86 protein-coding genes and 1 pseudogene (1 of these 87 only partly in view) are annotated in these 95,738 nt (G+C 71.7%); 28 read left to right on the top strand and 59 right to left on the bottom strand.

The annotated features are described in order from the left end of the window. Positions 1-69 precede the first annotated feature (69 nt). From ABT297_RS08945 to ABT297_RS08935, 3 genes are all read right to left on the bottom strand, one after another. Positions 70-1,464 carry a class II fumarate hydratase gene (locus ABT297_RS08945; RefSeq protein ID WP_350546402.1) on the bottom strand — a complete coding sequence of 465 codons (1,395 nt, stop codon included), beginning with the start codon at positions 1,462-1,464 and terminating at the stop codon, positions 70-72. A gap of 41 nt (positions 1,465-1,505) precedes the next feature. Next, positions 1,506-4,433, bottom strand: coding sequence for an AfsR/SARP family transcriptional regulator (locus ABT297_RS08940; protein WP_350546401.1), 2,928 nt, complete (start codon positions 4,431-4,433; stop codon positions 1,506-1,508). A gap of 384 nt (positions 4,434-4,817) precedes the next feature. After that, positions 4,818-5,660, bottom strand: a complete 843-nt coding sequence (locus ABT297_RS08935; RefSeq protein ID WP_350546399.1) for a LysR family transcriptional regulator — start codon at positions 5,658-5,660, stop codon at positions 4,818-4,820. A 72-nt stretch (positions 5,661-5,732) separates the two neighbouring features. Between ABT297_RS08935 and ABT297_RS08930 the strand changes: the two genes are divergently transcribed. Both ABT297_RS08930 and ABT297_RS08925 read left to right on the top strand, forming a co-directional pair. Continuing rightward, entirely contained in the window at positions 5,733-6,914 is a 1,182-nt protein-coding gene (locus tag ABT297_RS08930; protein WP_350546397.1) for an MFS transporter, read from the top strand. Between the two features lie 111 nt (positions 6,915-7,025). Continuing rightward, a complete protein-coding gene (locus tag ABT297_RS08925) occupies positions 7,026-7,229 on the top strand; it encodes a cold-shock protein (protein WP_350546396.1) in 204 nt (67 codons plus the stop codon). Between the two features lie 122 nt (positions 7,230-7,351). Here ABT297_RS08925 and ABT297_RS08920 read toward each other — a convergent pair whose 3' ends face one another. From ABT297_RS08920 to ABT297_RS08910, 3 genes are all read right to left on the bottom strand, one after another. Further along, complete coding sequence (locus ABT297_RS08920) at positions 7,352-8,986, bottom strand: fumarate hydratase (protein ID WP_350546394.1); 1,635 nt, start codon at positions 8,984-8,986, stop codon at positions 7,352-7,354. 12 nt (positions 8,987-8,998) lie between these two features. Continuing rightward, positions 8,999-9,307, bottom strand: coding sequence for an AzlD domain-containing protein (locus ABT297_RS08915; RefSeq protein WP_350546393.1), 309 nt, complete (start codon positions 9,305-9,307; stop codon positions 8,999-9,001). A gap of 174 nt (positions 9,308-9,481) precedes the next feature. Continuing rightward, positions 9,482-10,165, bottom strand: coding sequence for an AzlC family ABC transporter permease (locus ABT297_RS08910; protein ID WP_350546391.1), 684 nt, complete (start codon positions 10,163-10,165; stop codon positions 9,482-9,484). A 74-nt stretch (positions 10,166-10,239) separates the two neighbouring features. On the opposite strand from ABT297_RS08910, the gene ABT297_RS08905 reads away from it, so the two are divergent. Continuing rightward, positions 10,240-10,797: a helix-turn-helix domain-containing protein gene (locus ABT297_RS08905; RefSeq protein WP_350546390.1), complete on the top strand. Its 558-nt coding sequence runs from the start codon at positions 10,240-10,242 to the stop codon at positions 10,795-10,797. Positions 10,798-10,842: 45 nt separating this feature from the next. On the opposite strand, the gene ABT297_RS08900 is transcribed toward ABT297_RS08905, so the two are convergent. Next, on the bottom strand, positions 10,843-12,162 hold the full coding sequence (locus tag ABT297_RS08900) for an outer membrane protein assembly factor BamB family protein (protein WP_350546388.1): 1,320 nt from the start codon (positions 12,160-12,162) through the stop codon (positions 10,843-10,845). A gap of 96 nt (positions 12,163-12,258) precedes the next feature. Next, on the bottom strand, positions 12,259-12,750 hold the full coding sequence (locus tag ABT297_RS08895; protein WP_350546387.1) for an Lrp/AsnC family transcriptional regulator: 492 nt from the start codon (positions 12,748-12,750) through the stop codon (positions 12,259-12,261). A 94-nt stretch (positions 12,751-12,844) separates the two neighbouring features. Between ABT297_RS08895 and hppD the strand changes: the two genes are divergently transcribed. From hppD to hisC, 4 genes are all read left to right on the top strand, one after another. After that, complete coding sequence (gene hppD / locus ABT297_RS08890) at positions 12,845-14,002, top strand: 4-hydroxyphenylpyruvate dioxygenase (RefSeq protein ID WP_350546384.1); 1,158 nt, start codon at positions 12,845-12,847, stop codon at positions 14,000-14,002. A 268-nt stretch (positions 14,003-14,270) separates the two neighbouring features. After that, a complete protein-coding gene (locus tag ABT297_RS08885; RefSeq protein WP_350546382.1) occupies positions 14,271-14,819 on the top strand; it encodes an RDD family protein in 549 nt (182 codons plus the stop codon). Between the two features lie 61 nt (positions 14,820-14,880). Next, positions 14,881-15,906, top strand: a complete 1,026-nt coding sequence (locus tag ABT297_RS08880) for an RDD family protein (protein ID WP_350546379.1) — start codon at positions 14,881-14,883, stop codon at positions 15,904-15,906. Continuing rightward, positions 15,903-16,940, top strand: a complete 1,038-nt coding sequence (gene hisC / locus ABT297_RS08875) for a histidinol-phosphate transaminase (protein ID WP_350546376.1) — start codon at positions 15,903-15,905, stop codon at positions 16,938-16,940. The genes ABT297_RS08880 and hisC overlap by 4 nt, the downstream gene beginning before the upstream one ends. A 35-nt stretch (positions 16,941-16,975) precedes the next feature. Here the strand turns inward: hisC and ABT297_RS08870 are convergent, their stop codons facing one another. The 3 genes from ABT297_RS08870 to ABT297_RS08860 form a co-directional block, all read right to left on the bottom strand. Further along, positions 16,976-18,322: an outer membrane protein assembly factor BamB family protein gene (locus ABT297_RS08870; protein ID WP_350546374.1), complete on the bottom strand. Its 1,347-nt coding sequence runs from the start codon at positions 18,320-18,322 to the stop codon at positions 16,976-16,978. Positions 18,323-18,569: 247 nt separating this feature from the next. Continuing rightward, complete coding sequence (gene fahA, locus ABT297_RS08865) at positions 18,570-19,781, bottom strand: fumarylacetoacetase (protein WP_350546371.1); 1,212 nt, start codon at positions 19,779-19,781, stop codon at positions 18,570-18,572. 105 nt (positions 19,782-19,886) lie between these two features. Continuing rightward, positions 19,887-20,750 (bottom strand): hypothetical protein, encoded by an 864-nt coding sequence (locus ABT297_RS08860; RefSeq protein WP_350546369.1) that lies wholly within the window; start codon positions 20,748-20,750, stop codon positions 19,887-19,889. 78 nt (positions 20,751-20,828) lie between these two features. Between ABT297_RS08860 and ABT297_RS08855 the strand changes: the two genes are divergently transcribed. Then, the gene (locus ABT297_RS08855) at positions 20,829-21,992 is read left to right on the top strand and encodes a homogentisate 1,2-dioxygenase (RefSeq protein ID WP_350546366.1); all 1,164 of its coding nucleotides are present in this window, start codon (positions 20,829-20,831) and stop codon (positions 21,990-21,992) included. Positions 21,993-21,998: 6 nt separating this feature from the next. Here ABT297_RS08855 and ABT297_RS08850 read toward each other — a convergent pair whose 3' ends face one another. Further along, entirely contained in the window at positions 21,999-22,376 is a 378-nt protein-coding gene (locus tag ABT297_RS08850) for a PPOX class F420-dependent oxidoreductase (RefSeq protein ID WP_350546364.1), read from the bottom strand. Next, positions 22,376-22,852, bottom strand: a complete 477-nt coding sequence (ispF, locus tag ABT297_RS08845; protein WP_350546435.1) for a 2-C-methyl-D-erythritol 2,4-cyclodiphosphate synthase — start codon at positions 22,850-22,852, stop codon at positions 22,376-22,378. Before ispF ends, ABT297_RS08850 begins: the two co-directional genes overlap by 1 nt. 102 nt (positions 22,853-22,954) lie before the next feature. On the opposite strand from ispF, the gene ABT297_RS08840 reads away from it, so the two are divergent. Further along, complete coding sequence (locus ABT297_RS08840) at positions 22,955-23,668, top strand: TVP38/TMEM64 family protein (RefSeq protein ID WP_350546363.1); 714 nt, start codon at positions 22,955-22,957, stop codon at positions 23,666-23,668. A gap of 64 nt (positions 23,669-23,732) precedes the next feature. On the opposite strand, the gene ispD is transcribed toward ABT297_RS08840, so the two are convergent. Continuing rightward, positions 23,733-24,416: a 2-C-methyl-D-erythritol 4-phosphate cytidylyltransferase gene (gene ispD / locus ABT297_RS08835; RefSeq protein WP_350546360.1), complete on the bottom strand. Its 684-nt coding sequence runs from the start codon at positions 24,414-24,416 to the stop codon at positions 23,733-23,735. Between the two features lie 39 nt (positions 24,417-24,455). Beyond that, complete coding sequence (locus ABT297_RS08830) at positions 24,456-24,941, bottom strand: CarD family transcriptional regulator (protein WP_345120185.1); 486 nt, start codon at positions 24,939-24,941, stop codon at positions 24,456-24,458. A 623-nt stretch (positions 24,942-25,564) separates the two neighbouring features. Here ABT297_RS08830 and ABT297_RS08825 point away from each other — a divergent pair. Continuing rightward, complete coding sequence (locus tag ABT297_RS08825; RefSeq protein ID WP_350546356.1) at positions 25,565-26,062, top strand: hypothetical protein; 498 nt, start codon at positions 25,565-25,567, stop codon at positions 26,060-26,062. Here ABT297_RS08825 and ABT297_RS08820 read toward each other — a convergent pair. Both ABT297_RS08820 and ABT297_RS08815 read right to left on the bottom strand, forming a co-directional pair. Further along, positions 26,051-27,067: a type III polyketide synthase gene (locus ABT297_RS08820; RefSeq protein WP_350546433.1), complete on the bottom strand. Its 1,017-nt coding sequence runs from the start codon at positions 27,065-27,067 to the stop codon at positions 26,051-26,053. The two genes, ABT297_RS08825 and ABT297_RS08820, sit on opposite strands and share 12 nt — an antisense overlap. A 20-nt stretch (positions 27,068-27,087) precedes the next feature. After that, positions 27,088-27,798, bottom strand: a complete 711-nt coding sequence (locus ABT297_RS08815) for a methyltransferase domain-containing protein (protein WP_350546355.1) — start codon at positions 27,796-27,798, stop codon at positions 27,088-27,090. 45 nt (positions 27,799-27,843) lie between these two features. On the opposite strand from ABT297_RS08815, the gene ABT297_RS08810 reads away from it, so the two are divergent. From ABT297_RS08810 to radA, 3 genes are all read left to right on the top strand, one after another. Next, positions 27,844-28,665 carry a UbiA family prenyltransferase gene (locus tag ABT297_RS08810; RefSeq protein ID WP_350546353.1) on the top strand — a complete coding sequence of 274 codons (822 nt, stop codon included), beginning with the start codon at positions 27,844-27,846 and terminating at the stop codon, positions 28,663-28,665. 87 nt (positions 28,666-28,752) lie between these two features. Beyond that, positions 28,753-29,484: a hypothetical protein gene (locus ABT297_RS08805; protein WP_350546352.1), complete on the top strand. Its 732-nt coding sequence runs from the start codon at positions 28,753-28,755 to the stop codon at positions 29,482-29,484. A gap of 52 nt (positions 29,485-29,536) precedes the next feature. Next, positions 29,537-30,943, top strand: coding sequence for a DNA repair protein RadA (radA, locus tag ABT297_RS08800; RefSeq protein ID WP_350546350.1), 1,407 nt, complete (start codon positions 29,537-29,539; stop codon positions 30,941-30,943). A 133-nt stretch (positions 30,944-31,076) separates the two neighbouring features. Here the strand turns inward: radA and disA are convergent, their stop codons facing one another. Next, positions 31,077-32,216: a DNA integrity scanning diadenylate cyclase DisA gene (gene disA / locus ABT297_RS08795; protein ID WP_502885538.1), complete on the bottom strand. Its 1,140-nt coding sequence runs from the start codon at positions 32,214-32,216 to the stop codon at positions 31,077-31,079. Between the two features lie 114 nt (positions 32,217-32,330). Here disA and ABT297_RS08790 point away from each other — a divergent pair, with 114 nt between their 5' ends. Then, positions 32,331-32,585, top strand: coding sequence for a helix-turn-helix domain-containing protein (locus tag ABT297_RS08790; RefSeq protein ID WP_350546348.1), 255 nt, complete (start codon positions 32,331-32,333; stop codon positions 32,583-32,585). On the opposite strand, the gene ABT297_RS08785 is transcribed toward ABT297_RS08790, so the two are convergent. The 3 genes from ABT297_RS08785 to ABT297_RS08775 all read right to left on the bottom strand — a co-directional run bounded on the left by ABT297_RS08785 (position 32,582) and on the right by ABT297_RS08775 (position 34,327). After that, on the bottom strand, positions 32,582-33,250 hold the full coding sequence (locus ABT297_RS08785; protein WP_350546347.1) for a hypothetical protein: 669 nt from the start codon (positions 33,248-33,250) through the stop codon (positions 32,582-32,584). The two genes, ABT297_RS08790 and ABT297_RS08785, sit on opposite strands and share 4 nt — an antisense overlap. A 61-nt stretch (positions 33,251-33,311) precedes the next feature. Continuing rightward, positions 33,312-33,821, bottom strand: a complete 510-nt coding sequence (locus ABT297_RS08780; RefSeq protein WP_502885537.1) for a peptide deformylase — start codon at positions 33,819-33,821, stop codon at positions 33,312-33,314. Beyond that, entirely contained in the window at positions 33,818-34,327 is a 510-nt protein-coding gene (locus tag ABT297_RS08775) for a glycine cleavage system transcriptional repressor (RefSeq protein ID WP_350546345.1), read from the bottom strand. The genes ABT297_RS08780 and ABT297_RS08775 overlap by 4 nt, the downstream gene beginning before the upstream one ends. 16 nt (positions 34,328-34,343) lie before the next feature. Between ABT297_RS08775 and ABT297_RS08770 the strand changes: the two genes are divergently transcribed. Together ABT297_RS08770 and ABT297_RS08765 are read left to right on the top strand one after the other, a co-directional pair. Beyond that, complete coding sequence (locus ABT297_RS08770; protein WP_350546425.1) at positions 34,344-35,231, top strand: HhH-GPD family protein; 888 nt, start codon at positions 34,344-34,346, stop codon at positions 35,229-35,231. Positions 35,232-35,357: 126 nt separating this feature from the next. Then, on the top strand, positions 35,358-36,269 hold the full coding sequence (locus tag ABT297_RS08765) for a polysaccharide deacetylase family protein (RefSeq protein ID WP_350546343.1): 912 nt from the start codon (positions 35,358-35,360) through the stop codon (positions 36,267-36,269). Positions 36,270-36,277: 8 nt separating this feature from the next. Here ABT297_RS08765 and ABT297_RS08760 read toward each other — a convergent pair whose 3' ends face one another. The 3 genes from ABT297_RS08760 to ABT297_RS08750 all read right to left on the bottom strand — a co-directional run bounded on the left by ABT297_RS08760 (position 36,278) and on the right by ABT297_RS08750 (position 40,660). Next, a complete protein-coding gene (locus ABT297_RS08760) occupies positions 36,278-37,159 on the bottom strand; it encodes a hypothetical protein (RefSeq protein WP_350546340.1) in 882 nt (293 codons plus the stop codon). A 187-nt stretch (positions 37,160-37,346) separates the two neighbouring features. Then, positions 37,347-39,884, bottom strand: a complete 2,538-nt coding sequence (locus tag ABT297_RS08755) for an ATP-dependent Clp protease ATP-binding subunit (protein WP_350546337.1) — start codon at positions 39,882-39,884, stop codon at positions 37,347-37,349. 419 nt (positions 39,885-40,303) lie between these two features. After that, positions 40,304-40,660 carry a histone-like nucleoid-structuring protein Lsr2 gene (locus ABT297_RS08750; protein WP_350546334.1) on the bottom strand — a complete coding sequence of 119 codons (357 nt, stop codon included), beginning with the start codon at positions 40,658-40,660 and terminating at the stop codon, positions 40,304-40,306. Between the two features lie 400 nt (positions 40,661-41,060). On the opposite strand from ABT297_RS08750, the gene ABT297_RS08745 reads away from it, so the two are divergent. Next, positions 41,061-41,783, top strand: coding sequence for a class I SAM-dependent methyltransferase (locus ABT297_RS08745; RefSeq protein WP_350546331.1), 723 nt, complete (start codon positions 41,061-41,063; stop codon positions 41,781-41,783). Here the strand turns inward: ABT297_RS08745 and ABT297_RS08740 are convergent. After that, a complete protein-coding gene (locus tag ABT297_RS08740) occupies positions 41,780-42,541 on the bottom strand; it encodes a type III pantothenate kinase (protein WP_350546328.1) in 762 nt (253 codons plus the stop codon). The genes ABT297_RS08745 and ABT297_RS08740 overlap by 4 nt on opposite strands. 52 nt (positions 42,542-42,593) lie before the next feature. On the opposite strand from ABT297_RS08740, the gene ABT297_RS08735 reads away from it, so the two are divergent. Beyond that, entirely contained in the window at positions 42,594-42,773 is a 180-nt protein-coding gene (locus ABT297_RS08735; RefSeq protein ID WP_350546326.1) for a hypothetical protein, read from the top strand. 11 nt (positions 42,774-42,784) lie between these two features. On the opposite strand, the gene nadC is transcribed toward ABT297_RS08735, so the two are convergent. From nadC to ABT297_RS08695, 8 genes are all read right to left on the bottom strand, one after another. Continuing rightward, positions 42,785-43,663 (bottom strand): carboxylating nicotinate-nucleotide diphosphorylase, encoded by an 879-nt coding sequence (nadC, locus tag ABT297_RS08730; protein ID WP_350546323.1) that lies wholly within the window; start codon positions 43,661-43,663, stop codon positions 42,785-42,787. Positions 43,664-43,670: 7 nt separating this feature from the next. Beyond that, positions 43,671-45,308, bottom strand: coding sequence for an L-aspartate oxidase (locus tag ABT297_RS08725; protein WP_350546321.1), 1,638 nt, complete (start codon positions 45,306-45,308; stop codon positions 43,671-43,673). 74 nt (positions 45,309-45,382) lie between these two features. Next, positions 45,383-46,252: a septum formation family protein gene (locus tag ABT297_RS08720; RefSeq protein WP_350546319.1), complete on the bottom strand. Its 870-nt coding sequence runs from the start codon at positions 46,250-46,252 to the stop codon at positions 45,383-45,385. Between the two features lie 77 nt (positions 46,253-46,329). Further along, positions 46,330-47,235 (bottom strand): septum formation family protein, encoded by a 906-nt coding sequence (locus ABT297_RS08715; protein WP_350546317.1) that lies wholly within the window; start codon positions 47,233-47,235, stop codon positions 46,330-46,332. 172 nt (positions 47,236-47,407) lie between these two features. Then, positions 47,408-47,830 carry an aspartate 1-decarboxylase gene (gene panD, locus ABT297_RS08710; RefSeq protein ID WP_350546316.1) on the bottom strand — a complete coding sequence of 141 codons (423 nt, stop codon included), beginning with the start codon at positions 47,828-47,830 and terminating at the stop codon, positions 47,408-47,410. Further along, entirely contained in the window at positions 47,827-48,636 is an 810-nt protein-coding gene (gene panC, locus ABT297_RS08705) for a pantoate--beta-alanine ligase (RefSeq protein ID WP_350546313.1), read from the bottom strand. Before panC ends, panD begins: the two co-directional genes overlap by 4 nt. After that, positions 48,633-49,655: a Rossmann-like and DUF2520 domain-containing protein gene (locus ABT297_RS08700; protein ID WP_502885536.1), complete on the bottom strand. Its 1,023-nt coding sequence runs from the start codon at positions 49,653-49,655 to the stop codon at positions 48,633-48,635. Before ABT297_RS08700 ends, panC begins: the two co-directional genes overlap by 4 nt. 16 nt (positions 49,656-49,671) lie before the next feature. Further along, entirely contained in the window at positions 49,672-50,217 is a 546-nt protein-coding gene (locus ABT297_RS08695) for a TetR/AcrR family transcriptional regulator (protein WP_350546420.1), read from the bottom strand. 254 nt (positions 50,218-50,471) lie between these two features. On the opposite strand from ABT297_RS08695, the gene ABT297_RS08690 reads away from it, so the two are divergent. Continuing rightward, positions 50,472-51,764 (top strand): D-arabinono-1,4-lactone oxidase, encoded by a 1,293-nt coding sequence (locus tag ABT297_RS08690; RefSeq protein ID WP_350546311.1) that lies wholly within the window; start codon positions 50,472-50,474, stop codon positions 51,762-51,764. Positions 51,765-51,769: 5 nt separating this feature from the next. On the opposite strand, the gene topA is transcribed toward ABT297_RS08690, so the two are convergent. The 6 genes from topA to ABT297_RS08660 form a co-directional block, all read right to left on the bottom strand. After that, positions 51,770-54,574: a type I DNA topoisomerase gene (gene topA, locus ABT297_RS08685; protein WP_350546310.1), complete on the bottom strand. Its 2,805-nt coding sequence runs from the start codon at positions 54,572-54,574 to the stop codon at positions 51,770-51,772. 275 nt (positions 54,575-54,849) lie between these two features. Further along, positions 54,850-55,863, bottom strand: a complete 1,014-nt coding sequence (locus ABT297_RS08680; protein WP_350546307.1) for a hypothetical protein — start codon at positions 55,861-55,863, stop codon at positions 54,850-54,852. Further along, entirely contained in the window at positions 55,854-56,381 is a 528-nt protein-coding gene (locus ABT297_RS08675; RefSeq protein ID WP_350546305.1) for a hypothetical protein, read from the bottom strand. The genes ABT297_RS08680 and ABT297_RS08675 overlap by 10 nt, the downstream gene beginning before the upstream one ends. Positions 56,382-56,471: 90 nt before the next feature. Further along, the gene (locus ABT297_RS08670) at positions 56,472-58,844 is read right to left on the bottom strand and encodes a sodium-translocating pyrophosphatase (RefSeq protein ID WP_350546302.1); all 2,373 of its coding nucleotides are present in this window, start codon (positions 58,842-58,844) and stop codon (positions 56,472-56,474) included. Positions 58,845-59,050: 206 nt separating this feature from the next. Continuing rightward, positions 59,051-59,527, bottom strand: coding sequence for an ATP-binding protein (locus ABT297_RS08665; RefSeq protein WP_350546300.1), 477 nt, complete (start codon positions 59,525-59,527; stop codon positions 59,051-59,053). A 2-nt stretch (positions 59,528-59,529) separates the two neighbouring features. After that, the gene (locus ABT297_RS08660; protein WP_350546299.1) at positions 59,530-59,883 is read right to left on the bottom strand and encodes an STAS domain-containing protein; all 354 of its coding nucleotides are present in this window, start codon (positions 59,881-59,883) and stop codon (positions 59,530-59,532) included. Between ABT297_RS08660 and ABT297_RS08655 the strand changes: the two genes are divergently transcribed. Further along, on the top strand, positions 59,845-62,244 hold the full coding sequence (locus ABT297_RS08655) for a DEAD/DEAH box helicase (protein WP_502885535.1): 2,400 nt from the start codon (positions 59,845-59,847) through the stop codon (positions 62,242-62,244). The two genes, ABT297_RS08660 and ABT297_RS08655, sit on opposite strands and share 39 nt — an antisense overlap. Positions 62,245-62,428: 184 nt before the next feature. On the opposite strand, the gene ABT297_RS08650 is transcribed toward ABT297_RS08655, so the two are convergent. The 7 genes from ABT297_RS08650 to ssd form a co-directional block, all read right to left on the bottom strand. Continuing rightward, positions 62,429-62,785 carry an Rv3654c family TadE-like protein gene (locus ABT297_RS08650; RefSeq protein ID WP_350546297.1) on the bottom strand — a complete coding sequence of 119 codons (357 nt, stop codon included), beginning with the start codon at positions 62,783-62,785 and terminating at the stop codon, positions 62,429-62,431. Continuing rightward, positions 62,782-63,333, bottom strand: a complete 552-nt coding sequence (locus ABT297_RS08645; RefSeq protein ID WP_350546296.1) for a TadE family type IV pilus minor pilin — start codon at positions 63,331-63,333, stop codon at positions 62,782-62,784. Before ABT297_RS08645 ends, ABT297_RS08650 begins: the two co-directional genes overlap by 4 nt. Continuing rightward, positions 63,330-63,509, bottom strand: coding sequence for a DUF4244 domain-containing protein (locus tag ABT297_RS08640; protein WP_350546294.1), 180 nt, complete (start codon positions 63,507-63,509; stop codon positions 63,330-63,332). Before ABT297_RS08640 ends, ABT297_RS08645 begins: the two co-directional genes overlap by 4 nt. Before the next feature lie 36 nt (positions 63,510-63,545). Next, positions 63,546-64,151, bottom strand: a complete 606-nt coding sequence (locus tag ABT297_RS08635) for a type II secretion system F family protein (RefSeq protein ID WP_350546292.1) — start codon at positions 64,149-64,151, stop codon at positions 63,546-63,548. Continuing rightward, a complete protein-coding gene (locus ABT297_RS08630; protein WP_350546291.1) occupies positions 64,151-65,104 on the bottom strand; it encodes a type II secretion system F family protein in 954 nt (317 codons plus the stop codon). Before ABT297_RS08630 ends, ABT297_RS08635 begins: the two co-directional genes overlap by 1 nt. Further along, positions 65,101-66,318: a TadA family conjugal transfer-associated ATPase gene (locus tag ABT297_RS08625; protein WP_350546415.1), complete on the bottom strand. Its 1,218-nt coding sequence runs from the start codon at positions 66,316-66,318 to the stop codon at positions 65,101-65,103. Before ABT297_RS08625 ends, ABT297_RS08630 begins: the two co-directional genes overlap by 4 nt. Before the next feature lie 143 nt (positions 66,319-66,461). Continuing rightward, a complete protein-coding gene (ssd, locus tag ABT297_RS08620) occupies positions 66,462-67,562 on the bottom strand; it encodes a septum site-determining protein Ssd (protein ID WP_350546289.1) in 1,101 nt (366 codons plus the stop codon). Between the two features lie 700 nt (positions 67,563-68,262). On the opposite strand from ssd, the gene ABT297_RS08615 reads away from it, so the two are divergent. Beyond that, positions 68,263-69,081 (top strand): HAD family hydrolase, encoded by an 819-nt coding sequence (locus ABT297_RS08615; protein WP_350546288.1) that lies wholly within the window; start codon positions 68,263-68,265, stop codon positions 69,079-69,081. A 281-nt stretch (positions 69,082-69,362) separates the two neighbouring features. Here ABT297_RS08615 and ABT297_RS08610 read toward each other — a convergent pair whose 3' ends face one another. Continuing rightward, positions 69,363-70,106, bottom strand: a complete 744-nt coding sequence (locus ABT297_RS08610) for a Fic family protein (protein ID WP_350546286.1) — start codon at positions 70,104-70,106, stop codon at positions 69,363-69,365. Positions 70,107-70,226: 120 nt separating this feature from the next. On the opposite strand from ABT297_RS08610, the gene acs reads away from it, so the two are divergent. Next, positions 70,227-72,191: an acetate--CoA ligase gene (gene acs, locus ABT297_RS08605; protein WP_350546284.1), complete on the top strand. Its 1,965-nt coding sequence runs from the start codon at positions 70,227-70,229 to the stop codon at positions 72,189-72,191. Positions 72,192-72,328: 137 nt separating this feature from the next. Here acs and ABT297_RS08600 read toward each other — a convergent pair whose 3' ends face one another. The 3 genes from ABT297_RS08600 to ABT297_RS08590 form a co-directional block, all read right to left on the bottom strand. Further along, complete coding sequence (locus ABT297_RS08600) at positions 72,329-73,702, bottom strand: DUF1501 domain-containing protein (RefSeq protein WP_350546283.1); 1,374 nt, start codon at positions 73,700-73,702, stop codon at positions 72,329-72,331. A 22-nt stretch (positions 73,703-73,724) separates the two neighbouring features. After that, on the bottom strand, positions 73,725-75,698 hold the full coding sequence (locus tag ABT297_RS08595) for a DUF1800 domain-containing protein (protein WP_350546281.1): 1,974 nt from the start codon (positions 75,696-75,698) through the stop codon (positions 73,725-73,727). Between the two features lie 256 nt (positions 75,699-75,954). Further along, entirely contained in the window at positions 75,955-77,040 is a 1,086-nt protein-coding gene (locus ABT297_RS08590) for a C45 family autoproteolytic acyltransferase/hydrolase (RefSeq protein WP_350546279.1), read from the bottom strand. A 129-nt stretch (positions 77,041-77,169) separates the two neighbouring features. On the opposite strand from ABT297_RS08590, the gene ABT297_RS08585 reads away from it, so the two are divergent. After that, positions 77,170-78,093, top strand: coding sequence for an alpha/beta fold hydrolase (locus ABT297_RS08585; RefSeq protein WP_350546277.1), 924 nt, complete (start codon positions 77,170-77,172; stop codon positions 78,091-78,093). Between the two features lie 33 nt (positions 78,094-78,126). Here the strand turns inward: ABT297_RS08585 and ABT297_RS08580 are convergent, their stop codons facing one another. Beyond that, positions 78,127-78,492, bottom strand: coding sequence for a UCP033725 family protein (locus ABT297_RS08580; protein WP_350546412.1), 366 nt, complete (start codon positions 78,490-78,492; stop codon positions 78,127-78,129). Next, a complete protein-coding gene (locus ABT297_RS43120) occupies positions 78,489-83,147 on the bottom strand; it encodes an SseB family protein (RefSeq protein ID WP_502885534.1) in 4,659 nt (1,552 codons plus the stop codon). The genes ABT297_RS08580 and ABT297_RS43120 overlap by 4 nt, the downstream gene beginning before the upstream one ends. A 204-nt stretch (positions 83,148-83,351) precedes the next feature. Between ABT297_RS43120 and mycP the strand changes: the two genes are divergently transcribed. Continuing rightward, on the top strand, positions 83,352-84,602 hold the full coding sequence (mycP, locus tag ABT297_RS08570) for a type VII secretion-associated serine protease mycosin (protein ID WP_502885533.1): 1,251 nt from the start codon (positions 83,352-83,354) through the stop codon (positions 84,600-84,602). A 63-nt stretch (positions 84,603-84,665) separates the two neighbouring features. On the opposite strand, the gene ABT297_RS08565 is transcribed toward mycP, so the two are convergent. Continuing rightward, the gene (locus ABT297_RS08565) at positions 84,666-84,968 is read right to left on the bottom strand and encodes a WXG100 family type VII secretion target (protein ID WP_350546273.1); all 303 of its coding nucleotides are present in this window, start codon (positions 84,966-84,968) and stop codon (positions 84,666-84,668) included. Positions 84,969-84,985: 17 nt separating this feature from the next. Then, positions 84,986-85,309 (bottom strand): WXG100 family type VII secretion target, encoded by a 324-nt coding sequence (locus ABT297_RS08560; protein WP_350546271.1) that lies wholly within the window; start codon positions 85,307-85,309, stop codon positions 84,986-84,988. A gap of 137 nt (positions 85,310-85,446) precedes the next feature. On the opposite strand from ABT297_RS08560, the gene ABT297_RS08555 reads away from it, so the two are divergent. Next, positions 85,447-86,244, top strand: a complete 798-nt coding sequence (locus ABT297_RS08555; RefSeq protein ID WP_350546269.1) for a DNA adenine methylase — start codon at positions 85,447-85,449, stop codon at positions 86,242-86,244. 5 nt (positions 86,245-86,249) lie between these two features. On the opposite strand, the gene eccB is transcribed toward ABT297_RS08555, so the two are convergent. Further along, positions 86,250-87,596: a type VII secretion protein EccB gene (eccB, locus tag ABT297_RS08550; protein WP_350546267.1), complete on the bottom strand. Its 1,347-nt coding sequence runs from the start codon at positions 87,594-87,596 to the stop codon at positions 86,250-86,252. 68 nt (positions 87,597-87,664) lie between these two features. Here eccB and ABT297_RS08545 point away from each other — a divergent pair, with 68 nt between their 5' ends. The 3 genes and pseudogenes from ABT297_RS08545 (at position 87,665) to rarD (ending at position 91,688) form a co-directional block, all read left to right on the top strand. Next, positions 87,665-89,581 carry a type VII secretion protein EccE gene (locus tag ABT297_RS08545; RefSeq protein WP_350546265.1) on the top strand — a complete coding sequence of 639 codons (1,917 nt, stop codon included), beginning with the start codon at positions 87,665-87,667 and terminating at the stop codon, positions 89,579-89,581. Between the two features lie 621 nt (positions 89,582-90,202). Further along, positions 90,203-90,583: pseudogene (locus ABT297_RS08540) on the top strand (phage holin family protein); the annotation flags it as partial. Positions 90,584-90,728: 145 nt separating this feature from the next. Beyond that, positions 90,729-91,688: an EamA family transporter RarD gene (gene rarD / locus ABT297_RS08535; RefSeq protein ID WP_350546263.1), complete on the top strand. Its 960-nt coding sequence runs from the start codon at positions 90,729-90,731 to the stop codon at positions 91,686-91,688. A gap of 10 nt (positions 91,689-91,698) precedes the next feature. On the opposite strand, the gene ABT297_RS08530 is transcribed toward rarD, so the two are convergent. From ABT297_RS08530 to ABT297_RS08515, 4 genes are all read right to left on the bottom strand, one after another. After that, complete coding sequence (locus ABT297_RS08530) at positions 91,699-92,475, bottom strand: IclR family transcriptional regulator (protein ID WP_350546261.1); 777 nt, start codon at positions 92,473-92,475, stop codon at positions 91,699-91,701. A gap of 447 nt (positions 92,476-92,922) precedes the next feature. Beyond that, positions 92,923-93,948 carry a polyprenyl synthetase family protein gene (locus tag ABT297_RS08525; RefSeq protein ID WP_502885532.1) on the bottom strand — a complete coding sequence of 342 codons (1,026 nt, stop codon included), beginning with the start codon at positions 93,946-93,948 and terminating at the stop codon, positions 92,923-92,925. A 99-nt stretch (positions 93,949-94,047) separates the two neighbouring features. Then, entirely contained in the window at positions 94,048-95,583 is a 1,536-nt protein-coding gene (nuoN, locus tag ABT297_RS08520; RefSeq protein WP_350546259.1) for an NADH-quinone oxidoreductase subunit NuoN, read from the bottom strand. Next, positions 95,580-95,738, bottom strand: partial view of an NADH-quinone oxidoreductase subunit M gene (locus tag ABT297_RS08515; protein WP_350546257.1) — the 3' portion only. The gene runs 1,371 nt beyond the window's last position; 159 of the gene's 1,530 nt are visible here — the last part of the coding sequence; the start codon falls outside the window, past its right edge; its stop codon occupies positions 95,580-95,582. Before ABT297_RS08515 ends, nuoN begins: the two co-directional genes overlap by 4 nt.

Below are 95,738 nucleotides of genomic sequence, written 5' to 3'. Positions count from 1 at the left end.
ATGTCGCTCATCTGTATCCCCTTGAAGTCTTCGTCGTCGCCGTTGAGAAGAACAGTAGGGGCACCGAGATCACGACGAATCCCGGAAACGTGCCATGCCCAGCAGGTCGAGGGCCTCGTCCAGCTGCTGCTCGGTGAGCGTCCCGCGCTTGACGTGACCGCGATCCAGCACGACCTCGCGGATCGTGCGGCCCTGGGCCAGGGCCTGCTTGGCGACCGCCGCGGCCTCCTCGTAGCCCAGGTAGCGGTTCAGCGGCGTGACGATCGACGGGGAGCCGGCCGCGTACGCGGCGAGCACCTCCTCGTTGGCGCGCAGGTCCGCGACGCAGCGCTCCGCGAACAGGCGCGACACGTTGCTCAGCAGCCGGATCGACTCCAGCAGGTCGTGGGCGATCACCGGCAGCATCACGTTGAGCTCGAAGTCGCCCTGGGTGCCGGCGAACGCGACCGTCGCGTCGTTGCCGATGACCTGGGCCACGACCTGGCGTACCGCCTCGGGGATGACCGGGTTGACCTTGCCGGGCATGATCGACGAGCCGGGCTGGAGGTCGGGGATGGCCAGCTCGCGCAGGCCGGCGCGGGGGCCGGAGCCCATCCAGCGGATGTCGTTGGCGATCTTGTACAGGCCGGCGGCGACGGTGCGGGCCACGCCCGAGGCCTCCACGAGGGCGTCGCGGGCGCCCTGGGCCTCGAAGTGGTTGCGGGCCTCGGTGAGCGGCAGGCCGGTCGCCTCGGCCAGCAGCTCGATGACCCGGGGCGCGAAGCCGGGCGGGGTGTTCAGGCCGGTGCCGACCGCGGTGCCGCCCAGGGGCAGCTCGGCCACGCGGGGCAGCACCGACGCGATGCGCTCGACGCCGTAGCGGACCTGCGCGGCGTACCCGGAGAACTCCTGCCCCAGCGTGACCGGCGTGGCGTCCATGAGGTGCGTGCGGCCCGCCTTGACGATCGGGCCGAACTCGGCGGCCTTGCGCTGCAGCGCGTCGCCGAGCGCGGCCAGGGCCGGGGTCAGCGAGAACGTGAGCTCGCCGGCCACCGCGACGTGGATGGCCGAGGGAAACACGTCGTTGGAGGACTGGGAGGCGTTGACGTGGTCGTTCGGGTGCACCGGCCGGCCCAGGGCGCGGCTGGCGAGGGTGGCGACGACCTCGTTGACGTTCATGTTCGTCGAGGTGCCCGACCCGGTCTGGAAGACGTCGATCGGGAACTGATCCTCGTGCGCGTCGTCGGCGATCTCACGCGCCGCGGCGACGATCGCGTCCGCGACATCCGGATCGAGCACGCCCAGCGAGGCGTTGGCCGCCGCGGCGGCCGCCTTGATCCGGGCGATCGCGCCGATCAGCTCGGGCGGAAGACGAAGACCGGAGATGGGGAAGTTCGAAACCGCACGCTGGGTCTGGGCCCGCCACAGCGCGTCGGCGGGCACGCGTACCTCACCCATGGTGTCGTGCTCAACGCGGTACTCCATAGGGCAATACTGCCCCGCGGTACCGCGGCTCCCCCGGTCGATCAGCGGGTGAGGGCGGTGAGGTCCCGAGCCCCCAGCGAGGTGAACAGCGCCACGGCCTCGTCCATGCGGTTCAGGCCGGCCAGGGCGCGGGCCTGCTCGTACCGGTCGCCGATGCGGGAGGCCTTGGCGTACGCCTCCTTGTTGAGCCAGTCGGCCTCGTCGCCGCGGCCCGCCGCGCGCAGGGTCAGGGCGAGGTCGTTGGCGGCCAGGCACTGGCCGGAGACGTCGGCGACGCGCTCCATCTGGTCGCGGGCGGCCCGCTGGCAGGTGACGGCGTCGGCGATCCGGCCCCGCAGGCGATAGGCGGTGCCGAGCTTGCTCAGCGTCTCCGCGGCGCCGTACTGGTTGACCGAGTCGCGCTTGAGCACCAGGGCGCGCTGCAGCAGGGCGGTGGCCACGGTGAGGTGGCCCAGGTGCAGGTGCACGAGGCCGAGCTCGCCGATCATGATGGCGACCGGGCGGATGCCGCCGATGCGCCGGGCGACGGCGAGGCCGCGGCGGTTGGCGGCGAGCGCCTGCGCGTAGTTGCCGGCCTGGGTGTGGACGAGGCCGATGGTGCTGTTGCGCTTGAACTCCAGGCTCGGCGGTACCGAATCGATGGCGATGTCCGCGGCGGCCTCGGCCGACGCGATGGCCTCCGGATACTGCCCGAGGCGGCTGTGCAGCATCGCGAGGTTGGTCAGGGCGGTGCCGATGAGCCTCGGTAGGTTCTCCCGCTCCCCGATGCGGATGACGGTCTGCAGCGTGGTGAGCGCGTCGGTGAGGCGGCCCATGCGGAAGTACACGGCGGCCAGGTAGTTGCGGGACTCGCCCTCGAGCTCGGCGTCGGGCAGCGCGACGGCGGCCTCGATCGCCCGCTCGTACAGGTCGAGCTGCTCGCCGAAGCCGAAGCCGAACAGGAACGGCGACACCGCGCGGGTCAGCATGCACGTGTGGCGGTGCCGGCCGGCCTCGGCGGCGAGCCGGGCGACGCCGAGCACGTTCGGCAGCTCGCGCTCGAGCCAGCGGCGGGCGGCGGGCGGGGTCGCGAACTCCAGCGCGGTCGGCGGCGGGGCGTCCAGGCGCAGCAGCGAGCGGGCGTCGGAGAGCTCCATGAACCGCGTCGCGCCGACCACGCTGTACAGATAGTGATCGAGCAGTCGCAGCAGCGCCTCGGCGTCGTCCTCGGCCAGCTGGGCGGCGTAGTCGCGCAGCAGGTCGTGCAGCCGATACCGGCCGGCCTCCGGCGCCTCGACCAGGTGCACGTCGACCAGGTCCTCCAGCAGCGCCTCGGCCTCATGGACCGACAGGCCGGCCAGGGCCGCGGCCGCCGCGGGCTCGAAGTCGCCCGACGGGTGCAGTCCCAGCACCGCGAAGAGCCGCTGCAACGGTACCGCCAGTTGCTGGTACGACAGCGTGAACGCGGCCGCCACCGTCCGGCCGTCGACGGCGAGCTCCGGCAGCCGCCGGTCCGCGGTGCGCAGCCGGATGGCCAGGTCGGAGACGCTCCAGCCGGGGCGGTGCTGCAGGCGGGCACCGGCCAGCCGGATAGCCAGCGGCAGCCGCCCGCACAGCTCGGCGACCTCGATGGTGCGGGCGGGGTCGGCGTACGCGCGCTCGCCGACGGTGCGCCGCAGCAGCTCGACGGCGTCGTCGAGGGGCAGCACGTCGAGCGACACGGTCTGCGCGCCGTCGAGGCCGCCGAGGCGCCGCCGGCTGGTGATGACCACGCCGGTGTGCGCGGTGCCGGGCAGCATCGGCAGCACCTGGGCGTTGTCGAGGGCGTTGTCGAGCAGCACCAGCACCTGCCGGTCGGCGAGCTCGGTGCGCCACAGCACGGCCCGGTCGTCCAGGCCCGGCGGTACCCGCTCGGCCGGCACGCCGAGCTGGCGCAGCAGCGCGCCGATCGCCTCGCCGGGGTCGAGGGGCGCTCGGTCGCTGTGCCCGCGCAGGTCGAGGTAGAGCTGGCCGTCGGGGTAGCGCTCGGCGGCGGCGTGCGCGACCCGCACGGCCAGGGTGGTCTTGCCGGTGCCGGCCATGCCGTCGATCGCGACGACCTCGGGCCGCTCGTCGCGCAGCACGCCGACCAGCCGCTGGACCAGCTCGACGCGGCCGGCGAAGTCGGCGACGTCGCGGGGCAGGCAACGGGCGGCGCGGCGGCCGCGCGTGCGGGGCGTCTGCGGCAGCAGCAGTGCGGCGTCGCTGTTGAGGATGCGCCAGTGCAGCTCGGCGAGTTCGGCGCCGGGCTCGATGCCGAGCTCCTCGGCGAGCAGCGCCCGGCCGCGGCGGAACACCGCCAGGGCATCGGCGCGCCGGCCGGTGCGCACCAGCGCGGTCATGAGATGGCCGCGGAACTGCTCGTGGTGCGGGTACCGCTCGACCAGTTCGGTCGCCTCGGCCAGGATCTCCTCGGCGAGGTCGAGCTGCAGCTCCAGGTCGAGGCAGAGGGCCATGGCGGCGGTCCACTGCTCGTCGAGGTGCGCGGCCGCGGCGCGGACCAGGTCGGAGTCGACGTCGGTCAGCGGCCGGTCGCGCCACAGCGAGAGCGCGGCCCGCAGCTCGTCGCGGCCGCCGGCCAGGTCACCGTCCGCCGCGGCGGCGCGCCCGCGCTCGACCCGGGCCGCGAACAGCGCGGCGTCGAGGTCCTCCGGGCCGACCTTGATGCGGTACCCCGCGGGCTCGGTGACGACAAGGTCCTTCGGCAGCCCGGCACGGCGCAGCAGCCGGCGCAGCCGGGAGACGCAGCTGTGCACCTGCGCCCGCGCGGTCGGCGGCGGGCTGGTGTCCCAAAGGGCGGTGATGACGTGTTGCACGGGCACCAGCTGCCCCTCGCGCAGCAGCAGAAGCGCGAGCAGAATCCGCTCGCGCGGCGCAGCGACCGTGATCTCGGTAACCGGCGTACGGATCTGTACCGGTCCCAGGATCGAAAAACGGGTCGAATCGCGCATAACCACCCTCTGTGCGGCTGCCGCCTCCCCTCGAAGCTGCCCGCTCGAATATCCGATGGTAGTCAGATGAGAGCGGCGAAAGAGCCGGGACGGCGACCCTTTTTCAGCGGAGCGCATGCGTGTGCCGGAATGCGTCCAGAGTTTGCGTGGTCCTTGCTCAAGAGCTGCGCTGGCCTTACTCAGGTGGGCTACCTCCAACGCTCTGGACGAACGGGGATATTTCGGTCGCGCAGGCGAACCTTTTGATGCGGGGCTGCACCCGATGACGTGTGCGGCCCCCAAATCTCTTCGCGTTTCAGCGGACGGCCGCCGCGTCACGGCGCACCGCGAACACGGGGCAGGAATTCCCTTTTCCGATATTTCCGGTATTCGCGGTTCTCGCAGCTAGATCATGCGTCGTAGCGCCGTCTCCACGGCGTCGATCAACGGGTCGCCGTCGGTCCGCGGGTGCCGTGCGAGACCGAGCTCGACGTCCGGCAGGGCGGGCAGGACATCCACGTCGGGGCAGACCATGCCCGGTTCGAGGTTCGCGGGCATGAGCGCCGCGACGCCGAGCCCGGCCCGTATCGCGGCGAGCACACCGACCAGGCTGTTGCTTTCGAAGGCCACCCGCCAGCGCCGACCGGTGCGTTCCAGCGTCTCCAGCACCGACGTACGCCAGGAGCACATGTTCGAGAACAGCACCACCGGCAGCGGATCGGCGGCCACGTCCACACCCTGGCCGACCGCCCAGACCAGCGGGCGGCGCACCGTCCAGCGCGGCGGCCCGGGAACGTCCGGCACCTCGTCGAGCACGAGGTGGACGCGGCCCGCGTCGTAGGCCTCCCGAATCTCGGCGGTGGAAACGCTGAGTACCTCCAGCGTCGCGCCGGGGTGCAGCCGGGCGAGATCGGCGAGGGCCTGTGAAAGCTGGGACGCGGCGAGGTCTTCGAGCAGCCCGACGCCGCAGTGGCCGGTGAGCGCGCGCCCGGTTTCGGTGAGTGCCTGCGCGGAGAGCGAGAGAATGCGGTCGGCGTACGGCAGGAGCTCCTCACCCGCCCGCGTCGGCGAGACGCCAGACGGCGACCGGTACAGCAGCGGACGGCCGACAACGCTCTCAAGCCTGCGCAACTGCTGGCTGAGCGCGGGCTGAGTATGTCCGAGCGCAGCCGCGGCGCGGCTGATGCTGCCCGCCCGCAGGGCGGTGACGAACGACCGCAGCAACGCGATTTCAAGATCTCGGGCCATAAGCATTCACTATGGCAGGTCCAAGCAGATTAGTGGTTCCTATAACCCGACGATCGATCTAGCGTCACGTGGGTGACCGGATACCGGCAGGTGCTCGCCGTGCCAGGAATCGCATCGCTGCTGGGCGTTTCGCTGCTCGCCCGGACCGCGATCACGGCGGACGTGATGGCGCTGACGATGTACGTCGTACTGGGACTGGGCATGAGCTACGCGGCAGCGGGTGGTGTCGCGGCGGCCCTGACCGCCGGAGTGGCGCTGGGCGGGCCGCTGCTCGGCCGCATGATCGACCGGCGGGGCCTGCGTACCGTGCTACTGGTCACTGTCGTCCTGCAGGTCGCGTTCTGGCTGAGCGTGCCGATCCTGCCGTACGCGATCCTGCTGGGCGCCGCCTTCGCGGCGGGTCTGCTGATGGTGCCGGCCCAGGCGGTGACCAGACAGGCGATCGCCGCGATGACGACGGCGGGACAGCGCCGGGCCGCGTTCGCGCTGGAATCGGTGCAGGGCGAACTGTCGTACATCGTGGGCCCGGCGGTCGTGATCGTGTGTGCGGCGAAGATGTCTCCCGATGTGGTGGCGTGGGGGGTCGGTGCCGCGATCGCGGCCGGCGGCGCCGGGATCGCCTTGCTCAACCCGCCGGTGCGCGCCCAGGACGAGGCGGATGCCGGCGCGGCCGGACGGCCGCCGCGCCGGGAGTGGCTGGGCGCCGGCATGATTGCCGCACTGACGATGGCGGTCGGCACCACGACGCTGCTCAGCGGCGTCGACCTCGCCATCGTCGCCACGCTGCAAGAGGCGGGTCAGGTCTCCTGGGCCGCCGGGGTCGTAGCCGTGTTCGGCGTGACGTCCGTCGCCGGCGGGCTCATCTATGGCGCGCTGCCCCGGTCACTGCCCACCTGGCTGCTGCTCGGCCTGCTCGGGCTCGTGACGATTCCCGCCGGGCTCGCCCGCGACTGGCCCTGGTTGTGCGTGGCCGTTGCCGGCGCCGGGCTTCTCACCGCACCGACCCTCTCCACGGTGGCCGACGCGGTGAGCCGGCTGGCGCCGGCCAGCGTGCGGGGTGAGGCGACAGGTCTGCAATCCTCGGCGCAGAGCGCGGGTTTCGCGCTCGGATCCCCGATCGTCGGGATGGCGATCGACCTCTCCGCACCAGCGGGCGGCTTCGCGGCGGCCGGACTGGCCGGCCTTGTTGCCGCGATGGCTGGACGCATCCTGTCGTCGAGGCCGGCACCGCGCCGGTCGAGCGCCCGAGCGTAGACGAACACCCTGGTAGCGCGTTTCACGCCCGGAGCGGGTATCGTTCCGCGGGGCGGAGGTTCACCGCCGACGATCGGCGAGGGACTGCCGTTCCGTTATCAGGAGGAAAGTGTGGCTAGCGGTACTGTCAAGTGGTTCAACTCCGAAAAGGGCTTCGGTTTCATCCAGCAGGATGACGGCGGCGCGGACGTCTTCGTCCACTACTCCGCCATCGCCAGCACCGGATACCGTGAGCTCGCGGAAGGCCAGAAGGTGGAGTACGAGGTGACCCAGGGCCAGAAGGGTCCTCAGGCGGAGAACGTCCGCGGTCTCTGACTCGATCCTGGCAAGAAAACCTGAGCGTCGTCGGAGCGCCGCATGCCTGGCATGCGGCGCTTCGTCGTTCCCACGTGATCTTGCGGCCCCGGAAGCGGCTCCCAGCAGGGCCGATGAGCTCGTTACCGCTTGCCGATCTGCAGGGTCAGCTTCGGGGTGGTCACCTCGGCGAAGAAGTCGTTGCCCTTGTCGTCGACGACGATGAAGGCCGGAAAGTCGACCACATCGATCTTCCAGACGGCCTCCATGCCCAGCTCCGGGTACTCGATGACCTCGACGTGCTTGATGCAGTCCTGGGCCAGGCGCGCGGCCGGCCCGCCGATCGAGCCCAGGTAGAAGCCGCCGTGCTGGCGGCACGCGTCGGTGACCTGCTTCGAGCGGTTGCCCTTCGCCAGCATGACCATCGAGCCGCCGGCGGCCTGGAACTTCTCGACATACGCGTCCATGCGGCCGGCCGTGGTCGGGCCGAACGAGCCCGACGCGTAGCCCTCGGGGGTCTTGGCCGGGCCGGCGTAGTAGACGGCGTGGTCGCGCAGGTAGGCGGGCATCGGCTCGCCGGCGTCGAGGCGTTCGGCGATCTTCGCGTGGGCGATGTCGCGGGCCACGACCAGCGGGCCGGTCAGCGACAGGCGGGTCTTGACCGGCAGGGCGGACAGCTGGGCCCGGATCTCGGCCATCGGACGGTTGAGGTCGACGGTGACGACGTCGTCGTCGAGGTGCTCGTCGGTGACGTCGGGCAGGAAGCGGGCCGGGTCGGTCTCGAGCTGCTCGAGCCAGATGCCCTGCTCGTTGATCTTCCCGACCGCCTGGCGGTCGGCGGAGCAGGACACCGCGATCGCGACCGGGCAGGAGGCGCCGTGGCGCGGGAGGCGCACGACGCGGACGTCGTGGCAGAAGTACCGGCCGCCGAACTGGGCGCCGATGCCGAACTCGCGGGTCAGCTGCAGCACCTCGGCCTCGAGCTCCACGTCGCGGAAGCCGTGGCCGACCGGTGAGCCGGCGGTGGGCAATGTGTCGAGGTACTTCGCCGAGGCGAGCTTGGCGGTCTTGAGCGCGTGCTCGGCCGAGGTGCCGCCGATGACGATCGCCAGGTGGTACGGCGGGCACGCGGCGGTGCCGATCAGCCGCAGCTTCTCCTCCAGGAACTGCATCATCCGGGTGGGATTGAGCAGCGCCTTCGTCTCCTGGTAGAGGTAGCTCTTGTTGGCCGAGCCGCCGCCCTTGGCCATGAAGAGGAACTTGTAGGCGTCGTCGCCCTCGGCGTACAGCTCGATCTGCGCCGGCAGGTTGGAGCCCGTGTTCTTCTCGTCCCACATGGTCAGCGGCGCGAGCTGCGAGTACCGCAGGTTGAGCCTCGTGTACGCGTCGAACACCCCGCGGGCGATCGCCGCCTCGTCGTTGCCGTCGGTGAGCACGAACCGGCCGCGCTTGCCCATGACGATCGCCGTGCCGGTGTCCTGGCACATCGGCAGCACGCCGCCGGCCGCGATGTTGGCATTGCGCAGCAGGTCGAGCGCCACGAACCGGTCGTTCGAGGACGCCAGCGGGTCGTCGATGATCGAGCGCAGCTGCGTCAGGTGGGCGGGGCGCAGGAAGTGCGCGATGTCGTGCATGGCCTCGTCGGTCAGGCGGGTCAGCGCCTCCGGCTCGACGGTCAGGAACCGGCCGTCGCGCCCGATCCCGTCGCTGGTGACCAAGCGGTATTCGGTGGCGTCGGGTCCGATCGGCAGCAGCGGCGAGAACGCGAATTCGGGCATCCCACGACTGTATTACTCCACTCCGGCGACCCTGAGCAGGGCGGCAGTGAGTGCGGCGGCCACCACCACGACGACGAACGGCGCCTTGCGCCAGGCCAGGACCGCGCCGACCAGGACGCCGGCCGGGCGCGCGATGCCGACGAAGTGCGTGCCGTCCAGCAGCGCGGCGGTGCCGATGAGCGCCGCCAGCAGCGCGACCGCGGCGAGCGTGAGGTATCGCTTGACCTGCTCCGAAACCGAGATCCGGTCGCGCAGCACGGGCCCGGCGACGCGAAACGCGTAGGTCCCGGCGGCAAGCGCGATAATGGCAATCCAACTCATGCCGACATCTCCACTTCGCTACGGCCGCGGCACGAGCTGAACCTGCACCCATGATGAGCGGCCACTCCGCTTCGCTCCGTACCGCTCATGCCGAACCCTCCGCTCCGCTACGGCCGCGACACGAGCTAAACCTGCACCCATGATGAGCGGCCACTCCGCTTCGCTCCGTACCGCTCATGAACGCCGCACCGCCTTGGGCAGTGGCAGGGCCAGCGCCAGGCCGACCAGTGCTATGAGCACCGGCAGGCCGGCCGGCAGGAACGGCGTGGTCGCGAGCGCGAGCACCGCGCCGGCGACGGCCACGCGCACCGACGCCCGGTCCTTGAGCGACGGCAGCGTCAGCGCCAGCAGCGCCGCCGGAAACGCGGCGTCGATGCCGAATGTGTTCGGGTCGCCCAGCGCCGAGCCGGCGATCGCCCCGACCGCGGCCGAGACGTTCCAGGTCAGGAACAGGGCGATGCCCGTCGTCCAGTAGGCCCGGCGGCGGCGCGCCGGATCGTTCTGGGCGAGGGCGAAGGCGACCGACTCGTCGGTCATCAGGTGGCTGCCCAGCAGCCGGGCGGGGCGCCGGTCGCCGAGCACCTCGTTGCCGACCGCCAGCCCGAACGGCAGGTGGCGGGCGTTGAGCAGCAGCCCGGCGAGCACGATCGCGGCCGCCGTGGCGCCGGCGCCGGCCAGGCCCACGGCCAGGAACTGCGCGCCGCCCGCGTAGACGAACGCGTTCATGACCAGGATCTGCCCCAGCGGCACGCCGGCGGCCGACGCGATCGCGCCGAATGACAACCCGACGACCACGGCCGCCGCGCACAGCGCCGCCGCGTCGCGGGCGATCGGATCTGTTCGGAGAATCGAACGCATAGTTCGGTATGCTGTACCCGTCCCAGTCGTTCGTCAAGCCGAATGACTCGTTCGATGCACCGAACGGATCGCGCATGGACCCGAACAAGCCGCCGATCGACCTCATCGCGGCCGCCCTCCGCCGCGAGCGCGAGCGCGAGAAGCTGTCCCTCAGCGAGGTCGCCAAGCGCGCCGGGATCGCCAAGTCCACGCTCAGCCAGCTCGAGGCGGGCGCCGGCAACCCGAACATCGAGACGCTGTGGGCCCTCGCGGTCGCGCTCAACGTGCCGTTCAGCCGGCTCGTCGAGCCGCCGCCGACGGCGCCGCGGGTGATCCGCGCCGGCGAGGGTCCGTCGGTGAAGTCCGAGCAGGCCGACTTCATGGGCAAGCTGCTGGCGACCTCGCCGCCCGGGGTACGCCGGGACATCTACCTGATGCGCGCCGAGCCGGTCGGCGCCCGCAAGGCCGACGCCCACAACCCGGGCACGATCGAGCACGTGGTGATGATCAGCGGCCGGCTCCGGGTCGGCCCCGAGGACTCCGCGGTCGACCTCGACGTGCACGACTACGCCTCCTTCGCCGGCGACGTCGCGCACGGCTACGAGGCCCTCGCCCCGAACACATCGTTCGCGCTCATCATGGAACACCGCTGACCGCACGGCAGCACGCCGTGGAAACGCGCCGACGTGACGCCTTCATCAGCCGTAGGGCAGGTAGCCGATCGTCCGGCCGCGGCCGACCATGAGGCCGCGCTCGCCGATGCCGAGCACCTCCACGGTCGTCTTGGCGTCCAGCAGCACCCGGCCGCTGTCGGGGGCGTACGCGGTCAGCTTGCCCTGCGCCGAGTCGCGCACCAGCACCGCGTAGCGCGAGACCGCCACGCCGGCCTTCGCCGGGACCTCCTGCTGCCACAGCCGGCCGCCGCGCTCGAAGCCGACGACCGAGACGTTCTTGCCGCCGTCGGTGCGCACCAGGCCGTACTGGCTGTCGGCCGCCACGATCACGTCGCCCTCGGCGCCGGCCCACATGTCGCGCCCGTCGCGCGGGGACAGGAACACCTCGCGGTTGTCCCCGCGGATCGCCGCCAGCACGGTGTCCGCGCCCGCCGGGTCGCGGCGCTGCTCGCAGCCGGCGCCGGAGGCGGTCCGCAGGTCGTACCCGTCCTTCTTCCACAGCGACTTGCCGGTCGCCGGGTCGCGCCCCTCCAGGCTGTACCGGCAGTTGCCGTCCTTCGGGATCGCCGTGGACACCAGCACCCGCCCGCCCACGACCACCACCCGGGCCGTGTTCGACGGCTCCTCCGCGCGCAGCAGCTTGCCGTGCACGGTGTCGACGACCCGCACCCTCTGCTCGATCGGGAACCCCAGCATCGCCGGGATCGGCCGCGGCATGGCCTCGATCGCGTCGCGGTACGCCCCGGCCATCACCTCGGTGCCGAGCAGGTCCGAGTTGACGCCGTTGAGCACCCGCCCAATGCCGGGCAGCGTGAGCTTCCATAGCTGCGCGCCGTCGCGCGGCGCGCGGGCCGTCAGCGTGCAGTCCGACAGGCCGCCGCAGGCCAGGGTCAGCACGGTTTCGCGGAAGGTCCACGCGCCGACGGCGTCGCCGTCCTTCCAGCGCGGGCTGCCGCTCGACGGCTCGAGCGCCTCCAGGCCCTTCCCGCGCCGCCCGACCACGGCGACCGTGTTGCCGCCGTCGCCGGCCACGCCGGCCCAGTCGGCCTCCCGCTGCCACAGCACGGTCCCGGCGCTGAGCGATCGCGCCTCGACCGTGCCGCGCATGGAGACGATGACGGCGTCGCCGGCGATGACGGCCGAGGAGGGCTGGCCGCCGACCCGCTCGGTCCAGGTGGTGTCCGGGGTGGAGAGCTTGTTGGTACTGGAGGCCACCTTCTCCCACCAGTCGGTCACCTTGGGCACCGGATTCCAGCCGGTGATCAGGATGCTGGTGATGATGAGCGCCAGCACACCGATCGCGCCGAGCGCCGTCTCGACGTTGCGGACCGCTCCCCTAGCCACGTGGCGCAGCGTAACGCCGCAGCATGGTACGCCGGCGGATGGCCGCTTTTGCCCGTGTCGCGCGTTTTCACCCGTGCGGGTGGCTCAGCGCCCGATTCACGGCTGGGGCCGGGCGGCGGCCTCGACCAGCGGGAGCACGCGGTAGCGGATCTGCTCCGCCAGCGCGATGATCGTCGAGGACCGCACGATCCCCTCGTGGCTCATCACACGGTCGATCACCCGTTGCAGGTCGGCATTGGAGCGCGCCACGATCCGGCACAGCAGGTCGCCCGAGCCGGTGATCGTGTGTACCTCCAGCACCTCCGGGATCTCCTCCAGGTGCGCCGCCACCGGGTCGTGGCCGAAGCGCTGCCGGATCTCCAGCGTCACGAACGCCGTCACGCCGTAGCCGAGCGCAGCCGGGTCGATGTCCGGGCCGTTGCCGCGGATCACCCCGCGGGCCGCGAGGCGGTCGAGCCGGGCCTGGACGGTGCCGCGAGCCACCCGCAGCCGCCGCGAGCACTCCAGGACGCCGATCCGGGGCTCGGCGTCCAGCAGTGCGATCAGCCGTGCATCGAGAGAGTCGATTTCACTGGGCAAACTGTTCACCGGTACACCCTAAATCTCGGGCCGAATGTACAACCTGACCAGGCGGATCGGCGTTCCTTGCCCAACCGGACCGGGGCGGGCGACGCTGATGGGCATGACCCGCGCCATCGAAGACCTCAGCGAGCTCATCGGGGCCGTCGAGCACGACACGTCCCACGACCCGTTCCCGCTCACCGGCCTCGATCACGTCCGGTTCTACGTCGGCAACGCCAAGCAGGCGGCGCACTACTACGCGACGGCGTTCGGCATGACGCTGATCGCCTATCGCGGGCCGGAGCAGGGTTATCGCGACCACGCCGAGTACGTGCTGAAGGCCGGCTCCGCGGTCTTCGTGCTGGCCGGCGGCGTACACCGGCAGGCCGAGGCCACCCGGCACCACGAGCGGCACGGCGACGGCATCGCCGACATCGCGCTGGAGGTGCCCGACGTCGACACCGCGTACGCCTACGCCGTGCGGCAGGGCGCGGCCGGGCTCGAGGCGCCGCACGACGAGCGCGACGAGCACGGCGTGGTGCGCCGCGCCGCGATCGCCACCTACGGCGAGACCCGCCACACCCTCATCGACCGCTCGCGCTACGGCGGGCCGTTCCTGCCCGGCTTCGTGGCCCGGCGACCGATCGTGGCGCCGCCGGCCCGGCGCTACTTCCAGGCCGTGGACCACGTCGTCGGCAACGTCGAGCTGGGCCGCATGGACGAGTGGGTCGAGTTCTACCGCCGGGTCATGGGCTTCACCAACATGGCGGAGTTCGTCGGCGACGACATCGCCACCGAGTACTCGGCGCTGATGAGCAAGGTCGTGGCCAGCGGCACCCGCAAGGTCAAGTTCCCGCTGAACGAGCCCGCCGTGTCGCGCAAGAAGTCGCAGATCGACGAGTACCTGGAGTTCTACGACGGGCCGGGCGCGCAGCACATCGCGCTCGCCACGAGCGACATCCTGCGCAGCGTCGACGAGATGCGCGCCGCCGGTGTTGAGTTCCTCACCACGCCGGACTCGTACTACGACGACCCGGAGCTGCGCGCCCGCATCGGCCAGGTCCGCGCGCCCATCGAAGAGCTCAAGTCCCGCGGCATCCTCGTCGACCGCGACGAGGACGGCTACCTGCTGCAGATCTTCACCAAGCCGGTGCAGGACCGCCCGACGGTCTTCTTCGAGATCATCGAGCGCCACGGCTCGCTCGGCTTCGGCAAGGGCAACTTCAAGGCGCTCTTCGAGGCAATCGAGCGGGAGCAGGAACTTCGCGGAAACCTGTAACACTGTCCGGGTGACGTATCCGGGCCAGCCGCAGCCGGGTGGTGTCCCGAACTACGGGCCGCCACCCGGACATCCGCAGGGTTATCAACAGGGTTATCCACAGAGTGCACCGCCGGCGGCCGGTTATCCACAGCCCAGCGGCTACGGAGAGCCTGGTTATCCACAGCAAGCCCTCCCGGGACCGGGTTATCCACAGCCCGGTTATCCACAGCAGGGGCAGCCGGCGGCGGGTTATCCACAGCCCGGGTATCCACAGGGTCAGTACGGCGTGCCGCGGGCCTACGTGGCGCTGGCCCCCGACGGGCGGCCCCTGGCGAGCTTCGGCGACCGGTTCGTCGCGATCCTGATCGACGGCGCGGTGCTCGCGGGCGTCAACATCGTGCTGCTGGTCCCCACCTTGATCGCGATGTTCGCGGTCATGGCCGGCGCGGCCTCGCGGGTCGAGACCGACCCGGTGACCGGCGCGGTGACCAGCTCGCCGAGCATGGGCATGTTCATCGGCGTGCCGCTGCTGATCGAGGCGGGCTTCATCCTGCTGACGATCGTGATCGGATACGTGTACCACGTCGAGATGTTCGGCCGGACCGGCGTCACCTGGGGCAAGCGGGCGATGAAGCTGCAGCTGATCCGCGCCACCGCCCCGGCCGTGCCGATCGACCGGGGCGTGCTGCTCAAGCGGTGGGCGGTGCAGTACCCGGTGGCGATCGTCGTCCCGTTCTTCTCGTGGATCGACGGACTGTGGCAGCTGTGGGACAAGCCCTACCAGCAGTGCCTGCACGACAAGGCGGCGGGCACCATTGTGGTGAAGGCCGGATGATCTGGTAAAGGTCTGATGATCTGGTGAACCATCGGATGAGCAGCACGGAGGCGGAGGCGGCGTGACAGCGCCTGGGTGGTACAAGGACCCTGTTGACCCGGACGTCCAGCGGTATTGGGACGGCGAGGGCTGGATCGGCGAGCCCGTTCCCGCTTCAGCGCCGACCCCGACGGAGCCGCCGAAGGTCGACGCGCCGACACCCCCGTCGCCTCCAACACCGAGCGCTCCCCAACATACCGGGCAAAACGGTCAAAACCCGTTGCCGCCGATCGCGACCATTCCGGGCACGCCGCTGTCGCAGGGCGCCGTGGTGCTCCCGCCCGGCACGCCGATCCCGCCCGGCGGGTTCCCACCCGGCCAGCTGCCACCGGGCGCGATCGTGCTGCCGCCGGGCACACCGCTGCCGCCCGGGCTGATGCCGCAGGGCAACCTGCCGGCCGGCGCGGTGCAGGTGCTGCTGCCGCCGCAGCCCGGGCTGCCGAGCCAGGTGGTCCGCCCGCACGGACACGCCCTCGCGCCGCTGGGCTCGCGGCTGCTGGCCCGGCTCATCGACATCCTGATGGTCGCGCTGCTCAACGCCGCGGTCACCGGCTGGTTCATCTATCAGTACGTCAAGGACGTCGGCCCGGTCATGGCCGAGATCTGGCGCCGGCAGCTGGCCGGCGAGCCCGTCGGCGAGCTGGCCACGCCCGAGCGCGCCAGCTCCCTGCAGATCGTGATCCTGATCCTCATCGCGGCGCTGTGGTTCGCCTACGAGGTGCCCGCGATCGCCGGCGGCGGCCAGACGCTCGGCAAACGGCTGTTGAGGATCAAGGTGGTCGGCCTCGACAGCGACAAGCCGCTCGGCTTCGGCCGGGCGATCCGCCGGTGGAACCCGCTCGGCCTGTCCGTGCTGCTGTGGACCTGCGGCGTCGGCTTCTTGCTGCAGTTCATCGACAGCATCTCGCCGGTGTTCGACTGGCCGCTGCACCGCGCCTTCCACGACCGTTCCGCCGGCACCGTCGTGGTGATGGCGGAGCCCTCCAGCGACGCCCAGCCCCCCACCGACTCCCACCCCCAGAACCAGAACACCGGAGACCACTCATGAGCCTCACCCGCCCGGATCTCGACGCCCTTCCCGCCTACGTTCCGGGTCGTAGCGTGCCCGGCGCGATCAAGCTGGCCAGCAACGAGGTGCCCTTCGGCCCGCTGCCCGGCGTGGTGGAGGCGGTCACCGCCGCGGCGACCAACATGCACCGGTACCCGGACATGGGCGCCACCGAGCTGCGCGGCCGCATCGCCGACCGGCTCGACGTCGACCCCGCTCGCGTCGCGACCGGCTGCGGCTCCGTCGCCCTCTTCGAGCACCTGTTCCGCGTCACCTGCCTGCCCGGCGACGAGGCCATCTACCCCTGGCGGTCCTTCGAGGCGTACCCGATCATCAGCGCGGCCACCGCGGCCACCAGCGTCCGCGTCCCCAACACCGCCGAGCACGGCCACGACCTCGACGCCATGGCGGCCGCGATCACCGAACGCACCCGGCTGGTCATCGTGTGCAACCCGAACAACCCGACCGGCACCGCGGTGCGCAAGGCCGAGCTCGACGCGTTCATCGACAAGGTGCCCAGCAACGTGCTGGTCGCCCTCGACGAGGCCTACCGCGAGTTCGTCACCGACCCGGCCGTGCCCGACGGCCTGGTGGAGTACGGCGACCGCCCCAACGTCGTCGTGCTGCGCACCCTTTCGAAGGCGTGGGGCCTGGCCGGCCTGCGCGTCGGATACCTGATCGGCTCGCCCGAGGTGGTCACCGCCGTGCGCAAGGTCGTCACGCCGTTCTCCACCTCGCTCGCCGCGCAGGCCGCCGCCCTGGCCGCGCTCGGCGCCGAGGCCGAGATGCAACGACGGGTCGACGTGATCGTCGCCGAGCGGTCCCGGGTGGTCGACGCGGTCCGCAAGGTGTACCCCGAGGTGCCCGAGACCCAGGCGAACTTCTTCTGGCTGCCGCTGGGCGACAAGTCCGACGAGTTCGCCGCCGCCTGCGAGCGGGCTGGCGTGATCGTCCGCGCCTTCCAGGGCTACGGCGTCCGCGTCACGATCGGCACGCCGGAGGAGAACGACGCCTTCCTGAGCGTGATCCTCTAACGCCGGCGGACTGCTTCGCCTCAGCAGGCTTTGCTTCAGCCGATGCCGACCAGGACGACCGTGTCCTGATTGAAGTAGTACCTGTCGTCGATCTCGGATTCCTTGGTGCTCTGCAGCCGCTCGATCACCAGATATCCGGCGTGCAGGTAGAGCATGCTGAAGACGAACCGGTCCGTGGGCCGGATGCGCAGCTCGGTGCTCGACGTGACGGCCCCGGTCTCCAGGTTGAGCACCAGCAGCTGATACTCGTTGTTGATCAGGTAGATGTTGCGCTGGTCGCCGCCGATCAACCGGCCGGCGACCTCCGACATCCACAGCCGCTTGCCGGTGCTGCGCGAGAACGCCCAGATGTAGCCGCCGGTCATCTGCTGGGCGACGACGTCCCCGACCACGACGATGTTGTCCTTGTCCGCGACCGGCTCCGGCTTCACCGCGTGATCGGCCCCGAACGACCAGTACGCCGGCGTGGTCGTGCCCACTCCCGAGGCGGCGTCGGTGTACGTCACGACGTCCCCCGTCGGCGCGGCCTTGAACATCGCGCAGCCGGACCGCCCGAGCTCGCACGACGTCGGCTCGATGAACCAGTTGGTGACGTTCTCGCCGGTCGACGCGCCCGGCGGCCGCCAGGTGGTGAGCTGCATCCCGCTCGCCGCGTCGTAGATCTCCAAGGTGGCCGGCTTCGCGCAGGCGTTCTTCACGAAGTACGCGTCCCCGCCGGTCCAGTCGTTCGTCCGGCACCCCGGCTCGGTGGCGAACGACCGCGTCCACCGCACCTCGCCCTTCACCGGATCGATGCCCACGGCCACGTCCTTGCCCGTCGCGATCACCACCGGCTGCTTGTCCACCGCCGATGCCGACACGAACAGGTCCTCGGGCGCCCACATCGTCTTCGCCCCGGTGCGCCGCCCCTTGAACGACTCCCCGTCCGCGGGCTCGATCTTCGTCTGCCAGACGATGTCACCCTTCTGCGCGTCCAGCGCGACGATCTCCCCGTCCGACCACTTCGTGACCACCACCGACATGCCGACCCCGCTCGCCGGCTTCTCCACCTCGACGATCGAGACGACCTCGGCCGGCCACCGCCGATACGACCAGTGCGGCGTCATCAACCGCTGCGCCGTCACCGGCGTGTCCGCGAACACCCGCCGCTGCTCGGTGTAGACCCGCAGCCGCCCCTCCACGATCAACGGCGCCGACGCCAGCTCCGCATACTGGATCGACTCGATCGGCTCCGGCGACGGCACCGGCTTGTCGGCGCGGCTCACCGTCTCGGCCGGCTTCAGCGTGCGATACGCCGTGATCCCCATCGCGGCCACCACCACGAGGACGAGCAGCCCGGTGAGCACGAAGCGCACCGGCCGCGACCAGCTACGCGGCGACACGAACCGACGCAGCCTCGCACGAGCCGTCCCCATAACCACCTCCGCGGGGCACCATACCCGGCGGATGCCGCAATCCGCTCACGTCGACCGTCGATCCGCAGAAGACTCACACCCGCTTCCCATCGCCCACCCACGTAGTCCCCTGCGCCACCCGCCCCGACCACCACCACCCGGAGCCACCGTCATACACGGAAGCCGATCGGTGTGACCGGGCCGCCGACATCCGCGGCCGGCGCCATGTCCCGCGTCACTCGGGCTTGGTGACGGTGCCGGTCACCTCCCCGAAGCCCACGCGGGTGCCCTCAGGCCCGGGGGCAGTGGCGGTGATCGCGACCGTGTCGCCGTCGAGCAGGAACGTGCGCGTGGCCCCGTCGGCCAACCGCAGCGGCCGGGCTCCGTTCCAGGTGCGCTCGATGAAGGAGCCGGTCTGGTCGGGCAGGGGCCCGGAGACGGTGCCCGACGCATACAGGTCGCCGGTGCGCGCCCACGCGCCGTTCACCGTCATGTGGGCGAGTTGCTGGGCGGGCGTCCAGTACATCCCGGCGAACGGCGGCCGCGACACGAGCGTGCCGTTCCAGAAGACCTCGATGTCGATCGCATACCCGTGGTGCTCCCCCGCCCGCAGGTAGGGCAGCACCGCCGGCTCCTGCGCCGGACCCGGCACCCGGGCCGCGTCGAGCGCGTCCAGCGGCACCACCCAGGGCGAGACCGACGTGCGGAAGGACTTGCCCAGAAACGGCCCCAGCGGCTGATACTCCCAGGCCTGCAGGTCCCGCGCCGACCAGTCGTTGACCAGCACGGCGCCGAACACGTGCGCCCGGAAGTCGTCGACGGCCACGGCCCCGCTCGAGGGCACCCCGACCACGAACCCGACCTCGGCCTCGATGTCCAGGCGCGCCGACGGGCCGAACGTCGGCGCCGGCGCGTCGGGCGCCTTGCGCTGCCCGCACGGCCGCGGCACGTCGGCGCCGGAGACGACCACGGTGCCCGCCCGCCCGTGGTATCCGACCGGGAGGTGCTTCCAGTTGGGCAGCAGCGCCTCCCCGTCGGGCCGGAACAACCGCCCGAGGTTGGTGGCGTGCTCCTGCGAGGAGTAGAAGTCGACGTAGTCGGCCACCTCGAACGGCAGCTCGAGCCGCACGTCGCCGACCGAGATCAGCAGCGGCTCGACCGCCTCCCGATGCCGACGGGTGCTGAGCAGCTCGATGAGCCGCTCGCGCACCCGCGTCCACACGGGCCGCCCCGCGCTCATGAACCGGTTGAGGGTGGCCTGCCCGAGGAACGCCCCGTCCGCGTCGAGCAGCCCCCGCCCCTCGGCCTCCGCCAGGTTGAGAATCCGGTCCCCGATCCGCACCCCGGTCCACCGGAACCCGTCCCGCCCGAACGCGCAGTAGGGCAGATTGTGCACCCCGAACGGCTCGTCATCGGCCAGCTCCAGCCAGCCCGCCGCCCCGCTCACCGGGCCGCCGCCTTCGGCACGGTGACCAGCGTGCTCACGCGGTCGCCTCCTTGGGTGCGGTGAGCCGGGGGCGGTCGAGCGGCCCGAACACCATCAGGAGCGTGCTCACGCGGTCGCCGCCTTGGGTGCGGTGGGCCGCGGGCGGTCGAGCAGGCCGAGCACCGTCAGGTCGGTGACCGGGTCCAGGACGCCGCAGCTGCCGAAGCCCACCCACAGCGGGCGGTCGCGGTCCAGCGCCGGGCGGACCCGGTCGGCCACCTGCGGGGCCTCCGTGGCGGCCAGGATGCCGGCCAGGTCGGACGGCTCAGCGCCGTCGGCCGCGGTCAGCACGGCGCCCAGGATGTTGAGGAAGCCGTGGTGGATCAGGCCCGTCTCGGCGTCGATGTGCCGGACCGCGTGGTGCAGGCCGGCGGTGAGCTTGAACGGCAGGTCACGGTCGCGGCAGGCGCAGATGACGGCGGCGAGCTCGACCGGGGTGGGGAACAGCTCCGCGGCGAGGCCTCCGGTGCGGAACTTCGCCGCGACGGGCAGGCCCTCGGCGCGCAGCGCCGCGACGGCGTCCAGAGCGGACATGAGGCCCCAGGCAAGCGGCACCTCGAAGTACCAATGGCGGGGTTCTTCGCTCTTCCGCATGAGCGCCGCGAGCCGCTCGATGCCGGGCAGCGGGTCCTCGCCCCGCTTGGCCACGGGGCTCTCGATCTGCCGGGTGCCGGCGGGCAGGTCCCCCATCGCGGCCTCGACGGCGGCCGGCTCGCCCACCAGGCCGACCCCCATGCCGGGCGGGGCGAGCGCGCGGAAGCCGTCACGGTCGGCGAGCGGGATCAGCAGCGGCCCGACGAGCGGCGCGAACCAGCTCTCGCGGTGGCGGGCGTGCGCGGGCACGGCGTCTTCCAGCGCGGCGCTGCCCGGTGGGAACACCGCGGCGTCGTCGACCAGTGCGGTCAGCAGGGGTGGTACTGCGTTTGACACGGCTTCCGAATCTAGTGGACGCTTTACAGGGCGGACAACTTCGTCCGTTATCCGGACACTCCGGTGAGGAGGGCCGTGATGCCGTACTACCGCCGCGTCGGCGAGGTGCCGCCGAAGCGCCATACCCAGTTTCGCCAGCCCGACGGCTCGCTGTTCATGGAAGAGCTGATGGGACAGGAGGGTTTTTCGAGCGACTCCTCGCTGCTCTATCACCGCAACCGGCCGAGCGCGATCATCTCGGCCGTGCCGTTTGAGCCGCCGGCCTGGTCGCGGATGCCGAACCTGCCGCTCAAGCCGCGCCACCTGCGCACCGCCAAGATCGACGGCGGGAAGGCGGACCCCGTGCTCGGCCGCCGGCACCTGCTCGCCAACGATGATGTGCGCATCTCCTACGTCGAGGCGTCGGAGCCGTCGCCGCTCTACCGCAACGCGGTCGGCGACGAGTGCCTCTACGTCTCCGCCGGCGCCGTCACCCTCGAGTCGACCTTCGGCGTGCTGGAACTGGCCGAGGGCGACTACGCGATCATCCCGACATCGGTGATCCACCGGCTGGTGCCCAAGGACGGGCCGGTGAAGCTGCTGGCGATCGAGGCTACTGGACACATCGGACCCCCGCGGCGCTATCTCTCCGTGCGTGGACAGTTCCTGGAGCACGCGCCCTACTGCGAACGCGACCTGCGCGGCCCCACGGCACCCATACTCGTGGAGGGGTACGACATTTCCGTGATGGTCCAGCACCGTCATGGCTGGACCGAGCACATTTACGCAAATCACCCATTTGACGTCGTGGGCTGGGACGGCTGCCTCTACCCGTGGGCGTTCTCGATCCACGACTTCGAGCCGATCACCGGGCGCCTGCACCAGCCGCCGCCGGTGCATCAGACGTTCGAGGGCCCCAACTTCGTGATCTGCTCCTTCGTGCCGCGCAAGGTCGACTACCACCCGCTGGCCATCCCGGTGCCGTACAACCACCACAACGTCGACTCCGACGAGGTGCTGTTCTACACCGGCGGCAACTACGAGGCCCGCCGCGGCTCCGGTATCGAGCAGGGGTCGATCTCGCTGCACCCGAGCGGCTTCACCCACGGACCGCAGCCCGGCGCGGTCGAGCGCGCGATCGGCGCCGAGGCGTTCGACGAACTGGCCGTCATGATCGACACGTTCCGGCCGCTCGATCTGTGCGAGCCGGCGCTCGCCATCGAAGACGCCGGCTACGCATGGACCTGGGCCCACAACGGGTGAGCCCGATTAGTGCTCGTGGACCCGCTGAGCGGTCACCCGGCAGACCACCCGGACGGCGTCGGAGTCCGGCTCGGCCCAGGGCTTGCCCACGTACGACCGGCTCAGCTCGTCGATGAGCTCCGACCCGCCCTCCTCGGTGAGGGTGACGGTGCCTCGCACCTCGACGTAGCGGTAGGGGTTGGCCGGGTCGTACACGCAGATCGAGACCCGCGGTTCGCGCTCCATGTTGCGGGTCTTACGCCGCCCGCGGGTGGTCGAGAACACGATGTCACCGGCGTCGTGCGAGCCCCAGATCACGCTGCTCTGCGGGCCGCCGTCCGGGTTGACGGTGCTCAGCACGAGGAAGGCCCGCCGGTCGAGCAGTTCACGAAGCGTGTCGTTCATCAATCCTCATTCCTGGTCGGATAGATCAACGCAACGGCCGTGGCGGCCAGGCCCTCACCCCGGCCGGTGAATCCCAGCCCGTCGGTGGTGGTGCCGGACAGCCGCACGACGGCGCCGATCGCGTCGTGTAGCGTCCGCTCGGCCTCGGCGCGGCGCGTGCCGACCCTCGGCTTCACGCCGATCACCTGCACGGACGCGTTGCCGATCTCGAAGCCCGCGGCGCGCACCCTGCGGGCCGTCTCGCGCAGCAGGGTGACCCCCGAGGCGCCCGCCCACTCGGGCCGGCCCGTGCCGAAGTTCGCCCCGAGATCACCCAGGCCGGCGGCCGACAACAGAGCGTCACAAATCGCGTGCGCGGCGACGTCGCCGTCGGAGTGCCCGGCGAGTCCGTCCACACCCTCCCATTTCAGGCCGGCGACCCAGCACTCCCGGCCGGAGTCGAAGGCGTGCACATCCGTGCCGTTACCGATCAGCATCACTTCGGGAGGGTACGATGATCGGCGCACAATCGTGAACTTCCGGTTGCTGAACCGTTTTCGGACTCGGCATTTGGGCGTTGCGGGCCTAGGCTGGATCGGGTGCACAGCGACCAGACGACCCCGACGAGCCACAAGCAGTGGTGGCGCACCGGAGCCGCTCTTCGCTTCGGTCTGCTGGCCCTCCTTCTGGTGACCATGTCCGTGGTGATCATCACCGTGCATCCAAACCGTGCGTCCCTGGTGCACGCGATCGGTCCCAGCCACCCGATGGCCCCGCTCATCGCGATCGGGGGCTCGGCCGTGCTGACCACCGCCCTCGCCCCCCGCACCCTGCTGGCCAGCGTCGGCGGGGTGCTGTTCGGCTTCGCGGGCGGCGCGGTATACACCATGCTCGGCGTCACCCTCGGCGCGCTGATCGCCCACTCGATCGGGCGGCTGCTCGGCCGCGACTTCATGGCCCGCCACCTCAGCGGCCGGCTGCTCGCGATGGAGCAGGCGGTCGCCAAGCGCGGCGTCATGGCGATCGTCATCTCGCGGATGATCCCGCTCGTGCCCTTCGGCATCGCCAACTACGTCTTCGGCACCACGAGCGTGCGGATGCGCACGTTCCTCACGGGCACGGTGCTGGGGGCGCTGCCGGCGACACTGGCGTACTCGGCGCTCGGCGCGGCCACCGCGCGGGGCGACGCGCTCGGCATGTCGATCGCGGGCGCGATGATCGTGGCGCTGGGTGTCGGCGGCTCGGTGGGCAGCGTCCTGCTGTGGCGCCGCCGCCCGCGCAAAGCGGGGGCTGCGGCCGCCGCCGCGGCCTGAGCCCGGACCAAATCCTGCCGGCCGCCAAACGGGCGGCGAGGTCGCGGCCAGTCGGACCGCAGCCTCAGAGCAGCAGCGACGCCACGGCCAGGTCGAACGGCCGGGTGATCTTCATCGCGGCCTCCGCGCCGGGCACGGTGTGCACCGCGACCCCGATCCGCTCCGCGAGCCCCGCGTCGTCGGTGTGCTCGTCGACAGCCGCCTCATGGGCCTTCAGGAGCACATCCCGCCGGAACCCCTGCGGCGTCTGCACCGCCCGCAGCGACGACCGCTCCACCGTGTCCACCACGACACCCGAATCGGACACCCGCTTGATGGTGTCGACCACCGGGAGAACGGGTATGACGGCGCCGTGCCCCCCACGAACCGCCTCCGCGACCGACTCCACCAGCTCCGGTGGCGTCAGCGCCCGCGCGGCGTCATGCACCAGCACGATGCCGAACTCGACGGGGACGACGGCCAGCGCCGCCGCCACCGAGGCCTGCCGGGTCGCCCCGCCGGCCACGACGGTGACCGGCGCGACCGGCGCGAGCAGCTCCTCCACGAAGGTGGCCGCGTCGGCCGGCGCCGCGACCACGATGCAGCCGACGCTCGGCGCGAGCGCCAATCGGCGCACGGCGTGCACGAGCAACGGCTCGCCGCCCAGGAGGCGGAGTGCCTTGGGGCCGCCGGGCCCGAGTCGGAGCCCCATGCCGGCCGCAGGCACGAGGACCGCGACGTCACCACGCACAGCAGTGTGCGCCGTCACGTCGCGGTCCTCGATCGCAGGAATAGTCGTGCTGGAATGTCAGGCCTCGGTCAACACCTTGTCGAGCAGCGTCTCCGCCTCGTCCTTGGTGCTCTTCTCGGCAAGCGCCACCTCGCCGACAAGGATGTCCCGAGCCTTGGCGAGCATGCGCTTCTCGCCGGCCGACAGCCCACGCTCACGGTCGCGACGCCACAGGTCACGCACGACCTCAGCGACCTTGAGCGGATTGCCGGAGGCCAGCTTCTCCAGATTCGCCTTGTACCGCCGCGACCAGTTGGTCGGCTCCTCGGTGTGCGGAGCGCGGAGGACGTCGAAGACCTTCGTCAGGCCTTCCTCGCCCACCACCTCCCGCACGCCGACGATCTCGGCGTTCTCGGCGGGCACCCGCACCGTCAGGTCACCCTGAGCGACCCTGAGGACGAGATACTGCTTCTCCTCGCCCTTGATGACGCGAGTCTCGATTGCCTCGATGAGTGCGGCCCCGTGGTGGGGGTAGACAACGGTCTCGCCGACACTGAAAACCATAGGTTCGAAACCCCTTTCGCTGTGTCTAGGGTAACACGGTCACGCGCTGTCGTCCCACCGCAGAGAGCAGCATTCGCGCAGGTCAGAACACATGTGAGTCCCCTTTCTCCTGCTTGACAGGAAACGTGGAACCTGCTGTGTAGCGGATCAACAACCCGCAGCACCCACAAATGACCTGGCAGTCGGACATATCTGATTGATTACGGCAAGTGTCTACCCGGGCACGCTGAACGTCCAACACGGACACTCTCCGTGACATGACCAGCGGCGGAGCGTAGATGATACGCACACATCTCGATGGAGTCACCCTCTGGCGCGAGGCCGTCGCGTGAGGGAAAGTTGAGGCAGGTGCGAGGAGAACAGCGATGGGCACGCTGCGCGGCGACAACGGTGGTGGTGAACGGCCACAAGAGGGCGATGGCCTGCCCAACCTCCCGCCTGAGTGGGGAACGATCATCATTCCCGACGATGCCGGCGCACTCGATCACGAAGGCGCTTCGATCCGTCGGCAATTCCGTCGCGCCGCAATGCGCCGCCGCTGGCGCCACCGGCTGCACCTGCGGCCCGAACCCATGGGCCGGACCACCGATGATTCACCCGGTCTGGTCGTACCACTGCTGATCATGTCGATCGCCGTCATCGCGACGCTGGTGAGCCTGTTCGCCGTCGCCTGGCCCGGGCGCGACCCGAGGACCACGCCCCGCCCCGGCTCGCCCACCGTGCCCGCGGTCGCCGCCTCCCTCACCGGCGTCAGCCTGCAGGACCCCGACGGCACGCCGGTGGCGCTGAAGGACCTCGCCCCCGCGGTGATCCTGCTCGTCGAGGGCTGCACGTGCCAGAAGCTCATCAGCACCACCGCGGACGCGGTCGCCGGCTCGGCGAGCACGGCGAAGATCCTCGTCGTGGCGGTCCACGCCCCCACCCTGCCGAGCGGGCTCAACGAGAAGGCGACCGTCCGCGCCCTCGCCGACCCCAACAACTCGGTGCGCGCCACGGTCCCCGCCCTGGCGGACGACCGCACCAGCTCCGCCGTGCTGGTCGCCGCCGACGGTCGGGTGATCAAGGCGACCCGCTCGGTCACCTCACCGGACGAATTCCGAGCCGAACTGTCAAAGCTGTAGCAGCACCCCGTAGAGGGTCAGGCCCGGACCGAACGCCAGCGCCACCGTCGTGCGCGGTGCACCCGCGGCACGACGGCGCAGCGCGTCGATGATCAGCAGTACCGTCGGCGACGAGCAGTTGCCGTGCGCCGCCAGCGTGCCGCGCGACTCGGCCAGCGCCGACTCCGGCAGCGCCAACTGATCGCGCACGACGTCGAGGATCCGCGGCCCGCCCGGATGCACGGCCCACCCGTCCACGTCGGCCGGGGTGAGCCCGCGCGGCGCGAGCAACCGCCCCACCAGGTCGGCGACATGGACCGACAGCACGTCGGGCACCTTCGGCGACAACCCCATGCGAAACCCGAGGTCGGTGACGTCCCAGGTCATGTGGTCCGCGGTAGCCGTGTCGGTGACGGCCGCGATGTCGGCGACGCCGGCACCGGTCCCGTCCGGGACCAGCACGACCGCGGCCGCGGCGTCGGAGAACAGCGCGTGCGCCACGATCTGCTGCGGATCGTCGGTCGGCGGCTGGACGTGCAGGCTGGTCAGCTCCAGGCACAGCAGCACGGCCGGCCGGCCCCGCGAGACCACATAGTCCGACGCCGCGCCCAGCCCCGGCAGCGCGGCGTAGCAGCCCATGTGCCCGATGAAGAGCCGCTGCGTGTCGGCCGCCATGCCGAGGTCGCGGGCCAGCAGGATGTCGAGGCCGGGCGTGGCGTATCCGGTGCACGAACACACCACGAAGAGCCCGATCTCGGCCGGCCCCAGTCCCGCGGCGTTCAGGGCGCCGGCGACGGCGTCCTTGCCCAGGGGGAGGGCCTCGGTGAGATACCGGCTCATCCTCTTGGCCGTCGACCACGACGAGGCGTCCTCGACCAAGGGGTTGACCGCCCCGTGTCGGGTGACCACGCCCGAGTTGGCGAAGATCCGCTTCGCCAGCCCCCGGCGGGGCCCGTCGTAGTGCCGCTGGAAAAAACCGTCCCACACCTCGCCCTGGCGCATCAGCCCGGGGAACGTCACATGCATCCCCGCGATGGCGGCACCCGTCACTGGCTCCCCTTCCTGCCGCGCCCCTGGTAGAGAATCGCGGTCGAGAACGTCGGCACGATCGGCACAGCGTTGCGGCGGGTCACCACCCAGCGGGCCAGGGCGGGCAGGGCCGGCCGGATGCCCCGCACGTCCAGCGGCACCCCATGGCGGGCACACTCGGCCTGCAGGCGCCGCGGATCGACGAACAGGGCGGGGTCGTGGATCCCACGCACGGCAGGCATCACGGCCTCGGCGAGATGCACCGCGACGAGCCGGCACAGCGCCGTGTCGGCCAGGGTGTCGAGCACCAGCCAGCCGCCCGGACGCAGGATCCGGCACGCCTCGGCGACCACCCGCGGCAGGTCGGGCACGTGCTCGAGCAGCTCACCCGCACTCACCACGTCGGCGCTGCCATCGGCGAACGGCAGGTGCCGCACGTCGGCGAGGACCGGCGTGACGCCGTGCGCGGCCGACTGCTCCAGGCCGGAGACGATCAGGTCGACGCCGATGTGGGTATACCCCTTGCCGGCCACGTGCGGCGCGAGCAGCCCGCCGCCGCAGCCCAGGTCGACCAGCACCGCCCCGGCCCGCTCGGCCGGCGGGATCAGCCGCGCACGGGCGCCCGCCAGCCAATACAGCATCGACAGCGGGCTGCCGGGACGCCACCACTCGCCGGCCAGGTCGTCGTACTGCCCGGGATCATTACGAGCGCGCCGCCGCGAAGGCATGAGACGAGCCTGACATGGAACCCCTCCGGCGGCCACACTTGCCGAATGTCGGTTGCGATCTCGCTGCTTCGGGCGAGTCACCCGGAGCCCGCGGCCGGTGTCACGGCAGTGGCCGCACTGCTGTCGATCGGCCTCGGACGACCGGCGGCCGGCGTCGTCGCCGCGGCCGCGACGGTCCTGGCCAGCCAGCTGTCCATCGGTTGGGTCAACGATGCCCTCGACGCGCCCCGCGACGCCGCGACCGGCCGGGCGGACAAGCCGGTCGCGGCCGGGAAGGTCTCGCGCCGGCTGGTGTTCATCCTGGGCGCGCTCGCCGCGGCGGCGTGCGTGCCGCTGGGCTTCCTGTCCGGACCGCGCGCCGGCCTGGTCGCCGCGCTCGCGCTCGTCTCCGCCCTGCTCTACGACTGGCCCCTCAAGTCGACGCCCGTCTCCGTGGTGCCCTACGCCGTGTCGTTCACGTGCCTGCCCGCGTTCCTGGTGCTCGGAGCGGGCCGGACACCGCCGCTGTGGCTGCTGGCCGCCGGCGGTCTGCTCGGCGCGGGCGCGCACTTCGTCAACACGCTGCCCGACCTGGACGACGACGCGCGGACCGGGGTCCGTGGCCTGCCACATCTGCTGGGCCGGCGCGGGTCGCTGGCGGCCGCCGCGGTGCTGCTGCTCGCCGCCACCGCGGCGCTCGCGTTCGGGCCGCCGGGTCCGCCGCCGCTGCTGTTCTGGCCGGCCCTCGCGGCCGCGCTCATCACCCTTTCCTGGGGTTGGTACCGCATGAGCCGCGACCCATCCTCCCGCGCACCCTTCCTGTCCGTCATCGCGGTGGCGTTGATCGATGTGGCATTTCTGCTGATCAGCGGCCTCAACCTGGCTTAGGGCACCCGGCTCAAGGGTGGTCGTGATCGGCCGATCGACGGCATCTAGGCTGTAGTGCGGCCACCCCTTGATTTTGGAGGCACCAAGGTGACGCGTTCGATTCCGGCCACTCCGCTGGCCCGCCGCACCCTGCTGCGCGCCGGGCTCTTGGCAACGGCCGCCCTCGGCGCCGGCCTGCTCTCCGCATGCGGTGCGGGCCAGATCACGCAGACCGACACCCAGGTCCCCGCCGTGCCGGGCGTCAACGTGAACAGCAAGGACGGGCAGATCGCGCTGCGCGACGGCTTCGTGGCCTACGCCAACGAGTACAAGACCGGCTCCACCGTCCCGATCAACGTCCGGCTGTTCAACAACAGCACGCAGGCGGTCAAGCTGACCGGCGTGACCAGCGACAACGGCTCGTTCGTCCTCGTCGGCGCCAAGCCCGCGGCGGCGGCCGCCGCCGCGGCCCCGTCCTCCTCGGCATCCGGCTCGAAGAAGCCGTCGGGCAACGCTTCGTCGTCATCCTCGGCCGAGGCCGAGACGCACGAGTCCCCCGCGGCGGCCCCGGCGCCGACCTCGGCCGGCTCGTCGAACATCGCCGTCTCGATCCCGGTCAACGGCGTCGCGGTGCTCAGCCGGGAGAGCGGCACCTACCTCGCCGTCGACAAGCTCACCGGCCAGCCGCTGCGGGCCGGCGGCTCGCTGACGAACGTGGTGTTCACCTTCACCTACGCCGACGGCAAGACCACCACGATCGCCCTGCCCAACCTGCCGATGACCCCGCCGCTCACCCCGCTGCCGAAGCCCAGCCCCGTCGTGCACCACGAAGGCGAGTGAGCGCGTTTTTGTCCGCGCGTTTTCTGTCGTACCCATCCGCTAGTTTCGGGGTGTGACGAAGACCAAGGGCGCGATCTATCAGTGCGACGTCTGCGGGCACCGACCGGCGAAGTGGATGGGCCGGTGCCCGGAGTGCGGTGAGTGGGGCGCGATCCTCGAGCTCGCCGGCGGCCCCGCCGTCACCGGCCCGGCTGCCCTGCGCGCCGTTCCGTCCCGCGCCCCGCTCGAGCCGGCCCGCCCGATCGCCGAGATCAGCGCCGCGCCCGCCAAGGCCCGCCCGACCGGCGTCGGCGAGTTCGACCGGGTCCTCGGCGGCGGCATCGTCCCCGGCGGCGTGGTCCTGCTCGCCGGCGAGCCTGGCGTCGGCAAGTCCACCCTGCTGCTCGACGTGGCCCAGCAGTGGGCGATGCAGGGCGAAAGCCCGTCCCTGATGGTCAGCGGCGAGGAGTCGACGAGCCAGGTCCGGCTGCGCGCCGAGCGCATCGGCGCCCTGCACGAGCGGCTCTATCTCGCCTCCGAGACCGACCTCTCCGCGGTCCTCGGCCACCTCGACGCGGTCAAGCCCGGCCTGCTGATCCTCGACTCGGTGCAGACCGTCTCCGCGCCCGGCGTCGACGGCGTGGCCGGGGGCGTCACGCAGGTCCGCGCGGTCACCGCCGCCCTCGTCGCCATCGCCAAGGAGCGCGGCCTCGCCACCGTCCTCGTGGGCCACGTCACCAAGGACGGCAACGTCGCCGGCCCGCGCGTGCTGGAGCACCTCGTCGACGTGGTCCTCAACTTCGAGGGCGACAAGCACTCCTCGCTGCGAATGGTGCGCGGCCTGAAGAACCGCTTCGGCGCCGCCGACGAGGTCGGCTGCTTCGAGATGCACGAGGGCGGCATCACCAGCCTGCCCGACCCGAGCGGCCTGTTCCTCACCCGCTACGCCGACGCCGTCTCCGGCACATGCGTCTGCGTGGCCATGGAGGGCCGGCGAGCGCTCGTCACCGAGGTGCAGACCCTCATCGGCGCCCAGATGCCGGGCTCGCCGCGACGCACGGTCAGCGGCCTCGACTCGGCGCGGCTCGCGATGGTGCTCGCGGTGCTGCAGCGGCGGGCCGGGATCCAGCTGCACGACCGGGAGGTCTACGCGGCCACCGTCGGCGGGCTGCGGGTCACGGAGCCCGCCGCGGACCTGGCGCTGGCGCTGGCGGCGGCCTCGGCCGCGCACGAGCTGCCGATGCCACCGGATCTCGTGGCGGTCGGGGAGGTTGGCCTGACCGGGGAGGTGCGCCGGGTGGGCGCCGTGCCGCGGCGACTGGCGGAGGCGGCTCGGCTGGGGTTCCGATTCGCGCTGGTGCCGCCGGGCTGCGGACCGGCGGCCACCGGGGTCGCTCCTGCGGGGATGCGGGTGCTGGAGGTCAACGACGTCCGGACCGCGTTGCACTATGCGGTGAAGGCGACTGCCGAGGAGGTCTAGACCCAAGGCCATCCGGACCCGCGTTCGCCTGCCACTCCCCGCCGGGCGAGAGGTTGTTCAACCGGGCTTCCGCGGGACGCCGCCAGGCGGGAATCTAAGCCCGCCGCAGCCCCGCCTCAGTTATGAGACGGCGCTAGACGTAGCGCTCCAGGATTGAGGCCTCCGCCAGCCTCGACAGGCCCTCCCGCACGCCCCTTGCCCTCGCGTCGCCCACGCCCTCCACGGCCTGCAGATCCTCCACCGTGGCGCCCAGCAGGCGCTGCAGGCTGCCGAAATGCTCCACCAGGCGGTCGACCACCAGAGTCGGGAGCCTCGGGACCTTGGCCAGCAGGCGGAAGCCCCGCGGGGAGACACCGGCGTCCAGGGCGTCGCTCGCGCCGGGATAGCCCAACGACTTCGCCACCGCCACCAGGTCGATCAGTTCCGTGGCCGAAAGGGCGTCGAGCTCCTCCAGGGCGTCCTCCGACGAGCGGGTGCGGCGGCCCGTGGTCAGGTAGTCGCGGATGACCAGGGTGCGGTCGGCCTCGACGCCGGCCATCAGCTCCTCGAGCTGGAGGGCCAACAGGCGGCCGTCGGTGCCGAGCTCCACCACATAGCCGGCGATCTCGTCGGCGATGCGGCGGACCATCTCCAGGCGCTGGACCACGGCCACGGCGTCGCGGACCGTCACCAGGTCCTCGATCTCCAGCGCCGACAGGGTGCCGCTGACCTCGTCCAGGCGCAGCTTGTAGCGCTCCAGCGTGGCCAGGGCCTGGTTGGCCTTGGACAGGATGGCGGCCGGGTCGTCCAGGACGTGGCGCTGGCCGTTGACATACAGGCCGATAATCCGCATCGACTGGCTGACCGAGATCACCGGATAGCCGGTCTGCTTCGCGACGCGCTCGGCGGTGCGGTGGCGGGTGCCGGACTCCTCGGACGGGATGGTCGGGTCGGGCATGAGGTGGACCGCCGCGCGGACGATTCTGGTGCCGTCGCTCGACAGGACGACCGCGCCGTCCATCTTGCACAGCTCACGCAGGCGCGTCGCGGAGAACTCGACGTCGAGGGGGAAGCCGCCGGTGCAGATCTGCTCGACGACACGGTCGTGGCCGAGCACGATCAGGGCTCCGGTCCGGCCACGCAGGATGCGCTCCAGGCCCTCGCGCAGCACGGTGCCCGGGGCCATCAGGGCCAGGGTGGCACGCATGGGGTCGGCGCCGGGCAGGGCGGCGGCCCAGCCCCCGATGAGGCCGGTGTTGGCGCCGCCCCTGCCGGGCTCGCGGTCAATCGGCACCCGCACAGTCTACGGACGATCGGACATCCGGCGCTGGCGCGGTATCGACCCAGCCCGCAGATGGGCCGGATGTCGTCGACGACGGGCGGTAGTTGATTTCGAGGGTTTCCGCCGGTGGCCGAGCCAGAGCGGATCAGGCCAGCTCGCCTCACCGGCCGCGTTCGATCACATGATCGGTTGGATTGGGAGCAGCGGGTTCTGGCCGTCGAGGGTGCGGCAGAACGGGTAGCTGAGGTCGAAGAGGAACTGCGTCTGGCCGCTGGCCTGACGGCACTGCGCGAGCGGGCGGGCCTGAGCCCGGCAGAGGTTGCTGAACGCATCGGCGTTTCGCAGCCTCGCGTGGCGGCCATCGAACGGTCCGCGAACTAGGTCAGCTGCACCTGGACCGGCTGGCTGAGCTTGGTGTCGAGGCGGCCCACGAGCTCATACTTGCCGGCCGGCGGCGCCTGCCGATTGGCGCAGCCGTTGTTCGTGGCCTTGCCGTTCCAGACGTTGGTGTACGACATCTCGATGTTCGGCTTCAGCACCGCCATCTGGCTGCCGTGCGGGGCGTCGCAGGCGTCGGAGGACCACACCTTGACGGCGCCGGCCTGAAGGTACAACTCCTGGGCATCGGCGCCGACGTCCCTGGCACAGTCGTGCGACGAGATGTTCTTGATCTTGAGCGTGAACTTCAGGTAGGCGCCGCGGAACTGCACCGCCGTCTCGGGCGCGGCGACGAGCGACAGGTCGGCGTCGGCGCACGCGGGCACGGTCGCGCTGGGCTGCGGCGCGGACGAGGAGACCGCGACCGGCGGCGCCGAGGACGCCGGCGGCTCGCCGGTCGTCGGGACCTGGATGGTGGTCGTCGGCTCCACCGCGGCGGACGTCGTCGGTTCGCCCGACGCCCCCAACGAGGTCTTCTTGTCGTTGGGATCGCCACCGCCGCCGCAGGACGCCCACAGCAGGAGCAGGGCGACGACGAGCACCCCGCCGACGATCACTCGGCGCCGCCAGTAGACGCCGGCAGGTAGCGGGCCAACTGTCAGCTTCATGATGCCAGTCACCGTATCGGGGGAACGGCCCGTGATCGTGGCGGCACGCCGTGAAGAGCCCTCAGAGATAGACTTTGCGGGCGTAAACGGCGTGCGCCCCGGCGACGCGATCGAGGAACAACAACCCCGCGCAATGGTCGATCTCGTGCTGCACAGCCCGGGCCTCGAACGCATCGGTGACGATCTCGACCTCCTCGGTACCGCCCGGCTCGTATCCCGCCACCACGAGCCGGTTGGCCCGCTTCACGTCGCCGGTGAGATCGGGCACCGACATGCAGCCCTCGCGCCCCTTCTGCCACTGCGAGGCCTCCACGATCCGCGCGTTGCACAGCACGAACGCGCCGTGCAATGTGCGCGTCTTCGGGTGGCCGGTGACGTCCACGGCGAAGACCTGCGCGCTCACGCCGATCTGCGGCGCGGCCAGCCCGACGCAGCCGGGCGACACCCGCATGGTCGCCACCAGGTCCTCGGCGAGCTGCAGGATCTCCGGTGCGGTCGGGTCGACCGGTTCGGTGGGGTTGCCCAGGACCGCGGCGGGCGCCCGCAACACCGACAGGACGACCCCCGTCACAGCAGATCCGCGTCGGCCGGGCGCAACGTCACCTCGACGCCGAGGTGCTGCGCGGCCGAGCTCAGGGCAACCTCCAGCGCGGCCGGGTCGGCGGCGTCGACCTCGGCGACGACCACGTACAGCGCGCCGGACAGCCGCGTGGTGAGGTCGGTGATGTTGCCGCCGGCCTCGGCGACGGTGCGGGCGAGCGTGGCCACGATGCCGAGCTGGTCCGCGCCGTGCAGCGTGATGATGTGGTGGCTGCCGGTCGGCTCGTGCACCGGCTCCTCCATGACCCCGCGCACCGTCACGAGCAGGGTGCGGTCGGCGGTCAGCGGCTCCAGCGCCGCCTCGATCTCCTCGGCGACCGGCGGGCCGGAGCACACCAGCGTCATCGCGAAGTGGCCGCGCAGCCTGGTCATGGTCGAGTCGGTGACGTTGAGGCCCAGCCGGGCGAGGATCTCGGCGACGTCGGCGATGATGCCGGGCCGGTCGTGGCCGATGACCGTGACAGCGTACTCGTTCACCGTCCTATCCTTGCGTATCGCTTCGAACCGGAACACACAGACCGCCATCGCATCCACCGTCACGCGTTGGTACGACGAAAATGCCCGCGACCTGGCCTGGCGCCGCCCCGGCGCCTCACCGTGGGGCGTGCTCGTCTCCGAGGTCATGCTCCAGCAGACCCAGGTGTCACGGGTCGAGCCCGCATGGCAGCGGTGGATGGAGCGCTGGCCTACGCCGGCGCACCTGGCCGCCGACCCGCCCGGCGAGGCGATCCGCGCCTGGGACCGGCTCGGCTACCCGCGCCGCGCCCTGCGCCTGCACGCGTGCGCCACCGCGATCGTCGAACGGCACGACGGCGAGGTCCCCGAGGACGTGGAGGCGCTGCTGGCGCTGCCCGGCATCGGCACCTACACGGCCCGCGCCGTCGCAGCGTTCGCGTTTCGCCGCCGCCACCCCGTCGTGGACACCAACGTGCGCCGGGTCGTCGCGCGCGCCGTCGCCGGGACGGCCGACGGCGGCGCCGCCACCACCCCGGCCGACCTACGGGCCGTCGAGGCCCTGTTGCCGGAGGACGACGAGGCGGCGGCCCGCGCCTCGGTGGCCTTCATGGAACTCGGCGCCGTCGTCTGCACGGCCCGGGCACCCCGGTGCGACGCGTGCCCCCTGACCGCCGTCTGCGCGTGGCGCCTGGCCGGGTCACCGCCGCCGGACGGCCCCGCTCGACGCTCGCAGCGCTACCACGGGACCGACCGATACGTCCGCGGCCTGCTCATGGCCGTGCTGCGGGCCAGCGACGACCCGGTCCCTGCGCCGCGCCTCGACGCCGTCTGGCCGGACGCGGAGCAGCGGCGCCGGGCGCTCGACGGCCTGCTCACCGACGGCCTGGTGAAGCAGTACAAGGAGACGTTCACCCTGCCCGGTTAGGTTGCCGCACGGACGGGTGGTGTTATTCATCGGGACGCATACCCAGATCGGGTACTCAAATCGCGGTTCGTTCTCGCTACGCTCACTTTCGTGCTTGTTTCCGCCAGAAGTCGCCGGATCCTGGCGATGATCGGCGCGTGCGTCGCGCTGAGCGTCGCGGTCGCCGCTTGCGACGACAAAGTCTCCAGCCGGGGCTCGTCGAACGGCGCCGCCCCGGCGGTCTCGGCCCACGCTGGCCCCTCCCCGTCCGCCGACGGCGACGACCCGGACGAGCCGGATGACGCCGGCGATCCCGGCCGCTCCCGGTCGCCGCAGCCGTCTCGCAGCGGCTCCCCGGCGGCCAAGCCCACGCCGTCCAAGTCCGGCACCTCCGCGCCGCCGCCCGGCAACGCCTACGCGGACCGCCTGCCCAAGTTCGGTAAGCCGCCGGTGCCGCACCGGATCAACCTCCCCGAGGGCGACGGCGTCCCGTACTACGCCCGCATCCCGACCGACCAGCCGGTGGCGTTCCTCACCATCGACGACGGCTGGGTCAAGCGCCCCGAGGCCCTCGAGCTGCTGCGGGAGTCCGGCGTGAAGGTGACGCTGTTCCTCACCATCAACGCCATCAAGGACGATCCGGGGTATTTCAAGCAGCTGCGCGATGCCGGCGCCGGCATCGAGGCCCACACCCTCACGCACCCCCAGCTCAAGGGCAAGCCGTATGCCTTCCAGAAGCGCGAGATCTGCGGCTCGGCGGACCAGCTCGGCACCCTGTACGGCAAGCGCCCGACCCTGTTCCGCCCGCCCTTCGGCGAGAAGGACGCGACCACGCTGAAGGTCGCGCGCGACTGCGGCCTGCAGGCGGGGTTCTTCTGGAAGGAGACCGTCGACAAGGGCACCGTGCGCTACCAGGAGGGTCACACCATCCAGAAGGGCGACATCATCCTGATGCACTTCCGCGACCGCTTCGTCGACGACTTCATCGCCGCGCTCCAGGCGATCTCCGCCGCCGGCCTGACCCCGGCACTGCTGGCCGACTACATGCCGGCCGCGTAGCACCGCCGCTACATGGCGGCCGCGTAGGCCGCCCGCAATGCCGCGACCTCGACCGCCGGCATCGGCAGCTCGCTCGCGATCGCCGCCCGCCACCCGTCCGGCACCGCGAACCACCCCGGCCGGCGCGCCAGCTCCTGCACGAACGGCGGCACCGCCCAGAGGTCCTCGGTGATGTCGAGCTGATCGGCGAGCCGCGCGTCCAGCACGGGCAGCCGCGTGAGCCGCCGCACAACTTCCCGGTCGCCGCCGTCGAGCCCGGCGAGCACGGCCGGCACGAGATACTCGGCGAGTCCCCGCTCGACCCGGGCAAGCGTCCGCAGCCACTGCCGCCGCTCCGCGTCCGGACGCTGCGCCAGCCACGCCCCCGCCAGCGCGACCAGCCCCGGCCATCCGTTGGTCAGCAGATGGAGATCGGGCGCGAGCGCGTCGGCCGCCTCGGCGTCCCCGAACGCCCCCGCCAGCACCTGGTACGTCTCGTCCTCGGCGAACACCAGTTCCCGCGCCGAGATCCGCTCGACCCCATCGATCCCCGGCTCCTCCTCGGCGGCCACGACGACCCCGCGCCGCCCGGTCAGCCACTCCAGCCCGAGCCCGTCCGCCGCGGTGACCCCGTCGACGGCGAGCGCCCCGCCCGTTTTCCATTCGGCCGGACTCGCCTCGCCGAACTCCCATTCGCCCAAGCTGCCGTCGGCGAGGTCGACCATCGCCCCGCCCCGGGCGGCCACCCAGGCGTCCAGCAGGGTGCTCTTCCCGGCACCCGCCCCGCCCACGACGACGACCATGCCGTCCGCGGCGTCGAGCCGGCCCATCAGCGCGGGCCGCAGGATCGGCCGCGCACCCGACCGTCGCCCGAATCGTCCGGACCCGAACGAGGGGCGCTCCTTACTCACCCGGGCAAGATACCCACCACTCACTCGGCAAACGCAACCCCGCGTCCCCTCAACCCCTCCCTCGCCACACCGCACGAGCGAGGCGACGAGCACAACACGACACGAAATAGGCCCCCGTCCCGATGCGGGACGAGGGCCTGTCGGGAGCCGCGCGGCGGGAGTGACCCGCCGCGCGGACCGTCAGTCGTTACGCGGCCGGCTCGTCGGCGGAGCCGCCGCCAGCCAGCTCGGCCGGGACCGCGTCGGGCACCGCGCCCGGGCGGTCGGCGCCGTCGAAGACCAGCTTGGCCTTCTCGAACTGGGCCGGGTCGCCCTCGCAGTCGATGACCACGATCTGGCCCGGGCGCAGCTCGTTGAACAGAATGCGCTCGGACAGGGCGTCCTCGATCTCGCGCTGGATCGTGCGGCGCAGCGGCCGCGCGCCCAGCACCGGGTCGTAGCCCTTGTTGGCCAGGAACTTCTTGGCGTTGTCCGTCAGCTCCAGGCCCATGTCCTTGTTGCGGAGCTGGGTCTCGATCCGGGCGATCATCAGGTCGACGATGCCGAGGATCTGGTCCTGCATGAGCTGGTGGAAGACGATCGTGTCATCGATACGGTTGAGGAACTCCGGGCGGAAGTGCTGCTTCAGCTCGTCGTTGACCTTCTGCTTCATCCGCTCGTAGTTGGACTCGGTGTCCTCCGACGCCTGGAAGCCCAGGGACACGGCCTTGGCCACGTCGCGGGTGCCCAGGTTGGTGGTCAGGATGATCACCGTGTTCTTGAAGTCCACGATGCGACCCTGACCGTCGGTGAGCCGACCGTCCTCGAGGATCTGCAGCAGGGTGTTGAACACGTCCGGGTGGGCCTTCTCGATCTCGTCGAAGAGGACCACCGAGAACGGCCGGCGGCGAACCTTCTCGGTCAGCTGGCCACCCTCGTCGTAGCCGACGTAACCGGGAGGCGCGCCGACGAGGCGAGACACCGTGTACCGATCGTGGAACTCGGACATGTCGAGCTGGATGAGCGCGTCCTCGGACCCGAACAGGAACTCGGCGAGCGCCTTGGACAGCTCCGTCTTCCCGACGCCGGACGGGCCGGCGAAGATGAACGAGCCGGACGGGCGCTTCGGGTCCTTCAGGCCGGCCCGGGTGCGCCGGATCGCCTTCGAGACCGCCTTGACCGCGTCCTCCTGGCCGACGAGGCGCTTGTGCAGCTCGTCCTCCATGCGCAGGAGGCGGGCCGTCTCCTCCTCGGTCAGCTTGTACACCGGGATGCCGGTCCAGTTGGCCAGGACCTCGGCGATCTGCTCGTCGTCGACCTCGGAGACGACGTCGAGGTCGCCGGCCTTCCACTCCTTCTCGCGCTGCGCCTTCTGGCCGAGCAGCTGCTTCTCCTTGTCCCGCAGCTGCGCGGCGCGCTCGAAGTCCTGCGCGTCGATCGCGGACTCCTTGTCACGGCGCACCTGAGCGATGCGCTCGTCGAAGTCGCGCAGGTCCGGCGGAGCGGTCATCCGGCGGATGCGCATCCGCGCGCCGGCCTCGTCGATCAGGTCGATCGCCTTGTCCGGCAGGAACCGGTCGGAGATGTAGCGGTCGGCGAGGGTCGCCGCGGCCACCAGGGCGGCGTCGGTGATCGTCACCCGGTGGTGCGCCTCATAGCGGTCCCGCAGGCCCTTGAGGATCTCGATGGTGTGCGCCAGCGACGGCTCACCCACCTGGATCGGCTGGAAGCGCCGCTCCAGCGCCGCGTCCTTCTCGAGGTGCTTGCGGTATTCGTCCAGCGTGGTCGCGCCGATGGTCTGCAGCTCGCCACGGGCCAGCATCGGCTTGAGGATGCTCGCCGCGTCGATCGCGCCCTCCGCGGCACCCGCACCGACGAGCGTGTGGATCTCGTCGATGAACAGGATGATGTCGCCGCGGGTGCGGATCTCCTTGAGGACCTTCTTCAGCCGCTCCTCGAAGTCGCCGCGATAGCGGGAGCCGGCGACCAGCGCGCCCAGGTCCAGCGTGTAGAGCTGCTTGTCCTTGAGCGTCTCGGGCACCTCGCCCTTGATGATCCGCTGGGACAGCCCCTCGACCACCGCGGTCTTGCCCACGCCGGGCTCGCCGATGAGGACCGGGTTGTTCTTGGTGCGGCGGGACAGCACCTGCATGACCCGCTCGATTTCCTTCTCCCGGCCGATGACCGGGTCGAGCTTGCCCTCGCGCGCCGCCTGGGTGAGGTTTCGACCGAACTGGTCGAGCACCAGGCTCGTCGACGGGGCAGCCTCGCCGGGGGCACCGGTGCCGGCCGCGGCCGGCTCCTTGCCCTGGTAGCCGGAGAGCAGCTGGATGACCTGCTGACGGACCCGGTTGAGGTCGGCACCCAGCTTGACCAGCACCTGGGCGGCGACGCCCTCACCCTCCCGGATCAGGCCGAGCAGGATGTGTTCGGTGCCGATGTAGTTGTGCCCGAGCTGCAGGGCCTCCCGCAACGACAGCTCCAGCACCTTCTTGGCGCGTGGCGTGAACGGAATGTGTCCGCTCGGCGCCTGCTGGCCCTGGCCGATGATCTCCTCGACCTGCTGGCGGACACCCTCCAGCGAAATGCCGAGGCTCTCGAGCGCCTTGGCCGCCACGCCCTCACCCTCGTGGATGAGGCCGAGCAGGATGTGCTCGGTGCCGATGTAGTTGTGGTTGAGCATCCGGGCTTCTTCCTGCGCCAGGACGACAACCCTTCGTGCTCGGTCGGTGAACCGCTCGAACATCCCTGCTCCTCACGTGCCGTGTCCGTCGCCGCCGCTCCTCCGCGGGACCCCGTCGAGCGGGGGTCGCCACGCCGAAGCTCTGTCGGACGCCAACGTGACCGTGCCATCACTCTATCGCCGCGGGCCGACACATTGCGGGGTGTGCGACGTCGCCGCACCCCGCATTCGGGCGCCGGGACCCACGATCTTTGGTTGCCTACCCTCCGGGAACCGCGTGTACCCGGTGCTTCTGCCCAACGTTCGCATCTCCTGGGCTGTTCCAGCACTCCGGCCGGTACGCCAAGAGCGAAATCGGGCCCCAAATGCCGGACACCCACCGTAACTGAACCGTTACGATGGGTGTCTGAACGCGCTGAAATCGAACAGCTTAGCCTAAACGTCTACTCAGCAGACCGTTCGGACGAAACGGTCAACGGGGGCTATCGGCCCGCTTCGGCGTTAAAACGGTCCACGATTTCCTGCTTGATGCGACCCCGGTCGGACACCTTGATGCCCTTGTTCTGAGCCCATTCCCGAATCGCCTTGTTCTGCTCGCGATCCGCGGCGGCACCACCCCGGCCGCGCGCGCTGGCCGCGCGCCCGCCGACGACGACGCCACCCCGGCCCACCTTGGTCCCGGCGGTCAGGAACGGTCCGAACGCATCGCGCAGCTTCGTTGCGTTTTTCTTGGATAGGTCGATCTCGTACTGCACGCCGTCGAGCGCGAACTTCACCGTCTCGTCGGCCTCTCCGCCGTCGAGGTCGTCGACCAGCACGTGGATGGTCCGCTTGGCCACTGTCGTATTCCTTTCGAGGAAGCCCGCCCCCCGCGATGTGCGAATGCAAAGATAACGCAGTATGGCCGCGCCCCGTCAACGCTACGCCGAAACTACCCCGTCCGCACCAGAAGAAAACGGATCGTTTCCGGCGCGCGAAGGCGATCGATTCCGCGCCCCGCCACCGCCGGCCACCGGCACGAACACGGAATGCCACCCGGCTGGCGCAATGCGCAAGTCGGCGCCGATCCCGATGCCCGCCTCGATGCCACCCGGCAGGTCAGCGCGTCAGAAATAGCCCGCAAGCAATACGTTCGTGCAGATCCGTGTCGACCACATTGCTATGCGTGACGAAGTGCGCTGTCATCCAGCAACCGCAACACGCGCCGGGGAAAATTCGGCTCGCGCGTACGGTTGGGCCGTGGACTTCGCGAAACACGCGTCCTCGTTCGGCGCGGCCGCCGCCCTGTACGACCGAATCCGTCCGCGCTATCCGGAGGCGGCGCTGCGCTGGGCGCTCGGCGACCGGCCGCGCGCCATCGTCGACCTGGGCGCCGGCACCGGCATCCTGACCCGCCAGCTGGCCGAACTGGGCCACCGCGTCATCGCGGTCGAGCCGGACGACGAAATGCGCCGGCAGATCGGCGGCGATGCCCGGCCCGGCGGCGCCACCGCAATTCCGGTCGGCGATACCACACAGGACGCCGTCACCGCCGGGCAGGCATATCACTGGTTCGCCGGCGAGCCCGCCCACGCCGAGATCGCCCGCGTGCTGCGCCCCGGCGGCTTCTTCGTGCCGATCTGGAACGTGCGCGACGAGTCGGTGCCGTGGGTGGCCGAGCTGTCCGAGGTGTTCGACGGCCACCGGGCCCGCTCGGTCATCGACGAGCGCCATCTGGCCCCGGACCAGTTCGGACCCCTATTCGCCGCCGTGGAGCTGCGCCTTTTCCACTGGAGCACGACGCACACGGCCGATTCCCTCGTCGAGCTGATCCGGTCCCGCTCCTTTTACCTCGTCTCCGACGACGACACCCGTGCCGCGCTCGAGCGGCAGGTCCGCCAACTGGCCTCGCGCACATTCGGCGAACGGGAACACTTCGACCTGCCCTATGTCACATACGCGTACCGCGCCGCGAAGGTCTAGGTGTTGCGCTCGAATATCAGGCGCAGACCGATCAGCGTGAGCATCGGCTCGTGATGCGTCACACTCTGGCACTCCCCGATCACGATCGACGCCAGCCCGCCGGTGGCGACGACCGCCTTGACGTTGCCGCCGAGCTCCGCGGTCACCCCGCGCACCACTCCGTCGACCTGGCCCGCGAAGCCGTACACCACGCCGGACTGCAGGCACTCGACCGTGTTCTTGCCGATCACCCGCGGTGGCTTGACCAGCTCGACCTTGCGCAGCTGCGCGGCGCGTCCGGCCAGCGCGTCGACGGAGATCTCGATGCCCGGGGCGAGGACCCCGCCCAGGAACTCGCCCCGCGCCGACACCACGTCGAAGTTGGTCGAGGTGCCGAAGTCCACGACGATCGAGGGGCCGCCGTAGAGGGTGTACGCGGCCAGGGTGTTCGCCACCCGGTCGGTGCCGACCTCTTTCGGGTTGTCGATGGCGAGCTGTACCCCGGTGCGCACGCCGGGTTCCACAATCACGGTGGGCACGTTCCCGTAGTACCGCTGCAGCATCGTGCGCAGCGAGCGCAGCGCGGCGGGGACGGTGGAGCACGCCGCGATGCCGGTCAGGGACACGGCGTCGGTGGCCAGCAACCCCCGGTAGAGCAGGCCGAGCTCGTCCGCGGTCGCGCGGGCGTCGGTCTTGATCCGCCACGAGTGGACGATCTTCTCACCCTCGAACGTGGCGAGCACCGTGTTGGTGTTTCCGATGTCGATGCACAGCAGCACCCCGGAAGCCTAACCAACGACCGTTCAGTGACGATCACGTGCCAATGATCACGTGCCAGTGATCCTGAACGCCCCGACGCCGCTCGCCCCGCTGCCGGTGGCCACGTGCGTCACGACGGTCGATGCGGTCATCCGCGTCTCCACCCGGGAGCCGCGCCGGCGTATCGTGCCGCAGGATTGGCGGTACGACCGCATCGACCGATTCGTGACGACGGCCCTTCCGGCCCGCTAGAGTCCCATCACTCAGTGCAGCCGCAGGTCCATCGCGATGTCGAGGATCGGCGAGGAGTGGGTGAGGCCGCCGACCGACAGGTAGTCGACGCCGGCCGCCGCATACTCCGCGGCCATGTCCAGGGTCAGGTTGCCCGTCGCCTCCAGCTCCGCCCGCCCGCCGACCGCGCTGACCACCTCACGCAGCAGCTCCGGCCGCATGTTGTCCAGCAGCAGGAACGGCGCGCCGGCCGTCACCGCCTCGACGGCCTCGCCGACCGTGGTGACCTCCACCTGCACCGGCACGTCCGGGAATGCCTCGCGAACGCGTTCGTACGCGGCCGTGATCCCGCCCGCGGCCAGCTTGTGGTTGTCCTTGATCATGGCGACGTCGTAGAGCCCCATGCGCTTGTTGGTGCCGCCGCCCGCCCGGACCGCGTACTTCTCCAGGACCCGCAGGCCCGGCGTGGTCTTGCGGGTGTCGAGGACCAGCGCCTTGGTGCCCTCCAGCAGGTCCGCCCAGCGGCGGGTGTGGGTGGCGACGCCGGACAGGCGGCACAGCAGGTTGAGAGCGGAGCGCTCGGCGGTGAGCAGCGCCCGGGTTGGCCCACTCACCGTGGCCAGCACATCACCGCGGGCCACCCGCTCCCCGTCCCGCTTCTTCACTTCCGCGGCCGTACCGCCGGACACCGCCTCGAACACCGCCACCGCCACCCACAGGCCGGCCACCACGCCGTCGGCCCGGGCCACGATGTCGGCCTCGTCGGTCTGGTCCTCCGGAACGGTCGCCACGCTCGTCACGTCCAGGCCCTCGGGCCCGAGATCCTCGGCCAGGGTGCGCCGGACGATCTCATCCACGGCTGCGGGGTCGAGCCCCACCTTGCGAAGCTCGGCCTCGGTCTGGATCCTCACTGCGTCTTCACGCGTCCTCCCAGGTCTCGGTCAGCGCGCCGGCGTCGTCAAGGGCGGCGAGGAAATGGCCCCGGTAGACGTCGCTGGCATCGGGAAAGTCCTCCCGCCAGTGGCAGCCCCGGGTCTCCTGCCGCTGCGTTGCGGCGGCGACCAGGGCACTGGCGACAGTGAGCAGGTTGGTGGCCTCCCAGGCGGCCACGTTCGGGGTCGCGCGGTCCATCGACAGCTTCGCGAGCGCCTGCTCGGCCTGGTCGAGCGACTCGGCGCTGCGCAGTACCGACGCGTGCGCCGACATCGCGGCCTGCAGCTGCGGCCGGATCGACGGGTCCGCGGACCAGGCGAAGCGCTCCGGGGTAGCCGGCTCCGCCTGCTGTGGCAGGTCGCGGGCGATGTCCTCGGCGATGCGCCGGGCGAAGACCAGCCCCTCCAGCAGCGAGTTGGACGCCAGCCGGTTCGCGCCGTGGACGCCGGTGCAGGCGACCTCGCCGCAGGCGTACAGACCCGGGATCGACGTCCGCCCGCGCAGGTCGGTCCGCACGCCGCCCGACGCGTAGTGCGCGGCCGGCGAAACCGGGATCAGGTCGGCGGCCGGGTCGACGCCCGCGGCGCGGCAGGATGCCACGATCGTCGGGAAGCGCGTCTCGAGGAACTCGCGGCCCAGGTGCCGCGCGTCCAGCCATACGTTGCCGGCGCCCTCGGCGCGCATGACCCGGTAGATGCCCTTGGCCACGACGTCGCGCGGCGCCAGCTCGGCGAGCTCGTGCCGGCCGACCATGAAGCGGTTGCCCTCGCCGTCGCGCAGATACGCGCCCTCGCCCCGAAGCGCCTCGCTCACCAGCGGCTGCTGGGAGTCGCGGTTGCCCAGGGCCAGCGCGGTCGGGTGGAACTGGACGAACTCGATGTCGGTGACCCTCGCCCCGGCCCGCAGCGCGAGCGCGACGCCGTCACCGGTCGACACGATCGGGTTGGTGGTGGCGGCGAAGATCTGCCCCATGCCCCCGGTGGCGAGCACGACCGCCCGCGCCATGACCGCGCCGACGCCGTCCGCGGCCCCCTCGCCCAGCACGTGCAGGGTCACCCCGCAGGCCCGCCCGTCGGCGTCGGTCAGCAGGTCCAGCACGAGCGCGTGTTCGATGAGGCGGATCCACGGGTCGCGGTGCACGGCGGCGTGCAGCGCCCGCTGCACCTCGGCCCCGGTCGCGTCGCCGCCCGCGTGGATGATGCGGTTGGCGTGGTGCCCGCCCTCGCGCGTCAGCATGAGCGAGCCGTCGGTGTTGCGGTCGAACTCGGCACCCCAGCGGATCAGCTCGCGCACCCGGGTCGGCCCCTCGCGCACGAGCACGTCCACGGCCGCCGGGTCGCAGAGCCCGACCCCGGCGACGAGCGTGTCCTGCGCGTGCGCCTCGGGCGTGTCGAGCGGATCGAGCACGGCGGCGATCCCGCCCTGCGCCCAGCGCGTCGACCCGTCATCGATGTTGACCTTGGTGACGACGGTGACGTGCAGCCCGGCCTCGCGGAGATGGAGCGCGGCGGTCAGCCCCGCCACCCCGGACCCGATGACGACGACGTCGGTCGGCTCGGCCCACCCGGGCTGTGGCCCGGCCAGCTGGCGCGGCACGATCGGCCCGTTCACGCCTAGAGTCATCCCTACAGTCAACATCACTCATACGGATGTCGGGTGGTGATGCTCGTCGCCATCCCGTATGCCTCACGCACGTGTCAGCCCAACGGGAGCGGGGCCGAGCCGATGCCGCGCACCGTGGCCTTCAGGGGCTTGAGACTCGTCAGGTAGCACGCGAACACCTGGTCGCTGCCCAGCCAGTCCGACGCCGTCTTCGGCCCGACCGAACCCGGCGCCAGGTCGTCGCGCGAACCGTTCTCCGGCAGGCCCAGGTACTTGAGACCGACCGTCGTGCATCCCTTCGCCGTCGCCGACTTCACGGCCGCCTCGTCGAACGGGGCCTCCGGCGGGGCGATCGTGTAGACGCCCGAGTACTCACCGTCGTGGGTTTCGGCGCACCCGACGTACCGAAGCAGATCTCCGCTCTGTTTCACACAGGCGATCGCGAGCGGCGAATCCTGCGCGAGCGCCCCCTTGAGCGTCCCCTCGCGGGCGGCGAACTGATCGCCGGTCGGGCCGGTCACCTCGGCCACGCCACAGCCGAAGAACCCGTCGGTCGCGGGCTTGATCCACGACGCCACAATCTGCACCCTTGCCTCGTGCCAGCCGCCGGCGAGGAAGAGCGGGCCCTGCACCAGGCAGGTGCGGCGAGCCTGGGCGTAGAGCAGCGCCTGGGTGATCCGGACGCCGTCGCCCTTTGCGTCGTCGAGGCGGTGCAGCAGGTCCTTGCCGACCTGTCCGATGTGGAACAGCTCGACGGTGTGCGCACCGGCGCAGTCGACCGGGTCGCCGGCCCACGGCAGCGCCGCCTTGGCCCCGTTGGCGTCGACCTTGTAGCAGGTCCCGGCCGTCGGTGCACCCGCCGGCGGGGTGCTCGGGATGTGCCGGCCCTGTCCGCGCTCGTACATCCAGTACACGCCGCCGCCGAGCAGCGCCACGACCACGACGATGAAGACCACCCGCTTCATGAGCAGCAGTCTGCGTTACCCGTCGGTAACTGTCCAGTCGCACTCAGACCGACCCGCCGGCCGCGCGCAGGACGGCCCTAAATCGTGCCGGTGCCGATGTTCTTGATGGAGCGCGACACCATCTTCTTGTCGAACAGCATCGCGTAGCAGCGCGCCGAGCGGTTGCCCCGCTTCCAGCTCTCCTCGTCGACCATCCAGAAGCCGATGCCGACCTGCTGGTGGCTGGTGAGCTGGGAGGTGGTCACCCCCAGATACTTCGCCCCCAGCGCCTCGCAGCCCGGGCGGATCGCGCTCTTGCGCTCGTCGGCGTTGCTCGGGAACGGGCGGTCCGTCGACGTGTACGTCCCGACATACTCCATGTTGTGCGAGTTCGTGCACGCCGTCGGCGTGTAGTCCAGCCACGTCTTGCCGTCGGTGTCGTAGACCTCGATCGCGCAGGTCAGCGCGAGCGGCTTGTCCCCCGTCAGCGCACCCTTGAGGCTGCCGGTGCGGTTGACCGGCTTGTCGCCGTCGCTGACCACCTCGGCCAGGTCACACCGCAGGTAGCGGGCGCCGCTGGCCCACTGCGTCGAGGACGGGACCAGGACCAGTAGCTCGAGCCGGCCGTCGTGGTAGTCGCCGCCGAGGAACTGCTCCGCCTCGGTCGCACACTTGGTCCAGCCGTCCTTGAGCGCCTCGCCCTTCGGCGGGGTGGTGCCGCTGGCCGCGCTGCCGGTGAGGTCGCCGACGTAGAAGGTCTCGCTCGCGTGCGAGACCGAGCACGAGTCGACCGGCTTGAAGGAGAACAGCGTGGTGGTGTCGGTCGCGAAGTAGTCGACGGAGGTGGTGTAGCAGGCGTTGACCGGCGGCGAGGGCACCTTCGGCGTGGCGAGCATCTGCCAGTCGTTGATGAGGTCCTTGTCCGTGCCGGCGGGCGTGCCGCAGCCGGCCAGCAGGGCCAGGGCGATCGCCGGCACCAGTGCCGAGATCAGCTTGCGCGCCATCCTCGTCTGTCCTCCCCAGGCTCGGCAGTGCCGTCTCCTGTCCAGGCGCCGGCCGGACAGGAGCCGGACCGGGCGCAGGCAGTCTGCCCAACCATAGACGGGATTGGCAACACGGCGATAAGGGGCCACGAAGCCAAAGAAGACGACGAACCCCAGCGAAAGCGACGAACTCTCAGCCCCGAACGAGGTCGCCCCGGAGGGGAGAACCCACCATGCCGGGCACCGCGCCGGCCGCGTCGTGGTCGAGCGAGATCACGCGATTGCCGGCGTCGACGTGCACGACGCGGGGCTGGTAAGCGCGGGCGGCGGCGTCGTCGAGCTGGGCGTACGAGATCAGGATGACCAGGTCGCCCGGGTGCACCAGGTGGGCGGCGGCGCCGTTGATGCCGATGACGCCGGAGCCGCGCGGCCCGGCGATCACATACGTCTCCAGCCGCGCCCCGTTGGTGACGTCGACGATCGCGACCTGTTCGCCGGCGAGCAGGTCGGCGGCGTCCATGAGGTCCTCGTCGACGGTCACGGACCCGACATAGTGCAGGTCGGCCTGGGTCACCGTGGCCCGGTGGATCTTCGACTTGAGCATCGTGCGGATCACGGCAGGTCCACTCCAAGGTTGTCGATCAGTCGCGTGCCGCCCACCCAGGCGGCGGTCAGGAGCCGGGCCGGGCCGTGCTGCGGCGCGGGCCCGAGCATCGGGTCGGTGAGCACCAGGTAGTCGAGCTTGACCTCGGGCACCTTGGCGAACTCGGCCAGGCCCGCCTCGACGTCCCCCGCGGCCGCGGCCGCCCGCAGCGCGCGGTGCAGGACCAGCGCCGCCTCCCGCTCAGCCGGGGCCAGGTAGCGGTTGCGGCTGCTCAGGGCCAGGCCGTCGGGCTCGCGCACGGTCGGCACGCCGCGCACGTCGATCGGCAGGTCGAAGTCGCGGACCATCGCCCGGATCAGGCCGAGCTGCTGGTAGTCCTTTTCGCCGAAGTACGCCTGGTCGGGCCGCGTCAGCTGGAACAGCTTGTTGACCACGGTGAGCACCCCGTGGAAGAAACCGGGCCGGCTGGCGCCCTCCAGCACGACACCGAGCGGGCCGGGGTCGACGCGCACGGCGGGATCGCCGGACGGGTACACGACCTCGCGCGACGGGGCGAAGACCAGGTCCACGCCGCAGTCGCGGGCCATCTCGAGGTCGGCCTCCAGCGTGCGCGGATAGCGGTCGAGGTCCTCGGTGGGGCCGAACTGCAGCGGGTTGACGAAGATGGTGAGCAGGACCGAGCCGGCCTCCGCGCGGGCCTGGCGCAGCAGGGCCTCGTGCCCGGAGTGCAGCGCGCCCATGGTCATCACCACGGCGACGCCGCCGGTCAGCGCGGCGCGCCCCTCCCGCAGCTCCGGACGAGTGGAGACGACCTTCACGCGGCACGCTCCTTGGCCGCGTCGCGCAGGACGTCCAGCATCGGCTCGGCGTCGATCGGGCGCAGCCGGCCGGCGGCGATGACCCGGTCGGCGGTTCTCCGGGCCAGCGCCAGATACGGAGGTACGGACCCGGGCGCGACGGCGTCGAGTGCTCGCAGGTGCTTGGCCACGGTGCCGGCGTCGCCGCGGGAGACCGGGCCGGTGATGGCGGCGTCGCCGAGGCGCAGCGTGTTGTCGAGCGCGGCGCCCAGCAGGGGCGCCAGGACCCGCTCGGGCTCCTGCACGCCGGCGTCGCGCAGCCGGTCCATCGCCTCGCTGACGAGGGTGGCCAGGTGGTTGGCGCCGTGTGCGAGCGCGGCGTGATACAGCGGCCGCCGCTCCTCGGCGATCCACTCGACGACGCCGTGCAGGTCGGCGACCAGCGACTCGGCCGTGGCCCGCAGGTCGTCGGGGGCGGTCACGCCGAAGGAGATGCCAGCCGCGAGCCGGTCGAGGTCGGCCTCGGTGCCGGTGAACGTCATGGCCGGGTGCAGCGCCAGCGGACGGGCGCCGGCGGCGGCGACCGGGTCGAGCACCGCCAGGCCGTGCGCGCCGGAGGTGTGCGCGACGATCTGGCCGGCCCCCCTCCGGCGCAGCGCGCCGGTCTCGGCCAGGCCCTTGACCAGGCCGGCGAGGACGTCGTCGGGGACCGCCAGCAGCACGAGGTCCGCGGCGGCGGCGACCTCGTCGGCGGGCAGGAGGCGCGCGTGCGGCAGCAGGCGCTCGGCGCGGGACTTGGAGGCGGCGGAGACGCCCGCCGCGGCGATCACGTTGTGCCCGGCTCGCTCGAGCGCGGCGCCAAGCACCGCGCCTACTCGACCGGCACCGATGATGCCGATATTTTGCCTGTTCACAGCGCTGTTCATCCGAAAGATCCAGTCCTCTTCAACGGGGTACCGGTCGATCAGAAGTATGCGCCGCGGCGGGGAAAAGCGGACAGGCGATGTGGGATTGTCAACAGCGCGCCTTGCCCGCCTCACCCCGCGAAACAGCCGGTTAGAGCCGGTGGTGCAGATACTCTCTGATCAGCGCCTTGGCCTCGCCGAGCACGACGGGGTCCCCGTCCTGCGAGCGCCGGAACGCGAGCTTGATCAGCGCGTCGGCGGCCTCGACCGCGATCGCCAGCACGAACTGCAGGCGCTGCCCGTCGAGGATGCCGAACCGCTCGATCAGCAGCCCGACGAGATGCGAAACGATGACATCGTTGTTGTCCCGCTCGTCGTCCAGCAGATGGATGTCGACCACATCGCCGAAGTGCAGGGTGCGGAACCCGGGCACTGTGCGGTGCATGTCGATGTATTCGTCGATCGCCGCGTCGACGGCGTCCCACCAGTGCGCGATGTCCTCGTCGGCCAGCCGGGCGCCGAGGCGCTCCAGGTAGCCCTCGAGGCTGCGCAGCGTGAGCGCCTGGACGACGGCCCGCTTGTCCGGGAAGAACTGGTAGACGGAGCCGATCGCCACCCCCGCCCGCTCCGCCAGCAGCGTCGTGGTGAGCCCGTCGTAGCCCACCTCGTCGACGAGCTCGGCGCAGGCGTCGAGCATCCGCCCGACCCGCGCCACGCTGCGCCCCTGCACCGGCACCCGGCGCAGCGGCTTCGTGCCGGCGCCGGCCACAGTCTGCGTCGCCACCCGGTCGTCCCCCTCAATCTCGTCGGATCTGGCGGTTACTGCCGCTCAGGCCCGCCTTTGAAACCTACTCACGTCAACGACCGGACACGATCGACGGATAGCCCATTTCACCCTTGTGATTGATCGGAGCATTGACTGGGGGCATACGTGAAGGGTACTCAGGTTTCGTGACATCTCCGTGGTCCAACTGGGCCGGCAACCAGACCGCGACCGCCGCCCGCGTCGCGCACCCGGCCAGCACCTCTGAGCTGGGCGAACTTCTCCGCGCCGCGGCCGGCGAGGGCCTGCGGGTCAAGGCTGTCGGCAGCGGCCACTCCTTCACGCCGGCCGCCGCGACCGACGGGGTGCGGGTCGAGCTCGACCGGATGGCGTCCCTCGTGCGGGTCGACGGAAACCTCATCACGGTGCAGGCCGGCATGCCCCTGTCGGTGCTCAACGCGACGCTCGCAGCGCACGGCCTGGCCATGCCCAACCTCGGCGACATCGACGCGCAGACGATCTCGGGAGCGCTGTCGACCGGCACCCACGGTACCGGTGCCGGATATGGCTGCCTGGCCACCTTCATCGAGGCGCTCACGCTGGTCACGGCCGACGGCGCCGAGCTGTCCTGCTCGGCCACCGACAACCCGGACCTCTTCGCGGCGGCACGGGTCAACATCGGGGCGCTGGGCGTGCTGAGCACGGTCACGCTGCGCTGCGTGCCGGCGTTCACGCTGCGCGCCGACGAGCGCCCGGCCACGCTCGCCGACGTGTGGTCCGGCCTGCCGGAGCACGTCGGGGCCAACGACCACTTCGAGTTCTACTGGTTCCCGTACACCGACCGGGTCCAGATGAAGCGCAACAACCGGGTGCCGGCGGTGGACTCGCCGCTGCCGGGCTGGCGGCGCTGGCTCGACGACGACTTCCTGTCCAACACGGTCTTCGGCACCGCCTGCCGTCTCGGTCGCGCATTTCCGGCGACGGTACCGCCGATCAGCCGCATCTCGGCGCGCGCGCTGTCGGCGCGCACCTACACGGCGGCCTCGCACGAGGTGTTCTGCACGCCACGGCGGGTCAGGTTCGTGGAGATGGAGTACGGCCTGCCCCGCGAGGCGCTGCGCGAGGCGTTCGACGGGCTGCGGGCGGTGGTCGCCGGCCTGCCGTACAAGATCCAGTTTCCGGTGGAGGTCCGCTTCACCGCCGCCGACGACATCTGGCTCTCGCACGGCTACGGGCGCGACAACGCGTACATCGCGATCCACCAGTACGTCGGCGCTCCCTATGAGGAGTACTTCCGCCGGTTCGAGGCGGTGACCACGCCCCTGGGCGGGCGGCCGCACTGGGGCAAGATGAACTTCCGCACCGCCGAGTCGCTCGCCGGTGCATACCCCCGCTTCGCCGACTTCACCGCCCTGCGCGACAAGCTGGACCCGCACCGGCTGTTCGCCAACGCGTACACGGAGCGGGTCCTCGGCGCCTGAGCGCGCTACTCGTCGGAGGGCGCCGCCTTCTTGGCGGAGGCGGCCTTCTTCGGCGCGGCCTTCTTCGCCGGCGTCGCCCTCTTGGCCGCCGTGGTCTTCTTCGCGGCCGTCGTCTTCCGCGCGGCCGTGGCCTTCTTCTCCGGCGCCGCCTTCTTCTCCGGCGCGGCCTTCTTCGCCGTCGAGCGGGCCTTCTTCGGCGCCGGGCCCTTCGCGCGCTTCTCGGCCAGCATTCCGCTGGCCTCCTCGAGCGTGAGGGCCTCGACCGTCTGGCCGCGGCGCAGCGAGGCGTTGAACTCGCCGTCCGTCACGTAGGGCCCGAACCGGCCGTCCTTGATGACCAGCGGCTTCTCGGTCGCCGGGTCGTTGCCCATCTCGCGCAGCGGGGGCTTGGCCGCCTGCCGTCCGCGGGTCTTCGGCGCGGCGAGCAGGACCAGCGCCTCGTCCAGCGTGAGCGTGAACAGCTGCTCGTTGTCCTCCAGGGACCGGGTGTCGGTGCCGCGCTTGATGTACGGCCCGTAGCGCCCGGGCGAGGCGGTGATCTCCTGACCCTCCGCGTCGAGGCCGACGACCCGCGGCAGCGACAGCAGCCGCAGCGCCTCCTCCAGGGTCAGCTGCTCGGGGCTCTGCGTCGCGAACAGCGACGTGGTCTTCTCGCCGCTGGACACATAGGGCCCGTACCGCCCGGACTTCACCACGATCGGCTCGCCGGTCTCGGGGTGTTCGCCCAGCTTGCGCTCACCGCCGGTGCCGCCGACGAACAGCTCGCCGACCTTCTCCGGGGTGAGCTCGTCGGGGGCGATGCCCTCGGGCACCGGTGCGCGGTCGCCCTCCTCGCCCTCGGGCGCGCCGGGGACGAAGCGCTGCAGATACGGGCCGTAGCGACCGACGCGCACCACGACGTCGCGGCCGGCGTCGTCGCGGAAGAGCGGGATCGAGTTGATGCCGCGCGCGTCGATCTCGCCGAGGCGCTCGGTCACCATCCGCTTGAGGCCGCCCTGACGGGCCACCGAGCCCTCGTCGCCGTTGTCGCCGCCGAAGTAGAACGGGCGCAGGAAGTCCACCGTGCTCTCGTCGCCGTTGGCGATCTCGTCGAGCACGTTCTCCATCGAGGCGGTGAAGTCGTAGTCGACCAGCCGCGGGAAGTGCTGCTCCAGCAGCCCGATCACGGCGAACGCGAGGAAGGACGGGATCAGCGCCTGGCCGCGCTTGAACACGTAGCCGCGGTTGTTGATCGTCTCCATGATCGACGCGTAGGTCGACGGCCGGCCGATGCCGAGCTCCTCCATCGCCTTGACCAGCGACGCCTCGGTATAGCGGGACGGGGGCTGGGTGGTGTGGCCGGTCGGGGTCAGCGCCTGCCCGGTGACCGGCTGGCCCTTGACCAGCACCGGCAGTCGCCGCTCGGCGTCGTCGGTCTCGGCGGACTCGTCGTCGGTGGACTCCACGTAGGCGCGCAGGAAGCCGGGGTCGGTGATCGTCTTGCCGGTGGCGCCGAAGTCGACCGACTCCTGCTGCGGGGTGACCGCGTTGATCCGCACCGAGGTCGAGTTGCCGACCGCGTCGTTCATCTGCGAGGCGATGGTCCGCTGCCAGATGAGCTCGTAAAGGCGCAGCTCCTCGGCGTTGAGCTCCTTGGCGACGTCGCCGGGCGTGCGGAAGGAGTCGCCGGCCGGGCGGATCGCCTCGTGCGCCTCCTGGGCGTTCTTGACCTTGCCCGTGTACCGCCGGGGCTGAGCCGGCACCGCGGCGGCCCCGTAGAGGTCCTGGATCTGCTGGCGCGCCGCCGCGATCGCCGCCTCGGAGAGGTTCACCGAGTCGGTACGCATATAGGTGATGTAGCCGTTCTCATACAGCCGCTGCGCGACGCGCATCGTGTTCGCCGAGGACAGCCGCAGCTTGCGGGCGGCCTCCTGCTGCAACGTCGAGGTGATGAACGGCGGATACGGCTTGCGGCGGTAGGGCTTCTCCTCGACCCGGGTGACCTTGAACGGCCGGCCCTCCAGGCGCGCGGCCAGGCCACGGGCGCCCGCCTCGTCGAGGTGGATGACCCCGGCGCCGGGCCGGACCTGGCCGGTCTCGGGGTCGAAGTCGCGGCCGGTGGCGACCCGGTCGCCGTCGATCGCGATCAGCGTCGCGTTGAACGTGCGCGGGTCGTTCTCCGCCAGCAGCTTGGCGAGGATGTCCCAGTATTCGGCGGAGCGGAACTTCATCCGCTGCCGCTCCCGCTCGACGACGATGCGGGTCGCCACGGACTGCACCCGCCCGGCGGAGAGGCCGGGCTGCACCTTCTTCCACAGCACCGAGGACACGTCGTAGCCGTAGAGGCGGTCCAGGATGCGCCGCGCCTCCTGGGCGTCGACCAGCGAGCGGTTGATGTCGCGCGGGTTGGCGACCGCGGCCTGGATCGCCGGCCGGGTGATCTCGTGGAAGACCATCCGCTTGACCGGCACCTTCGGCTTGAGCGTCTCCAGCAGGTGCCAGGCGATGGCCTCGCCCTCGCGGTCCTCATCCGTGGCGAGGTAGACCTCGCTCGCCTCCTTCAGGAAGTCCTTGAGGCGGGTGATCTGCCGGCGCCGGTCGGCCGAGATGATATAGACCGGGGTGAAATCGTTGTCGATATCCACGCCGAGGTACGCCCACGGCTTGCTCTTGAGCGCGTCGGGCATGTCCTTCTTGCCCACAGGCAGATCGCGGACATGGCCGAAACTCGCCTCGACGACATAATTCGGGCCGAGATAGCCCGAAATCGTCTTGGCCTTCGCCGGCGACTCCACGATCACCAGCCGCTTCGTGTTGGCGGAGTTCGGCACAGTTCTCCCCGGTGCGGACGGACAGATGTCAAACGTAACGCGCGCCCGCGCGCCGAGTTGCGCAACGGGGCGCCCCGGCGTTCGGCTCGCGACACGCCGATCGGCGCCACGGTACACCCATGCACAACCGCGACCTGCCCGATCTTGCGAACGTGTCGCCCCGCCTGCCGTATTTATGGTGATTTTTCCCCAGCACGGCGGACCGGTTTTCCGCAAATCACATCACCGGTACGGCAGCGCCACCCTACGGGGAGTAGCCCGGCTGCCATCTGGCGCTATGCCGGCCAGCACCCCTGCGGCGCGTCCGCCGGAGGTTCACCCACCAACTCCGCGAGGCGGGTGATGCGCCGCGGTCCCACGATGCGGTAGGCGGGGCCGCCCGAGTCCGCGCCGACGAGCACGGCCGGCAGCCCGACCGCCGCGAGCGCGTCGCCGACCGCGATCCAGTTGTCCGCCACCTGCCGGTCGATCCCCGCCGAATCCCCCGCGGAATCCTCCGCCATGTCCTCCGCCGACCCCTCCGCGACGGGCTCGGGCGCCCGCTCCGACACCGTGTCGAGCACGACGGTGGGCAGGTCATCGAGCCCGGAATCGGGCCATTCGTCCCCGGCGTCGGCACCGAAGAACTCCTCGGCTTCGACGAGCTCGTCCGGCCCAGGATCGAAGGCTGTGATTTTGCTCTCGCCCTTGCGCTTGCGTACATTCGGCCGCTCGGCGCGCCGCGAACTGACCGGCTGCGACACGGCCGGGGTCGGAGCCGGCGGCGGTGCCGGATCCGGCTCCGCCGCCTCGATCGCGACGGCCTCCCCGAGCCCGTCCGAATGGTTCGGATCTTCCGGATCTTCTGGATCGTCCGGAGGTCGCAGGGGCCGCGGCGCGAGGCGCAGCAGGTAGGCGCGCGGCCCGTCGTAAGCGCCGGCCGCCGCCACCCACAACCGCAGGCTCCGGCCGTCGAGGGCGAGCCCGCGCGGCGACACCTTGGTGCCCTCGTCGTCGAGCCACCGCGCGGCGAGCGGGGCCAGGGCGGCCGAGTACGCGGTACGAAGCCGCCAGCGGTCCTCCTCGCCGGTCGGCTCGCAGCTCACCACCAGGCCGCGCGCCTCGAGCTCGGCACGCACCACCGCGCACCGCCATGCGTCGTCGACCACGATCGACACCCGGCCGGTGCCGCCCATCCGGCCGACCTGGCCGGCTCCGGCGAGCAGCCCCTCCAGGTCGATCGGCGCGGGCGGGCGTGCCTCGACCCCGAACAGCGACAGTTGCCGGCCGCGGGCCGGCGTCACCGACACTCGGCCGCCCCGTCGAACGCGTGCTGCAGATCGGCGGGGCCGACTCGCGCCGGGTCGATCGCGCTGCGCTCGTACTCGTCCTTCAGCGTCGCGAACGCCGAGCCGACGGCCGCGTAGAAGGTCTTCGCATCCGCCGTGGGCAGGCCGGACACGGTGCGCTTGGCGTTGCCGTACGCGTCGCGGGCCTTGGACAGCGACGCCGTGAACTGCTCGGCGATCTTCTTGCCGTCGGCGACCCGGGGCACGCCGGCGCCGTCGACGCCGGCCCGGGCCTTCTCGCTCGCCGACTCGGCCCCGACCAGCAGGTCCACGATGTTGGTCTTGGCCTGGGCCGGCGTCTTGGCCCCCTCGAGCTGCTGCTGCGCCTTCACGGTCAGGTCGGCGATCTCGGCACGCCACGGGGCCAGCGCGGTGCAGACCGACTTCGCCCACTGCGTCGGCTCGACCCCGTCGGCGCCGCCGCACCCTGCCACCACGCACAGCAGGACGGCGGCGGCGAAGAGGCGGGCGGCACGCATGATGTGCAGCGTAGAACCGATCGTCTGTTCGAGAAAACACGACGCTCCGGCCGAGACCGGCCGGAGCGTCGGTGTCGCGGACCGATCGGGTCAGGCGGTGACCTTCGCGGGGGCCGACTCCTCCGATGCCGTGCCGTTGCCGGCGTCGACGGCGACCGGCTTGCGCTTGCTCAGCACCACCGCACCGGCGATGATCAGCACCGCGGCGATCGCAATGACGTAGCGCAACGCCTGGCTGCCGTTGCCAACCGTGAGCGTGACCACGCCGGGCGCGATGAGCAGGGCGACCAGGTTCATCACCTTGATCAGCGGGTTGATGGCCGGACCGGCGGTGTCCTTGAACGGGTCGCCGACGGTGTCGCCGATGACCGTCGCGGCGTGCGCGGGCGAGCCCTTGCCGCCGTGGACGCCGTCCTCGACCAGCTTCTTCGCGTTGTCCCACGCCCCACCGGAGTTGGACAGGAACACCGCCATGAGCGTGCCGGTGCCGATCGCGCCGGCCAGGTAGGCGGCCAGCGGGCCGACGCCGAGGCCGAAGCCGACGGCGATGGGCGCCAGGACCGCCAGCAGGCCGGGCGTGATCAGCTCGCGCTGGGCGTCGCGGGTGCAGATGTCGACGACCTTGCCGTACTCCGGCCGCTGCGAGCCGTCCATGATGCCCGGGAACTCGCGGAACTGCCGGCGGACCTCGAACACCACCGCGCCCGCCGAGCGGGCCACCGCGTTGATCGCCAGGCCGGAGAACAGGAACACGACCGCCGCGCCGATGAGCAGGCCGACCAGGTTGCTCGGGTTGGCCACGTTGAGCAGCACGGCGGTGGCCGCGTCGTCGGCGGCCTTGCCGGCGTTGCCCAGCGCCGTCTTCATCGTGTCGGTGTAGGAGCCGAACAGCGCCGTCGCGGCGAGCACGGCGGTGGCGATCGCGATGCCCTTGGTGATCGCCTTGGTGGTGTTGCCGACCGCGTCGAGCTCGGTCAGCGTGCGGGCGCCCCGCTCGTCGATGTCGCCGGACATCTCCGCGATGCCCTGCGCGTTGTCGCTGATCGGGCCGAAGGTGTCCATGGCGACGATGACGCCCACCGTGGTGAGCAGGCCGGTGCCGGCCATGGCGACGGCGAACAGCGACAGGGTGATCGAGCCGCCACCGAGCAGGAAGGCGCCGAAGACGCCCGCCCCGATGACGATGGCCGAGTAGACGGCCGACTCGAAGCCGACGCTGACGCCCGCGAGCACGACCGTGGCGGGGCCGGTGAGAGCGCTCTTGCCGATGTCCTTGACCGGGCGGCGCTCGGTCTCGGTGAAGTACCCGGTCAGGGCCTGGATGACCGCGGCGAGCGCGATGCCGATGACGACGGCGATGATGGCGGTGACGTGCGGGCCGAACGGCGGGGCGTCGCCACCCTTGAGCTCGATGATCTTCTTGAGCCCGTCGGTCTCGCCCGAGAGGTCCGCCCAAGTGCTGGGCAGGTAGAACAGCGCGGCGGCGCTGACCAGGATCGCCGAGGCGGCGGCGGAGATGTAGAACGCCCGGTTGATCGCGACGAGGCCGTTGCGGTCGGACTTGCGCAGGCGGGTGAGCGCGACGCCGAGAATCGCGATGATCACGCCGACGGTCGACACGATCAGCGGGAAGACCAGGCCCTGCTCGCCGAAGGCGGCGCGGCCCAGGATCAGCGCCGCGACGAGCGTCACGGCGTAGGACTCGAACAGGTCCGCCGCCATGCCGGCGCAGTCGCCGACGTTGTCGCCCACGTTGTCGGCGATGGTCGCCGCGTTGCGTGGGTCGTCCTCGGGGATGCCCTGCTCGACCTTGCCGACCAGGTCGGCACCGACGTCCGCGGCCTTGGTGAAGATGCCGCCGCCGACCCGCATGAACATCGCGAGCAGCGCCGCGCCGAAGCCGAAGCCCTCGAGCACGGTCGGTGCCTGGTCCTTGAAGATGACCACCACCAGGGCCGCGCCGAAGAGGCCCAGGCCCACGGTGAGGAAGCCGACCACGCCACCGGTGCGGAACGCGATCTGCATCGCCTTCTCCCGGCCGCCGTCCTCTCGGGCCGCCGCCGCGACGCGCAGGTTGGCGCGGGTGGCCAGTGCCATGCCGGCACCACCGATGAAGGCCGAGAAGACCGCGCCGACGACGAAGAACGCCGACCGGCCGATCTTGATCCAGACCTCGTTGGTTCCGGCGTCGTTCACCGGGAGCAGGAACAGCAGCACCACCGCGATCACGACGAAGATGCCCAGGGTCTTGAACTGGCGCACGAGGTACGCGCTCGCGCCCTCCTGCACCGCCTCGGCGATCTCCTGCATCTTTGGTGTGCCCCGGCCGGTCGCGAGTACCGCCCTGACGAGAGCCGCAGCGAAGCCCAGCGCCACGAAGGCGATGACGAGCGCGACGACGACGTAGGTCAGGTTGCTCCCGGAAAGGGAAATCTCGCCGTTGGCGACGAGTGTTCCGGACATTCGTTGTCCTCCTGTACCGACACATGACAGCGCCGCGAGCGGTCAGGCCGGCGGCGGTTCTCCACGCGGGAGCCGTGCTGACGATCCGAGGTACCCAATGACCAGGGACGTCATACACGATCGCCGTACTCTAGCGCCCACCGTGTTCGTGGTCACACCGACTTGCGCGTTTCAATAAATCGCGTTCTGTCGATTAGCTCACGTCGCTAGTCGCTGGAGCGCTCCAGAGGCCACGACATGCGGACCTCGGTCCCGACACCGTCGGATAATTCGGACACACTCAGGTCGTCGACGAGACCCGCGAGCAGGGCCAGCCCCATCCGCGCGGCGACCGCCTCCTCCGCCAGCAGGTCGGGCGGGGTGGTCAGGGGCAGGGCCGGGTCGGACAGCAGGACAACGGCCTCGTCGTGGGGGGCGCGGGTGACCATCGCGCCGTTGGCCGCGCGGTCGACCACGCGGACGGTGAACCGGTCGCCGTCGGCCATGGCGACGTCGACCAGGTCGTCGAGGCCGTGCGAACGGTGCAGCGCGACGGCCCGCGAGCAGGCCTCACCGATCGCGAGCCGGACCTCCTCGAGCAGCCCCTCGGCCACGCCGGCCCGCCGCGCGACGGCGACACCGACGAGACGCGCCGTGCGGACATGCGCCGGTGCGGGCGAGAAGGAGAGGCGTACCGTCGGCATGCCTACGCCGGGGGTTCGGCGCCCGCGCCGGTCGCGGCGGCCACGGTGTCGTACAGCTGGAACACGCGGTCCAGCGCCGTGATCCGGAAGATCTTGAGCAGCCGCTCGTGCGCGCACACCAGGCCGAACGTGCCGTTGACCGCGCGAAGCCGCTTGAGCGCACCGACCAGCACGCCCAGCCCGGTCGAGTCGAGGAACTCCACCCGGCTGAGGTCTACGACGACGTGCCGGGCGCCCTGCTCGACAAGCTCGACCAGTTTCTCGCGCAGCCGTGGCGCGGTGTAGACATCCACCTCGCCGCCGACCTCGAGCACCGTATGGTCGCCGGAGTCGTACGCCGACAACGACAGCTCCATGCGGACCTCCTCCTCTGCCGGCCGGAATGTGCGAGCCCTCCACGGGCATCTAACCATCGACGCCCAAGCCAGGCGACGCTCCACCCCCTTTCCCAGATCAGGTCGGCGTGTATCGCAATCGGGCCTTCGAACAGGTGTTTTAGAGTTCTGGGCGTGCTGCTCCACACCGAAACGCTCCCCCGCCGCGAGGGCGTCGTCGTCCCCTGGCCGGAGTGGGTGCCCGAGCCGGTCCGCGCGGCCTTCGGCTTCCAGCCCTGGCGGCACCAGGCCCTCGCCGCCACGGCCGCATGGGAGGGCAACCACACCGTGGTCGCGACCGGCACCGGCTCGGGCAAGTCGCTGGCCTACCAGGTGCCCGCGCTCGCCCGGCTCCTCACCGACGAGCGGGCGACCGTCCTGTACATCTCGCCGACCAAGGCCCTCGCCGCCGACCAGCTGCGCGCCCTGACCGACCTCGGCCTGCCCGGCCTCTACCCGGCGACCTTCGACGGCGACACCTCCCGCGAGGAGCGCGACTGGGTCCGCCGCCACGCCCGGGTCGTGCTCACCAACCCGGACATGCTGCACCACGGCATCCTGCCCGGGCACGCCTCCTGGGCCCGGTTCCTGCGCGGGCTCGCCTTCGTCGTGGTCGACGAGTGCCACGCGTACCGCGGCGTCTTCGGCTCGCACGTCGCCCACGTGCTGCGCCGCCTGCGCCGCATCGCCGCCCGCTACCGCGCCGCACCCTGCTTCGTCCTGGCCTCGGCGACCTCCGGCGACCCGGCCGGCTCCGCCGAGCGGCTCACCGGCCTGCCGGCCACCGCCTTCACGGAGGACTCCTCCCCGCGCGGCCCGATCACGTTCAAGCTCTGGGAGCCGCCCCTGGTCACCCCCGACGGCCCACGCCGCTCCGCGCTCACCGACACGGCGACCCTGCTCGCCGACGCCGTCTCCCGGGACGTGCGCACCCTGGCCTTCGTCCGTTCGCGCAAGGGCGCCGAAGTGGTCGCCACGATGGCCCGGCACAACCTCGACGTGGCCTCGCCCGGCCTCGGCTCGCGCGTGGCCGCGTACCGGGCCGGCTACCTGCGCGAGGACCGCCGCGCCCTGGAGCGCGACCTCATGGACGGCACGCTGCTCGGCCTCGCCTCCACCAACGCCCTCGAACTCGGCGTCGACCTCACCGGCCTCGACGCCGTGATCATGTCCGGCTACCCCGGCACCCTCGCCTCCCTCTGGCAGCAGGCCGGCCGCGCGGGCCGAGCCGGTCGCGCCGCGACCTGCGTCCTCGTGGCCCGCGACGACCCGCTCGACACCTACCTCGTGCACCACCCCGAGGCCCTCTTCGGCCGCCCGGTCGAGGCCACCGTCTTCGACCCGGCCAACCCGCACGTGCTCGCCCCGCAGCTGTGCTGCGCCGCCGCCGATCTCCCCCTCACCCCCGCCGACCTCGCCCTCTTCCCCGACGGCGCCCCGGCCGTGCTCGATGCCCTGGTCGCCGCGGGCCTGCTGCGCAAGCGCCCGTCCGGCTGGTACTGGACCGAGCGCGACCGCCCGGACGTCGACCTGCGCGGCGCCGGAGGCGGCCCGATCGCCGTCGTCGAGTCGGCCACCGGCCGCCTCCTCGGCACGGTCGACACCGGCTCGGCGCACCACCAGGTGCACACCGGCGCCGTGTACCTCCACCGCGGAGCCACCTACGTCGTCGACAAGCTCGACCTCGCCGACTCGACCGCGCTCGTGCACGCCGAGGACCCGGACTGGAGCACCCATCCCCGCGACGTCACCTCGATGACCGTCCTGGCCGTGCGCGAGTCCCGCACCACCGGCCCGGTCACCCTGTCCCTCGGCGAGGTCGAGGTCACCAACCAGGTGGTCAGCTACCAGCGTCGCCGCCTGGTCTCCGGCGAGGTCATCGAGACCTGCCCCCTCGACCTGCCCGAGCGCATCCTGCGCACCGTCGCCGTCTGGTGGACCATCGACCCCGACGCCCTCGACGACGCCGGCATCCCCGACGTCGAGTGGCCGGGCGCCCTGCACGCCGCCGAGCACGCCGCCATCGGCCTCCTGCCCCTCGTGGCCACCTGCGACCGCTGGGACATCGGCGGCCTGTCCACCGCAGCCCACGCCGACACGGGCCTGCCGACCGTCTTCGTGTACGACGGCCACCCCGGCGGCGCGGGCTTCGCCGAGCGCGCCTACGCCACGGCCGTCACCTGGCTGACCGCCACGCACGACGCCATCCGCGGCTGCCAGTGCGAGCATGGCTGCCCGTCGTGCGTGCAGTCCCCGAAGTGCGGCAACGGCAACAACCCCCTGAACAAGCCCGAGGCCGCCCGCGTGCTGTCCCTGGTCCTCACCCACCTCCGATCGTCGTGACCTCACGGCCACCGTGAAGGGCCCGGACATCGCCCGATCCGAACCCCTCCCGGCGTGCCGGACTCAGCGCCTCATCCACACCTCCGTTTCCCCCTCCGGTCGCGGTCCCGCGGCGCTCCGCTCCCTGAACCCGCGGGCCGAGGTCGGTCACGTGCCACCACCCGCGTCCGGGCGCGGGCCGGCCTCACACGGTCGGGACGGGGCCGGCTCGTGCCTCGGCCCTGGCGACGAGGCCCGTGAGCGTGGGGACCTCGACGGTCACCGTCACGACCGGCCCGGCGACGGCGCAGGAGGCGAGCCGCCCGCCGTTCTCACCGGCCAGCCGCCCCGCCGCCGCACAGGCCGCCGCCCCGCCCTCGCCCTCGACCGCCGCCAACGCCCCGGCGAGCGCCCCCGCGTCGGCCGCGTTCCGGGCGCGGTGCCGGGCCACGACCACCCCGCCGCCGGTCACGAACCCGAGCGCGAGCAGCACCAGCGCCAGACCGACGCCGAGCATCAGCAGCGAGGCCGAGCCCCGATCGCCGCGCTCCCGCCCGCTCACGGCCCGGCGGCCGCCCGCGGCTCGGCCATCGCCACCGCCCGCTCCTCGACGGTGAACCCGGACAGCATCGGCGCGGGAACCCGCATGCGTACGGTGACCCGCACCAGGTCACCGTCGTGCGCCACCGCCACCTCGGTGCCCTCCCCGAGGTCTGGCAGCGGCTCGCCCCGCGCCACCGCTCGGACCGCGACCCCCGCCGCGTTGAGGCAGCTCAGCTTCGCGAACAGCGCCGTGAACGTGACCACGCCGGTCACGAGGAGCACCACGACCACCGGCATCGCGATCGCGACCTCGAGCGCCGCCGAACCGCGCTCCCGGCCGCGCCGGTGCCGGGCGGTCCCGCGATGGCCGCGCACGTGCCGCTCGGCCCGCCGCCGATCGCCACCGCGACGCCGCGCCGATGCCGGGCCGGGACCGAGGTTCGGGTTGAGCTTGGTGTTCGGGCCCGGGTTGAGGCCCGGACCGGGGTGCGTCTTGGGGCTCGGACCGGAGTCGGGAGTGGGCGTCGGCCCGGCGGCGTGCAGCACGGCACGGCCTCGGGCGATCACGCGAGGCTCCGCATGACGATGCCGGTCAGGTGCGCCCGCACCTCCGCGGACGAGACAATGGCCAGCAAAATGCCGGCGAGGGCCACGCAGATGATCATCACCATCGCGTATTCGACGGTCATCGACCCCTGCTCCCCACGGCGAGCGGCGAGCAGGCGGGCCTTGATGGCTGACACGACAGATCTCTCCTTTTCGATTTCGCACGCCGCGTCTCACAGCGCGGCGAACACGTCATGCAGGACGGAAACGACCACCGGGACTACCCCGGCGAGCACGAACGCGGGCAGGAAGCACAGGCCCACCGGCAGCACGGCCAGGACGCCCACCCGGCGCACCGCGGCCTCGGCGGCGGCCGCCTTGGCCACGCGCAGGTCCGCCGCCTGGCGATCGAGGGTCCGGGTCAGCGCGATCCCGTGCTCGGCGCTGCGCGTCGCCGCCCGGGCGAACCGCGCCCCGCCAGGCAGGTCGGCCAGGTAGCCCCAGGCCGCGCCGGGGGCGGCCCCCAGCCGCAGCGCCCGGCCGGTGCGCGCCAAACGCAGCCCCACCGGCCCGCCGAGCGCCTCACCGACCTCGAGCGCGGCCCGATCGGGCGGCGCGCCGGCCCGCAGCGCCGCGGCCAGCAGATCGGCCGCGAACGGCAGATCGGACCGCGCGGTCGCGCGCTCCCGCCGGACCGAGGCCGGCTCGATCCGCCGCAGCAGCAGCCCGAACCCGGCGCCGACCGCCGCGCCGGCCACGAACCCGCCCGGGCCGCCGATCCCCAGCGCCATGCTCAGCCCGGCCAGCACCGCCGCCGGCCACCGCAGCCAGGGACTCATCAGCGCACCTCCGCGGTGGCCGCGTGGACCATCCGGACGGTCCACAGGAACCCGCCGCACTGCAGCGCGACCGCGACGACGGCGCAGGCCGCCCCGAGTGGGGTGTGCAGCAGCTGCCGTACCGGATGGGTGTTCAGCGCCGCGCCCACCCACAGGCCGGCGAGTGGCAGCGCCAGCAGCACCGCGGACGTGGCCTGCGCGGCCGAGAGCTGGGCCGCGACCCCGCCGCGCAGCGCCTGTCCGGAGCGCAGGTCGGCGTCGACCCGGTCGAGCAGGTCGGCGAGCGGGACGCCGAGGGCCTCGCTCAGCCGGTACGCCGCCTCCAGCCGCGCCTGCGCCACCTCGGCCGCCGCCTCCGCCCAGCGCCCCTGGCGGCCTGCCGCCTTCCCACCGGCGGCCGTCCCACCTGCGGCCATCGCGCTCGGGACCATGGCGTTGGTCCTGGGCGACTGGGCGCTCGTCGAGGTCTGCGCGGCGGTGCCGTCCTGGATGGTGCCCGCGCGGAGTCCCTCGGCGGTCGCGTCGACGGCGTCGAGCAGCGCGGCGACCCGCCGTTCGCCCTCCTGCCGGACCAGCCGGCGGCGGACGGTGACGAGGGCCATCAGGGCGTAAAGCGCGGCGACGACGGCCGCCACCGGCCCGGCGAGCAGCAGCGCCGCCCCGCACAGCAGGGCGATGGCCGCCCCGCCGGCCGTGACCGGGCGCCGCAGCAGCGCCGCCTCGGCCCGCCGGCCGAGATCGCCGCGACCGGTCCGGCGCGACCCTCGCCCGCCGGGGACGGCGGCGCCCGGTGCGCCCGAGGCGGCATCGCTCCCGGCGCGGACGCGGGCCACCGCGGAGGCGCGGGTCAGGCGGGCCAACCGGGTCGCCGCGCGCCGCCGGCGCAGCCAGTACGCCAGCCAGCCGGCGATGAGCGCCATGCCGGCCACGATGGCCAGGTCGAAGGCGGTCATGACCAGCCTCCGCCCGGCGTGTATCGCCGGTGCCCCTCGGGCCGGGGCGGCTCCACGCCGTGGCGCGACAGCAGTTCGTCGAGGTCCGTCGCGGCGGGCCCGGGGCCGCTGCCCCGCCGCCATGCCGTCACGACCCCGGCCGTCCGCCGCTCCGGGTGCGGCGAGATCACGCAGATCTCGGTGAGCTCCCGCCGGCCCGACGGGTCGCGGTGCAGGTGGATGACGACCCGCAGGGCGGACACCACCATGGCGTGCAGCGCCGGCCGTGGCACCCCGCCGAGCAGGCCGAGCGCCTCCAGCCGCGCGGGCACATCGGCCGGGGAGTTGGCGTGCAGCGTGGCCGCCCCGCCCTCGTGGCCGGTGTTCAGGGCGCCGAGCAGGTCGACGATCTCCGCGCCGCGGCACTCGCCGACGACCAGGCGGTCGGGGCGCATCCGCAGGGCCTGCCGGACCAGGTCTCGAAGCGACACGGCGCCGGCGCCCTCCACGTTGGCCATCCGGGTCTGCAGCGACACGACGTGCGGGTGCATCGGCCGCAGCTCGGCGGCGTCCTCCACGACGATCAGCCGCTCGCCGGGCGGCACCATCGACAGCAGCGTGGACAGCACCGTGGTCTTGCCGCTGCCCGTGCCGCCGGTCACCAGATACGGCAGCCGCGCCGCCACCACGGCCCGCAGCAGCCGGGCCGCTCCCGGGTCGGCAGTGCCGCACGAGACCAGCTCGTCGATGGAGAACGCCCGCTGCCGGAACGTGCGCAGCGACAGATACGGCCCGCCGAGTCCGACCGGCGGCAGGACGGCGTGCATCCGGGTGCCGTCGGGCAGGCGTACGTCCACGAACGGGCTCGCGTCGTCGAGGCGTCGGCCCGCGGTGGACGCGAGCCGTTGCGCGAGCTTGCGCACGTCCGCGGGGTCGCCCAGGGTGCCCATCACCCGGCGCAGCCCACCGCCGCCCCGGTCGACCCAGACGTGGACACCGTTGACGAGCACGTCGGTCACGGCCGGGTCGGCCAGCAGCGGGCCGAGCGGCCCGGCGCCGATCATCTCGCCGGCGAGCCGCCCGGCGACCTGGCGCAGCGTCTTCTCGCCGAGCAACGCCGCGCCCGGCTCGGCCCGCACCGCGGCGGCCACGGCGCCGGGCGTCGCGTCGGCGCCCTCGACGGCCATCCGGGCGCGCACGCGTTCGGCGAGGGCGGGAACGGCGCCCGCGGACAGCCCGGGAACGGCGCCGGCGGGGAGGATCGCGTCCGGTACGAGCGCCTGGGCCGGATCCGGTGCGCCGGCGGCGGGGCGGGCGGGCAGCGCGGGCGGGGTCGCCAGGCGCGGGCCGACTCTGCCCCGTGAGCGCGGGCCGGCCCTCATGCCGCCGCTCCCAGGCCGGCGCCGAACTCGTCGCCATTGCCGAGACCGACGTCCTCGAGGATCCGGCGGCACAGGCCGGCGAGCGGGCCGCGCCCGCCCGCGGCCGGGGGCTCGCCGTGCTCGAGGCGACGGGGCAGTCCGGGCTCGGCGCGCAGCGTGCCGGCCAGCGGAAGGCCCAGCGAGCGGGCGATGTCCCTGGTGCGCAGCCGGCCCGGCGCGGGGCCGCGCACGACGAGGTGCAGCGCGGCGGTGTGCGGGGTGAGGGTCGCGGCGACCCGAGCGGCGGCCACGCAGGCCCGCAGCTCGGCGGGGACCACGAGCAGCACCCGGTCCGCGGCCCGCAGCGCGAGGATCGCGGCGTCGTCGAGGCGGCGCGGCAGGTCGGCCACGACCAGGTCGCGGCCGCGGCTGCCGGCGTCCAACGCGGTGGCCATCGCCTCGTGCGGCAGACCGGAGGGGGCGTCGCGGTCGCAGGACAGCACGGCCACGTCGCCCCGGCTCGGCAGGGCGCCGACCAGTGCGGGCGGGTGGACGGCGCCGCTGGTGGCCGACAGGGCGGGCCAGCGCAGGCCGGCCACGTCCTCCCAGCCGAGGACCAGGTCGGCGCCGCCGCCGAGGGGGTCGGCGTCGACGAGCAGCGAGCGCAGGCCGACATTGCCGGCGGTGACGGCCAGGCCCGCGGCGAGCACGGTCGCGCCGGCGCCGCCCCGGCCGCCGACGACGGCGAGGACGCGGCCGCGGGCCGCGGTGGCGACGGTGGCGTCGGACGACAGCCGCATCAGGTGGCGGACCAGGTATCCGACGCCGTCCGGGAACTGCACGATGTGGTCGGCGCCGATGGCCTCGGCGAGCGCGGCGAGACGATCCGTCCCATGGCCGCGGCTGACCAGCAGCACACCGGAGCGCTCCGGCAGCCGGGCGCGGGCGCAGGCCGGCGCCACCTCGTCGCCGATCAGGACGAGCGGTGCGGACGGATATCGGTGGCGGGCCACATCCGGGCCGGAGGCCACGTCGAGGTCGAGGGCGAACTCGGCGGCGAGGTCGACGACGTCTTCCAGTAGCGCGGGATCGTCGGAGACGAGCAATGGTCGGTGCACGGGAGGCTCCACGGTCGTGAGCGGTTCGACAAACTGCGCTCACCCTGGCCCGACCGACCGGTCGGCTGCCGGCCGCCGAGCCTGAATCTGTGGATAACTCACCGCTTGTGGATAACCCCCGCCGACGCAGTTGATCTGCTATGAAAACCCCTACAAATCGCCCCAGGACGGGCGTGGGCTTCTGGCGGTACCGAATGAAAAAAGCGTGAGCGTGCACGCAGAACCGTGAAGGCTCAACAAAGCACCGGGCGTCAATGCTGGCTACTACCGCCGATGGCAGCGAAAGGTCGGCAGCCAACAGCCAATAGGCCATCTGGCTGAATCCGGCGACCTGCGGGAGAGCGCTCCACATAGGGGACGACCCCCGCCGGGGGGTGACGGGGGTCGCCGGGGGTTCGGCTCCGGGGGGGTCGAGCCGAACCCGCTCAGCGGTCACGGGGGGTGCAACCGCCGAGGGTTCAATAACGGGCTTCTGTCTCGCCGACATGAAAGCTCGTCGCAAACATAAGCATGCCTGAGTCGACCGCCATACGTCGAGTAGGACCGGCCCGCAACACGCCCAGGACACCAATCAATATTTCACTGTGGAGTAACTCCGGCGTGACACCCCGCGAGCCGACCGTGATCCAGTCGGGCTTCGGACCGTCTTGGGACAAGTCCGGACTCCACGGGCGGCCCCGCAACGCTACACTTGCCCGCCGTGGGGCGTAGCGCGGCGTTTTTCGACCTGGACAAAACGGTGATCGCCAAGTCGAGCGCCTTGGCCTTCGGCCGACCGTTCTATCGCGACGGGCTGATCAGCCGCCGCGATGTCATCAAGGGTGCCTACGCGCAGCTGATTTTCCGGGTCGGCGGCGGCTCCGACGAGCAGACCATGGCACGCACCAGGGACTACCTGGCCGCGCTGGTCAAAGGATGGCGCGCCGAGCAGGTGCGCCAGATCGTGCGGGAAACGCTGGACGAGCTGATCAGCCCGTATATCTACGCGGAGGCCGCCGCGTTGATCGAGGAACACCGCGCCGCCGGCCGCGACGTGGTCCTCGTATCGACCTCCGGCGACGAGATGGTCCGGCCCATTGGCGAGCAGCTCGGCATCACCGACGTGATCGCCACGCGCATGAACGTCGGCGAGGACGGCTGCTACACCGGCGAGATCGACTTCTACGCGGCCGGTCCCAACAAGGTGGTCGCGGTCAAGGAGCTCGCGACCGAGCGCGCCTACGACCTTTCGAAGTGCTACGCGTACTCCGACTCGGTCACCGACGCGGGCCTGCTCAGCCTGGTCGGGCACCCGACCGCGGTCAACCCCGACCGCGGGCTGCGGCGCATCGCCGTCGAGCGCGGCTGGCCGATGCTCGAGTTCCGCCACCCGATCCCGCTGAGCCGGCGGCTGCGCGAGCGGCCGGCCGTCCCGGTGGCCGCGGCCGCGATCGGGCTCGGCGCGGTGCTCGCGATCGGGTTCGCGCTGTACGGCAGGTATCGCCGGGCCCGCGCCGCCCAGCTCGCCGCCGCGGCCTGAGCACGCCCGCCACCGCCACGCAGACCCCATCCGTCACATTCTGCGGTCCGGGGGTTCCGATCGCGGCGACGGCGGCGTAGAAAAGAAGTGCGAGGTCAGACGGATTGCATCGCCGGATCTCGTGCACGGCCGCCGGGCACCCACGAGCGACCAGCCGCGGTAGGCGCGTTACAGCGGATCCGCGAGGACCGCTGCCAACGGACTTGAGGTGCACGCCTGGTAACCCGGTCGGACGTGTGTGACGGCGCCTCCTTCCATCGAGGCGCCGTCCACTGTGTTGGTCACCCGCCGTCGATGCCGTTCTCGCAGACCTCGGTCAGCTCCTCCGCGGCCCGCTCGGCCGCCGCCGCATAGTGACGCAGCCACGATCGGACCCCATCGGGTGTACCCGTGGCGAAGGCGTTGGCGGAGCCGACGTACTCGGGCTCGCGGCTTCGGTGCCCGACATCCATCGCGAGCAGTCCCCGCGGGTCGAGCCCGCCGGCGATCAGGGTCAGCCGGGCCGCGGCCCGCGCCACGACCCCGTTGGGCCCGGCGAAGGCCTTCAGGGCCAGCAATTCCCCGTGCACCACGGCGGACTGCAACAGCACCGGGGCGCTCGTGCCACCGGCCACCAGCCCGGCCAGCGCATCCAGCCGGGGCACCACCTCGGGGTCCACCGGCCGGCCCAGCTCGTCCGGGCCCACGACATCCCGCGCGACCAGCGTGTGCAGCTTGGCGAGCACCTGCCGGGGCGCCCGCGTCCACGTGCCCGTCAGGCCGTCCAGGGCCGCCGTGGCGCGCAGGGCGCCGTGCACGACGGGGTCGGTGACCACCCCCGCGCGCACGCCCTCCAGATCGAAGCCGTGCGTGTCGAGCGCGGCGCTGGCGACCGAGGTGCGCAGCGCGATCTCCGCGGCGACCGGTCCGCCCGAGCGGCGCAGGGCACGGTGGCGCATGGCGGCGTCGACGGCCGCGCGGGCCCGTTCCAGGGCGGGCGCGACGTCGGCGAGGTCGAGCAGCGGTGCAAGGGGGTCGGATGGCACCCCCAGACGGTATCGTGCCATTACTGTGAACAAAGTTTAGAGAAGAGGCGCTTCTTTTTCGTCGTACCCCCGAACTAGCCTGCTTGCGAGAACCTGGACCACATCGAGGAGCCGTCACCGATGAGCGAGACCTTGGAAAACCTTCTCAACGAGACACGGCAGTTCCCCCCGCCTGCCGAGTTCGCCGCCGCCGCCAATCTCACCGAGGAGGCCTATGCCGAGGCCCGGGCGGACCGCCTCGCGTTCTGGGAGCAGCAGGCGCACCGGCTGAGCTGGGCCAAGGAGTGGGACCAGGTGCTCGACTGGTCCAACCCGCCGTTCGCGAAGTGGTTCGTGGGCGGGCAGCTCAACGTGGCCTACAACTGTCTCGACCGCCACATCGAGGCCGGCCGCGGCGACAAGGTCGCGATCCACTTCGAGGGCGAGCCGGGCGACACCCGCACGATCACCTACGCCGACCTGCACCGATCGGTCTGCCAGGCCGCCAACGCGCTGACCGACCTCGGCGTCGTCGCGGGCGACCGGGTGGCGATCTACCTGCCGATGATCCCGGAGGCGGCGGTCGCGATGCTGGCGTGCGCCCGCATCGGCGCGACGCACTCGGTGGTCTTCGGCGGCTTCTCGGCCGACGCGCTCAGCGGCCGCATCGACGACGCGAGCGCCAAGATCGTCATCACCGCCGACGGCGGCTTCCGCCGGGGCAAGCCCAGCGGGCTCAAGGCGATCGTCGACGAGGCCGTGCCCCGCACGCCGAGCATCGAGAAGGTGCTGGTGGTGCGGCGCACCGGCCAGGACGTCGAGTGGAACGCCGAGCGTGACCTGTGGTGGCACGAGGTCGTGGAGACCGCGTCCCCCGAGCACACCGCGCAGCCGTTCGACGCGGAGCACCCGCTGTTCATCCTCTACACGTCCGGCACCACGGCGAAGCCCAAGGGCATCCTGCACACCACGGGCGGCTACCTGACCCAGGCCAGCTTCACGCACCACGCCGTCTTCGACCTCAAGGCCGACCGCGACGTGTACTGGTGCACCGCCGACATCGGCTGGGTCACCGGCCACAGCTACATCGTCTACGGGCCGCTGTCCAACGGCGCCACCCAGGTCATGTATGAGGGCACGCCCGACACCCCGCACCGCGGGCGGTTCTGGGAGATCGTGCAGAAGTACAAGGTCACGCTCCTCTACACGGCGCCCACCGCGATCCGCACCTTCATGAAGTGGGGCGACGACATCCCGGCGGGCTTCGACCTGTCCTCGCTGCGGCTGCTGGGCTCGGTCGGCGAGCCGATCAACCCCGAGGCCTGGATGTGGTATCGGGAGCACATCGGCGGCGACCGCTGCCCCATCGTCGACACCTGGTGGCAGACCGAGACCGGCGCGATCATGATCTCCCCGCTGCCCGGCGTGACCGCGGCCAAGCCCGGCAGCGCCATGCGCCCGCTGCCCGGCATCACCGCCGACGTGGTCGACGACCAGGGCCAATCGGTGCCCAACGGCGGCGGCGGTTACCTGGTCCTCCGCGAGCCCTGGCCGTCGATGCTGCGCACCATCTGGGGCGACGACGAGCGGTTCAAGGAGACCTACTGGTCGCGCTTCGACGCCATGTATTTCGCCGGCGACGGCGCCAAGAAGGACGACGACGGCGACCTGTGGCTGCTCGGCCGGGTCGACGACGTCATGCTCGTCTCGGGCCACAACATCTCCACCACGGAGGTCGAGTCGGCCCTGGTCAGCCACCCGAAGGTGGCCGAGGCCGCGGTCGTGGGCGCCACCGACCCGACCACGGGCCAGGCGATCGTCGCCTTCACCATTCCGCGCGGCGGCGTCGACACCGACGGCGAGGCCGGCGAGGCCCTGATCCAGGAGCTGCGCAACCACGTCGCGAAGACCCTGGGCCCGATCGCCAAGCCGCGCCAGATCATGCTGGTCGCGGAGCTCCCGAAGACCCGCTCCGGCAAGATCATGCGCCGCCTGCTCCGCGACGTCGCCGAGAACCGCAGCCTGGGCGACGTCACCACGCTGCAGGACTCGACGGTCATGGACCTGATCGCCTCGGGCCTGCAGTCCGGCAAGTCCGAGGACTGACAGAGGCAACGCGGGGCCCCGGCCGCGGCTCGGGTCCCGCGTCCCGCTGGCGCGACGGCGCACAGAAAGGCGCCGCGAAGTGCGAAAGGGGGCGGCCCCCGGGACCGGGGCCGCCCCCTTGGTACGCGTAGGTGGAGCTACGCGTAGATCTTGACCGGCGTGTACGTCTGGCGCGGGAAGAGCTGGCCCACCTCGGCGTCCGTCAGGCCGAAGCGGCCCTGGGCCACGGAGCCGAACACCGAGAACATGTTGTTCATCTCCGGCAGGTCGCCGTTGGCCAGGGTGTCCAGGCCGTTCCAGGTGCCCAGGATCTTGCCGGCCAGCTTTTTGCCGGACAGGATGATCACGCCGCCGCCGTGGCCGTGGTCGGTGCCGCCGCCATTCTCGGCGACGCGGCGGCCGAACTCGCTGGAGACCATGATCGTCACGTTGGAGGCCAGGTCGGGGCCGAGGTCCTCGAAGAACCCGTCCAGACCCGAGGCTAGCTCGCCGAAGCGCCGGGCGACGTAGCCGCCGCGGGTGCCCTGGTTCTCGTGGGTGTCCCAGCCGCCCATGCCGACGGTGGCGATGCGCACGTTCGCGCCGCCCTTGATCAACTGGGCCAGCTCGCGGAACGCGTTGCCGACGCCGGTGTACTTGACGTTGTTGGCGGGGGTGTAGCCCTTCTGCGCCAGGTTGGTGGCGAGCGTGAGCGCGTCGATGCCGGCCCGGACCGGCGCCTCGATCGGGTGGTTGATCCCGGTGAAGAGGGTCTTGATGGCGTCCACAGTCGGCTGCCGGTACTTGCCGTCGCCGTTGACGTTCAACGAGGCCACGCTGTTGAGCGCGAGGGCGCCACCGCCACCGACCAGGGAGCGCGGCAGGGTCGAGCCGATGCCGATCGCCCGGAAGGCGGTGCCCGGGCCGAGCTTGTCGGCCAGGTTGGTCAGCCAGCCCATGCCGCCGGTCTCGGCCGGCAGGCCGCCAAGCTGGCAGATGTCCTGCGCCGCGAAGTGGCTGCGGTCGAGCCGCCGGTCGCTGACCGCGGGGATGAAGGCCAGCTGCCCCGCGTCCAGGTACTTCTGCAGCGGCGCGAACGACTCATTGAGCCCGAACCCGCGCTCGAGCGGGATGGAGTTGCCGGCCGGCAGCGTGAAGCTGGGCCGCACGCGGTTGAGGACGGGGTCGTCCATGGGGGCGAAGAGTGAGAGCGCGTCGGCCCCGCCGTAGAGGAACACGTGAATGAGGGTGCCGGTCGGGGTCGCCGCGAAGGACGCCTGCGTGGTCAGGAACTGGCTGGTCGCCAGCGCCGTCGTGGTGGCTGCCGCCCCGACGAAGAACCGGCGCCGGGTCACGCCCCGGCCGTCCTCCTGCTCGTCCTCCTGGCGCGCGAGGTCGAGGTACGAATCCCGGACGCTCTTCTGCTCCTCCCGCACCGCGACCGCCTCGGCCCGCAGCGCGGCCTCGAACCTGTTCGGACCGAGCCGCAGCAGGTCCGGGCACTGCGGGTGGAGCGACTTCTGCTTCCGCACTGGCTTCTCCATGGTGTGCCGCCTACCGCAGGTGGTGGTGGGGAGTGGCGAAGATCGCGCGCACGACCGCGGCGATCGCGCCGTTGAACGTCGCGTCCACGGGAGTGGTGGAGGTCGTCGTCGGGCTGACGATGTGCAGGATCGCGGTCCGGCGGTCGTTGTCGAGGGTGACGTTGATGAGCATCTTGGTGAGCGCGTCGAGGTAGGCGCCCGCGGTGCCGGGCGGGTTGGCGATGAGCGCCTCGGGCTTGGTCCACGTGAACTGGCGCCGGCCGCCGGTGATCGCGGTGTACGCGTCGTTCCACTGGTTGACCATGGTCCCGGCCGAGGTCCAGGCGACGTACACGTCCGGGTAGCCGTTCGGCGTCGGCAGCTCCATCGGCGCGTGCCCGAACTCCTCGAGCTTCCGCATGATCTCGCCGAGGCCCTGGACCATCGGGCTCACGTTCGTGTTGTTCGACGTGAAACCGGCCGGGGCCTCGGCGCCGATCTCCAGCGCGCGGTACGTGGCGGTGAGGTACTCGCCGGGGCGGCGCACCTTCTGGCCGACGGACTCCCAGAACTCGGTCCGGGAGAGCATCGTCATCAGTACCGCGGGAATGTTGCTCTTCTTGTCGATGTACGTCTTGGCCATGGCGTCGACGAGGGTCTTCGGCGGGACATCGGAGACGAACCGGGTCGCCAGGTTCTGCGCCATGTAGCGGGCGGTGTTCGGGTGCAGCGCGAGGTACCGGAAGTACGCCTCCTGCACCGCCTCGCCCGCGGCGGCGTCGCCGTTCGGGTGCGCGAAGCCCATGATCTTCACGGGGCCGACGTAGTGCTGCTCGGGCCGGTAGACGTACTGGTTGTCGCGGATGCTGCGGCCGGTCTGCAGCATCGCGGCCTGACGCACGTCGGTCTCGTTGTACCCGTTGAACGCCCCGACCGTGTAGAGCTCGAGGTTCTCCCGGGCCAGGTTCTCGTTGATCCGGTCCTTGGTCGAGCCCTGCTGGTCGAGGTAGCGCAGCAGCGCCGGGTGCCGGTTCGCGGCCACGAACATGTCGACGTAGTTGCCCAGCGCGTACTTGCGGATGACGTCGCGCTCGAACGCGGCGCGGATCAGCTCGTTGCCGTCGTGGAACGCGGCCACGTGCAGGTAGTCGCCGAAGAAGTCGACCATCATCTCGAAGATCTGGCGGTCGGAGAACAGCTGCTTGGCGATCGCGTACCGGACGTTCTGGTCGTCGGCGCGGATGCCCTTCTTGTCCAGGTCGTCGCGCTGCGCCTTGAGCTGCTCGTACGTCATGCTCCACGTGACGAGCTCGGCGTCGGCCTTCTGCTCGCCGCGAGTCAGCGGGATCGTCTCCGGCTTGAGTTGCCTGTCGATCCAGCCGTTGATGCCCAGCTTGTTGATATCGCTCATGACCTTGCCGTTCGGCCCGAACGTGAGCCGACTGGCCAGGTGCCGGACCGAGTCCTTCTTCGGCAGCACCGTGTTGGCCTTGACGACCGCGCTCCTGGCGGCGTCGGCGGGGGTGCCGAACGAGGAGCCCGTCGTCGGGGTGTTCTTGCGGATGCCCAGGCCGGCGTTGCCGTTCATGAGGCTCTGGTTCTGATCGACGTACGCCGGGACGGTGGTGTCCACGGCCCCGCTCACCGGCGCGTCGGGGCCGACCCCGCCGGGGTGCGCGCCCTTGTCGAAGAACTGGGTGACGGCGTACGCGCCGCCGCCGATCAGCGCGGCCGCGCCGCCGCCGAGGGCGACCATCGCGGCGCGGCGGCGCCAGGTCGACGGCTCGTCGTCGAAGCCGTCGTCCTCGTCGAGGTCGGGCAGGCCGCCGCGGCCGCGGGGCATCGCGCTCGGGTCGTAGAAGTGCGGACCGGAGCCGCCGCGGTCGGCCCGCATCGAGCTCCGGCCGCGCGGGTCGCCGTAGCCCCGGCGGTCGTATCGACCGATCTGGTCCTCGTACCCGGACTCGTAGTACGGGTCGGCGTACGGGTCGTGACGCTCGTTCATCTACAGGTCCCGATCAGCGATTTTGGGAGCGCGTGTCGTTAGCGGAAGGTAGTGGCTGCTCAGAAGCCGTTCAACCCATGCCTGAAGCACGCTGATCGGGACTTAAGACTCGGCCGGTGACCCAAGGTCACACCCGCCGGGAAACACGCTCATGGATCGCATCCGAGCTGCTGAAACGGGTGTGACAAGAGTTCGTTCCGGCAGGCATCAGCACAGGCACATTTAAGACTGTTTTGCAACTGTCATAGTGCCCGATTCAGGTAGTTTTGCCCACCCATAGGTCGTGGTACCCGCCCGCCGTGCACGGCGGCCCGGCGGCGATCGACATGCGCCGTTCGTCCAAATCCATCACGAGCGAGTAGAGCGACTCGGTCCGGTCCTCCTCGGCGGCCCCGGGCTCGTCGTGGCGGCAGATCGACTGCGGATGCCCGCCGTGGCCGCGCAGCACCGAACGCAGCGCCGGCTCGTCGATCGGCCCGGTGCCGAGAAGGCGCCGGGCTCGGGCGGAGCGGAAGAACGACGAGCCACCGAAGCCCTTGAGCGTGTCGAGGGCCGACAGCGCGGTCTCGAAGTGGTTCGCGTGCGTGAGCACGCCGTCGGCCGGATGCAGGAAGCCTACGTCGCCGGGGGCTACCTCGAGATCGATCACGTCGCCCGGGGTACCGCCGGGAAAGGCCTGACCCACGAGCAGGTTGATGCTCGCGCCGCGCGGCGGGGCGCAGACGGCCTTGATCGCGGCGCCGAGGTGCCGCGCCTCCAGCGCCGCACGCAGCAGCACATGGTAAGGCACCCCGCCGTCGCGGCGGTCACGGACCGTGCCGAGCATGTTCACGCAGACGCCCAGCCCCGCGTCGTTGAGCCCGGCCTTGGCGAGCATGCCGGCCTCGGTCAGGGCCAGGACCTCGCCGCCGCGCTCGTCGCGGGTGGCGAGCAGCAGCGCGTACGGCCGCTGGTCGGGGTGCCAGTCCCAGTTCTGCGCGAGCAGGGTGTGGCCGCTCACTGTGCGCTCGCCGAGCACGCCGATCGCGGTGCACTCGTGCGGCTCGGCGCTGTAGATGAGCTCGGTGCGACCGTTCAGCGCGTACACCTCGTCGACCGCCACGCCCGAGCCCTCGGCCACGCCGTCGAGCATCTCGGCGACCCGGGGCACATGGCGCCGCGAAGCCTCGCGAAACAGCGCACCGTAACCGCGTGCCCGCTTGGCGTCGATGCCGGCAGCGGCGAACCGGGCCATGTAGCTCGCCGCGTTGGCCGCGATGAGCTCGGCGGCAGCAGCACCGTACGCGACACCACACTCACGCGGCGTGCCGGACACATCGACCAGGGGTAGCGGCGGCTGCATGCGAGAACGCTAACCGCTCGCCGCGCGGCTTTTCGACCGGATTAGCGCCTGTTTTATAACTGGGGCGGATCTGGACTCGCCACAGCCCGCCTCAGCTATGAAACAGGTCTTAGCCCTACGCTGAGCAGCATGAAGCCCACGGTTGACGACACGTGCGTCATGATCGACGGGCCGTGGTCGCACCGCTTCGTCAGCGCCAACGGCACGCGCTTCCACGTGGTGGAGGCGGGCACCGGGCCACTGGTGCTGTTCCTGCACGGCTTTCCCGAGTTCTGGTACGCCTGGCACAACCAGCTACCAGCGGTGACCGACGCCGGCTTCCGCGTGGTCGCCGTGGACCTGCGCGGCTACGGCGCGAGCGACAAGCCACCGCGCGGTTACGACGGGTACACGATGGCCGGCGACGTCGCCGGGCTGATCCGCGCCCTCGGCGAGCGCAGCGCGATCCTGGTCGGCGCCGGCTACGGCGGCATGATCGCCTGGGCGACCGCCGCGTTTCACCCGAAGATGGTCCGGCGGCTGGTCGTGCTGGGTGCCGCGCACCCGCTGCGGCTGCGCGCCGGCCTGGCCACCGATCCGCGAGGTCAGCTGGCGGCGGCCAAGCCGGTCCTGCGCTTCCAGGTGCCACGCTTCGAACACGTCCTGACCAAGCACGACGCGGCGCTGGTCGGCGAGTACCTGCGCCGCTGGGGCGCCCCCGACTGGGTCGCGCGCGAGGGCTACCGCGACTACGAAGCGTCCTGCCGCAAGGCGATGCAGATCCCGCAGGCGGCGTTCTCCGCGCTGGAGACCTACCGGTGGGGCGTGCGGTCGGCGCTGCGCCTGCAGGGGTACCGCTTCGTGAAGCTCCTGCAACAGCCCGTGACCGCACCGACGCTGCAGTTGCACGGGGCTCTGGATCCGGCGGTGCTGCCGCGCACGGCGCAGGGCTCCGGGCGATACGTGCTGGCCGAGTACGAATGGCGGCTGGTGTCGAACGCGGCCCACTTCCCGCACCTCGAGCAGCCCGAGCTGGTCAATGGCGAGATCATCCGATGGGCCAAGGCCGGTTGAGACTCATGGCCGGGTTCGCGGTGCCCGGAGCCGTCACACGCGGTACTCGCGCAGCTCGCTGACCTCGGCACGCGGGGCCCAGCCCTGGTACACGCCGTAGTCGAACTCCTCGAGCCCCAGCTCGGCGGCGACCGGCGCGCGGCCGCCCGTGTACTCGACCCGGAGCCAGCCGTCGTGCTCGCCCAGCACGATGAACGGCTGGGCGCGCCAGAAGCAGGTGGTACGCACGTACACGAGGTCGTCCACCTCGTTGCGGGACACGATGCGGCGGTACCGGCCGGGGCGCACCTCCTCGAACCCGTCGCTCGCGTCCGGGCGATAGAGCCGGACGTCGTCGCCGTCGGGGCTGGCCTCGTACTCGGCGCCGCGCCAGCGCGCCGCGTAACCGTCGCGGATCACGACCAGCCGGCCTTCCGCCACGCCGGGCCGTCGGCGTCGAGCCGGGCGATGAGCTCCTCCCGCCCGTCCCGGCGCAGGCGCCACAGCTCAGCGTCGTGCGGCAGCCGCGCGCTGTCGACCTTGAACTCCGCGATCACGTCACCGGTCTCGCTCGGGGCGAAGCCGTTGCCACGGAACGGTGGCCGCTCGATGACCCAGCCCTCCATCGCGCGCATCGCGTCGTGCGACGACCCGCCGTACGGAATGCGGTACAGGTCGCCACGGTAGGCGATCCAGCGCAGCACGTAGGCCTCGTCGGCGTCGGACTTGAACGAGGACCCCGCGTAACCGAGCCCGAGCGCGTTGTACAACTGCTCGGGCGTCCGCAGGTGCCCGACCTCGCCGGCGCGGTGCACGAACCCGGAGACCCGGTCGTAGTTGCGCTCGAGGTAGTGCGAGAGCTGCTCGGGCGAGATCGGCTTCTGCATGACCTGCTCGCGCCCGGAGCCCGGCGGCTCGTACGCGGGACGCGGGGCGGCCTGCGGCGCCGGCTTGGACGGCTCCGGGGCGGGCTGCTCGTCGGGGTCGTCGACGCCGAGCCCGAGCTCGGTCGCCCACGTCGCGAGCTGCACGACCTCGGTGCCGGGCAGCACGGCTCCGGCCGACGACTCCGGGTTGATCGCGAACGCCAACTGGTCGCCGGGCGGCCAGTGCCGGATGAGCCGGGTGAACTTGATCCAGCTGCCCTGCGCATCGGCGCCGAGCCGCTCCGTCATGCGCTCCTGCGACGTGAAGACGACGAGGTGCGGCAGGCCGTTCATGTGCTCGGTGCGCCAGTTCGCCGGGTCGACGGGCCCGTCCCCGGTCCAGAACGGGATCAGGACCTTGGCCAGCAGCAGCGTCGAGAGGAACCGGTCGGTACTGTTGGCCTGCACCGCATCGAACAGGTCCCGCTCCACCGTGTTCGCCGGACGGAAGTCCGAGTCGGCTGGCTTCGGCCGTGGTCGCGGCGGCGGCACGACCTCGGCGTCGACGATCTCCTCGCGCAGCCGGACCTGCGCGTCCTCGACGATCTCGGGCTCGTATACCGGCTCGTGCGTCGGCTCGCGGACCGGATCGACGTGATAGGTGGTCGGCTCGGCCCGCTCCGCCTCGTACGTCCACGAGAACTCGGCCTCACCGCCGCTGGCGCCCGGCTCGGGGTCCGCGCTCTCGACCTGAGGGTCGGCGAAGTCCTGCGCCGCGGCCTGCTGGAAGTCGGGTCGCTCGGCGGCGCCCTCCTCGAAGAACGACCGCAGCTCGGGCGACGGACCAGCCTCCGGCTGCGCCGCCTCGCGAGCCGCCTTGGGCAGGAAGAACGACCCGGTGCTCTCCTTGTCCGCCTCGCTCGCCCACGACTCGCCGGCTCCGCTCTCGGCAGCGGACCCCTCGCTCGCCCACGATTCGCTGCTGGACGTCTCACTCGCCCGCGCCCCGTTCGCCCACGAGTCGCCGGCAAACGCCTCGCTGGCGGAGCCCTCATCGGCGCGCGTCTCGCCTGCCCACGGCTCCCCGGCCCGTGCCTCGCCGGCCCACGGCTCGCTCGATCGTGCCTCGCCGGCCCACGGCTCGCTCGACGGCGAATCGGTGGTCCACGGCTCGCTCGCCTGCGGCTCGGTGGTCCACGGCTCGCTCGCCTGCGGCTCGGCGGGACGCGCCTCGCTCGACGGCGACTCGGTGGGCTGCGACGCGTCCGGCCGCGGATCGTCCAGCCTGCTCTCCGCCAACGACTCGACGCCCGACGCGAACGACGGCTGGGCCAGGTCGTGCGGATCAGGGTCGGAGCGCAGGTCGGCAAGGGCAGCGTACGGATCCCGGATCGGCGGGTCGTCCGGCCGCGAGTCGGCGAACGCGTTGAACGGCCGCGGCTCCGGCTCGTCGTCGAAGAACGGCCGCTGTTCGTCCTGCCGCGGCGCCTCGCTCTGGTCCCCGACGAACGACCGCGGCTCGTCGGTCTCACCCCCGAAGAACGACCGCGACGGCTCGGCCCGATCCTGGAAGAAGGACGACTGTACCCCGGCCCGCCCGCTGAACAGCGACGACGACGCCTCGGTCGAAGGTCCTGACCGCTGCTCCTGCCACGGCTCGGCTCCCGCGCCCGGCCAGGGCTCCCCGCTCGGCTCCTGACGCGCCTCACTCTCCGCGCCAGTCCAGGCCTGCGACGCCGACTCGGGCCTCGACTCCTGAGGCGCCTCAGCCGTCGCGGCCGCCCACGAAGGCTCCTCACGCGCCTCACTCGTCGCCGCCGCCCACGAAGGCTCCTCACGCGCCTCAGCCGTCGCCGCCGCCGCCCACGAAGGCTCCTCACGCGCCTCACTCGTCACGGCCATCCACGACGGCGGCGAGGGCTCCTCACGCGACTCGAACCCGGCCGTCCAAGACGGTGACGGGGATTCCTCGCGCGACTCGAAAGCGGCGGGTCGGGACGTCCCCACGTCGGGCTCGTCGGCGAAGAACGGATGGTCGTCGAGATGCGCCCGCCCGAACCCGGCGCTGCGCGCCCCGGCGGTGACCTCGCCGAACGCCGCCGGATCAGGACCGGCTGCGGCGACGGGCGCGGCGTCGGCCCCGGGATGCTCGAAGCCGGGCCGGTCGAAGCCGGGTCCGTCGAACACTGGTCGATCGAACGGCAGCGGGCCCGCCGGGCTCACGGGCGCGGACGTGGCCGGAGCGGGCGGGGGCTCGGCCGCGCGCCAGGCCTGTGGCCCGTTGTCCGCGCCGCCGGACCTCTCGTCACCGCTGAGGTCGGGCTGTGCGGGGCGTACGTCGGCGGAGCCGGCCCACCCGGACCTGGTCGGCTGGGCGCTCTCGCCGAACGCGGGCCGCTCGTCGGCGGCCGGCCGCGACTCGCCCGGCCGGAAAACACCGGGATCGACCAGATTGGGCCGCGACGCCAGTGTGCCGCCGGGGCGGTAAGGGTCGTCGTCACCGGGATGGTACGAAACCGGCTCACCCGACACGGGCCGCGACGGCAGCACCTCCCCGGACCGGTAGGTCGACGGTTGACCGGAGACGGGCCGCGACTCGCCCGCACGGTACGGGTCCTCGAAACCGGGGCGCTGCGGCAACGACTCGCCGGGGCGGTACGAAACCGGCTCACCCGACACGGGCCGCGACGGCAACGGCCCCCCGGACCGGAACGCGGCCGGCGGCTCCGGCTCGGTGCGGCCGGGCTGCGGCTGGCGGGTCGGCAGCGGCGGGCCCGACGGCTGCGGCAGGTCCGGCGGCGGCTGCCAGGCGGCCGGAATGACCGGCTCAGCGTGCTCGGTGAAGATCTCGCCGAGGCTGTGCGCGGGCTCGCGGCGCGGCCAGTACCGACTCGGGTCACCCCCGGCGTCCCCGCCCGCCTCGCCCCCGACCGGCCGCGACGTCAGGCCGGACTCGCCCCCGACCGGCCGCGACGGAAGACCCGGCTCGCCTGCGCCGATGGGACGGGACGGGAGATCGCCACCAACGGGGCGCCTCGGCAGCCCGGATTCGCCTCCAAAGGGTCGCGCCGGCAGTCCCGGATCACCGCCGCCGACCGGGCGAGCCGGCAGGCCGGATTCGCCTCCTATCGGTCGTGCCGGAAGTCCCGGATCCCCGCCGACCGGGCGAGTCGGCAGGCCGGACGAGGAGACGCCGTTCTGCGGCCGGGTGGGCAGGTCGGTGCGCGCCGACGGGCCGCGATCGAGGCCGGTGAACAGGTCGCGCTCGCCCGGTGCGTCCATCCGGTCGGACTCGTCGAACATCCCGCGGGAGGCGGCGCCGGGGAAGGAGGCCCGGCCCCGCGCGGCGCCCGTGCCCGAGGTCGGCGCCGGTGACGTGGGCGCGCCGTTCTCGGCCGGCGGCGGAACTGCGGGCGCGCCGCCGGCGAACGACCCCGGCGGCGGTGACGCGAACGCGGAGCGCTCGAAGTAAATGGGGCGATCCGCCCGGGTCGGTAGAAATGCCCCGGGAGGCGCCACGTCGGGCGGGGGCACCTCGCGCCGGGGCGGAACGGACGAAGGCGGCGCGGATGTAGGGGCGGCAAAGGACGACGGCCTGGGCGGGGCGCTCGACACCGGCGCGGCGGGTGGTCCCGAGGCCGGTCCACCTTGTCCCGCCAGCCCGTTCTGCCCAATTTGCCCGGCCTGGTCGGCCTTCATCCGCTGGCGCTCGATCGACGAGGGAGCGGGCTGGTTCGGCATGGATCGCAGCGGTACCTGCGCGACCGCCCGAGTGCGCGAGCCGGCCTGCTCCATGCGGGCGCGCGCGCCCAGCGTGCGGCCCGGAAGGCGCACGTCGCCGCGGCTGATCTGGGTCACGAACCACGACGGCAGGTAGCCCTCGATCGGCAGCCCGGGATTGACCGCCAGCCACCACTCGACGTTGGGCCAGATGACGGCGAGATCACGGAACGGCACCCGTCGGTGCGTGCCGGGGTGGCCCGCCAGGCACTCGTGCAGCGCGGACGGCGAGGTGAAGGCGAGCACGTGCGTGCGGCCCTCGGTGGTCCACGTGCCCCAGCCGCTCTCGCCGGAGGCCGAGTTGTCGGGCGCGATCGGCAGCAGGACGTCCGCCCGTGCCAGGATGCGGAAGTATTGCTCCTGGTCGTTTGCGCGCAGCGCATCACGCATGGCGACCTCGGCCTCGGTGGCCGGCTCCCACTCGCTCAACGGCCACCCCCTCTTCGGGCTCGGAAACCGCCGCGTCGCCGAAACCTAACCTATATAGCCACGGCAATTCGAGGGGTGCGACGCGGGCAAGCGCTCCGGCCAGCATAGCGATCGAAGCCGCGCCGCTCACAGCGCTGTCTCATTCGCGGCACCCATACGGGTTCGGTTCCGGCGGGGCAACCCATCGATGGCGGAGTGCCTAGCATGGTGCGCATGCCGCGGAGGTACGCGATGTCCGGTTTGGCACTTTTGCTGAGCCTTGCGGAATGTCTTGCCGCGGATCCCGCTGTCGCCCGGGCGCCGGCCGCGTGCCCGGGCCAGGTCCGCCGGCCCGCCCCGGCGCCGTCCGGGACCCCATGGACCCAGCTGCGGTACGACCAGACACGCCTCAACGCCCTCGCCGACGGCCGCGGCATCGTCGTGGCGGTGATCGACTCGGGCGTGGACGCCCGCAACGCCCAGCTCCAGGGCGCCGTGCAGGCCGGCCCGGACCAGCTCGACGGCGGCAGCTCGGTGCTCGACTGCGTCGGCCACGGCACCGGCGTGGCCGGCATCATCGCCGCCCGCCCGGTCGCCGGTTCCCCGTTCCACGGCCTGGCCCCGGCCGCGACGATCCTGGCCCTGCGGGTCAGCGAGCTGATCGAGGGCGAGGACGGCGGCGCGACCGGCCGCCCCGGCACCCCCGCCGGCCTGGCCGGCGCGATCCGCGACGCCGTCGCCCGGCACGCTCAGGTGATCAACCTCTCCCTGGTCTCCCACCGCGACGACGCCGCCGTCCGCGATGCCGTCAGGTTTGCCCTGGACAACGACGTGGTCGTGGTTGCCGCCGCGGGCAACGGCGCCGAGCAGGGCAACAAGGCCCCGTACCCGGCCGCCTACGACGGCGTCATCGGCGTGGGCGCGGTCACACCCGATGGCCGACGGCTGCCGACCTCGCAGACCGGCCCGTACGTCGACCTCGTCGCCCCGGGCTCGCAAATTGTGACAACCGCGACACCCGACGGCTGGACGACCATGGACGGCACCAGCTTCGCCACCCCGTTCGTAGCGGCGACCGCGGCGCTGCTGCGCCAGTATCGCCCCGAGCTGACCGCCGCCCAGGTCTCCGCCCAGCTGAAGGCCACCGCCGACGGCGGCCGTGCGGGCCCCGGCTACGGCGCCGGTCTGCTCAATCCTTACCGCGCCCTGACCGAACGCCTGGGCGCCTCCCCGAAGCCGGCCGCTCAGCCCCTGGCCCAGACCGCACGGAACCCGAACGCCGCCCACGAGTCCGAGGCCAGCCGCCGGACGATCCTCCTGGCCCTGACCGGCCTGGGCACCGCCCTGGTCGCGTTCCTCATCGCGGCCGTCCTCCCCCGCGGCCGCCGCCGCGGCTGGCGCCCGGGTGTGCGCGAACTCCCACCAGCCACGGCCCGCGACCCCGACCCGGCCACCCCGGCCTTCGGCGGCCCATAACGAGGCAGCGCCCGCCCCGCGTGAACGGAGAAGGGCGCCGCCGGGGCTACCGATCGCGACGGCTCAGCGGCCTCCGCCGGGAAACAGGTGGGTGTTGCGCAGCTCGGTCTCGCGGTAACGCTGCACCGAGTCCTCGACGCCGGCCTTGATGTCGCGCAGCATCTGGGCCAGGTCGGCGCCGGCGCGCTCCCAGTTGGCCTGGCGCAGCGAATACGCGTCCCTGGCATCGCCCTGCCAGCCGGCCGTGAGGCGCCTCCCAAGCTGGGACACCTCGTCGAGGCGGGCGTGCAGCGTGTTGAGTGCGGACTGGATGGAGTGGCCCGCGTGCTCCAGGGCGCCGAAGTCGACTATCAGCGTGTCGTCCATGTGAGATGCCTCCAGGGTCAGCCGAGCGCGGACAGGTCGACACGGCCGGCGCGGTGCATGGTGCTCGCCGCCTCGGTGTCGGTTGAGCCGTAGTTCTGCCCCGCCGTGCGGAGCCCTTCCGCCGTGTCCCGGAGATTCCGGTTGAGCACATCCTGATCGTTCTTGAACGCGGCCTTGACCGCCTCGAACGACCGGCCGCCGGCGCCCTGCCAGCCCCCGCGCGTCACCTCCAACTCCCGCATCAGCGTGTTGAGCATGCTCTGCAGTTCCCCGTTGACCTGCTCGAAGCGCTGGGCAGCCGAATTGAGCTCGGCTTGTTGGGCCTGTGTCGTCTGGGCCACCGGCGATCACCCCCGTTTTTCTCGTTAGTGGACGTTTGGCATGGCCTCGCCGACGGTATCGGCAACCGGCGATGCGCTACCACCCCCGATCGCGCGCTGTGGATAACTTCCGGCATTTCGCCTTTATGATGTGCGGCATGGCGGAGGGCCGGTCGTTCATCAAGTGGGCCGGCGGCAAGACGCGCTATGCGGCGCAGCTGGTGGCGGCCGCACCCGCGTTCACCGGGCGGTACTGGGAGCCGTTCATGGGCAGCGCGGCCGTCTTCTTCGAGCTCAGGCCGGCCAAGGCGGTGCTGTCCGACGCCAACCCGGAGCTCGTCGCGTGCTTCCAGGCGGTCGCCGCCGACCCGGAGGCGGTGATGGGGCACCTGGACGCCATGCCGAACACGCCGGAGCGGTTCGAGCTGGTCAGGCGGCAGGACCCGGCCCGGCTCGACACGGTCGAACGCGCGGCCAGAGTCATCTACCTCAACAAGACCGCGTTCCGGGGCCTGTGGCGGGTCAACCGTCACGGCGGGTTCAACGTGCCGTACGGGGCTTACGACAGGCCGTACTATCGCCGCGAAACCCTGCTCGAGGCCTCTCGCGCACTCGCCGGAGTCGACGTGCGGCTCTGCGACTTCGCGGTCACCCTGCGCGAGGCGGCGGCCGGCGACTGGGTGTTCCTCGACCCGCCCTACCTGCCCGAGGGCGGGTTCGCCGACTTCAAGCGGTACACCGCGGGCCAGTTCCGCGACGCCGACCACGAGCGGCTCGCGGCCGAGATGCGCGACGCGTCGGACCGAGGAGTGCTGCTGACGATGACCAACAGCGACACCGACGCCACGCGACGCATCTATGCCGGGTTTCGTGCCACGCGCATGGCGACCCGGCGCGACATCAACCTGCGCGCCGCCGCCCGGGCGAGCTTCGACCTGGTCCTCACCAACTACTGAGCCCGCTACTGGGCCGGTTGCGCGGCGACGGCCGGGTCGAGCGCCGGGCCGGCAGGCAGCAGCGCGACCACCTGGCTCGGCACGTCGACGGGCTGCTGACCCGCGTACCCGAGCGCGCCCAGCACATCCGGCACCGTCACGGCATGCCGCCGGCCGAGATCGGTGACCAGCATGAACACGCCCGTTTCGGTCCGCACCAGGGCACCCGATCCGGGCGGTACCACGATCCGGTCCGCCAGCACCGCGCCCTCCGCCGTCGCCGAGGCGGTCCTGAGCGCGTGGGACAGATCCGGCGGGGTGGCGCCGACCGTGATGGCATCCGCGGTACACACCTCGTGGGGCTGCGTGTCGAGCAGCTCCGGCGGCGCGGCGGGAAGCGCGCCGTCTCCGCCGCGATCCGGCGCGAACGGCTTGACCTGCTTGCCCCGCACCAGCGCGGAGAACTCGGCCGGGCTCAGCGTCATCAGCTTGCCGTCGCCCTGCACGCTCCGCGTCTCCGGGGCCGCGAGCAGCAGCGCGGCCTGCAACGGCGTGACCGAGGCGAGGCCGTCGGCGGTGACCAGGAACGCGTCGGTGCGGTCGCCGGACGTCACGCCGTACACCTGACCGACCTTGCCGGCCGGGACGGTCCTGCCGCGGTCGGGCACCGCCGGCGTGACGAGGTCGGCGCCGGACGGCATGGCGTGCAGCAGCGCCTGGGCCACCGCGACCTGCGGCCGCGCTGACCAGACCAGGGCGGGCAGCGCGGCGCCCGGCTCGCGGATGAGGTGCTTGTGGCCGTGCCACACGAGGTATGTCTGCCCGCCCGGATCGTTCACCAGCAGGCCTTTTTCTCCCAGGGGTGTACCGCCGGAAGGCCCCCCGCCCACGAAGAGCACCGACTCGTCGGCGGTCGAGCAGACCGTCCACGCCCCGTCGCGCAGACCACTCGCGACGGGCAGCGAGGCGGGCGCGCCCGGGATGCCGAGCGTCTCGCCGCGGGGCGCGCCGGCCAGCGCACCACGCGACACGACGACGGTCGGCGCGCCGGCGGCATTGAGGATGAGCAGCGCCGACGCCTGATTGAGAACGGGATGGAGCACCTCGTCGCGGTACACGTACAGCGCGCCCGACTCCCGCTCGACGATGATCGCCTTGTCGTTGCGCCACTTGCCGGAACCTCCCGGGCGCAGTGTCGCGAACGCCGCCGCCCCGCCCACGCCCAGCGCCGCGAGCAGCACGCCGACCAGCGTCGCGCCCGCGACCCGGCGAAACGGCGGCTGAGCGGGGTCGGTGTCCCGTGCCACCAGAGCCGACACCACCCGCTGGACCATGAACTGGTACGAATGCAGCTGGTCCTGCCGCGACGCCATCGGCCCCCCAAAAACTGTCGTACCGGCGCCCTACGATAAGCCCGTCACTGACATCGGCGGGGGGCGATATGTCGACACAAACGCGAATAGTCCTCGTTCAGGCGGCGAGCGCGCTCGTGATCGTGGCCTGGGCGGCCGGCCCGGCCTGGGCGTTCGTCGCGCTGCCGTGCGGCCTGGCCGCCCTGATCCTGGCCGTCGCGCGCCTCCGGCACCGCCCGCTGTCCTCGTGGGTCAGCGACGGCATCCGCTTCCTCGGCCGGCGCCACACGCTGCCCGCGGACGCCGGCGGCGCGGGCCTGCTCGCCCTGGTCCGCCCCGGCGCGGCGACCTCGTCCATCGACGTCGACGGCGCTGACGTCGGCGTGCTCGAGGACACCGACGGCCTGGCCGCGATCGTGCGCGTCGGCGACCTGTCCGGCCTGCTGGGCACCGCCCTGCCGCCGCTGCCACCGCTCAGCGTGCTCCTGCCGACGCCCGCGCGGGACGTGCCGGAGGTGCGCGTCCAGCTCCTCGTCAGCACCGTCACCGCCCCGGCCCCGTCGGCGACACCGTCCGCGGCCTCCTATCGGCAGCTCACCGACGGCCGGGTGCTCGCACAGCAGCGGGTGCTCGTGGCGGTGCGGGTGCGCCGGGCCGGCGGATATCGACGCGCGGATCTGGAGAAGTCGCTCGTGGTTGGCGTGCGCCGCGTGTGCCGCCTCCTCGCCAAGGCCGGCCTGCCGGCGCTGCCGCTGTCGGCGACCTCGGCGCTCGCCGCGGTGACCGAGGCCGCACAGCACGACCCAGCCCATCCGGTGCGAGAGACGTGGACCGGCCTGCGTGTCGGCGGCCTGCACCACGCGGTGTTCCGGCTGAGCCGCTGGCCCGAGCATGGCCCGCTGATGAGCCGGCTGCTGACCTTGCCGACCTCGATGACCACGCTCTCGCTCGCCGTTCAGTCCCCGGACCTCGACCCGGCGGGAAGGCAGGCGAGCGGCCCGCCGAATGGGCAGGCAGCGGCCCCAGCGGGTGCGCCGGGAGCGGGTCCGTTCGGAGGACAGGCAGGCGGCCTGCCGGGTGCATTCGTGGGCAGCCTGGCGGGCGGGGAGGCGGTGCGGGCCGAGCTCGTCATACGCCTCGCCGCGCCTGACGCGGCAACCCTCGCCCAGGCGACGACGGCCCTGCACCAGCTCGCCGCGAGCCTCGACGCGAAGATCGCCCGGCTCGACGGCACGCAGCTCGACGGCCTGGCCGCCACGCTCCCGCTGGGCGCCGGCGCGACGGGCGACGACGCCGTGCTCGCCGGCCTGGTCACCGGACGCGCCGGCCTGGCCCTCGGCGGCGGCCGCCCGGCGAGGGTCACCGCCCCGCGCCTGTCCGACATCGAGCCGGTCGTCGGCGGCGAGGGCGTCGTGCTCGGCGTCAACCGCCGCGGCGAGCCGGTGGTGATCCGCCTGTTCCGCCCGGAGCCCACCCGCGCCGCCCTCATCGGCGGCCTGCACTGCGCCCAACTCGTGGTCCTGCGCGCCCTGGCCACGGGTGCGCGGGTCGTGGTCGAGTCGGCGCGGCCGCACGCGTGGGAGTCGTTCCAGCGCGCCGTGGGCACCGCCGAGGCGCTGGTGGTCCTGTCCCCGGGTCGCCTGGCCGAGCCGCCGGCGGCCACCGCGACCAGCCCCCAGCTGCTGGTGCTCGACGTGGGCCCGGTCTCCGGCCGCGCGGTCCGGATCCCGGAGAGCGCCTGGCGCACCATGCTGTTCCTGCGTGACGACCTCACGACGGCCGACACCGACCTGCTGACCCGCGCCGACCTGGCTCTGCTCCAACCGCTGACCCCGCACGAGGCCGCCCTGGCCGGCAACGCCCTCGGCCTGGGCGACTCCCAAGCCTGGCTGACAAAGATCTCCCCCGAAATGCTCGGCGTCGTCGTCAACCGCCAAACCGTCCGCTGGACCCGACTGTCAACAACCCCGATCGAGCACCAACTGACCGGCGGCCCCGCCCGCTGAACCCCCGCTGGCTGCCCGCCCGGCGGTCCCACCTCGCTGAGCGCTGGCCGGTGGCTGGTGGCGTGGCCGGTGGCCTCTTTCTTGCCGCCGCACCGGCAGACGGTCGGCTAGGGGCCCGTTTCATGACTGGGGTGGGAGCGAGGCGGAGTCCAGATTTCGTCTGGCCGACGGAAGCGCGGATGCCCTCGGCGCGGGCGACGTCGGCGAGCGGGCCGCTGCCCTGGTGGTGGTTCGGCGCCGAATTTGACGGCTTGGCGGCGGGCGCGGTCGGTGAGTTGAGCGCTGGGCGCGGTCGGTGAGTTGAGCGCCGGGCGCGGTCGGTGAGTTGGGCGCCGGGCGCGGTCGGTGAGTTGGGCGCCGGGCCCGCGGGAGCGGGGCTACCGGTGTTGTAACCGGGCTTCCGCCGGACGCCGTCAGGCGGAATCTGGGCCCGCCGCAGCCCCGCCTCAGTCATGAAACAGGGCACTAGCGGTGCGTGAGCATGGTGGGGCGCTCCGTGAAGGTCGCGGTCACGTCGGCCGCGGCGGGGAACGATCGGGGGAGGTGCGGGTGGGCAATCGGTGGAAGAAGAGGTGATAGCGGGGTGTTCCGGACTGGCGCGGGCATGGCACGATCACCCGCATGGGAATCGTCATCCGGCTCGCGGTGAGTGCGTTCACGGTCTGGCTGGCCACGCTGGTGATCTCGGGGATCTCCGTCGAGGGTGACACCGGGCGCAAGGTGCTCACGCTGGTCGCGGTCGCGGCGATCTTCGGGGTCGTCAACGCCGTGTTGCGGCCGATTATCAAGACGATCGGGTGCTGGGCGTACATGCTGACCCTGGGGCTCGTGTCACTCGTCGTCAACGGGGCATTGCTGCTGCTGACCAGCAAGATCGCCGAGGCGCTCAACCTCTCGTTCCGCGTTGACAAGTTCTGGCCGACCGCCGTGCTCGGGGCGCTGTTCATCGGCGTGGTCAGCTGGCTCCTCAACTTCCTGGTCCCGGACCGTGGGGACAGGGATCGCAAGCGGAACGACCGCCGGCAGGTGGCGCCGCCTCAGCAGTACGGCAGGGACCGCTACCGCGACTACAACCGGTGACAAACTCCATTGCGTGAGGGGTGGGCGGCCGCACGCCCCTTACGTTGTAACGCCTACGGTGTAGGGCGTGGACCCGCTGCGCCGTGGTTATCTCTCCGCGTTCTCCGCCAACCTCCTCTGGGGCCTCTTCCCGCTGTACTTCCATGCCCTGCGCTCCGCCGGCGCCGTCGAGGTGCTCGCGCACCGCGTCGTGTGGTCGTTTGCCTGCATGGCGGTGCTGCTCGCGGTGGTCCGGCGCTGGCGCGAGGTCGGCGCGGTGCTCCGCAACGGGCGTCTGGTCGCGGGCCTCTGCGTCGCCGCGGTGTTCATCGCCGTGAACTGGGGCGTCTACATCTTCGCGGTGAACACGGACCGAGTCGTCGATGCCTCCCTCGGGTACTTCATCAATCCCCTCTTCGTCATCCTGCTCGGCGTCCTCGTCCTGCGCGAGCGGCTCCGGCCCGCGCAGTGGGTCGCGCTCGGCGTCGGGACGGTCGCGGTGCTGATCCTGAGCGTCGACTACGGCCAGCTGCCGTGGATCGCGCTGACCCTGGCTGCCACATTCGGCTGCTACGGGCTGGTCAAGAAGCGGCTCGGGCTGCCGGCGACCGAGGGGCTGTTCCTGGAGTCGGGCGTGCTCACGCTGCCGGCGATCGGGTATCTGGCGTGGCTGACCGCGCACCATCAGTCGACGTTCGGCACGGTGTCGACGGCGCACTCGATCATGCTCGTGGGCAGCGGCCTGCTCACCGCGGTACCGCTGCTGCTGTTCGCCGTGGCCGCCAACCGGGTGCCGTTGTCCGGGCTCGGCATCATGCAGTACCTGACGCCGACGCTCCAGCTGCTCCTCGGCGTCGTGGTGTTCAGCGAGCCGCTCCCGCCCGTACGGCTCGCGGGGTTCGCGATCGTGTGGTGCGCGCTGGCGATCTTCACGTGGGACGCGTTCCGGGCGGCGCGCCGGAGCCGGGTCGAGCGCGCCGCCCAGGACATCGAGGTGACCGAGCCGTCACCGCGGCGGGACACCGCCACGGCCGCGGGGCCGGTCTGAGCCGGCGGGCCTACTCGGCGAGCACGGCCGCCAGGTGGTGTGCAGTGGCGAGCAGGCGGGTGCGCACGACCTTGGCCGAGGACATCAGCTCGGCCGGCGGCAGCCCGCAGGCCAGCACGACCCGGCGGTCCGGGTCGCGGTCGTTGACGACCATGACGGCGGCGCAGGCCAGGCCATGACGGAACTGGCCGATCTCGATCTGCATGCCCCGCCGGTCACCGGCGGCCAGGTCGGAGTCCAGCGCCTCCGGCGACGTGAGGGTGGCCGAGGTGTAGGCGCGCATGCCGTACTCCTTGAGGAACCGCCACCGCTGGTCGGCGCTCATCGTGGCGAGCAGCGCCTTGCCCAGCGCGGTGGCGTGCGCGGCCTCGTCGTAGCCGGGCACCAAGTCGTCGAGCGGCGGCGTGCGCGGGCCCTCGGCCATCGCGGTCACCGCGACCCGGCCGGCGACGAACCGGCCCAGAAGGTGGGTGTACCCGGTCTCGGCGGCGGCTCGGCGCAGCCGGTCGATGACGGCGCTCGGCCCCCGGAAGGCCAGCACGAGCTCGCGGTAGCGGTCGGCAATCTCCAGCCCGACCACGTAGGTGCCGTTCTCTCGGCGGATCACGTAACCCTCGTAGGCCAGCGTCCGGACCAGGTGATAGGTGGTGGCTACGGTGAAGTCGCATCGTCTCGCGATCTGCTTCACCGTCAGGCCACGCGGCGATTGACCGACCGCTTCCAGCACTCGTAAGGCCCTCGAAACGCTTCGAATGAGATCCGAGGGTTCGGCTTGTGGATCCCGCACCGCCGCCCTCCCCAGCCGCAGCAGTAACCGAATCACACCATATGAAATCGGAGAGGGTGGAGGGAACAACCTGATCAGTTATGGCGCGAGGTGGGGGGATTGCGGCCGTCCGCACATAGCGATGAATACACCATTCTGGACATCGGGATCGTGAGCGACCCGATGCGACACACCAATGAAGATGGGTAGCGTCCCGGTGCTGATCTTCATTGCCTGAGTAAGTAATCGAGTCATCATTGAGTACTTGGGACCGAACTGTGTATACCCCGCTCCGGCCCGTCATCACCTCGTAGCGACTTGTCGTCGGCCCGGGTACCACGCCAGATGGCATTGAGCAACGTGTGCTCTGGCAGCAAAAATCCGCGCATGACGTACGAATGCATGAAAAATCCGACCGACGCCGGATGAAATCAACATTGACCGGCGTCGGTCGGAGGGGTTAATGCGTCAGTTGGTCCGATCGGCGATGAAGTCGCACAGCGAGTCGAGCGCGGCGCGGGCCGGCACGTCCGGCAGCACGGACAGCGCGGCGCGAGCCTTGTCGGCGTAGCCGCGGACGGTCTCGCGGGCCTGCTTGAGAGCCGCCGACTCGCGCAGCAGACCCAGCGCCTCGGCGTGCAGGTCATCGTCGGTGACCGGGCCGGCCGAGAGGATCTCGCGCAGCCGCACGGTGGCCGCGTCGTCGTCGGAGGAGTCCAGCGCGTAGAGGACAGGCAGCGTGGCCACGCCCTCGCGCAGGTCCGTGCCGGGCGTCTTGCCCGACTGGTTGCCGTCGCTGGCGATGTCGATGAGGTCGTCGGAGAGCTGGAACGCGATGCCGAACGTCTCGGCGAAGGTCGCCAGGGCGTCGACCTGCTCCGGGGTGCAGCCGCCGAACATCGCGCCGAACCGGGCGCTGGTGGAGATCAGGGAGCCGGTCTTCTGCTCCAGCACGCGCAGGTAGTGGCGGATCGCGTCCTCGCCGTCGAGCGGTCCGGCGGTCTCGGCGATCTGGCCGTGCACGAGCCGCGAGAAGGTGCTCGCCTGGATCTTCACGGCTTCCACGCCCAGCTCCGCGGCCAGGTCGGCGGCGCGCGAGAAGAGGTAGTCGCCGACCAGGATGGCCAGCGCATTGCCCCAGCGGGAGTTGGCGCTGGGCGCGCCGCGGCGCACGGGGGCCTCGTCCATGACGTCGTCGTGGTAGAGGGTCGCCAGGTGGGTCAGCTCGACCACGGCGCCGGCGATGACGACATCGCGGGACGTGGGGTCGCCGAACTGCGCCGCTAGGCCGACGAGCAGGGGGCGCACCCGCTTGCCACCCGCGTCGACAAGGTGCCGGGCCGCCTCGGTGACCAGCGGATTTGCGCTGTGCACGGAGTCGATCAGCACCGCCTCGACATCCCGGAGGATCGTCGCGACACTGCTCTCCAGCTCCGGATCGGCCAGGGTCAGGCCGACGGAGGCACTCGACTGCACGGTTCCCGTACTCACCACAGCTCCAACGATGCCATACGCACTTCGGTCTTCCGAGACAGGGACGTCCCCGCGTGGGGGGCCCACGGGGGGACGTCACTGTCGGTATAACTCAAACAGCTAGCTGAGGAACTTCCCGGCGCTCTGCGTCACCTCGAGCAGCGCACCCGGCGCCACGCCCAGGACCAGCGTCGCGACCGTGCCGATGACCAGCGCGGCCGCCGTCATGGCACCGGGGATGGACACGGCCGGCGTGGTCTCACCCGGCTCCGACAGCCACATCATGACGACGACGCGCAGGTAAGGGAAGGCGAGGATGGCAGAGCTCACCACGCCAGCGATCACCAGCCAGGTCTGGTTGCCGTCGACCGCCGCCGCGAACACGCCCACCTTGGCGGTGAACCCACTCGTCAGCGGCAGGCCGGCGAAGGCCAGCAGGATGAAGGTGAACAGCGAGGCGTACAGCGGCGAGCGGCGGCCGAGCCCGGCCCACCGCGACAGGTGGGTGGCCTCCCCGTCGGCGTCGCGCACCAGCGTGACCACGGCGAACGCGGCGAGCACGGTGAAGCCGTACGCCACCAGGTAGAACATCGAGCTCGACAGGCCCTTGTCGTTGAGCGAGATCACGCCGATGAGCAGGTAGCCGGCGTTCGCGATCGACGAGTAGGCGAGCAGGCGCTTGATGTCGGTCTGGGTGACCGCCAGGATCGCCCCGATGATCATCGTCGCCACCGCGATCGCGCCCAGCACCGGCTGGATCGTCAGCTCGGTGCGGTGGAAGCCGACGTACACCAGGCGCAGCAGCCCGCCGAACGCGGCGACCTTGGTGCAGGCCGCCATGAGCGCGGTGATCGGCGTCGGGGCGCCCTGGTAGACGTCGGGCGTCCACACGTGGAACGGCACCGCGGCCGCCTTGAACAGCAGGCCGATCGCCAGCATCGCCAGGCCGACGTACAGCAAAATGTCGTCCTGGGCGCCGGCCTGGATCGCCGTGTCGATCGACTTGAAGTCGACCTGGCCGGCGTAGCCGTAGATCAGCGCGATGCCGAACAGGAAGAACGCCGAGGCGAACGAGCCGAGCAGGAAGTACTTCATCGCGGCCTCCTGCGACAGCAGCCGCCGGCGGCGGGCCAGCGCGCAGAGCAGGTACAGCGGCAGCGAGAAGACCTCGAGCGCGACGAACATGGTCAGCAGGTCGTTCGCGGTGCTGAACAGCAGCATGCCGCCCAGGGCGAACATCGTCAGCGGGAAGACCTCGGTCGCGCCGCCGAAGCGGGCCGCCTGCTCGCGGTCGCGATCCGTGTTGGCGGTGACCGCGGCCTGTGCGACGAACGCGCCGCCCGGCTCCAGCGTGCGCTCGCCGATCAGCAGCAGCGAGACGATGCCCAGCACGATGATCGCGGCCGAAAGGAACATGCCCGGCTTGTCGATCGCGACCGCGGTCGCGGCGGTGATCACCGGCTTGCCGCTCTGCCGGATGACCATGACCAGCGCGGCGATCAGGCCGGCCAGGGCCAGCGTGAGCTGGACGCGGTGCCGCACCCGCCGGGGCACGAAGCCCTCGACGAGGATCCCGACGCAGGCGACGCCGAAGAGAATCAGCATCGGCGCGAGCGCCGCGTAATCCAGGTGCGGCAGTCTGAGAGTTTCGTTCACTTGCCGGCCTCCACGGTACCCACGGTGGCTTTCGGGTCGGTCTTGCCGACGTCTTGCATGGTCGCCTTCACCGCCGGGTTGATCACGTCGGTCACCGGCTTGGGGTAGAAGCCCAGCAGCAGGATCAACGCGATCAGCGGGGCGACCACGACGGC

The sequence above is a fragment of the Dactylosporangium sp. NPDC000555 genome, from assembly GCF_040300025.1.
GTDB lineage: Bacteria > Actinomycetota > Actinomycetes > Mycobacteriales > Micromonosporaceae > Dactylosporangium.
Note: the sequence above shows the minus strand (reverse complement) of the source record. Positions and strands in the feature narration are given on the sequence as shown.

Excerpts from the sequence above, each read along its gene's own strand:
- ABT297_RS08945 (WP_350546402.1), bottom strand. The coding sequence starts at position 1,464 with ATGGAGTACCGCGTTGAGCACGACACCATGGGTGAGGTACGCGTGCCC.
- ABT297_RS08940 (WP_350546401.1), bottom strand. The coding sequence starts at position 4,433 with ATGCGCGATTCGACCCGTTTTTCGATCCTGGGACCGGTACAGATCCGT.
- ABT297_RS08935 (WP_350546399.1), bottom strand. The coding sequence starts at position 5,660 with ATGGCCCGAGATCTTGAAATCGCGTTGCTGCGGTCGTTCGTCACCGCC.
- ABT297_RS08920 (WP_350546394.1), bottom strand. The coding sequence starts at position 8,986 with ATGCCCGAATTCGCGTTCTCGCCGCTGCTGCCGATCGGACCCGACGCC.
- ABT297_RS08915 (WP_350546393.1), bottom strand. The coding sequence starts at position 9,307 with ATGAGTTGGATTGCCATTATCGCGCTTGCCGCCGGGACCTACGCGTTT.
- ABT297_RS08910 (WP_350546391.1), bottom strand. The coding sequence starts at position 10,165 with ATGCGTTCGATTCTCCGAACAGATCCGATCGCCCGCGACGCGGCGGCG.
- ABT297_RS08905 (WP_350546390.1), top strand. The coding sequence starts at position 10,240 with ATGGACCCGAACAAGCCGCCGATCGACCTCATCGCGGCCGCCCTCCGC.
- hppD (WP_350546384.1), top strand. The coding sequence starts at position 12,845 with ATGACCCGCGCCATCGAAGACCTCAGCGAGCTCATCGGGGCCGTCGAG.
- hisC (WP_350546376.1), top strand. The coding sequence starts at position 15,903 with ATGAGCCTCACCCGCCCGGATCTCGACGCCCTTCCCGCCTACGTTCCG.
- ABT297_RS08855 (WP_350546366.1), top strand. The coding sequence starts at position 20,829 with ATGCCGTACTACCGCCGCGTCGGCGAGGTGCCGCCGAAGCGCCATACC.
- ABT297_RS08850 (WP_350546364.1), bottom strand. The coding sequence starts at position 22,376 with ATGAACGACACGCTTCGTGAACTGCTCGACCGGCGGGCCTTCCTCGTG.
- ispF (WP_350546435.1), bottom strand. The coding sequence starts at position 22,852 with ATGCTGATCGGTAACGGCACGGATGTGCACGCCTTCGACTCCGGCCGG.
- ABT297_RS08830 (WP_345120185.1), bottom strand. The coding sequence starts at position 24,941 with ATGGTTTTCAGTGTCGGCGAGACCGTTGTCTACCCCCACCACGGGGCC.
- ABT297_RS08825 (WP_350546356.1), top strand. The coding sequence starts at position 25,565 with ATGTCGATCGCCGTCATCGCGACGCTGGTGAGCCTGTTCGCCGTCGCC.
- ABT297_RS08820 (WP_350546433.1), bottom strand. The coding sequence starts at position 27,067 with ATGCATGTGACGTTCCCCGGGCTGATGCGCCAGGGCGAGGTGTGGGAC.
- ABT297_RS08815 (WP_350546355.1), bottom strand. The coding sequence starts at position 27,798 with ATGCCTTCGCGGCGGCGCGCTCGTAATGATCCCGGGCAGTACGACGAC.
- ABT297_RS08810 (WP_350546353.1), top strand. The coding sequence starts at position 27,844 with ATGTCGGTTGCGATCTCGCTGCTTCGGGCGAGTCACCCGGAGCCCGCG.
- ABT297_RS08785 (WP_350546347.1), bottom strand. The coding sequence starts at position 33,250 with ATGAAGCTGACAGTTGGCCCGCTACCTGCCGGCGTCTACTGGCGGCGC.
- ABT297_RS08765 (WP_350546343.1), top strand. The coding sequence starts at position 35,358 with ATGATCGGCGCGTGCGTCGCGCTGAGCGTCGCGGTCGCCGCTTGCGAC.
- ABT297_RS08755 (WP_350546337.1), bottom strand. The coding sequence starts at position 39,884 with ATGTTCGAGCGGTTCACCGACCGAGCACGAAGGGTTGTCGTCCTGGCG.
- ABT297_RS08725 (WP_350546321.1), bottom strand. The coding sequence starts at position 45,308 with ATGACTCTAGGCGTGAACGGGCCGATCGTGCCGCGCCAGCTGGCCGGG.
- ABT297_RS08720 (WP_350546319.1), bottom strand. The coding sequence starts at position 46,252 with ATGAAGCGGGTGGTCTTCATCGTCGTGGTCGTGGCGCTGCTCGGCGGC.
- ABT297_RS08715 (WP_350546317.1), bottom strand. The coding sequence starts at position 47,235 with ATGGCGCGCAAGCTGATCTCGGCACTGGTGCCGGCGATCGCCCTGGCC.
- ABT297_RS08695 (WP_350546420.1), bottom strand. The coding sequence starts at position 50,217 with ATGCTCGACGCCTGCGCCGAGCTCGTCGACGAGGTGGGCTACGACGGG.
- ABT297_RS08675 (WP_350546305.1), bottom strand. The coding sequence starts at position 56,381 with ATGCGTGCCGCCCGCCTCTTCGCCGCCGCCGTCCTGCTGTGCGTGGTG.
- ABT297_RS08670 (WP_350546302.1), bottom strand. The coding sequence starts at position 58,844 with ATGTCCGGAACACTCGTCGCCAACGGCGAGATTTCCCTTTCCGGGAGC.
- ABT297_RS08665 (WP_350546300.1), bottom strand. The coding sequence starts at position 59,527 with ATGCCGACGGTACGCCTCTCCTTCTCGCCCGCACCGGCGCATGTCCGC.
- ABT297_RS08655 (WP_502885535.1), top strand. The coding sequence starts at position 59,845 with ATGGTCGCCGGAGTCGTACGCCGACAACGACAGCTCCATGCGGACCTC.
- ABT297_RS08660 (WP_350546299.1), bottom strand. The coding sequence starts at position 59,883 with ATGGAGCTGTCGTTGTCGGCGTACGACTCCGGCGACCATACGGTGCTC.
- ABT297_RS08635 (WP_350546292.1), bottom strand. The coding sequence starts at position 64,151 with ATGAGTCCCTGGCTGCGGTGGCCGGCGGCGGTGCTGGCCGGGCTGAGC.
- ABT297_RS08630 (WP_350546291.1), bottom strand. The coding sequence starts at position 65,104 with ATGACCGCCTTCGACCTGGCCATCGTGGCCGGCATGGCGCTCATCGCC.
- acs (WP_350546284.1), top strand. The coding sequence starts at position 70,227 with ATGAGCGAGACCTTGGAAAACCTTCTCAACGAGACACGGCAGTTCCCC.
- ABT297_RS08595 (WP_350546281.1), bottom strand. The coding sequence starts at position 75,698 with ATGAACGAGCGTCACGACCCGTACGCCGACCCGTACTACGAGTCCGGG.
- ABT297_RS08590 (WP_350546279.1), bottom strand. The coding sequence starts at position 77,040 with ATGCAGCCGCCGCTACCCCTGGTCGATGTGTCCGGCACGCCGCGTGAG.
- ABT297_RS08585 (WP_350546277.1), top strand. The coding sequence starts at position 77,170 with ATGAAGCCCACGGTTGACGACACGTGCGTCATGATCGACGGGCCGTGG.
- mycP (WP_502885533.1), top strand. The coding sequence starts at position 83,352 with ATGGTGCGCATGCCGCGGAGGTACGCGATGTCCGGTTTGGCACTTTTG.
- ABT297_RS08565 (WP_350546273.1), bottom strand. The coding sequence starts at position 84,968 with ATGGACGACACGCTGATAGTCGACTTCGGCGCCCTGGAGCACGCGGGC.
- ABT297_RS08555 (WP_350546269.1), top strand. The coding sequence starts at position 85,447 with ATGGCGGAGGGCCGGTCGTTCATCAAGTGGGCCGGCGGCAAGACGCGC.
- eccB (WP_350546267.1), bottom strand. The coding sequence starts at position 87,596 with ATGGCGTCGCGGCAGGACCAGCTGCATTCGTACCAGTTCATGGTCCAG.
- ABT297_RS08545 (WP_350546265.1), top strand. The coding sequence starts at position 87,665 with ATGTCGACACAAACGCGAATAGTCCTCGTTCAGGCGGCGAGCGCGCTC.